101 protein-coding genes, 2 rRNA genes and 2 riboswitches (1 of these 105 running past the window's edge) are annotated in these 114,731 nt (G+C 62.4%); of the genes, 44 read left to right on the top strand and 59 right to left on the bottom strand.

The annotated features are described in order from the left end of the window. Both AB5Y93_RS05475 and AB5Y93_RS05470 read right to left on the bottom strand, forming a co-directional pair. On the bottom strand, positions 1-155 hold the 5' portion of the coding sequence (locus AB5Y93_RS05475) for a hypothetical protein (protein WP_010673239.1). Its footprint begins 145 nt before the window's first position; 155 of the gene's 300 nt are visible here — the first part of the coding sequence; its start codon is at positions 153-155; its stop codon lies beyond the left edge, outside the window. 48 nt (positions 156-203) lie between these two features. Next, positions 204-608 carry an OsmC family protein gene (locus AB5Y93_RS05470; protein WP_010673238.1) on the bottom strand — a complete coding sequence of 135 codons (405 nt, stop codon included), beginning with the start codon at positions 606-608 and terminating at the stop codon, positions 204-206. Positions 609-981: 373 nt separating this feature from the next. Here AB5Y93_RS05470 and crp point away from each other — a divergent pair, with 373 nt between their 5' ends. Then, entirely contained in the window at positions 982-1,620 is a 639-nt protein-coding gene (gene crp / locus AB5Y93_RS05465; RefSeq protein WP_010673237.1) for a cAMP-activated global transcriptional regulator CRP, read from the top strand. Positions 1,621-1,746: 126 nt separating this feature from the next. Then, a complete protein-coding gene (locus tag AB5Y93_RS05460) occupies positions 1,747-2,547 on the top strand; it encodes a putative RNA methyltransferase (RefSeq protein WP_368228930.1) in 801 nt (266 codons plus the stop codon). A gap of 140 nt (positions 2,548-2,687) precedes the next feature. On the opposite strand, the gene AB5Y93_RS05455 is transcribed toward AB5Y93_RS05460, so the two are convergent. The 4 genes from AB5Y93_RS05455 to AB5Y93_RS05440 all read right to left on the bottom strand — a co-directional run bounded on the left by AB5Y93_RS05455 (position 2,688) and on the right by AB5Y93_RS05440 (position 12,706). Next, entirely contained in the window at positions 2,688-5,285 is a 2,598-nt protein-coding gene (locus tag AB5Y93_RS05455; RefSeq protein WP_368228929.1) for a glycosyl hydrolase family 18 protein, read from the bottom strand. 111 nt (positions 5,286-5,396) lie between these two features. Continuing rightward, a riboswitch (cyclic di-GMP riboswitch) is annotated at positions 5,397-5,483 on the bottom strand. A gap of 201 nt (positions 5,484-5,684) precedes the next feature. Further along, positions 5,685-9,146, bottom strand: coding sequence for a NahK/ErcS family hybrid sensor histidine kinase/response regulator (locus tag AB5Y93_RS05450; RefSeq protein ID WP_368228928.1), 3,462 nt, complete (start codon positions 9,144-9,146; stop codon positions 5,685-5,687). Positions 9,147-9,209: 63 nt separating this feature from the next. After that, positions 9,210-10,352 (bottom strand): 3-phenylpropionate MFS transporter, encoded by a 1,143-nt coding sequence (locus AB5Y93_RS05445; protein ID WP_010673233.1) that lies wholly within the window; start codon positions 10,350-10,352, stop codon positions 9,210-9,212. A 260-nt stretch (positions 10,353-10,612) separates the two neighbouring features. Next, a complete protein-coding gene (locus AB5Y93_RS05440) occupies positions 10,613-12,706 on the bottom strand; it encodes a TonB-dependent hemoglobin/transferrin/lactoferrin family receptor (protein WP_368228927.1) in 2,094 nt (697 codons plus the stop codon). 196 nt (positions 12,707-12,902) lie between these two features. Here AB5Y93_RS05440 and AB5Y93_RS05435 point away from each other — a divergent pair, with 196 nt between their 5' ends. The 3 genes from AB5Y93_RS05435 to AB5Y93_RS05425 are packed head-to-tail and all read left to right on the top strand — an operon-like array spanning position 12,903 to position 14,884. Continuing rightward, the gene (locus AB5Y93_RS05435; protein ID WP_368228926.1) at positions 12,903-13,871 is read left to right on the top strand and encodes a ChaN family lipoprotein; all 969 of its coding nucleotides are present in this window, start codon (positions 12,903-12,905) and stop codon (positions 13,869-13,871) included. Between the two features lie 14 nt (positions 13,872-13,885). Further along, positions 13,886-14,419 carry a cysteine hydrolase family protein gene (locus AB5Y93_RS05430; protein WP_182957147.1) on the top strand — a complete coding sequence of 178 codons (534 nt, stop codon included), beginning with the start codon at positions 13,886-13,888 and terminating at the stop codon, positions 14,417-14,419. A 57-nt stretch (positions 14,420-14,476) separates the two neighbouring features. Beyond that, entirely contained in the window at positions 14,477-14,884 is a 408-nt protein-coding gene (locus tag AB5Y93_RS05425; protein ID WP_368228925.1) for a hypothetical protein, read from the top strand. Positions 14,885-14,948: 64 nt separating this feature from the next. Here the strand turns inward: AB5Y93_RS05425 and hutZ are convergent, their stop codons facing one another. Together hutZ and hutX are read right to left on the bottom strand one after the other, a co-directional pair. After that, a complete protein-coding gene (hutZ, locus tag AB5Y93_RS05420) occupies positions 14,949-15,506 on the bottom strand; it encodes a heme utilization protein HutZ (protein ID WP_368228924.1) in 558 nt (185 codons plus the stop codon). After that, the gene (gene hutX / locus AB5Y93_RS05415; protein WP_368228923.1) at positions 15,503-16,015 is read right to left on the bottom strand and encodes a heme utilization cystosolic carrier protein HutX; all 513 of its coding nucleotides are present in this window, start codon (positions 16,013-16,015) and stop codon (positions 15,503-15,505) included. Before hutX ends, hutZ begins: the two co-directional genes overlap by 4 nt. 167 nt (positions 16,016-16,182) lie before the next feature. On the opposite strand from hutX, the gene AB5Y93_RS05410 reads away from it, so the two are divergent. The 3 genes from AB5Y93_RS05410 to AB5Y93_RS05400 are packed head-to-tail and all read left to right on the top strand — an operon-like array spanning position 16,183 to position 18,863. Beyond that, positions 16,183-17,028 carry a hemin ABC transporter substrate-binding protein gene (locus AB5Y93_RS05410; RefSeq protein WP_368228922.1) on the top strand — a complete coding sequence of 282 codons (846 nt, stop codon included), beginning with the start codon at positions 16,183-16,185 and terminating at the stop codon, positions 17,026-17,028. Further along, the gene (locus AB5Y93_RS05405; protein WP_041211331.1) at positions 17,025-18,056 is read left to right on the top strand and encodes an iron ABC transporter permease; all 1,032 of its coding nucleotides are present in this window, start codon (positions 17,025-17,027) and stop codon (positions 18,054-18,056) included. Before AB5Y93_RS05410 ends, AB5Y93_RS05405 begins: the two co-directional genes overlap by 4 nt. 15 nt (positions 18,057-18,071) lie before the next feature. Next, the gene (locus tag AB5Y93_RS05400; protein ID WP_368228921.1) at positions 18,072-18,863 is read left to right on the top strand and encodes a heme ABC transporter ATP-binding protein; all 792 of its coding nucleotides are present in this window, start codon (positions 18,072-18,074) and stop codon (positions 18,861-18,863) included. A 97-nt stretch (positions 18,864-18,960) separates the two neighbouring features. Here the strand turns inward: AB5Y93_RS05400 and AB5Y93_RS05395 are convergent, their stop codons facing one another. Then, positions 18,961-19,569 (bottom strand): YitT family protein, encoded by a 609-nt coding sequence (locus tag AB5Y93_RS05395; protein ID WP_039040037.1) that lies wholly within the window; start codon positions 19,567-19,569, stop codon positions 18,961-18,963. Positions 19,570-19,861: 292 nt separating this feature from the next. Here AB5Y93_RS05395 and AB5Y93_RS05390 point away from each other — a divergent pair, with 292 nt between their 5' ends. Together AB5Y93_RS05390 and AB5Y93_RS05385 are read left to right on the top strand one after the other, a co-directional pair. Continuing rightward, a complete protein-coding gene (locus AB5Y93_RS05390) occupies positions 19,862-21,211 on the top strand; it encodes a UDP-glucose/GDP-mannose dehydrogenase family protein (RefSeq protein WP_368228920.1) in 1,350 nt (449 codons plus the stop codon). Continuing rightward, complete coding sequence (locus tag AB5Y93_RS05385) at positions 21,208-22,206, top strand: NAD-dependent epimerase (RefSeq protein ID WP_368228919.1); 999 nt, start codon at positions 21,208-21,210, stop codon at positions 22,204-22,206. The genes AB5Y93_RS05390 and AB5Y93_RS05385 overlap by 4 nt, the downstream gene beginning before the upstream one ends. A gap of 41 nt (positions 22,207-22,247) precedes the next feature. On the opposite strand, the gene AB5Y93_RS05380 is transcribed toward AB5Y93_RS05385, so the two are convergent. From AB5Y93_RS05380 to AB5Y93_RS05370, 3 genes are read right to left on the bottom strand one after another with little or no spacing between them, the layout of a single operon-like run. Beyond that, complete coding sequence (locus tag AB5Y93_RS05380) at positions 22,248-23,936, bottom strand: ArnT family glycosyltransferase (protein WP_368228918.1); 1,689 nt, start codon at positions 23,934-23,936, stop codon at positions 22,248-22,250. After that, positions 23,926-24,285: a lipid-A-disaccharide synthase N-terminal domain-containing protein gene (locus AB5Y93_RS05375; RefSeq protein ID WP_045523761.1), complete on the bottom strand. Its 360-nt coding sequence runs from the start codon at positions 24,283-24,285 to the stop codon at positions 23,926-23,928. The genes AB5Y93_RS05380 and AB5Y93_RS05375 overlap by 11 nt, the downstream gene beginning before the upstream one ends. Continuing rightward, on the bottom strand, positions 24,285-25,025 hold the full coding sequence (locus AB5Y93_RS05370; RefSeq protein ID WP_042864348.1) for a glycosyltransferase family 2 protein: 741 nt from the start codon (positions 25,023-25,025) through the stop codon (positions 24,285-24,287). Before AB5Y93_RS05370 ends, AB5Y93_RS05375 begins: the two co-directional genes overlap by 1 nt. A 311-nt stretch (positions 25,026-25,336) precedes the next feature. Between AB5Y93_RS05370 and AB5Y93_RS05365 the strand changes: the two genes are divergently transcribed. The 4 genes from AB5Y93_RS05365 to AB5Y93_RS05350 all read left to right on the top strand — a co-directional run bounded on the left by AB5Y93_RS05365 (position 25,337) and on the right by AB5Y93_RS05350 (position 30,096). Then, positions 25,337-26,179 (top strand): lytic transglycosylase domain-containing protein, encoded by an 843-nt coding sequence (locus AB5Y93_RS05365; RefSeq protein WP_368228917.1) that lies wholly within the window; start codon positions 25,337-25,339, stop codon positions 26,177-26,179. 197 nt (positions 26,180-26,376) lie between these two features. After that, positions 26,377-28,044: an energy-dependent translational throttle protein EttA gene (ettA, locus tag AB5Y93_RS05360; RefSeq protein ID WP_010673216.1), complete on the top strand. Its 1,668-nt coding sequence runs from the start codon at positions 26,377-26,379 to the stop codon at positions 28,042-28,044. Positions 28,045-28,155: 111 nt separating this feature from the next. Beyond that, complete coding sequence (locus tag AB5Y93_RS05355) at positions 28,156-28,485, top strand: hypothetical protein (protein ID WP_368228916.1); 330 nt, start codon at positions 28,156-28,158, stop codon at positions 28,483-28,485. A 255-nt stretch (positions 28,486-28,740) separates the two neighbouring features. Further along, positions 28,741-30,096 (top strand): NCS2 family permease, encoded by a 1,356-nt coding sequence (locus tag AB5Y93_RS05350; protein ID WP_368228915.1) that lies wholly within the window; start codon positions 28,741-28,743, stop codon positions 30,094-30,096. Positions 30,097-30,181: 85 nt separating this feature from the next. Here the strand turns inward: AB5Y93_RS05350 and djlA are convergent, their stop codons facing one another. The 3 genes from djlA to AB5Y93_RS05335 are packed head-to-tail and all read right to left on the bottom strand — an operon-like array spanning position 30,182 to position 32,701. Further along, positions 30,182-31,006: a co-chaperone DjlA gene (gene djlA, locus AB5Y93_RS05345; protein WP_104454692.1), complete on the bottom strand. Its 825-nt coding sequence runs from the start codon at positions 31,004-31,006 to the stop codon at positions 30,182-30,184. A gap of 19 nt (positions 31,007-31,025) precedes the next feature. Next, a complete protein-coding gene (gene murU / locus AB5Y93_RS05340) occupies positions 31,026-31,694 on the bottom strand; it encodes an N-acetylmuramate alpha-1-phosphate uridylyltransferase MurU (protein ID WP_069651829.1) in 669 nt (222 codons plus the stop codon). Continuing rightward, on the bottom strand, positions 31,691-32,701 hold the full coding sequence (locus AB5Y93_RS05335; protein WP_368228914.1) for an aminoglycoside phosphotransferase family protein: 1,011 nt from the start codon (positions 32,699-32,701) through the stop codon (positions 31,691-31,693). Before AB5Y93_RS05335 ends, murU begins: the two co-directional genes overlap by 4 nt. Positions 32,702-32,875: 174 nt before the next feature. On the opposite strand from AB5Y93_RS05335, the gene lptD reads away from it, so the two are divergent. From lptD to AB5Y93_RS05305, 6 genes are read left to right on the top strand one after another with little or no spacing between them, the layout of a single operon-like run. Next, positions 32,876-35,308, top strand: coding sequence for an LPS assembly protein LptD (gene lptD, locus AB5Y93_RS05330; RefSeq protein ID WP_342040195.1), 2,433 nt, complete (start codon positions 32,876-32,878; stop codon positions 35,306-35,308). Positions 35,309-35,338: 30 nt separating this feature from the next. Next, positions 35,339-36,631, top strand: coding sequence for a peptidylprolyl isomerase SurA (gene surA / locus AB5Y93_RS05325; RefSeq protein ID WP_010673209.1), 1,293 nt, complete (start codon positions 35,339-35,341; stop codon positions 36,629-36,631). 50 nt (positions 36,632-36,681) lie between these two features. Beyond that, on the top strand, positions 36,682-37,677 hold the full coding sequence (pdxA, locus tag AB5Y93_RS05320; protein ID WP_368228946.1) for a 4-hydroxythreonine-4-phosphate dehydrogenase PdxA: 996 nt from the start codon (positions 36,682-36,684) through the stop codon (positions 37,675-37,677). Further along, entirely contained in the window at positions 37,667-38,479 is an 813-nt protein-coding gene (rsmA, locus tag AB5Y93_RS05315) for a 16S rRNA (adenine(1518)-N(6)/adenine(1519)-N(6))-dimethyltransferase RsmA (RefSeq protein ID WP_010673207.1), read from the top strand. Before pdxA ends, rsmA begins: the two co-directional genes overlap by 11 nt. Positions 38,480-38,483: 4 nt before the next feature. Then, positions 38,484-38,846, top strand: a complete 363-nt coding sequence (gene apaG / locus AB5Y93_RS05310) for a Co2+/Mg2+ efflux protein ApaG (RefSeq protein WP_368228913.1) — start codon at positions 38,484-38,486, stop codon at positions 38,844-38,846. A 6-nt stretch (positions 38,847-38,852) separates the two neighbouring features. Further along, positions 38,853-39,674: a symmetrical bis(5'-nucleosyl)-tetraphosphatase gene (locus AB5Y93_RS05305; RefSeq protein ID WP_039040022.1), complete on the top strand. Its 822-nt coding sequence runs from the start codon at positions 38,853-38,855 to the stop codon at positions 39,672-39,674. A gap of 126 nt (positions 39,675-39,800) precedes the next feature. Here AB5Y93_RS05305 and AB5Y93_RS05300 read toward each other — a convergent pair whose 3' ends face one another. Both AB5Y93_RS05300 and AB5Y93_RS05295 read right to left on the bottom strand, forming a co-directional pair. Then, complete coding sequence (locus tag AB5Y93_RS05300; protein WP_041211140.1) at positions 39,801-40,286, bottom strand: 2TM domain-containing protein; 486 nt, start codon at positions 40,284-40,286, stop codon at positions 39,801-39,803. Between the two features lie 184 nt (positions 40,287-40,470). Continuing rightward, a complete protein-coding gene (locus tag AB5Y93_RS05295; RefSeq protein WP_010673203.1) occupies positions 40,471-41,460 on the bottom strand; it encodes a luciferase-like monooxygenase in 990 nt (329 codons plus the stop codon). Between the two features lie 217 nt (positions 41,461-41,677). Between AB5Y93_RS05295 and AB5Y93_RS05290 the strand changes: the two genes are divergently transcribed. After that, the gene (locus tag AB5Y93_RS05290; RefSeq protein WP_368228912.1) at positions 41,678-44,563 is read left to right on the top strand and encodes an HD domain-containing phosphohydrolase; all 2,886 of its coding nucleotides are present in this window, start codon (positions 41,678-41,680) and stop codon (positions 44,561-44,563) included. 70 nt (positions 44,564-44,633) lie between these two features. Here the strand turns inward: AB5Y93_RS05290 and AB5Y93_RS05285 are convergent, their stop codons facing one another. From AB5Y93_RS05285 to rplU, 4 genes are all read right to left on the bottom strand, one after another. Further along, positions 44,634-46,004, bottom strand: a complete 1,371-nt coding sequence (locus tag AB5Y93_RS05285) for a YjiH family protein (RefSeq protein WP_368228911.1) — start codon at positions 46,002-46,004, stop codon at positions 44,634-44,636. A 366-nt stretch (positions 46,005-46,370) separates the two neighbouring features. Next, positions 46,371-47,573, bottom strand: coding sequence for an Obg family GTPase CgtA (gene cgtA, locus AB5Y93_RS05280; protein WP_010673200.1), 1,203 nt, complete (start codon positions 47,571-47,573; stop codon positions 46,371-46,373). Between the two features lie 189 nt (positions 47,574-47,762). After that, positions 47,763-48,020: a 50S ribosomal protein L27 gene (gene rpmA / locus AB5Y93_RS05275; RefSeq protein WP_010673199.1), complete on the bottom strand. Its 258-nt coding sequence runs from the start codon at positions 48,018-48,020 to the stop codon at positions 47,763-47,765. Between the two features lie 17 nt (positions 48,021-48,037). Further along, the gene (rplU, locus tag AB5Y93_RS05270) at positions 48,038-48,349 is read right to left on the bottom strand and encodes a 50S ribosomal protein L21 (protein ID WP_005304210.1); all 312 of its coding nucleotides are present in this window, start codon (positions 48,347-48,349) and stop codon (positions 48,038-48,040) included. A gap of 242 nt (positions 48,350-48,591) precedes the next feature. On the opposite strand from rplU, the gene ispB reads away from it, so the two are divergent. Beyond that, a complete protein-coding gene (ispB, locus tag AB5Y93_RS05265; RefSeq protein ID WP_010673198.1) occupies positions 48,592-49,563 on the top strand; it encodes an octaprenyl diphosphate synthase in 972 nt (323 codons plus the stop codon). Positions 49,564-49,651: 88 nt separating this feature from the next. On the opposite strand, the gene AB5Y93_RS05260 is transcribed toward ispB, so the two are convergent. The 10 genes from AB5Y93_RS05260 to AB5Y93_RS05215 form a co-directional block, all read right to left on the bottom strand. Beyond that, positions 49,652-49,840, bottom strand: coding sequence for a DUF2065 family protein (locus AB5Y93_RS05260; RefSeq protein ID WP_010673197.1), 189 nt, complete (start codon positions 49,838-49,840; stop codon positions 49,652-49,654). A 91-nt stretch (positions 49,841-49,931) separates the two neighbouring features. Further along, on the bottom strand, positions 49,932-50,816 hold the full coding sequence (gene hflC, locus AB5Y93_RS05255; protein WP_010673196.1) for a protease modulator HflC: 885 nt from the start codon (positions 50,814-50,816) through the stop codon (positions 49,932-49,934). A 3-nt stretch (positions 50,817-50,819) separates the two neighbouring features. Further along, positions 50,820-51,971, bottom strand: a complete 1,152-nt coding sequence (gene hflK, locus AB5Y93_RS05250; protein ID WP_010673195.1) for an FtsH protease activity modulator HflK — start codon at positions 51,969-51,971, stop codon at positions 50,820-50,822. Positions 51,972-52,064: 93 nt separating this feature from the next. Then, complete coding sequence (gene hflX, locus AB5Y93_RS05245) at positions 52,065-53,351, bottom strand: ribosome rescue GTPase HflX (RefSeq protein ID WP_368228910.1); 1,287 nt, start codon at positions 53,349-53,351, stop codon at positions 52,065-52,067. Between the two features lie 63 nt (positions 53,352-53,414). Next, positions 53,415-53,678 carry an RNA chaperone Hfq gene (gene hfq / locus AB5Y93_RS05240; RefSeq protein ID WP_011704864.1) on the bottom strand — a complete coding sequence of 88 codons (264 nt, stop codon included), beginning with the start codon at positions 53,676-53,678 and terminating at the stop codon, positions 53,415-53,417. A 71-nt stretch (positions 53,679-53,749) separates the two neighbouring features. Then, positions 53,750-54,667: a tRNA (adenosine(37)-N6)-dimethylallyltransferase MiaA gene (gene miaA / locus AB5Y93_RS05235; protein ID WP_368228909.1), complete on the bottom strand. Its 918-nt coding sequence runs from the start codon at positions 54,665-54,667 to the stop codon at positions 53,750-53,752. A 92-nt stretch (positions 54,668-54,759) separates the two neighbouring features. Next, positions 54,760-56,643 (bottom strand): DNA mismatch repair endonuclease MutL, encoded by a 1,884-nt coding sequence (mutL, locus tag AB5Y93_RS05230; RefSeq protein ID WP_368228908.1) that lies wholly within the window; start codon positions 56,641-56,643, stop codon positions 54,760-54,762. Positions 56,644-56,749: 106 nt separating this feature from the next. Beyond that, on the bottom strand, positions 56,750-58,267 hold the full coding sequence (locus tag AB5Y93_RS05225) for an N-acetylmuramoyl-L-alanine amidase (RefSeq protein ID WP_202607998.1): 1,518 nt from the start codon (positions 58,265-58,267) through the stop codon (positions 56,750-56,752). Between the two features lie 23 nt (positions 58,268-58,290). Continuing rightward, positions 58,291-58,764 carry a tRNA (adenosine(37)-N6)-threonylcarbamoyltransferase complex ATPase subunit type 1 TsaE gene (gene tsaE / locus AB5Y93_RS05220; protein WP_029313846.1) on the bottom strand — a complete coding sequence of 158 codons (474 nt, stop codon included), beginning with the start codon at positions 58,762-58,764 and terminating at the stop codon, positions 58,291-58,293. Positions 58,765-58,781: 17 nt separating this feature from the next. Further along, on the bottom strand, positions 58,782-60,284 hold the full coding sequence (locus AB5Y93_RS05215) for an NAD(P)H-hydrate dehydratase (protein WP_368228907.1): 1,503 nt from the start codon (positions 60,282-60,284) through the stop codon (positions 58,782-58,784). Between the two features lie 99 nt (positions 60,285-60,383). On the opposite strand from AB5Y93_RS05215, the gene queG reads away from it, so the two are divergent. Together queG and ppgK are read left to right on the top strand one after the other, a co-directional pair. Then, the gene (queG, locus tag AB5Y93_RS05210; protein ID WP_368228906.1) at positions 60,384-61,538 is read left to right on the top strand and encodes a tRNA epoxyqueuosine(34) reductase QueG; all 1,155 of its coding nucleotides are present in this window, start codon (positions 60,384-60,386) and stop codon (positions 61,536-61,538) included. A gap of 83 nt (positions 61,539-61,621) precedes the next feature. Further along, positions 61,622-62,365 (top strand): polyphosphate--glucose phosphotransferase, encoded by a 744-nt coding sequence (ppgK, locus tag AB5Y93_RS05205; protein WP_010673187.1) that lies wholly within the window; start codon positions 61,622-61,624, stop codon positions 62,363-62,365. 52 nt (positions 62,366-62,417) lie between these two features. Here the strand turns inward: ppgK and AB5Y93_RS05200 are convergent, their stop codons facing one another. After that, positions 62,418-62,873 (bottom strand): hypothetical protein, encoded by a 456-nt coding sequence (locus AB5Y93_RS05200; RefSeq protein WP_010673186.1) that lies wholly within the window; start codon positions 62,871-62,873, stop codon positions 62,418-62,420. A 472-nt stretch (positions 62,874-63,345) separates the two neighbouring features. Here AB5Y93_RS05200 and metN point away from each other — a divergent pair, with 472 nt between their 5' ends. The 4 genes from metN (at position 63,346) to rfaH (ending at position 66,448) form a co-directional block, all read left to right on the top strand. Continuing rightward, positions 63,346-64,389, top strand: a complete 1,044-nt coding sequence (metN, locus tag AB5Y93_RS05195; protein WP_039040957.1) for a methionine ABC transporter ATP-binding protein MetN — start codon at positions 63,346-63,348, stop codon at positions 64,387-64,389. After that, positions 64,370-65,023 carry a methionine ABC transporter permease gene (locus AB5Y93_RS05190; protein ID WP_029313844.1) on the top strand — a complete coding sequence of 218 codons (654 nt, stop codon included), beginning with the start codon at positions 64,370-64,372 and terminating at the stop codon, positions 65,021-65,023. Before metN ends, AB5Y93_RS05190 begins: the two co-directional genes overlap by 20 nt. 26 nt (positions 65,024-65,049) lie before the next feature. Beyond that, on the top strand, positions 65,050-65,850 hold the full coding sequence (metQ, locus tag AB5Y93_RS05185) for a methionine ABC transporter substrate-binding lipoprotein MetQ (protein ID WP_010673183.1): 801 nt from the start codon (positions 65,050-65,052) through the stop codon (positions 65,848-65,850). Positions 65,851-65,947: 97 nt separating this feature from the next. Further along, positions 65,948-66,448: a transcription/translation regulatory transformer protein RfaH gene (rfaH, locus tag AB5Y93_RS05180; protein WP_010673182.1), complete on the top strand. Its 501-nt coding sequence runs from the start codon at positions 65,948-65,950 to the stop codon at positions 66,446-66,448. 167 nt (positions 66,449-66,615) lie between these two features. On the opposite strand, the gene AB5Y93_RS05175 is transcribed toward rfaH, so the two are convergent. From AB5Y93_RS05175 to arcB, 6 genes are all read right to left on the bottom strand, one after another. Then, positions 66,616-68,592: a methyl-accepting chemotaxis protein gene (locus AB5Y93_RS05175; RefSeq protein WP_214005559.1), complete on the bottom strand. Its 1,977-nt coding sequence runs from the start codon at positions 68,590-68,592 to the stop codon at positions 66,616-66,618. Between the two features lie 37 nt (positions 68,593-68,629). Continuing rightward, positions 68,630-69,841 (bottom strand): EAL domain-containing protein, encoded by a 1,212-nt coding sequence (locus AB5Y93_RS05170; RefSeq protein WP_041214588.1) that lies wholly within the window; start codon positions 69,839-69,841, stop codon positions 68,630-68,632. Further along, entirely contained in the window at positions 69,834-74,108 is a 4,275-nt protein-coding gene (locus AB5Y93_RS05165) for a transporter substrate-binding domain-containing protein (RefSeq protein WP_368228905.1), read from the bottom strand. The genes AB5Y93_RS05170 and AB5Y93_RS05165 overlap by 8 nt, the downstream gene beginning before the upstream one ends. A 144-nt stretch (positions 74,109-74,252) precedes the next feature. Continuing rightward, entirely contained in the window at positions 74,253-74,456 is a 204-nt protein-coding gene (locus AB5Y93_RS05160) for a hypothetical protein (protein ID WP_041211124.1), read from the bottom strand. Between the two features lie 293 nt (positions 74,457-74,749). Then, complete coding sequence (gene dgt / locus AB5Y93_RS05155) at positions 74,750-76,126, bottom strand: dGTPase (RefSeq protein ID WP_368228904.1); 1,377 nt, start codon at positions 76,124-76,126, stop codon at positions 74,750-74,752. Between the two features lie 29 nt (positions 76,127-76,155). Beyond that, a complete protein-coding gene (gene arcB, locus AB5Y93_RS05150; RefSeq protein ID WP_069784566.1) occupies positions 76,156-78,468 on the bottom strand; it encodes an aerobic respiration two-component sensor histidine kinase ArcB in 2,313 nt (770 codons plus the stop codon). Positions 78,469-78,670: 202 nt separating this feature from the next. Between arcB and AB5Y93_RS05145 the strand changes: the two genes are divergently transcribed. Then, entirely contained in the window at positions 78,671-79,669 is a 999-nt protein-coding gene (locus AB5Y93_RS05145) for a DUF2860 family protein (RefSeq protein ID WP_368228903.1), read from the top strand. 61 nt (positions 79,670-79,730) lie between these two features. Here the strand turns inward: AB5Y93_RS05145 and AB5Y93_RS05140 are convergent, their stop codons facing one another. From AB5Y93_RS05140 to AB5Y93_RS05125, 4 genes are all read right to left on the bottom strand, one after another. Further along, positions 79,731-80,423, bottom strand: a complete 693-nt coding sequence (locus AB5Y93_RS05140; protein WP_029313837.1) for a DUF3334 family protein — start codon at positions 80,421-80,423, stop codon at positions 79,731-79,733. A 118-nt stretch (positions 80,424-80,541) separates the two neighbouring features. Next, entirely contained in the window at positions 80,542-80,988 is a 447-nt protein-coding gene (locus tag AB5Y93_RS05135; RefSeq protein WP_201888585.1) for an HIT domain-containing protein, read from the bottom strand. A gap of 73 nt (positions 80,989-81,061) precedes the next feature. Continuing rightward, positions 81,062-81,685 (bottom strand): DUF2057 domain-containing protein, encoded by a 624-nt coding sequence (locus tag AB5Y93_RS05130; protein ID WP_368228902.1) that lies wholly within the window; start codon positions 81,683-81,685, stop codon positions 81,062-81,064. A gap of 74 nt (positions 81,686-81,759) precedes the next feature. After that, positions 81,760-82,662 (bottom strand): LysR family transcriptional regulator, encoded by a 903-nt coding sequence (locus tag AB5Y93_RS05125; RefSeq protein ID WP_042016837.1) that lies wholly within the window; start codon positions 82,660-82,662, stop codon positions 81,760-81,762. A gap of 97 nt (positions 82,663-82,759) precedes the next feature. Here AB5Y93_RS05125 and AB5Y93_RS05120 point away from each other — a divergent pair, with 97 nt between their 5' ends. Further along, on the top strand, positions 82,760-83,362 hold the full coding sequence (locus AB5Y93_RS05120) for a short chain dehydrogenase (RefSeq protein WP_368228901.1): 603 nt from the start codon (positions 82,760-82,762) through the stop codon (positions 83,360-83,362). Positions 83,363-83,485: 123 nt separating this feature from the next. Here the strand turns inward: AB5Y93_RS05120 and AB5Y93_RS05115 are convergent, their stop codons facing one another. From AB5Y93_RS05115 to dapA, 3 genes are all read right to left on the bottom strand, one after another. Further along, positions 83,486-84,589, bottom strand: coding sequence for a phosphoribosylaminoimidazolesuccinocarboxamide synthase (locus tag AB5Y93_RS05115; RefSeq protein ID WP_039040947.1), 1,104 nt, complete (start codon positions 84,587-84,589; stop codon positions 83,486-83,488). Positions 84,590-84,758: 169 nt separating this feature from the next. Continuing rightward, on the bottom strand, positions 84,759-85,877 hold the full coding sequence (gene bamC, locus AB5Y93_RS05110; protein WP_029313833.1) for an outer membrane protein assembly factor BamC: 1,119 nt from the start codon (positions 85,875-85,877) through the stop codon (positions 84,759-84,761). Then, complete coding sequence (dapA, locus tag AB5Y93_RS05105; RefSeq protein ID WP_042881197.1) at positions 85,870-86,757, bottom strand: 4-hydroxy-tetrahydrodipicolinate synthase; 888 nt, start codon at positions 86,755-86,757, stop codon at positions 85,870-85,872. The genes bamC and dapA overlap by 8 nt, the downstream gene beginning before the upstream one ends. Positions 86,758-86,945: 188 nt before the next feature. Here dapA and AB5Y93_RS05100 point away from each other — a divergent pair, with 188 nt between their 5' ends. From AB5Y93_RS05100 to AB5Y93_RS05090, 3 genes are all read left to right on the top strand, one after another. Then, positions 86,946-87,479, top strand: a complete 534-nt coding sequence (locus tag AB5Y93_RS05100; RefSeq protein WP_010673166.1) for a glycine cleavage system protein R — start codon at positions 86,946-86,948, stop codon at positions 87,477-87,479. A 23-nt stretch (positions 87,480-87,502) separates the two neighbouring features. Then, positions 87,503-87,967, top strand: a complete 465-nt coding sequence (gene bcp, locus AB5Y93_RS05095) for a thioredoxin-dependent thiol peroxidase (protein WP_010673165.1) — start codon at positions 87,503-87,505, stop codon at positions 87,965-87,967. Between the two features lie 193 nt (positions 87,968-88,160). Continuing rightward, positions 88,161-88,661, top strand: coding sequence for a YfbU family protein (locus AB5Y93_RS05090; protein ID WP_039040945.1), 501 nt, complete (start codon positions 88,161-88,163; stop codon positions 88,659-88,661). Positions 88,662-88,714: 53 nt separating this feature from the next. Here AB5Y93_RS05090 and yfbV read toward each other — a convergent pair whose 3' ends face one another. After that, positions 88,715-89,155, bottom strand: coding sequence for a terminus macrodomain insulation protein YfbV (gene yfbV / locus AB5Y93_RS05085; protein WP_029313829.1), 441 nt, complete (start codon positions 89,153-89,155; stop codon positions 88,715-88,717). A 301-nt stretch (positions 89,156-89,456) separates the two neighbouring features. On the opposite strand from yfbV, the gene AB5Y93_RS05080 reads away from it, so the two are divergent. Continuing rightward, entirely contained in the window at positions 89,457-90,659 is a 1,203-nt protein-coding gene (locus AB5Y93_RS05080; RefSeq protein WP_010673162.1) for an acetate kinase, read from the top strand. A 70-nt stretch (positions 90,660-90,729) separates the two neighbouring features. Continuing rightward, positions 90,730-92,883 (top strand): phosphate acetyltransferase, encoded by a 2,154-nt coding sequence (gene pta, locus AB5Y93_RS05075; RefSeq protein WP_041211116.1) that lies wholly within the window; start codon positions 90,730-90,732, stop codon positions 92,881-92,883. Positions 92,884-93,361: 478 nt separating this feature from the next. On the opposite strand, the gene ilvN is transcribed toward pta, so the two are convergent. From ilvN to AB5Y93_RS05045, 6 genes are all read right to left on the bottom strand, one after another. Continuing rightward, entirely contained in the window at positions 93,362-93,856 is a 495-nt protein-coding gene (gene ilvN, locus AB5Y93_RS05070) for an acetolactate synthase small subunit (protein WP_010673160.1), read from the bottom strand. Next, on the bottom strand, positions 93,856-95,574 hold the full coding sequence (locus AB5Y93_RS05065) for an acetolactate synthase 3 large subunit (RefSeq protein WP_368228900.1): 1,719 nt from the start codon (positions 95,572-95,574) through the stop codon (positions 93,856-93,858). Before AB5Y93_RS05065 ends, ilvN begins: the two co-directional genes overlap by 1 nt. 390 nt (positions 95,575-95,964) lie before the next feature. Beyond that, positions 95,965-96,117, bottom strand: coding sequence for a hypothetical protein (locus tag AB5Y93_RS05060; RefSeq protein WP_010673158.1), 153 nt, complete (start codon positions 96,115-96,117; stop codon positions 95,965-95,967). A 35-nt stretch (positions 96,118-96,152) separates the two neighbouring features. Then, positions 96,153-97,262: an MJ1255/VC2487 family glycosyltransferase gene (locus AB5Y93_RS05055; RefSeq protein ID WP_029313827.1), complete on the bottom strand. Its 1,110-nt coding sequence runs from the start codon at positions 97,260-97,262 to the stop codon at positions 96,153-96,155. After that, the gene (locus tag AB5Y93_RS05050; protein ID WP_368228899.1) at positions 97,259-97,762 is read right to left on the bottom strand and encodes a phosphatase PAP2 family protein; all 504 of its coding nucleotides are present in this window, start codon (positions 97,760-97,762) and stop codon (positions 97,259-97,261) included. The genes AB5Y93_RS05055 and AB5Y93_RS05050 overlap by 4 nt, the downstream gene beginning before the upstream one ends. A gap of 125 nt (positions 97,763-97,887) precedes the next feature. Continuing rightward, positions 97,888-98,511 (bottom strand): TetR/AcrR family transcriptional regulator, encoded by a 624-nt coding sequence (locus tag AB5Y93_RS05045; protein WP_010673155.1) that lies wholly within the window; start codon positions 98,509-98,511, stop codon positions 97,888-97,890. A 405-nt stretch (positions 98,512-98,916) separates the two neighbouring features. Here AB5Y93_RS05045 and leuA point away from each other — a divergent pair, with 405 nt between their 5' ends. The 5 genes from leuA (at position 98,917) to AB5Y93_RS05020 (ending at position 104,764) form a co-directional block, all read left to right on the top strand. Next, on the top strand, positions 98,917-100,479 hold the full coding sequence (gene leuA, locus AB5Y93_RS05040; protein WP_010673154.1) for a 2-isopropylmalate synthase: 1,563 nt from the start codon (positions 98,917-98,919) through the stop codon (positions 100,477-100,479). A gap of 111 nt (positions 100,480-100,590) precedes the next feature. Beyond that, positions 100,591-101,676: a 3-isopropylmalate dehydrogenase gene (gene leuB, locus AB5Y93_RS05035; RefSeq protein ID WP_039041178.1), complete on the top strand. Its 1,086-nt coding sequence runs from the start codon at positions 100,591-100,593 to the stop codon at positions 101,674-101,676. Between the two features lie 32 nt (positions 101,677-101,708). Beyond that, positions 101,709-103,106: a 3-isopropylmalate dehydratase large subunit gene (gene leuC, locus AB5Y93_RS05030; RefSeq protein WP_041211113.1), complete on the top strand. Its 1,398-nt coding sequence runs from the start codon at positions 101,709-101,711 to the stop codon at positions 103,104-103,106. A 16-nt stretch (positions 103,107-103,122) separates the two neighbouring features. Further along, entirely contained in the window at positions 103,123-103,722 is a 600-nt protein-coding gene (leuD, locus tag AB5Y93_RS05025) for a 3-isopropylmalate dehydratase small subunit (RefSeq protein WP_039041180.1), read from the top strand. Positions 103,723-103,834: 112 nt separating this feature from the next. Further along, the gene (locus tag AB5Y93_RS05020) at positions 103,835-104,764 is read left to right on the top strand and encodes a transglutaminase domain-containing protein (RefSeq protein WP_167825205.1); all 930 of its coding nucleotides are present in this window, start codon (positions 103,835-103,837) and stop codon (positions 104,762-104,764) included. A 51-nt stretch (positions 104,765-104,815) separates the two neighbouring features. Here the strand turns inward: AB5Y93_RS05020 and AB5Y93_RS05015 are convergent, their stop codons facing one another. Continuing rightward, on the bottom strand, positions 104,816-105,106 hold the full coding sequence (locus AB5Y93_RS05015; protein ID WP_039041182.1) for a PilZ domain-containing protein: 291 nt from the start codon (positions 105,104-105,106) through the stop codon (positions 104,816-104,818). A gap of 91 nt (positions 105,107-105,197) precedes the next feature. Beyond that, positions 105,198-105,288, top strand: a riboswitch (TPP riboswitch). 83 nt (positions 105,289-105,371) lie between these two features. On the opposite strand from AB5Y93_RS05015, the gene thiB reads away from it, so the two are divergent. The 4 genes from thiB to AB5Y93_RS04995 all read left to right on the top strand — a co-directional run bounded on the left by thiB (position 105,372) and on the right by AB5Y93_RS04995 (position 108,985). After that, on the top strand, positions 105,372-106,352 hold the full coding sequence (gene thiB, locus AB5Y93_RS05010; protein WP_284488309.1) for a thiamine ABC transporter substrate binding subunit: 981 nt from the start codon (positions 105,372-105,374) through the stop codon (positions 106,350-106,352). Beyond that, complete coding sequence (gene thiP, locus AB5Y93_RS05005) at positions 106,328-107,956, top strand: thiamine/thiamine pyrophosphate ABC transporter permease (protein WP_368228898.1); 1,629 nt, start codon at positions 106,328-106,330, stop codon at positions 107,954-107,956. The genes thiB and thiP overlap by 25 nt, the downstream gene beginning before the upstream one ends. A 141-nt stretch (positions 107,957-108,097) precedes the next feature. Beyond that, positions 108,098-108,808 carry a thiamine ABC transporter ATP-binding protein gene (thiQ, locus tag AB5Y93_RS05000; RefSeq protein WP_368228897.1) on the top strand — a complete coding sequence of 237 codons (711 nt, stop codon included), beginning with the start codon at positions 108,098-108,100 and terminating at the stop codon, positions 108,806-108,808. Between the two features lie 15 nt (positions 108,809-108,823). Then, positions 108,824-108,985, top strand: coding sequence for a hypothetical protein (locus tag AB5Y93_RS04995; protein WP_164882719.1), 162 nt, complete (start codon positions 108,824-108,826; stop codon positions 108,983-108,985). A 66-nt stretch (positions 108,986-109,051) separates the two neighbouring features. Here the strand turns inward: AB5Y93_RS04995 and AB5Y93_RS04990 are convergent, their stop codons facing one another. The 6 genes from AB5Y93_RS04990 to AB5Y93_RS04965 form a co-directional block, all read right to left on the bottom strand. Beyond that, entirely contained in the window at positions 109,052-110,422 is a 1,371-nt protein-coding gene (locus AB5Y93_RS04990; protein WP_010673145.1) for a PhoH family protein, read from the bottom strand. 206 nt (positions 110,423-110,628) lie between these two features. After that, the gene (locus AB5Y93_RS04985) at positions 110,629-111,312 is read right to left on the bottom strand and encodes an NrdJb (RefSeq protein ID WP_045523810.1); all 684 of its coding nucleotides are present in this window, start codon (positions 111,310-111,312) and stop codon (positions 110,629-110,631) included. Positions 111,313-111,321: 9 nt separating this feature from the next. Beyond that, positions 111,322-113,469 carry an adenosylcobalamin-dependent ribonucleoside-diphosphate reductase gene (locus AB5Y93_RS04980; protein WP_052816555.1) on the bottom strand — a complete coding sequence of 716 codons (2,148 nt, stop codon included), beginning with the start codon at positions 113,467-113,469 and terminating at the stop codon, positions 111,322-111,324. 204 nt (positions 113,470-113,673) lie between these two features. Further along, positions 113,674-114,126 carry a pullulanase gene (locus AB5Y93_RS04975; RefSeq protein ID WP_029313820.1) on the bottom strand — a complete coding sequence of 151 codons (453 nt, stop codon included), beginning with the start codon at positions 114,124-114,126 and terminating at the stop codon, positions 113,674-113,676. Positions 114,127-114,436: 310 nt separating this feature from the next. Then, a 5S ribosomal RNA gene (gene rrf, locus AB5Y93_RS04970) occupies positions 114,437-114,551 on the bottom strand. Between the two features lie 106 nt (positions 114,552-114,657). After that, positions 114,658-114,731: ribosomal RNA gene (locus AB5Y93_RS04965) — 23S ribosomal RNA — on the bottom strand; the annotation flags it as partial.

Here is a 114,731-nt window from a genome sequence, read left to right as displayed (position 1 = left end):
GCATAAGGGAACTGCACCATGTCGGCCTGGGCATCATAGGTGATGGCCAGCAACTCTTCCCCGCACTGATACTGGCTGTATTGATACTGGGTCGGCTGCGGCATGCTGCAGGCGGCCAGACCGAACAGGGGAAGCAACATCATCATTTTTTTCATCGCACTTTCCTTATGTCATGGCGTTATCGACGGGACAAACTTTAGCGGTCAACCCTCAAGAATTTGATAACTATGGGTAATTTCTACCGCTTTTTCCAACATCAGGGAAACTGAACAATATTTTTCCATGGACAGATCCACCGCACGGGCGACCTGCTTCTCCGCCAGCCCCTTGCCGGTCACCACGAACTTGAGGTGGATCTGCTCAAATACCCGGGGAACGGTATCGGCGCGGGTCCCTTCCAGTTCGACATGGCAGGCGGTCACGGACTGACGGGCCTTCTCCAGGATGGAGACCACATCGATGGAGCTGCAACCGCCGACAGCCAGCAGGATCATCTCCATCGGGCTGGCACCTTCACCCGGGTTGGCGCCATCCAGGGTCACCTGATGACCGGACTCGCTCTCCCCCACAAACTTCATGCCTTCCACCCAGCTGACCTTGGCTTTCATCTCTCACTTTCCTCTCAATGACGACGGTTCTAACGCCCATAGCATACCTCAAGCCGGGGTCGAGTGGCACATGTGCCAGGATCTTGCCCGTTCCCGGCGATAAAGCTCCGTTTTGCGGCGACAAGCCTCTCCTGCGAAACGGACGACGACCCAAAGGGAAATAGATCGAAATCAACATCCGACCTTCTCTTCTTGCCTAGAATGCCCCGGACGACGCAGCAGATGGCGGCTCACCGGTGGACGGCAAAACCCCAAAGCCTTGTCAGCACAGGCAAAGGCTCTTATTCTACTGCGACCAAAGAGTAAGGAATGGCAAGCTTGGCAACTTGCCTGGACGCACAGTCCATAAAAATGACACTACAGAGGAAGTCTCATGATCATTGGCAAACCGCAAAGCGATCCCACCCTTGAGTGGTTCTTGTCGCATTGCCACATTCATAAGTATCCCGCCAAGAGCACCCTGATCCACGCCGGTGAAAAAGCGGAAACCCTCTACTACATCGTCAAGGGCACCGTCGCCGTCCTGATCAAGGATGACGAAGGCAAGGAGATGATCCTCTCCTACCTGAATCAGGGGGATTTCCTGGGCGAGATGGGGATGTTCGAAGAGAACGAGAATCCGGAGCGTTCCGCCTGGGTACGTGCCAAAGGCGCCTGCGAAGTCGCCGAGATCTCCTACAAGAAGTTCCGCCAGCTGATCCAGGTCAACCCGGACATCCTGATGCGTCTATCCGGTCAAATGGCCAAGCGCCTGCAACACACCAGCCAGAAGGTCGGCAACCTCGCCTTCCTGGACGTGACCGGCCGCATTGCCCAGACCCTGCTCAACCTGGCCAAACAGCCGGATGCCATGACCCACCCGGATGGCATGCAGATCAAGATCACCCGCCAGGAGATCGGCCAGATCGTCGGCTGCTCCCGTGAAACCGTCGGCCGCATCCTCAAGATGCTGGAAGAGCAGGAGCTCATCTCCGCCCACGGCAAGACCATAGTGGTGTTTGGTACCCGCTGACCGGGTTCCGCCGACGACGCCCGCACAGCGCCGTTGGATATAAAGGCTGCCCATGGCAGCCTTTTCCGATCCTCTCCCCTATAATCCCGAACGCCCGCCGTCATGGCCTTCGCCAAGAGAACTCCTATGCACCTTCAATGCCCCCTTTGCCGCAGCCCCCTGCACCTTCATGCCGCCTCCCGCGGGGTCTATTGCGACAACAAGCACCACTTCGATCCCGCACCGGAAGGCTATCTGGACCTCATCCCCGGCAAGAAGAACCCCAAGGACAGCGACAGCCGGGCCCTGCTGCGCGCCAAGCGCCGCTTCCTGGAACAAGGCCACCAGCTGCCTCTGGTGGACGCCATGGTGAACCTGCTCGCTCCTCTTGGCGAGCGCGAGCTTGTCCACCTCGGCTGTGGCGAGGGGTACTACTGCCGCGCCCTGGCTGAGCGGCTGCCCGGCTGGCAGGTCGGCGGTTTCGATCTGGCCAAGAATGCCATCTTCGCCGCCAACAAGGCGCAACCGGAAGGCCAGTTCGTCATCGCCGACCCGACGCGCGCCCCGCTGCTGTCTGGCACGGCCCAGGTGCTGCTGGTCAACGACCTCAAGGTCAAGACGGAACTCCTGGTCAGCTGGCTGGCGCCGGGCGGCTATCTGCTGCACGTGCAGCCAGGCCCTCGCCATCAGTGGCAATTGCGCGTCAGCCTCAATCCGGTGAGCATGGAACATCCCCTGAGCTGGCCCGCCCTCACCGGGCTCGTCAATGTTGCCCAGCAACGCGCCCAGTTCAGTACGGCGCTGGATCAGGGCCTGCGCGAGCACATTCTGGAGACCAGTCGCCTCGGCTGGCGTGCCAGCGGTGAGCAGCGCCACGCCTTCACCCACCAGGGGCCCGACGCCCTCGAGCAGGATCTGCTGCTCAGCCTGTGGCAAAAACCGCTGTGAACCGGTGACATACCATGAAAAAAGGCCCTGACGGGCCTTTTTGACAAAGCGAGTGCGCCTTTCCCCTGACAGGGAAGAGACACCCGACCACGCAGCAAGACAAAAATGGGGCCCTCGGCCCCATTTGTCATCACGGCAGATCAGTTGCAGCTCGCCGCGCCCTGATCGACCCAGACGGCGGCCTTGCCGGGCTCATCGCCCTTGGTCCAGTACTGGGCCTTCCACTTGCGGCCGTTGTGGCTGGTGACATCACCGCCGTTGTAGACCACTCCGGCATCCCAACCCAGTTGCACCTGGCTCACCAGTTTCCACTGATCGGCGATGCGGCTCGGCTCGTTGCCCTGGGTCCAATACTTGGCCTGCCACACCAGTTGCTTGTGGCTCACCTTGTCATTGGTGTTGTAGACGGTACCTGCACTCCAGGCCGGGTGGTTGGCCGCATCCGGATCGCTGGCCTCGCAGCCACCACCTGTACTGGCCGGCTTGACGGTCAGGCGGGTAACGGCTGTGGCATCCAGCGCCCCGTCGGTGACCACCAGGGTCAGATCGTAGGCCGTGTCACTGGTCACGTTCGAGCCCGTGACCACCAGGGTCGCGCTGTCCAGACCGGTGGCGCTGAGCCCGGCCGGCACTGTCCACTGATAGCTCAGGGCATCACCATTGGGGTCGGAAGCGGTGGCCTTGATGCTCACCTGCTTGCCGGCCTCGACGGCTGCACTGGCCGGTACGCTGACCACGGGGGGCAGGTTCGGCTGCGGCGCCTTGTTGGTGACCACCACCTGATCCTTGGCCGAGAGCCCCTGATCGTCGGTCACGGTCAGCTCGAACACCAGATTGATGTCGCTGCTGACGGCATCCAGTACCACACGGGCCTTGGCCTGGGTGGCATCCAGCAGGCTGGCCTGGGGTCCGGAGACCTGTTTCCAGCTGTAGGTCAGCGCCCCGTTTTCCGGATCATGGGAGGCGCTGCCGTTGAGGGTTACCTCGGCCGGGCCGGTGGCACTCAGATCGCTGCCGGCATTGGCAACCGGCGGCTTGTTGACCGGCGGCAGCGTACCCTCGCCGTGGCCCAGCCCCTCGTGCATGGCGTTGAGGATGTCGCCGTTGTCCGCATCAATTTCCCAAGCGAACAGACCGCCGAGCTGGTTCGCCAGCACGTACTGTCCCTTGGCCTTGACCGAGCGGTCGTTGTCGAAGGTAATGAGGTCGCCACTGCTGGCCTTAAAGACATAGGGGGCCTCGGCCGACTCGTCATAGCCCTGCTCCCAGCCTGCGCCCATGCGGTTGTTGACGATATCGCGGTAATCCACTACGCCATTTTCCCAGGTACCGCTCACCGGTCCGGTAGCGGTGCCGGTGAAGGGGTTGCCGGCCTGGTAGTTCTTCACTCCGGTCCAGCCACGGCCATACATGGCCGCCCCCACCACAATCTTGCCCGGTGTCACCCCCTGACCCAGCAGCGCCTTGACGCCCTTGTCGGTGGTGTACTTGGTGGCCGGATCCCAGCTGGAGGCAAAGAGGTTGGTCTGGTGGGCCAGATTCGTCAGGTCGAAGGCGCCGCTGAAGTCGTAGCTCATCAGGAAGATGTGGTCCATGTACTGCTGGGCCGCCTGATAATCCACCTTGGCGATCTTGTCGCCGCCGGCGCTGATGGCCGAGGTCAGCTCATACTGGCGGCCGGTCTCGGCTTCCAGTTCATCGAGCATGGCTCGCAACTCCTTCATCAGCACCACATAGGTGGCGCCGTCATTCGGGCCGCCCAGGCTGGGGTTGGCCCCCTGTCCGCCCGGGAACTCCCAGTCGATGTCCACGCCGTCGAAGAATTTCCAGGTCTGCAGGAACTCTTTGACCGAGGCGACGAAGGTATCGCGCTTGGTCTTGTCACCCAGGAAATAGAAGGGATCGGAGAGGGTCCATCCGCCGACAGACGGCAGGATCTTGAGGTCCGGGTGGGCCTGTTTGAGGGCCATCAGGTTGCCGAAGTTGCCCTTGTAGGGCTCATCCCAGGCGCTGAGGTTGCCCTGGGACATCTGGATCGCCGCCCAGGGATCATGGATGGAGACCTTGAAGTCTTCGCGGCCCGCACAGGAGCGCTGCAACGCCTCGAAACTGCCGGAGATCTCTTTGAGGCTGTCGTTGATGCCGTTGCCACCGCAGATGGGGGTGAAGCCGTAGAGAATATGGGTCAGGTTCTGGGCCGGGATCTTGTCCACGGTGAACTTGCGACCATAGACCCCCCACTCCACGTAGTAGGCCCCCACCACCTTGCCGGACTTGTTGGCGTAGGGCTTGTTGTTCTCCTTGAGGGGCGCATTGAGCGGCGCCAGGTGGCTGCCGTCGGTATCGGCGACCATCAGCTCCTTCTTGTCGGAGAGGGTGCAGCCGTCGGCGTTGCACAGGGCCACCTGCATCTGGTAACGCCCCCCCTTGGTGACCTTGAAGTTGGCGGTACCCGCGGCGGAGGCCGGGCCTGACCACACCTCCTTGCCGTCGAGCAGTACCTTGGCGGTCTGTCCGACGTCACCGGACCAGAGGTTCCAGGTCACGCTGACGGGAGCGCCATCCTTGTGGACGGTCACCAGCTGGTTGTAGGCCGAAGCGGCCTGATTGACTTCAACGATGGCAAACTTGGTGGGGCCGGAGCCAATGGTGGGTTTGCCCGGGGCAGCGGCGAAGGCGGAGGTAGTGCAAAGCCCCCCGACCAGAAGCGCCAGCAGGGAAAGTTTTGGACTTAACATATTTGAACTTCCTTATTTCGTTATTGGAATTAACAACGAAAAAGGCAACGCAACCTGCCAGGTAACGCAGACAACATCGCAACCATGGCTTGGCCCATGGACGATACAACCTGTGGTGGCCCCGCTATCCTAGGTACGCAGACCCTTAGACCGGAAGCTTTGCGTCCCGGACTTTCATCCGGTTTGCCTTTTTGCACAACTTGATTTGCGACAAAAATAATCGCCGAATGACTATAGAGGAGAGTCGCCCGGGTGCCACCTGCCAAAAGTGACACCCAGCAAGACTCAATTATCACCAAATCTGGAAAATGGCGACGAAATAGGCATCATCATCGTCGATCATGACGTCTGGATGGCATCCAGAAAATGTTCAGCCAATGCTCGATTTTGTGAGACCAGTCACTGAACCGGCATCAGCAGGCTGTTCATCAGGGCGCGCAGCTTGAGAGGTTTGACCGGTTTGCTCACGTAGCCGAAGCCGTGCTCACGGATCTGTGCCTGCAACTCGCTCTTGCGATCCGCACTGATGATGATGCCGCCGATACCGTTGCCGTGGGCCAGCCTGATCATGTGCAGCGCCTGCAACCCTGTCTTGCCGTCATCCAGGTGATAATCCGACAGCACCAGCGCAGGCAGGAAGCCGCCGCTGATGATCTCTTCCGCCTGCTCCTGGCTCTGGGCACAGCGCACCTCGCAGCCCCAGCGTCCCAGCAGCGAGGCCATGGCGATGAGGATATCCTCCTCGTTGTCGATGCAAAGGATCCTGACCCCTTCCAGCTGACTGTCTCGCAGGGCCGGGGTCGTCACCTGGCTGGGGATGACGGGCCGGGTCGCGAGGTTCAGGGTGATGGCAAAGACGGACCCCGCTCCGGGCCAGCTGCGCAGGGAGAGCTGATGACCCAGCACCAGCGAAATGCCGCGGGCGATGGCGAGCCCGAGGCCAAGTCCCTGCTCCCTGGCGGTGCGGGAGTGATCGAGGCGGGAAAACTCGTCGAAGATCGCCTCCTGCTTGCCCTCCGGGATGCCGGGGCCGTTGTCCCACACCTCGATGCGCACCTTATCCCCCATGCGGCGACAGCCGAGCAGCACCCGACCGCCGGGGTTGTAGCGAAATGCGTTGGTGAGGAAGTTCTGCAACACCCGCCGCAGCAAGCGCACATCGCTGTAGACCGCAAGGCGGCTCTCCACCACGGAGAACTGGATCCCACCGGCCTGGGCCAGCACGCCGAATTCCGCCTTGAGATTGTCCAGCACATCGCTCAGGGCGAAATCGAGCTTCTTCGCCTTGAACTTGCCCGCCTCGAGGCGCGAGATATCCAGCAGATCCGTGATGAGATCCTCGGTCGCCCCCAGGGCGTCGTCGATGTGGCGAGCGATGCGGGCCGGTTCGTCCTCCGGGGGCAGCATCTCCAGCAAGGAGGAGGTAAAGAGCTTGGCCGCGTTCAGCGGCTGGGTCAGGTCGTGGCTCACCGCCGCAAGGAACCGGCTCTTGGACTGGTTGGCCCGCTCCACCTGCTGGTTTACCAGCAGCAGTTGGCGGTTGAGTTCGGAGAGCTCGTGGGTGCGCTCGGCCACCCGCGCCTCCAAGTGCTCGTTCGCTTCCCGCAGCACCCGCTCCGCCGCCCTGAACGGGGTGATATCGGTGAAGGTCATGACAAAGCCCCCCGCAGGCATGGGGTTGCCCTGCATCTCGATGACCCGGCCATCGGGACGCTCCCGCGCCGAGACATGGGGGCTACCACGCTTCATGAAGGCAACCCGCCGCGCCACCTGGGCCTCGATGTCTCCCTGGCCGCACAGCCCCTGTCCGGCGTTGTAACGGATGATCTCCTCGATGGAACGGCCCACCTGAATGAGACCGGGGGGATAGGAGAACAGCTCGATGTAGCGTCGGTTCCAGGCCACCAGCCTGAGCTCCCTGTCCACCACGGAGATCCCCTGCCCCATGTGTTCGATTGCCCCCTGCAACAGGCCGCGGTTGAAGCGGAACATGTCGGAGGCCTCGTCCACTATGGTGGCGATCTCCTCGAGCTGCATGTTGCGTCCCTGCAGGGCGGAGGCCAGCACCAGGCGGGCGGACGAGGTACCGAACACCCCGGCCAGCAGTCGCTCCGTGTGGGCGATGAGCTCGGCGGAGGCCTGCATCTGGGGCGCCAGGGTGCCTCCCCGTTCGCCCGCGAAGCGGCCGAAGGCCCGCTTGACGCGGCTGGAACCGACGAAGCGGGCCGCCAGCATCTCCAGCTCCTTCACCGAGACCCGCGCATGATAGAGCGCCGAGGTGTCCCGGCTCGTCTTGCCGACGAAGTTGGCTGCCTGCAGCCGCTCGCTCACCGCCGCCCGTGACAGCAGGGAGCCCGCCACATAGCCGGCGAGGTTGAGCAGAAGACTCAGGAAGAGGCACCAGGCCCCCAGGCTCAGATCCCGCACCGCTGGCCAGTCTGGGGGCGCCAGCAGGGCTTCGAGGGGGGAGCCAGCCAGCAGTCCGCTCTCCGCCAGCAGGGTCACGAACCAGAGGCTGACCCCGAGGGCGAGTCCGAGATAGACGCCCTTGCGATTGCCATGACGCCAGTACAGGCCGAGCAGCAGGGCTGGCGCGAACTGCGCCACGGCCCCGAACGAAAGATAACCGATGCGTGACAGACTGGTGAGATCCCCGAGCCAGAGATAGAGCGCCCAGGCCGCCAGCAAAATCAGCAAGATGGCGCCCCGACGCACCTGCAGCAGCAACCGCATCAGGCGTTCGTCCCGCCCCTGTTGCCAGACCCGGCGCAGCAGGACCGGCAACACCAGATCGTTGCTCACCATGATGGCCAGGGCGATGGTGCAGACAATCACCATGCCGGTGGCCGCCGAGGTGCCGCCGAGAAATGCCAGCATCGCCATGCCGTCGAATCCGAGGGACATGGGGAGGCTTATCACATAGGTGTCCGAGGCCATGTCTGCCCCGACCCACTGCTTGCCTGCCAGCGCCAGCGGCCAGATGAAGAGCCCCATCAGGAAGAGATAGAGGGGGAAGATCCAGCGGGCCCAGTGCAGATCCTGTCCCTGGTTGTTCTCCACCACGGTCACGTGAAACTGGCGCGGCAGGCAGATGACGGCGCACATGGCGATCAGGGTGTAGATGGCGAGCTCCAGCAGGCCGCCCGGCGTCACCGCCACCACCGCATCGAGGAAGTCGCCCGCCACCAGGGTACGCGCCTCGCTCGGTCTGGCGATGATGAGCCAGAGCGCAAAGCCCCCCACCGCCATGAAGGCGAGCAGCTTGACCACGGACTCGAAGGCGATGGCCACCACCATGCCCCTGTGGTGCTCGGTGGCATCCAGGTTGCGGGTGCCGAACAGAATGCTGAACAGGGCCAGCAGCAGGGTGACACCCAGCGCCAGCTCCGCCATGTTGCTGGTGGGGCTGACCCCCGTGCTGTTGGCCATCAGCAGATCGAGCCCGGTGACGATCGCCTTGAGCTGCAGCACCAGGTAGGGAAGTATCCCCATGACGGCGATGAGGCTGATCACCATGGCCAGGCGCTGGGACTTGCCATAACGGGCGGCAATGAAATCGGCGATGGAAGTGATGTGCTCACGCTTGGCCACCAGGATGAGGCGGGCCAGCAAGCGCCAGCCAAACAGGAACACCAGCATGGGGCCCAGGTAGATGGGCACTGGCGACCAGGGGGATTCGCTGGCCTGGCCCACGGTGCCGAAGAAGGTCCAGGAGGTGCAATAGACCGCCAGCGACAGGCTGTAGAGCAGAGGCTGCCCCTTGGGGCGACGGCGCTTGTTCTTGTCCGCCACATAGGCGATGAGGAACAGCAAGCCCAGATAGGCGAGCGACAACCCGATCAGCAGCCATCCTTGGTGCATCTCTCTACTTCCCTTGTCCAGATAAGTCGGAGGCCTGCCGCGCCAGAGACCGGCAGACCTGTGTCATCGGCCCTGTTCAGGGCTCTCTTCGCGCAGCCGCAACACGAAGACCGGCAGTACTACCAGCACCATGATAAAGAAGATGCCGCCTCCCAGCGGCTCGAACAGAACGCCGCAGATCGCCATCAGGGCCGCCACCGTCATGCCAAGACCCAGGGCCGCATAGAGCGCCTGGGTGGGGATCTGCTGCTCCGCGGGCAACTGGCGGGTCATGAAGCGGATGGCGCCGAGGTGACTGACGCAGAAGGTGACCCCGTGCAGCAGTTGGCCGAGCACCAGCACCGCCAGGTCGGTAGAACTGCCGAGCAGCACCCAGCGCACCACGCAGCCAAGGGCCCCCACCAGAAACAGGGTCTGGGCGCCGAAGCGCTGGAGGAAGCGCTTGTCCGCGGCGAACATGGCGATCTCCGCCACCACTCCCAGAGCCCAGAGATACCCGATCAGGGTGCCGCTGTAGCCGGCGCTCTTCCAGTAGATGGCGCTGAAACCGTAGTAGGCCGCGTGGCTCCCCTGCAGCAGGGCGGTGATGAGCAGGAAGCGGCGCACCGGGGCCGACCTGAGCGTGACGAGCAGCGAGGCCTTGGCCCGCTCCCCTTGCAGCTCCCTAGGGGCGGGTCGCAGCGGCAGCAGGCTGAGCCCCAGCATGATCAGCAGCCCGGCCACCATGGTGTGCAGCACCCAGTCGCTGCCAAAGTTGCCCACCAGGGCCCCCACCAGGGTGGAGGCGACGATAAAGGCAAAGGAGCCGCACAGCCGCACCTTGCCGTAGTCGAGGTGGGTCTGCACCACCATACGGGTGGCAAGCGCCTCTCCCATGGGCATCAGGGTCGGGTAGATGAAGTTGGCCGCCAGGGTCAGCACCACCAGCCACCAGAGGCTGTGGCCCAGATAGAAACCGAGGAAGGCCAGCAGACTCAGCAGACAGAGCAGCCGGGTGACGGGCAGCAACTGGCCGGCACCCTTGACTCGCCCCATCACCATCAGGTTGCCGGCAAAACGGATGGCCATGCCCACCCCCAGCAACAGCCCTATCTGTTCAGTACTCACCCCGATGCCTTCCAGCCAGAGCGACCAGAACGGCAGATAGGCACCATAAACGAAGTAGAAGGCACCAAAAAACAGGGCTAACCAGGAGAACGCGGGCATAGAGGCTCGGGCTGCATGACAAGGGGCACAAATGATAACCGATTTCGGGGCGGGGATCCCCAGGCGGCATGACAGATAAAAACCATAAATATCAATAAAGTTGAACCTTTGTCACATCCCCCTGTCTATTGGGTAACACCGCTTCCTGATGAGTGTTGCAATCCTTCCACCCGCCCCTGGCGGGTTTCTTTTTTGCAGACGCCGACCTTCATGACAAAAGGGGCCCGAGGGCCCCTTTCCTGCATGCTGGTCCACGACCATCAGAACACGTACTTGACCCGTGCACTGAGGTTGCGGCCAGGCTCGGTCTGCTTGCTGGTATCCGCGGTGGCGGCAAGGCCAGTGATGCTCTCGTAGCTCACGTACTCCTTGTCAAACAGGTTGAACACCCCCACGTTGAGCTGCAGGTCCTGCACCGGCTTGAACTGGGCATAGAGATCCACCACGCCCCAGCCTGCGCTCTTGATGTTGTCGTTGCCTCGCGCATCCTTGCCCACCTTGTCCATGTCGTCGGCAAAGCGCAATGCGGTGTTGATGTTCCAGTTCGGCTGCTCCAGACGCACCCCGACGCTGCCGTTCAGGGGGCTCAGGCTGTTGATGTAGTTGCCCTCGCCATCCTTGCCCTCGATGTAGGCCAGGTTGCCCCAGACGTTGACCAGCTCGTTCAACCAGTAGTCCGCCTTGGCCTCGGCCCCCTTGGTGGTCGCCTTGTCCAGGTTCTGGTACTGATAGAGGGCGGTACGGCCTTCGGTGCCCACGGCCGTCAGCTCGATGAAGTCATCGAACTTGTTGTAGAAGGTGGCCACTTCATAGCTGAACCCGCCACGGCTGCCGCGCACCCCCAGATCGATGCCGTCGCTGCTCTCTGGCTTGAGGTTCGGGTTGGGCTCGATGCGATAGCCATACGCCTGGTGGTTCAGGGTGGAGAAGGCGTTGTCATACATGGGCACCTTGAAGCCGTGGCTGTACTGGGCGAACAGGTTCGCTGCTTCGTGCGCCTTGAACACCAGCCCCAGCTTGGGAGAGAACTCCCCTTCGGAGATCTTCTTCATGTTCTCGCCCGTGTAAGCGGGATCCTCGTCCGGGGTCATCTTGTAGTAGTCATAACGCACGCCCGGGGTCAGCACCCAACGCTCGCCGAACTTGATCTCGTCAAAGGCCCAGAGCGCACTGCGCTCGCTGGTGGTGGAGGGGAAGCTCAGCTCGTTGTAGCCGACGAAGTCACCCGGAACGGTCGGCCCCTTGAAGCGGGTGCGCTCGTTGTCGGTGTGCTCGTATTCCAGGCCCCAGGCCAGACGCTGGCTGGCGAGCGCCTTGTTGAACTTCACCTGGGCGCCCAGGCTCTCCTGCTCGAAACCGTTGTGATCCAGGGAGTTCTTGGTCACATAGGGGTTGCCCGGCATGACCGGATACTTGGACGAAGCGTACTGATCCAGGGTCTGCTTGGCGCGGCTGTAGTAGATCTTGCTGTCCACGCGATCCGCCCAGGGGGCGTTCAGGGCGAAGCCATGATCCAGTACCAGGGAGAGGTTGTCGGTCTCCTTGTCGGTAATGGGCTGGTTGAAGACGGAGCCCGCCTTGGTCAGATCGATGGCATCCGGATCCTGCCCCTCGGTGAAGTAATCCACCGTCAGTTTCAGGAACTGATCATCGGAGAGATTCCACTTGCTCTTGAACAGCACGGCCTGGCTGACGATGTCGAACTCGTTCTTGTCGCCGTCATAATTCTGGGTGACACCGCCATCGCGCCAGGTGTAGCGCAGCAGGTTCTCGACATCCCCGGTGCGCAGCGCACCCGTGATGCCGGCCATTCTCTGGTGGCTGCTGGAGGCATAACCCGTGGTCGCATCCAGATAGCTGTCGCGGCCCTTGAGGAAGTCGCCAGCATCCTTGGTGGTGATGGCAATGACGCCTCCCAGGGCATCGGAACCGTAAGCGGCGGAGGCCGGCCCTTTGGCCACTTCCACCTGCTTGATCATATCGGTGTCGAAGTAGGTCTGACCCACACCGCCATTCTTGTAGGCATCGTTCTGGCGCACACCGTCCTGCACCACCTTGACCCGGTTTTCGCTCATGCCGCGAATGGTGAAGGTCTGGGCATCTCCTGCGCCTCCCTGCACGCTCACCCCGGGCTCATAGCGGAACAGATCGGCGACGTTGCTGACGACCTGCTCTTCAATCTGCTCCGAGGTAATGACGGCGATGGGACCGGAAACATCTTCCAGCTTCTGTTCCATCCGGGAGCCGCTGACGACCATGACTTCATCGGCTTCCTTGTCTGCGGCGAAAGCGGGGGAGATCAGCCCGGCCGCCACGGCGAGGGCTATCAGGGAGGGGGTGTTGTTGTGCGCCACTGCAAAGTCCTTATTGAGAATTATTATCAAGCGGGAGGCATATTACCCCGCCAGAGACAAAGATCAATAATAAAGTGAATCATTCTCATTTCACTTTATCGTCATTCCCCCTTACACTGGCGCCACTTTTTCGCTCGCCATGCCGCCATCCCATGGTGCAGCCTTTTCCCATCCCCTGTTTCGTGAGTGAGTAACCATGATCCGACGACTCCCCCTGCTCGCCCTGCCCCTGCTGCTGGCCGCCTGCGCCACCACGCCGCAGAACACCCGACCCGAGACCCTCTATCACGCACGGCTCGATACGGCCCAGGGGCAGGCGCTGACCTTCGAGCAGGCGGTGGCGCGGGTGGCGGATGCCGACATCGTGCTGGTGGGGGAGCTTCACACTCACCCGGCCATCCATCTGTTGCAGGCACGTCTGCTGGCGGGGCTTGACGAGATGTCGCAAGCCGATGGCCGGGCCCTGGTGCTCTCCATGGAGCAGTTCAGCCGCGCCGATCAGCCGGTGCTGGATGCCTACCTGGCCGGACGCATCGGCGAATCAGCCCTCATTCGAGATGGCCATGCCTGGCCCAACTACCAGAGTGATTACCGCCCTCTGGTGGAATTCGCCAAGGCGCAGCACCTGCCAGTGATCGCCGCCAATGCCCCCAAACCCCTGGTGAGCTGCGTCGGTCAGGAGGGACCGGCCTGGCTCGACAAACTGCCGGCCAATCGCCGCAGCCAGATTGCCCGCGAGCTGACTCTGGGGGATGACGGCTACCGCCAGAAGTTCATGGCCTCCATGCACCATGGGGATGCGGACGGCAACGCCCGTCGCTTCGCCGCCCAGACCAGCTGGGACGACACCATGGCCGAAAGCATGGTGGATTATCTGGGCAAGCATCCCGGCAGGCGCATCATGCATATCGCCGGCAACTTCCACGTGGAGGGGGGACTCGGGATCGCCAGTCGCATCGCCAGCCGCAATCCGGCACTCAAGGTGGCACTCATCGTGCCGCAAACCGGTGACGAGACAGCCCCCGGGAGAGACGCCGATGTCAGGGTCCACATCGCTCCCCTGCCGGAACGCTGGCTAAATGCAAAGGAAATGAAGCAAGATATGGGCGCACTGCATCAATCCCGAAGCCGTGACTGCAGCCAATGGTTGCAACCCTCAAAATAGCTCAAGGATTTCATATGGATGTGTTACTCGTCATCGACATGCAACAGGGGTTGTTCGATAACCCCCGCCATCAGGATGCCCAGGTCATCGCCAACATCAATCGTCTGGCCGATCGCGTGCGGGGCCAACACGGACGGGTCATCTATGTGCAACACGACGAACCGGGTTCCGAGCTGGAACCTGGCAGTGCGGGCTGGCAACTGCACGCCGATCTGGCCCCGTCTCCCCACGACAGCCGGGTGCGCAAGACCGCCTGTGACAGCTTCCTCGATACCGAGCTCGGCTTCCTGCTGGCAGAGCAGTCGGTAGACAGACTGCTTATCTGCGGCTGTGCCACCGACTTTTGCGTCGATACCACGTTGCGCAGCGCCGCCGCCAGGGGCTTTGACGCCTTTGCGGTGACCGACGCCCATACCACGGCGGACAGGCCGCACCTGAGTGCGGAGCAGATCATCCAGCACCACCACTTCATGTGGCAGCATCTGAGCCTGCCTCAAGGCAGAAGCGTGACCCTGCTCACGACGGATGAGCTGCTGGCCACCATCTAACCCGAGCGGGCGTGTTAAGCTGCCCGTCCTGATGTGAACACCCGATTGGAGTCTTGTGTGCGTCTACTCTCTGCCGTTGCCCTCACGCTGCTGTTACCGGCGCTCACCGCCTGCTCCGGATTGCCGGGGGCAGCCCCCGATGGCCCGGCCCCCCTGTTCCACACCCATATCAGCGACGACGGGAGCAAGCGCTTCACCTTTGAGGCCGCCCCTCTCGACGTCATGCCCACCCGGTTGCAGGAGGGAGATGACAACCGGCTGAGCCGCCGCGACAAGAGCCTGCTGGAACGCCGGGAAGCCCTGCAGGACGAGCAGCTCACCCAGATGCTGGCCACGCGCAAGTATTGCCGAAGCGGCTATATCGTCCTCAGCCAGACCTCCTGGAAGATCCGCGGGGAATGCAACGAAAGCGCCAGCCAGGCCGATCGCGATACCTTCCCCAACCAGGCAGGCTGGCAGGAGTAACCCGGGACATAACAACAAAACGGGCAGCCCATGCTGCCCGTTTCTCATCTCGCTGATTGTCCCCTCAAACCGGTTCATCCGCCGGGCTGATCAGCTCGGCGCCGTTGTCGATGCGTTTGTGCCCTTCCACCAGGTGAACGAAGTCCACCAGCTCGTCGCCGGAGACACGGAACGCCTGACCGAATCCCTTGACGAACAGTCCCTGCTCGGGCTTGAGCCTAAACAGCACGAAGTCCTTGAGGTTGGAGAGCCCTTTGACTATCTCGCCGAAGCGCCCTTCCAGCGCCGCAACGGCCTTCTCCCAGCGTGCGTCGTCGCGCGCCACCACCTCGGCGACTGCATCGAAGGTCAGACGCTTGCGGGCAAACAGCTCGCGTGCCCCGGTTTCGTCCTCGATCAGCATCAGCGATACCTTGGGCACCTGTTGCAGGTTGCGGGCGTGGCGAGCTATCTCGGAGATGAGCACATAGTATCCATCTTCCTGCAGCACGAAGGGGGCATAGCTGGCATTGGGGTTGCCTTCGCCATCCACAGTGGCGAGCTGCAGGGTACGGCAACCGTCGCGGAACTCGCGGATCTCCGGTTGCAGGCGGTTTTGCAGGCGCTCCTGACGTTCACTCATGCTTTCACTTCCTCTTGATACTGACGGCGCAGGGCCATGAAACGCTCCACCTGCTCAGGCAGCAGTTGACGCTGCTCGTCCCGGCCCAGGTAGATCTTGAAAATGCAGCGGCCACTGTGGCCGAAGAACTGGAAGGAGTGCCCTTCCTTGCCCATGAAGAGCTTGCTGACCAGGGCGATGCCCGCCACGTTGTCGAGCTTGAGGTGGCCGTGCAGCTCGCCGTCCCGCCCCATCAGGTTGTAGTAGCCGCGCGCGTTCTTGCCCTTGGGGAAGGGAGCCTTCACCTCGAAGATGGAGCCGTCGGATTCGACGATGGTGGTCACCTGACCCCAGCTGGACAGGTCCGCCAGCAGGGCTTCGGCCTCCCCGGCCGGCACTGGCGTCATCAGGGCGGCAGGCAGATTGCGTACCACCTCCCACTCGCTGACGGCCAGCTCGGTGGCGAGGGTGGATGGGTGGGCGCTGGGGTCTTGCTCCAGCAGCGCGTGAATGCGTTGTGCAATGCTCATCGGTTCTCCCTGGATGCTCTGGCGATGGTGCTCGGTGTCGCGGCGGATACTGTAATAAAGCGCCCCAAGTAACGCAATTGATAATCGCTTTCATTCTCAGTGCATTTTGATGGACGACTTGATATTCTCGGCGGCAACCCTATTTCATTCACCCTTCGGAGGTTCGCATGGGCCGTCGTTTTGCCCTCGCATTCAGCCTGCTCGGCTGTGCCCTTTCCCTCTCTTCCCCATCCGTCATGGCGGTGGAGCGTATCGTCAGCATAGGCCCGGCCACCACGGAACTCATCCTGGCGCTGGGGGGCGAGCAGAGCCTGGTCGCTACCGATGTCAGCAGTCCGGAGCCCAGAGGCGTGCCCAAGGTCGGCTATCACCGCGCCCTCGCCGCCGAAGGGATCCTGAGCCTCTCTCCGACCCTGGTGGTCGGCAGCGACGAGATGGGCCCGAACAGCACGCTTGATCAGTTGCGCCGTGCCAACGTCAAGGTCGAGGTCATGGCCACAGCCCCTACGCTGGCCAACCTCAACGAGCGTATCGACACCCTGGCCCATCTCCTGGGTGACCTGGCGGCAGGGAGCAAGCTCAAGGAGGAGATTGCCGCCCAGAGCGACACCCTGGCGGCGCAGGCGAAGCAGAACAAGCCCCTCAGGGTCGCCTTCCTGCTGCTGCACAAGGGTCAACCCACCAGCATCGCTGGCGGCAACACCACCGCCAGCGCTCTCGTCACCCTGGCGGGCGGCGTCAATCCGGTGGCTGGGCTCCACGACTACAAGCCCGTTTCCACCGAATCCCTCATCGAGCTGCAACCTGATCTGGTGCTGGTGAGCGGCCGCAACTGGCAACAGTATCAGGATCCCGACGCCGTCCTGAGCCAGGTGCCCGCCCTGTCAGCCACCCCGGCAGGCAAGAACAAGGCCATCCACGCCATCGACGGACATGCCCTGCAAGGGGGGCTCAGCCTCCGTTCCCTGCAACAGGCGAACCAGATCGCCCAGTGGATCAAGCAGGGTTCCTGATGCGCCTGCCTCTGCCCTGGCTGCTCGCCCTGACCGGCTGCGCGCTGGCGTTGCTGCTGGTCGGGTCCCTCGCGACCGGCCCCATGTCCCTCTCCCTTGGCGAGAGCCTGCGCGCCCTGTTTGCCGGACCACAGAGCGGGATTGAGGCTCACAAATTATTGATCGTGCAGGAGATCCGTCTGCCACGAACCCTGCTCTGCATCGCCGTGGGGGGCATTCTCGGCCTCTGCGGCGCCGTCATGCAGGGACTGTTTCGCAACCCCCTGGCAGATCCCGGCATCATAGGGGTGTCGGGCGGGGCGGCACTCGGCGCAGCCCTGGCCATCGTGTTGCTCGCTCCGCTGGGCTCGCACCTGCAGAGCCTGCTCGGCCTGGGGTTGCTGCCCCTGCTCGCCTTTCTCGGCGGAGCACTCACCACCACCCTCGTCTATCTGCTGGGTACCCGGGAAGGGGGCACCTCGGTCACCGTGATGCTGCTGGCCGGGGTGGCCATCACGGCGCTCTCCGGCGCCGTCATCGGACTGCTCACCTATCTCGCGGACGATCAGATGCTGCGCAACCTGAGTCTGTGGCAGATGGGCTCCCTGGCGGCAGGCAAGCCGGTCGATGTGACGCTGGCGCTGCTGACCCTGGCCGCTTTGCTGCTGCTGTTCATGCGCGATGCCAATCCCCTCAACGCCCTGCTGCTGGGAGAAGGAGAGGCACGGCACCTGGGGGTAAACGTGCAAACACTGAAGCGTCGCCTCATCCTGCTCACCGCTGCCGGTGTCGGCGTGGCGGTGGCCGTGGCGGGCATGATCGGCTTTGTCGGCCTGGTGGTTCCCCATCTTGTACGGCTGCTGGCCGGTCCCAACCATGTCCGCCTGTTGCCGCTGTCTGCCCTGCTGGGGGCTGGCCTGCTGCTGGGGGCCGACATGCTGGCACGCACCCTGCTCGCTCCGGCCGAGCTGCCCGTCGGCATCATCACCGCCCTGCTGGGGGCCCCCTTCTTCATCTGGCTCTTGGTCAAGAGCCGCCAAGCCCTGTAACAGGAGATCGCCACTTTGCCCGGATCCCCCTCCCCCCTGCTCAGTTGCCGGGGTCTTCGCCTCAGTCGTGGCAACCGGCTTATCCTGGACAGCCTGGATCTCGACCTGCATGCCGGCAGCCTGACCGCCCTGCTCGGCCCCAACGGGGCGGGCAAAAGCTCACTGCTCAAGTGCCTGACCGGCGAGCTGGAACATGAAGGGAAGATCCACCTGTTCGGCCAGACCCGCAGGGGGTGGGCCGACAACGCTCTGGCCCACCGGGTCGGTGTGCTGCCGCAAAGCTCCTCCTTGAGCTTCCCCTTCCTGTGCGAAGAGGTGGTGGCCATGGGCCGGCTGCCCCACAGCGAGCCTGCCAGCCGGCGCGACGAGATAGTCCGCGCCGCCATGACCCACGCCGGGGTCGACCATTTGGCGAACCGCCTCTATCCCGGCCTCTCCGGCGGGGAGCGTCAACGGGTGCAGTTCGCCCGGGTGCTGGCCCAGATCTGGCAGGCCCCGGAGGAACCGCAGCAAGCGCGGCTGCTGCTGCTGGACGAGCCCACCTCGGCGCTGGATCTCAAATACCAGCACCAGTTGCTCGCCATGGCCCGGGCACTGGCCGGTCGCAACACCGCCGTGCTGGTGGTGTTGCACGATCTCAATCTGGCAGCCCGCTACGCCGATAGGCTGGTGATGCTGGAGCAGGGCAGGCTGATGGCTGACGGCAGCGCAGGCGAGGTGCTGACCCCGGCGCTCATCGCGCGCCTCTACGACTACCCCGCCCAGGTGATCCACCACCCCGAGAGCGGCGTCCCCATGGTGGTGTGACACCCGGGGGCAGATAGCAACAGAGCGCCATCAGGCGCTCTGTCTTATTGCGGTATCCAGCCTTGGGCTGACCAGCAGGGCAATCCCCACGGGCACATCAGGCTATCTGGTAGCGCCCCGGCTTGTGATTGAGTGTCAACACCAGGTTACAGATGATGGCAGCCACCACGGAAAGCGCCAGCAGCCAGGGGGAGACCACGAAGAAAGAGGCGACGACGATGGCGCAATCCAGCCCCATTTGCAGCTTGCCTGCCCGCACACCCCATCTGTCCTGAATGAAGAGCGCCAGGATGTTGAAGCCCCCCAGGCTCGCCTTGTGGCGGAACATGATGAGCAGCCCCATGCCGATCAGGGTGCCGCCGATCAGCGCCGCATAGACGGGTTCGATCTTGCCGATTTGCAACACGGCGTTGAGGTGATCCGTCATGAAGGAGACGGTGGCCACGGCGGCAAAGGTATTGAGGGTGAAGCGCGGCCCCATTCTGAGCCAGGCTAGGGCATAGAAAGGAAGGTTCATGGCGAAGAACAGCAGGCCGAAGCTGATGCCGGTCACCTGTTGCAGCAGCAGCGCCAGGCCGGCGGTGCCACCGGTGAGCAGGCCGACCTGATGGAACAGGAAGATGCCGAGGGAAACGAAGCCTGCTGCGGTCAGCAAGGCGAGCACATCCTCATACAGTGGATGCGCAGAGCGTGAAGTGTTGTCCATAACCAGGTATCCAGTCGCGAAGTAAGAGAGTGTTGGCCGCCCATCGGGCGGAGCGAGCCCCGTGAACCGGGGCTTCGTTATGCCGACAGTCTCCATTTTGAGTGAGATGGATCACAAGTCCCGCCCTTCACGCGCCAAATTGGTGCGCGTCATCCAGGCGTTACAATCCTTGCACCAAAATGTCCCACGCTCACCGCCGGCATGATGCTGAAAAACCTGAAACGGGGCGCTGCCCCTGCGCCCGAATCGTTCTAGAATGAGTCGCTTGTCACTGCCAGCGGAACAACAGCGGATGAGAGTCACCGTATTCGGAATAGGTTATGTCGGGTTGGTTCAGGCCGCCGTACTGGCGGAGATGGGTCACAAGGTGATCTGTGTGGATGTGGATGCCGACAAGGTCGCGGCCCTGAAAGCGGGACACATTCCCCTCTTCGAGCCCGGCCTCGCCCCTCTGGTGCTGCGCAATCATCAGGCCGGTCGCCTGATCTTCACCACAGACCCGGCACGGGCGGTGGAGTTTGCCGAGCTTATCTTCATCGCGGTCGGAACGCCGCCGGACGAGGACGGATCCGCCGACCTCCATCAGGTAATGACGGTGGCGGACACCATAGGCCGCCTGATGCAAGGGGGCAAGGTGGTGGTCAACAAGAGCACTGTCCCTGTCGGCACCGCCAGCCGGGTATGGCGACACATTGCGGAGCGCCTCGCCGACCGTGGTCTCGATCTTCCGCTCGACGTGGTCTCCAACCCCGAATTTCTCAAGGAGGGCGCCGCCGTCGCCGACTGCCTGAGGCCGGATCGCATCATCATCGGCACCGACTCCGATCACGCCTTCTCCCTGCTGGAGGAGCTCTACGCCCCCTTCAACCGCAAGCGAGACCGCATCCTGCGGATGGATGCACGCAGCGCCGAACTGACCAAGTACGCCGCCAACGCCATGCTGGCGACCCGCATCTCCTTCATGAACGAGATGGCCACCCTGGCCGAAGCCCTGGGCGCCGACATCGAGGAAGTGCGCAAGGGCATTGGTGCCGATCCGCGCATCGGCCACCACTTCATCTACCCGGGCTGCGGTTATGGCGGATCCTGCTTCCCCAAGGATGTCAGGGCGCTGATCCACACCGCGAAGGAGGCGGGGTGCGAGACCCCCCTGCTGCGCTCGGTGGAGCAGGTCAACGAGGCGCAGAAGCACAGGCTCATGACCCGGCTGCACCACCATTTTGGCGCCAGTCTGTCGGGGCGCACCTTCGCGTTATGGGGACTCGCCTTCAAACCCAATACCGACGACATGCGCGAAGCCCCGAGCAGGGTGCTGATGGAGGCGATCTGGGCAGCAGGAGGCAAGGTGCAGGCGTTCGACCCCGAGGCCATGACCGAGGCCGCCCGCCTCTATGGCCAGCGGGCGGACTTGACCCTGTGCGACACCCAGGAAACCGCCCTCCAGGGGGCCGACGCCCTGCTCGTCTGCACCGAGTGGCAACAGTTCCGCGCACCGGATTTCGACCTGCTTCGCCAAACCCTGAAGCAGGCCATCATCTTCGACGGCCGCAACCTCTATGACCCGGCCCGTCTGCGCCAGCGCGGTTTCACCTACTATGCCATCGGCCGTGGCGACAGCCTGACCCATCAGGAGGAGCGATGAAGTACCTCGTCACCGGCGCCGCCGGGTTTATCGGATTTCATGTGGCGCGCAGGCTCTGTGGCGACGGCCATCAGGTGGTGGGGATAGACAACCTCAACGACTACTACGCGGTGAGTCTCAAGGAGGCGCGCCTCGCCTTGCTCACGCCTCTGCCCGGCTTTCGCTTCGAGCGCACCGATCTCGCGGACCGCGCGGCCATGGCTTCGTTCTTTGCCCGCGAGCAGTTTGACCGGGTGATCCATCTGGGGGCCCAGGCCGGGGTGCGCTACTCCCTGGACAACCCCTTCGCCTATGCCGACAGCAACCTCACCGGCCACCTCACCGTGCTGGAGGGGTGTCGCCAGACCCGGGTGCAGCACCTGATCTATGCCTCCTCCAGCTCGGTCTACGGGCTGAACGAACAGATGCCGTTCAAACCGTCCCATGGGGCGGATCATCCCGTCTCTCTCTATGCGGCGAGCAAGAAGGCGGGAGAGCTGATGGCCCACTCCTACTCCCATCTCTACGGTCTGCCCACCACCGGGCTGCGCTTTTTCACCGTCTACGGCCCCTGGGGTCGGCCCGACATGGCCCTGTTCAAGTTCGTGCACGCCATCCTGAACGGCGACCCCATCGACCTCTACAACCAGGGCCAGCTCTGCCGGGATTTCACCCATGTCGACGACATCGTCGAGGGGATAGTGCGCATCTCAGACATCCCCCCTGCGGGCGATGCCCACTGGCAGGGGGCCCCGGACGCCAGCCCGGCCCCCTATCGCCTCTTCAACATCGGCAACGGCAGCCCGGTCAGGCTGCTGGACTTCGTGGATGCCATCGAGGCGGCCCTCGGCAAACGGGCCATCCGCAACATGCTACCCATGCAGCCCGGCGACGTGCTCGCCACCTGGGCCGACACCCGCTCGTTGTTTGACGCCACGGGCTATCGCCCCCGTGTCGGGCTCAAGGAAGGGATTGACGGCTTTGTCCGCTGGTATCGGGACTACTACCGGGTCTGAGCCAGGCGAGGTGGCAGGGTCCCCTGGCTCAGACCCTGCGCTCAGGATGAAGGGGTATAGCTGAAGGGCACCATGGTGGGGGAGAGCCCACGACAGGCGGGTTTGAGTGCTTGCGGGCCTGCCAGCAGCCAGTCGGTACGGTGACGGTTGCCGAGGTTTTCCATCTTCGCGGGGTCAAAACACCTCACCATCAGGTCGGCGCTCCCCAGTACCCAGCGCCCGGGGGCAGCCTCTATCCAGGCGGCAGCTTCCCGGGCCTGCTCCCCGTCTCCCATCCGATAAGGGTAATGTTTCACTGGTTGCAGGCTAAACAGCAGATGCTGCTCCTTGAAGCCCGCCAGCAGCAGTTCATCCCCCGCGGGCACCCTCTGCGCCGCCAATGCCATGACTCCCTGAGGGGTGCGCACCTCGTTGAGGCGCACGCTTATCCAGCAGGAGTAGATCAGCCACCCCACCGCCAGGGAGCAGAGAATGGCGGTCAGTGGCGCCCGGCGAAGCCAGGCATTGATCAGCAGCAAGGATCCCCCCAGCACCAGCAGGGGAAGCCAGGGATCCGGCCCCAGTTCCCCCAGACGGCTGGCCACTCTGTCGCTAAATGCCAGCACCAGAGCCCCCACCAGCCCTGCCCCCCCCAGCAGCCAGCCGAGCCCGGCCAGCAGTCGCCCCGGCCAGACCCGGACCAGCAGGGTGCCGATGAAGGGTGCGGTCAGGAGCGCCAGGGCGGGCGTACCGGGCGTGATGTAGACGCCCCGCTTGCCCGGCGAGCAGGAGAAAAACAGCACCACCAGCACCAGATAACCCAGCAGCAGCAGGATACGCCTGTCCTGCGCCCGGATGGCGCGCCGCCAGGTCACCACCAGCCAGGGCAGCAGCAGAGAGAGTGGCAGCCAGAACGGCGGGATCACCGAGGTGAGGTAGTACCAGAAGGGTTTGACGTGGTGCCAGGCGCTGGTATAGCGAGTCACCGTCTGGCGCAGCAGTATGTTGTCTCTGTAGGCCAGCAGGAGGGGATCTCCGTTTCGGGTCACGGCCTCCAGCATGGGGACCAGCCAGAGGCCCATCGCCAGGGCCATGGCCAGCGGCCCGAGCAGGGCCTTCAGCCAGGCAGACAAAGGCGCGGCGCGGATTTGTGCCCTGTGGGTCCAGAGCGCGGGAAGCAGCACCAGCAGGGCCAGTACTCCCACCCCCTTGGTGATGACGCCAAGCCCTGCGGCAAACCAGCCGAGCCAGTACCAGCGCCACCCGCCACCGCAGAGGAGGAAGCGCAGAAAACCATAGAGACCGAGGGTGATGAAGGCCGTCGCCAGGGCATCGATCTGCGCCGTCTTGGCCTGCAGGGTGAACTGGACGGTAAAGAGCAGCAGCAAGCCCGCCAGAAATCCCGTCGCCGGATCCCACAGGCGGCGCCCCAGATCCCACACCAGCAAGATGGTCAGCAAGCCAGACAGCAGGGAGGGCAGCAGAAAGGCCAGCCGGATGGAGCCAGTCAACACATAACCGATCGCGATCCCCCACATAAATAGCGGCGGCTTGTCCGGATAGAGCTCCCCGCCGCGCATGGGGAAGAGCCACTGGCCACTCTCCACCATCTCCTTGGCGATCAGGGCAAAGCGCGGCTCGTCCGCCGGCCAGGGGTCCCGCAGACCCAGCCCGGCCCCCAGCACCACCAGCGCGATCAGCAGCAACCAGCCAAGGGACGTCTGATTGAGCAGGGTGCGATCACTCACCATGACGAGCCTCTCCGGTCACTCCCTTGTCACGCCGCCAGCCCCGATGCTGGATATCGAGATAGAGGCTGTACAGCGCGGTGAAGGTGGGGAAGAGGTTTTGCAGCACGCCGACGGAGTCCTGCTTGGGAGAGAAGGTGAAGTAGCTGAGCGTCATCAGGCTGCCGAGCACGCTCATGTACCAGAACAGGCGCGGGATGACGGGTCGCCCCGCCCGCCTGGACGCCAGAAACTGCACCAGCCAGCGTCCGCCGAACATCAGCGCCCCCGTGTAGCCGATCAGCTTCCAGCCGGTGACATGCACCCCGGTCCAGTCCAGCCAGTCGATGGGGGCAGACAGCCAGGCGTCCATCACTCCAGCATCTCCCGGATTTCAACCACCTTGGAGCGGCGCTGCAACCACCAGACCCCGACCACGTCCACCAGCCCGACCCAGAGCCGGTTCCAGACCCCGTATTTGGAGATGCCCGCCTGGCGTGGCCTGTGGTTGACCGGCCAGGGCGCCATGCGCCCCCCTTGTGCCTGGATCAGCGCGGGGATGTAGCGGTGCATGTGATTGAAGGCGGGCAGTTTCAGATACCAGTCGCGACGCACCACCTTGAGCCCGCAGCCGGTATCCGGAATGCCGTCGCGCAGCAGCAGATCGCGAAAGCCGTTGGCCAGCTTTGAAGAGAGGCGCTTGACCCAGTCGTCACGGCGGTTGACCCGGTGGCCGATGAGGCCCACCTGGTATGGATCGCTCTGGTAGCGGCGCATCGCCTCCTCCAGCATGGCGGGGATGTCGGCGGGATCGTTCTGACCATCGCCGTCGAGTACCACCAGCCAGTCGCCACGCCCGTGGCGCACCCCGCTCAGCACCGCCATGCTCTGGCCCACGGCATGGACATGGCACAGCACCTTCAGCCTGGTGAAACGCGTCTGCAAATCGCGCAGCACCACATGGCTGTCGTCCACACTGCCATCGTCCACATAGATAAGTTCGTACTCGAACCTGCCCCCAAGGGCGGCATCTATTTCGCCGACGAGCGGGGCCAGATTGTCCCGTTCATCCTTGGCGGGTACCACGACAGAGATATCGACCGATTCGACCATATGCATATCCTGCCCTCATCCGAGGCGCTATCGATTCACCCGGCAGACCCGACGACATTGCATCGTGGCCTGGCTGACATCATGCAAATACAAGGCATTAGAAAACAACTGTGTCAGCATATTGAACCTCAATTAACAAATCTGTCAAAGCAGTCACTGACCCGGGAGCCATACCGCCTCTCCCCTGCACCAAAAGTTCCATACCGTTTTCATCTCTGTTGCTCACCCACATAACCAGATGTTCCATCTGCTGGCTGGCGTCCCTCCCCGGATCGGGCCTATATGTTGCGGATACCAAAGACGAGGTTTCCATGAAAAAACGACTCTGGGGCTGGGGACTCCTGATACTGCTGGCCACCACTTCCCACGCAGATCCCTTTCGTCAGGCCCCCAAGGCCATGAGCGCACTGCGCCAGGGCGCCGCCATGGAACAGGGCAATCCGAGGCAGGCCATCGCCCACTACTGCACCGCCGCCAACCTTGGCAACCCGGAAGCCTATTACCGCATCGGCCGCCTGCTGGCCCGCGGCCCCCAGGGGATCCGAAATGCCCGCAGCGCCAACGCCTACCTGGCCATGGCCATGCGCCTTGGCAACCAGCAGGCCGCCCGTTACTACAACGAGCGGGTAGGCAATGCGTCCCTGGGTACCTGCGGCATCGGAGGCGGTGGCGGAGCCCCCTGGGTGCGCCCCAGTACCCCCTTCGATCAGGATCGCTACCTGGCCAGACAGTCACAGGCCAAGCAAAAGCTGGCCGTCATGATCCGCCAGGCCGCCCAGCGTCACAAAGTGGACCCCCAGCTCGCCCTGGCCATCGCCATCGCCGAATCCAATCTGAACAGCACCGCCGTCTCCCCCAAGCAGGCGCAGGGCGTCATGCAGCTCATTCCCGAAACCCAGGCCCGCTTCGGCGTGACCCGGCCGTTCGATGCCCAGCAGAACATCCGTGGCGCCATGATCTACCTGAAGTGGCTGGAGAAGCAGTTCGGTCCGGACTGGGTGAGGATCAGCGCCGCCTACAACGCCGGGGAACAGGCCGTGCTGCGCCACGGCGGTGTGCCGCCCTATCAGGAAACCCAGGAGTATGTGCAGCGGGTGCTCTACTACTCGGGACAGGATCCTGACAAACCGGCCCGCCGCAGCTCACCGCACTGAGCTTGCCCGGTTGCCCTCTTCCCTCGCGCTTGTCGGCCGTCCCGGCCTGCGGCGCCCGGCTTTGCCGCCCCTCTCCCATTGGTTTACAATCGACGGGTTTTTTGGAACCGGGTTGACGGCCCGTCGACCCGGCCCCACCACGACATCAGTTTGTTAATGCCAAGACATTAAACTGCTGAAAGGAAGAGAATTAGCCAATGGCTCAATTTATTTACACCATGAACAGGGTTGGCAAGGTCGTGCCGCCCAAGCGTCATATTCTCAAGAACATCTCCCTCTCCTTCTTCCCGGGGGCCAAGATAGGCGTGCTGGGTCTGAACGGCGCCGGGAAATCGACCCTGCTGCGCATCATGGCGGGCATCGACACCGAGATCGAAGGGGAAGCCCGTCCGCAGCCCGGCATCAAGATTGGCTACCTGCCCCAGGAGCCGAAGCTGGATCCGGAGCAGACCGTACGCGAAGCGGTCGAAGAGGCGGTCGGCGACGTCAAACGCGCCATGGCGCGCCTCGACGAGGTCTATGCAGCCTACGCCGACCCGGATGCGGATTTTGACAAGCTGGCCCGCGAGCAGGGCGAGCTGGAAGCCATCATCGCCGCCCAGGGCGGTCACAACATGGAGAACCAGCTGGAGCGTGCGGCCGACGCCCTGCGCCTGCCGGCCTGGGATGCCCAGATCAAGCACCTCTCCGGGGGTGAGCGCCGCCGGGTAGCCCTGTGCCGCCTGCTGCTGGAAAAACCGGACATGCTGCTGCTGGACGAACCGACCAACCACCTGGATGCGGAATCCGTGGCCTGGCTGGAGCGCTTCCTGCACGACTACGAAGGCACCGTCGTGGCCATCACCCACGACCGCTACTTCCTCGACAACGTGGCGGGCTGGATCCTGGAGCTGGACCGCGGCGAAGGCATCCCCTGGGAGGGCAACTACTCCTCCTGGCTGGAGCAAAAAGATGCCCGTCTGGCCCAGGAAGCGAGTTCCGAAGCCGCCCGTCGCAAGTCCATCGAGAAGGAACTGGAGTGGGTTCGTCAGAACCCGAAAGGCCGTCAGGCCAAATCCAAGGCCCGTATGGCTCGCTTCGAAGAGCTCAACACCAACGACTACCAGAAGCGCAACGAGACCAACGAGCTGTTCATTCCGCCCGGACCGCGCCTGGGCGACAAGGTGGTGGAGGTGGCCAACCTCTGCAAGTCCTATGGCGACCGCCAGCTGATCGATGATCTCTCCTTCTCCATTCCGAAGGGTGCCATCGTCGGCATCATCGGTCCGAACGGTGCCGGTAAATCGACCCTGTTCCGCATGATGTCGGGTCAGGAGCAACCGGATTCCGGTTCCATCACCCTGGGTGACACCGTGGTGCTGGCCTCCGTGGATCAGTTCCGCGACAGCATGAACGACAAGAAGACGGTGTTCGAGGAAGTCGCCGACGGCCAGGACATCCTGCGCATCGGCAACTACGAGTTCCCGAGCCGCGCCTACATCGGCCGCTTCAACTTCAAGGGTTCCGACCAGCAGAAGCGGGTCGGCGAGCTCTCCGGTGGTGAACGTGGCCGTCTGCACCTTGCCAAGCTGCTGCAGACCGGCGGCAACGTGCTGCTGCTGGATGAACCGACCAACGATCTGGACATCGAAACCCTGCGCGCCCTCGAGAACGCCCTGCTGGAGTTCCCGGGTTGCGCCATGGTCATCTCCCACGACCGCTGGTTCCTCGACCGCATCGCCACCCACATCCTGGACTACCAGGACGAGGGCAAGATCGAATTCTTTGAAGGCAACTTCACCGAATACGAAGAGTGGAAGAAGAAGACCTACGGTGCCGAGGCTATTCAGCCGCGCCGCGCCAAGTACAAGCGCATTGCCAAGTAAGGCGAGGCAACAGCCGCGCCGCCAGGCATGACGTCACAAGGGGAGCCGGGGCTCCCCTTTTTTGCCTCTTCTGACTTACAATCTCCACCTCTACCCCAGCGATAGCGACCCATGATCCAAGCCTCCACCACCAGACTCACCATCCAGATCCGGCTCGAACCCGGCTGTCTGGGGCCGGATGGCAAGCAGCACATCGATACCTTCTGCGCGGCCGCCAACCGGATCCTCGCCGCCATCGAACCCCGACGGGTGCACTGGGTGCTGCTGCCCCGCCATGACAAGCAACTTGCCGAGCAGGCCTACTTCCTTGATGGCCGCCCCTTGAGCGAAACCCAGGCCACCCTGCTGCTGCAACGCATGGGGTTGACCCTCGATCCCTTGCTGGAGCAGAGCGATGCCGTGCTGAGCCAGCTTATCGAACGCTACCAGAAAAACCGTTGATCCCGATGTGGAAACGGGGCTCTATTGGTCCCCTTTCTCCTGCCTCCGGGAGAAAACGTTTGAATTTTTACTCTATTCATTGATCCGCCTCGCACATCCGGGGTTTGTAAACCTGGCCGCCTGTGTGAAAATGTGCGCGCTGTCACGGTATCAGGACGAGTCTGGTCACTTCACCGCCAGAATCAGGGTCCGTCGCCCCGCATGGATGGGCCGGGCCCCCTGCTGCCTATTTCACGTCACCCATTGGAATCCAACATGAATCAACCACATCACGCTACCGGGCAGACCGCCAGCCCGGCTGCCGGGCAGGGATTGCTCGAGCGCCTGTTTGCCCTGCGCGGTCATGGCACCACGGCCCGCACCGAGGTGATCGCCGGCATCACCACCTTCCTGACCATGGTCTACATCGTCTTCGTCAACCCGCAGATCCTCTCTGCGGCAGGCATGGACACCCAGGCCGTGTTCGTTACCACCTGCCTCATCGCCGGCATCGGCAGCATCCTGATGGGTCTGCTGGCCAACCTGCCCATCGCCCTGGCTCCCGCCATGGGCCTCAACGCCTTCTTCGCCTTCGTGGTGGTGGCCGGCATGGGCTACTCCTGGCAAGTGGGCATGGGCACCATCTTCTGGGGTGCGCTGGGCCTGCTGATCCTGACCCTGCTGCGGGTACGCTACTGGCTCATCGCCAACATTCCCCTGACACTGCGGGTCGGCATCACCGCCGGCATCGGTCTGCTCATCGCCCTGCTCGGCCTGCACAATGCCGGCATCGTGGTCGCGAGCCCCGCCACCATGGTGACCGTGGGCAACCTCACCTCCCTGCCCTGCCTGCTGGGGCTGCTCGGCTTCTTCCTCATCTGCATCTTCTCCGCCCGCGGCGTCCACTCAGCCGTGCTCATCGCCATCGTGGTGACCACCACCCTGGGCTGGCTGTTCGGCGACGTCACCTTCAAGGGCTTCGTCTCCGTGCCGCCGAGCATTGCACCGGTCTTCGGCCAGCTGGACCTGATGGGATCGCTGGACATCAGCCTCGCCGGGATCATCTTCTCCTTCATGCTGGTCAACCTGTTCGACTCTTCCGGCACCCTGATCGGCGTGACCAACCGCGCCAAGCTGGCCGATGACAAGGGGCACTTCCCGCGCATGAAGCAGGCCCTGGTGGTGGACAGCGTCAGCTCCGTCGGCGGCGCCTTCATGGGGACCTCGTCCGTGACGGCCTACATCGAGAGCAGCTCCGGCGTCGCCGTCGGCGGTCGCACCGGCCTGACCGCCATCGTGGTGGGCATCCTGTTCCTGCTGGCCATCTTCTTCTCTCCGGTCGCCGCCATGGTACCGGCGTATGCCGCAGCGGGGGCTCTCATCTACGTGGGCGTGCTGATGTGCTCCGAGCTGACCCGGGTAAAGTGGGAAGACCTGACCGAAGCGGTGCCGGCCTTCATGACCGCGGTGATGATGCCGTTCAGCTTCTCCATCACCGAGGGGATCGCCGTCGGCTTCATCTCCTACTGCGTGATGAAGACGGGCACCGGCCGCTGGCGCGAGATCAACCCCTGCGTGCTGGTGGTGGCCCTGCTCTTCGTCCTCAAGTTTGTCTGGGTCGATGCCCACTGATTTTTCTTCCATGAAAAGAAAAACCAGACTCTGAAAACAAAAATGCCCGTCATCGACGGGCATTTTTTTATGGCGGGCTCAGGGCTCAGCGAATACCGCGGGCCTCGCGGATCCACTCCCAGGCCTGCTGGATCTCCTGGGTCTTCTCTTTGGCCATCTCCATCATCTCGGGGGGCAATCCCTTGGCAGCCAGCTTGTCAGGGTGATGCTTGCTCATCTCCTTGCGATAGGCACGCTTGATCTCCTGATCGCTGTCGCTCTCGTTCACCCCGAGCAACTGATAGGCATCCTTGAGGCGATCCCGGGAGGGGGGCTCCTGACGGTATTGCTGCCCCTGGCCACTGCCCTGCTGTTGCTGGCGGTGGAAGAAGTTCATCTGGGCCTCGGCCATGGCCAGAATGCGGGCAAGCTCGATGCGACTGAACCCCAGCTCGTCGGCGATGGTTTGCAGGATGGCCCGCTCGTTCGCCTCCACCTGACCGTCGGCGAAGGCGGCCTGCAGCTGGACCTCGAGGAAGAAGCGCAGGATGTCACGCTGCCCCAGGCTCGCCTGGCGAAACTCCGCCAGGGTCTCGCGCAGGGGGAAGTCCGCCTCCTTGCCCTGGCGGAATGACTCCTGGGCCCGTACCCGCTGCTCTCCGGCCAGCCGCATCCTGTCCATCAGGTTGGATGCGACCCGTATTTCATGCTCGGTGACCTGGCCGCTCGCCTTGGCGATGTGGCCCATGACGGCGAAGGTGGCATGGAAGAAAACGGCCTGCTGTTGCTGGCTGGGCGCCCGCTGGAAGGCACCGCGGATCCCCATGCCCCGATCGAAGCGATGGCCGATCCACAGGCCCAGCAGGGCACCGAAGATGTTGCCGAGCAAAAAACCGAAGAAGGTGCCAAGCACCTTGCCCCAAATACGCATGGTTCAAGACCTCGTGATGTTAATGGGTGCCGGCGAGCAGTTGCTCGTCCAGCTCGCGCAGCCGATCCACTGTGCCGATGTCGCGCCACTCGCCTGCCAGCAGGCTGCCACCCACCCGTCCCTGCGCCATCCAGTCGCGCAGCAGGGGGGCCAGCTTGCGCGCCCCGCAGGGCAAGCCAGCAAAGGCAGCGGGGTGATAGAGACCGACGCCGCTGAAGGTGAGGGCCGGGGTGTCCAGCACCCGACCCGCTTGCAGGGAGAAGTCCCCTTGCGGATGCTGGGGAGGGTTGGGCACCAGCCAGAGGTGGGCGAGATCCTCCCCAAGCGGCTGGCTCACCAGAGCGCGATAATCCAGGTCGAGCCAGGTATCGCCGTTGATCACCAGAAAGGGTTCGCTGCCCAGCAGGGGCAGCGCCTGCACGATGCCGCCGGCGGTCTCGAGCGCGCTCTCTTCGGCCGACCAGTGGATGGATACCCCGAGCGCACTGCCATCGCCGAGGGCCGCCACCAGCTTGTGTCCGAGCCAGGCGTGGTTGATCACAAGCTGGGTCACCCCGGCAGCAGCCAGCTTCTCGATGTGGTGCACGATGAGCGGCTTGCCCCCCGCCGCCAGCAGCGGCTTGGGCAGCAGATCGGTGAGCGGACGCATCCGCTCCCCCCGCCCCGCGGCCAGGATCATCGCCTTCATGGTGTCACCCCGGTGCGCGCCAATCCGGGCAGCACCACCTGCTCCAGCCACTGGCCGAAGCGGGCCAGCACCGGATAGGAGGCGCCATGGCTGCGACAAACATCGACCACATAGCCGAGGGTGCGGGGAATGTCCTTGAGGTAGCCGGCCTTGCCATCGCGGTGATAGAGGCGGGTGAAGAGACCCGCCGCCTTGAGGTGGCGCTGCATGCCGGTGAGATCGGCTGCGCGACGAAACGCGGCATAGTCCAGATTGCCGAGCAGGCCGGCCCCTTGCAGGGTGTCGAAGCCAAGTCGCATGCCCTGCTCGATCACAGCGTCCGGCCAGCGCACGTAGCAATCTTTGAGCAGGGAGACCAGGTCATAGCTCAGCGGCCCGATGACCATGTCCTGGAAGTCGATAAGGGCGAGGTCGCTCTCCGTCGGGTTCATCCCGCCGCACACCATCAGGTTGCGGCTGTGGAAGTCCCGGTGCATTACTCCTTGTGGCTGGGCCAGGTTGCTCGCCGTGAGGCAGGCGAAGGTCTCCGCCAGCAACTGCTGCTCTTCATCGCTCAGGGTCAGTTGCAGGTGATGCCCCAGCAACCACTCGGGGAAGATGGCATTTTCCCGGGCCATGAAGGCCTCATCGAAGGGCTCGAGCTCGAGCGCCACGGCGCCGAGCCTTGGCAGCAGGGCGATGGCCTTGCCATACCAGGCCAGTACGCTCGCTTCGTTCAGGCAGCCGATAAGCTGGGTATCCCCCAGGTCCGTCACCGCCAGCAATCCCTGCTCGTAGTCGACCCCCTTTACCTCGGGGGCCAGCAGCCCCGCATCGTGCAGGGCGGCCGCATTGCGAACGAATTCATGATTTTTTTCGGTTTTCGGATTAGCATCCACCCACACCAGACCGCCGCCCCGGAAGTAGCGGCGGAAACTGGCGTCACCGGAAATAAGCGTCAACGAGAGGTTGGCGTCACCGGAAATCCGGCGAGCCCATTGCAAAAGCAGGGAAGCGCGATCGTGCATGAGTCGGGAACCAAATTGGAAAGCAGCACTTGGCTGTTAGCCCTGGCCGCAATAATGCTTTATCATTGCCGGCTAACATAAAGCAATGACATGCAATGTCAACTCGATGGATCCTGACATAAAATGCATGCCCTGAATCCACCGTTTTTACTACGGATTGCGCGAGCCTTTCACATGACAAAATGGACACTGGGATACTCCTGTCCCATCGCCCTGACCATCAGCCTTGTTCCTGCCCTGAGCCCGCTCATGGCCCAGGCAGCGCCACTCAATGCGCCACCCGCTACCGGGATCCTCGACAGCCTCTGCTATGACTATGTCCCCAAGATAGAGAAGCCCACTGCGGGCCAGGACGCCAATGCCCAGCCCGTCGAGGTGGATGCCGATCGCCTGGAGGCCAAGCAGGGCGGTACCGCCGTCTACGAGGGTGACGTCAAGGTGCGCCAGGGCGTGCGCAAGTTCGACTCCGACTATGCCCAGCTCGACCAGAAGAGCCGGGATGTCATCGCCATCGGCAACATCTATTACAACGATGGCCAGATCACGGTCACCAGCGACAAGACCCTGAAATCCAACCTGGACACCAAGAACTCCGAGCTGGAAGAGGGCAAGTATCAGGTCCATGGCTCACCGGTGCGCGGCTTCGCCGAAAAGGTGACCATGACCAACAACAACCAGAACATCACTCTGGAAGGGGCCCAGTACACCACCTGCCCACCGGGCCAGGAGGCCTGGACCCTGAAGGCCGGCAGCATCGACATCGATCAGTCCGAGGTATTCGGGGAGGCCTGGAACGCCAGCCTCTGGCTCTATGACTATCCGGTCTTCTACTTCCCCTATATCAACTTCCCCATCAAGGATGAGCGCAAGACCGGTCTGCTCTACCCGGGCTATACCCAAAGCTCCAAGAACGGCATGGACATCACCCAGCCGTTCTACTGGAACATCGCCCCCAACTACGATGCCACCATCACCTCCCGCTTCATGGACAGGCGGGGCCTGATGGAACAGGTCGAGTTCCGCTACATGCCGGACCCGGCCCACGTGGGGAGCCTCTACTTCGAGAACCTGGCAGACGACAAGCAGTACGACGAGACGGCCAGCCTCAATCAGCATCTCTCTGACGGTCACCGCTACCTGCTCAGTGCCCGCCACACCTCCATGTTCATGGACAACGCCATGCGGGTGTCGGTGGACTACACCAAGGTACGGGACCAGGACTACAACTACTTCAACGACTTCACCCCCAAGGTGGGGACCCAGGTCGACAACCAGTTGCAGCAATCCCTGAAGGCAGGTTACTACCAGCAGAACTGGAACCTCGATGCCGAGGTACGGACCTACCAGATCCTGCTGGCCAGCGCCCAGCAACCCCACGAGCTGATGCCGCGCATCAACCACAACTACTACCAGCAGGGCAACTGGTACGATCTGGCATGGAATACCGAGCTGACCAACTTCGGCTACAACAACGATCAGGCCATCGAGCAGAACAAGGGGGAAGCCTACACCGGCACCCGGGTCTACACGGCCCCCACCCTGACCATCCCCCTCGTTGACGAGGCAGGCTACTTCCTCGACAGCCAATACAAGCTGATGTACACCCGTTACGACCAGACGGTGCCTGACCAGATGAGCAGCACCTTCACCAATCGTTTCACCCCGAGAGAGGGCGGCGACGTCACCCTGGAAGAGGGGACCATCACCCGGGTACTGCCCTCGTTCCGTCTCAAGGGCGGCATGACCTTCGAGCGGGATCAGCAGTGGTTTGGCGAGGGAGCCAACCAGACCCTGGAGCCTGAGTTCCAGTACCTCTATGTGCCCTACAAGGATCAGGACAACATCGGTGTCTATGACTCCACCACCATGCGCCAGGACTACTACAGCCTGTTCAGCGATCGCCGCTTCGCCGGTCTGGACCGCATCAGCGACTCCAACCGACTCTCCTTGGGGGTCACCACCCGCATTTATGATCCGGCCGGGGATGAACGAATCCGGTTGGCCGTTGCCCAAGCCTTCGACTTCGTGGCGCCCAGGGTCAAGCTTTACAGCAGCGATGAGCTGAGTACCAATACCCGCTCCCCGCTGTCGTTCGAGGGTGACGCCAAGATCAACGAGCAGTGGTATGCCCATGCGGGGGCACAATATGATATGGAACAGCGCCAGATAAGCTCTGCCAACAGCGCCCTGGAGTACCGTCACGAGAAGTTGATCAGCCAGTTGAACCACCGCTTCGTGCGGGATGCCAACTACGACCTCGACCACAAGGGGCAGGTGACGGATCTCAACCAGATCGGCCTGCTGCTGACCACCCCGCTGGACGATCGCTGGCACCTTTATGGCGGCTACTATCAGGAGCTCAACCAGAACGTCAAAGTGGACCGCAAGGTGGGTCTGAAATACGACTCCTGCTGCTGGAGCATCAACTTCAACCTGGAATGGGTCAACACGCCAGACAACGTGAACCTGACCCCGACGTCCGAGCGCAGCCTCGGCATTCAATTTGAAATGAAAGGATTGGGTAGCGTGGGTACCGGCTCCAAGGGCACCTCCCTGGACACCGAAGCACTGCCTTACATTCGTCCGTTTAACCTGCGAGACCAGTAATCGGTCTGGCAAACGCCTTGAGAGATGGATATGAAGAAGACGTTGATTTCCCTGCTGACCGCAGGCCTATTCGGAGTCATGAGCCAGGGTGCCCTCGCCGCCCCCGAGCTGATGGACAAGGTGCTTGCCGTGGTCAACAAGGATGTGGTGCTGGCCAGTCAGCAGGAGGCCCTGGTGCAAAAGGTCAAGGCCTCCGCCCAGGAGAGCGGCCAGTCCCTGCCCGATGACGTCACCCTGCGCAAGCAGGCGCTGGATCGCCTGATCCAGGAGAGCCTGCAACTGCAACTGGCGGAGCGCCAGGGGCTCAAGATCAGTGACACCCAGCTGGAACAGGCCATTCAGAGCATCGCCGCCGACAACAAGATGAACCTGGAGCAACTGCGCGCCCAACTGGAGCGGGAAGGCCTGACCTACGCCCAGTACCGTGAGGAGGTGCGCCGCGAGATCCTGATGAACGAGGTGCGCCGCAGCCAGGTCCGCCGTCGCATCAACATCTCCGATCAGGAGGTCAAACAGGTGGTCGAGGCCCTGAGCAAACAGGGCCAGCAGCAGACGTCATATCATATCGGCCATATCCAGGTCGCGCTGCCGGACAACCCGAATGCCGAGCAGCTCAACGCTGCCAAGGCCAAGATCGAGCGCATTCTGGCGTCCCTGAAAGAGGGGGCCGACTTCCGCAAGCTGGCTATTGCCGAGAGTAACGGTCCCAAGGCGCTGGAAGGGGGTGACTGGGGCTGGTTGAGCCCGCAGGAAATGCCCACCCTGATGGCGGAAGCCGTGCAAGGGGCAGGCAAGGGTGACATCGTCGGCCCGCTGCGCTCCGGCGCCGGTCTGCACATCATCAAGATCTTCGACACCAAGGGTCAGCAACAGGTCATGCAGACCGAGGTGAAGGCGCGCCACATCCTGATCAAGCCCTCCATCATCCTGAGCGAGGAGAAGGCCAAGGGCACCCTGGACGGCATCCTGCACGACATCAAGAGCGGCAAGGCCAGCTTTGCCAGCATGGCAGAGAAATACTCCGAGGATCCGGGCTCTGCGGTGCAGGGCGGCGAGCTGGGCTGGTCTGATCCCAACGTCTATGTGCCGGAATTCCGCGACATGCTGGGGCGCCTGCAACCGGGCCAGATCAGCGAACCCTTCCGCACCAGCCACGGCTGGCACATCGTGCAGCTCGAGGATCGCCGCAGCCAGGACGCCACCGGCAAGGCCCAGGAGCAACGCGCCTACCAGCTCATCTTCAACCGCCGCTTCGCCGAAGAGTCCCAGGCCTGGCTGGATGAGCTGCGCGACGAAGCCTACATCCAGATCGAACCCAATTGATGGGCGACAAGCAGATGAACAAGGCGCATCCAGCGCACGCCGAGGCACAGCTGAGCTGCCACCGGCTTGCCATCACCCCGGGTGAACCGGCTGGCATAGGCCCGGATCTGATACTGCAGATTGCCCAGCGGGCCTGGCCCCATCAGCTGGTGGTGATCGCCGATCCCGCCCTGTTGCGCGAACGGGCCGCCCTGCTGGGGCTGCCCGTCGAGCTTGAACCCTATGACGAAAGCGCCCCCACCCGTCCGCAGCGGGCGGGGACTCTGACCGTCTGCCCCGTGCCGCTCGGCGCCCCCGTGGTGCCAGGCAAGCTGGATGAGGGCAACGGCGCCTATGTGCTGGCCACCTTGCAGCGCGCCTGCGACGGCAACCTGAGCGGCGAATTTGCCGCCGTGGTGACCGGGCCGGTGCACAAGGGGATCATCAACCAGGCTGGCGTCTCGTTCAGCGGTCACACCGAGTTCTTCGCCCAGCAGTCCGACACCGCCGATGTGGTGATGCTGCTGGCCACCGAAGGGCTGAGAGTGGCCCTCGCGACCACCCATATTCCCCTTGCCTATGTGGCCAAGGCCATCACCGAAGATCGCCTTGGCAAGGTGATCCGCATCCTGGATGCGGATCTCAAGCGCAAATTCGGCATCGAACAGCCCCGGATCTATGTCTGCGGCCTCAATCCCCATGCCGGGGAAGGGGGTCATCTGGGCCGTGAAGAGATCGATGTCATCGAACCCGCCCTGGTCGCCCTGCGCCAGGAAGGGATCGATCTGGTCGGCCCGCTGCCGGCCGATACCCTGTTCCAGGACAAATACCTCAAGGATGCGGATGCGGTACTCGCCATGTACCACGATCAGGGGCTGCCCGTGCTCAAGTACAAGGGCTTTGGCAACTCGGTCAACATCACCCTCGGACTTCCCTTCATCCGTACCTCGGTGGACCACGGCACCGCACTGGATCTGGCAGGCAAGAACCTGGCAGACCCCGGCAGCCTCACCACCGCGATCAACCACGCCATCCAGATGGTAGAGAAAAAAAGATATGAGCAGTAAGGTGCACATGGGCCACACGGCCCGTAAGCGTTTCGGTCAGAACTTCTTGCACGACCGGTATGTGATCGACCAGATAGTGGCCGCCATCAACCCGCAACCGGGTCAGAATCTGGTGGAGATAGGCCCGGGTCTGGCCGCGCTCACCGAGCCGGTCGCCGCCCAGATGGACAAGATGACCGTGGTCGAGCTGGACCGGGATCTTGCCGCACGTCTGCGCGAACACCCGACCCTCAAGGAGAAGCTGACCGTCATCGAAGCCGATGCCATGCGCTTTGACTTCAGCACCCTGATGGGGGAAGGCAAGGGGCCGCTGCGCATCTTCGGCAACCTGCCCTACAACATCTCCACCCCGCTCATCTTCCACCTGTGCGAATTTGCCGACCGGGTGGAGGACATGCACTTCATGCTGCAAAAGGAAGTGGTGCTGCGTCTGGCCGCCGGCCCGGGCAGCAAGGCCTATGGCCGTCTGAGCGTGATGACCCAGTACTACTGTCAGGTAGTGCCGGTGCTGGAAGTGGGCCCGGGCGCCTTCAAGCCGGCGCCGAAGGTGGATTCCGCCGTGGTGCGTCTGATCCCGCACAAGAACCCGACTATCGTCGCGAAAGACATTCGTTGCCTGAACCGGGTCTGCACCGAAGGCTTCGGCCAGCGTCGCAAGACCATTCGCAACAGCTTCTCCAACTTCATCACCGACGCCCAGCTGACCGAGCTTGGCATCGATGGCAACCTGCGCCCGGAGAATCTCTCCCTCGAGCAGTTCGTCACGATCGCCAACTGGCTGGCCGACCAGCAACAGGCCTGATCCCATGACCCAAGCCCGGATAGTGGTCCGCCCCCACCCCAGCTATGTGGCGGGAACCGCAGATCCCTGCCATTTTCTCTATCGCATCGAGATTGAGAACCTGGGTCCGGGCACGGTGCAACTGCTGCATCGACGCTGGCTCATTACGGATGCCAATGGCAAGATGCTGGAAGTGGAAGGTCCCGGCGTGGTCGGTGAACAACCCCTGATCGCCCCCGGCGAGACCTTTTCCTACCAGAGTGGCGTTCCCCTCGCCACACCGCTTGGCGTGATGGAAGGCAGCTACATCCTGCAGGATGAATCGGGGCAACAATTCGAAGCCCCCATCGCCCCCTTCACGCTGGCCGTCCCCAACATAATCAACTGAGGTTTCATGGCGAACTGTTTCGTCGGTGATATCCAGGGCTGCTACGACGATTTGCGCCGTCTGCTGGATCTTGCCGAGTTCGACTTCGATAACGACACGCTCTGGCTGTGCGGCGATCTCGTCGCCCGGGGGCCGGACTCCCTCAACACCCTGCGTTTCGTCAAATCACTGGGGCAGCAGGCCGTCACCGTGCTCGGCAACCACGACCTGCACCTGCTGGCGGTGGCCCACGGAGTCGCCCCGCTCAAGAAGAAAGACAAGCTGCAGGCGCTGATGGAGGCGCCGGATCGGGACGAGCTGCTGGAGTGGCTGCGTCACCGTCCCCTGCTGGCAGAACACCCCGACCTGCCCATCATGATGGTGCATGCGGGCCTCTCCCCCGCCTGGGACGCCCACACCGCCCGCAGTTGTGCCCGGGAGGTGGAGAGCCTGCTGCGCGGGGATCAGTACAGCTGGCTGCTGCACAACATGTATGGCGATCAGCCCGACAGCTGGAACGACAACCTGCTGGGCATAGAACGTTACCGCTACATCATCAACAGCTTCACCCGGATGCGCTTTTGCTACTTCGACGGGCGCCTCGACTTCAAATGCAAGAAGGGCCCCACCGAATCGACCCCGGGCCTGCGCCCCTGGTTCGAGCAGCGCGAGCACCATGTGGATGACCCCATCCTAGTCTTCGGCCACTGGGCGGCCCTGATGGGCAACACCGGCAAATCCGATATCAAGGGACTCGACACCGGGTGCGTCTGGGGCAACAGCCTCACCCTGTGGCGCTACGAGGACGACGCCCTGATCGCCACCCCCTGCCCGGCCTATGCCAAGTAGAGCGGCTCTCTGCGGAACAAGGGAATGATCCGCCGTTGAGAGGAGAGCAATGCCCTCTCCTGCGAAATGGAGCTGAAAACAGAACGGGCCCGGCAATGCCGGGCCCGTTTTTTCATGATGAGCGGATCAGAGCCTGCGCCCCAGCCGTTTCTCGACCTGGCGCCGCTCCCATTCCGGGCCAAACAGCTTGAAGGGCTGGAACAGGTTGATGGCGTGGGAAGCCAGCCCCAGCCCCCATCCCAGCATGGGCCACCAGGCCCAGATATAGTCCGGGTTGCTCAGGTAGTTGATGACAAACAGCCCCCCTATCACCAGCACATAGCTCATGAGGTGGCCGTAGAAGCCCCTGAGCCCCTCCACGAACTTCATCGCCTCCCGCTCATCCCGCGCCACCTGCACGCGTCCCCGATCTTCGCCCTCATTCCCTTTCATCTCGCTCTCCTGCAGTTGGGTCACATCGAGCTCGAAGACGGCGGCCAGGGCCTTGAGGGATTCCAGTCCGGGTTGCTGGCCCTGCTCTATTCGCTGAATGGTGCGAACGCTCAGGCCAGTGAGGGTCGCCAGCTGTTCCTGGGACCATCCCCGTTGCAATCTCAACTTCCTGACGATCATCTTGCGCTCCTTGTGGTGATTGACAGGGCCAGCATAGGGAAAGGGGATGAGAGGCGACACGACAGATGGCCGACACTCACCTGACTTGCTTTAAAAATCAAAATCTTACTACCATGCAATCGTGGCTCTTGCGCCCCGAGCAGCCAGGCTTGGCGTGCCGCTGGCGACCAGACGTCGCGGGGGGTTACAACCCCTGCATCAGCTCGGCACCAATCTCGAAGGAGCGCAGGCGCGCCTGATGATCGACGATGGGGCCGTTGAACATCAGCTCGTCCGCTCCGGTCTCTGCCAGCAGAGCCTTGAGGCCGTGGCGTACCCGATCCGGCTCCCCCACCAGGGAGCGAGCCAGGGTCTGCTCCATCGCCATCAATTCGCGGGGAGACCACTCATCCCCCAGCGTCTGCACCGGCAGTGGCAGCTTGCCGGCATCCCCCCGGTAGAGACGCAGGAACTGCTGCTGCAGGGTGGTGAACAGGAAGCGGGCCTCACGATCGGTGTCGGCGGCGATCAGATTGACGCACACCACCGCATGGGGTTTGGGCCAACGGGCAGAGGGACGGTATTGGGTACGGTAGATCTCCAGCGCCTGCAGCAACATGGCGGGAGCGAAGTGGGAGGCAAAGCCGAACGGTAACCCCATGGCCGCAGCCAGTTGGGCACTGTAGAGGCTGGAGCCCAGCAGCCAGATGGGCACATGGAGTCCCTGACCCGGCACCGCCTGCACGGCACCGACCTCGTCGCCAAAATAACTCATCAGTTCGCGTACATCCGCCGGGAAATCATCCACCTCGCCGCTGCGCTGGCGGCGCAGCGCCTGCATGGTGCGCTGATCGCTGCCAGGGGCGCGGCCCAGGCCGAGATCGATGCGATCCGGATAGAGGGAACTCAGCGTACCGAACTGCTCCGCAATGACCAGGGGGGAGTGGTTCGGCAACATGATGCCGCCAGCCCCGAGCCGCAACGTCGTGGTGCCCCCGGCCAGGTGGCCAATCAGCACCGCTGTGGCGGCGCTGGCAATGCCCGGCATGTTGTGGTGCTCCGCCAGCCAGTAGCGATGGTAACCCCAGCGCTCCGCATGGCGAGCCAGATCCAGCGAGTGGCGAAACGACTCGGCCGGCAGACCACCTTCGGGAACGGGCACCAGATCCAGCACGGAATAGGGGACGACAGACATGGGACACTCCATTGGTTCACAGGGCGTTTATCAGGGGAGCAATGTAGCACGAGATATCTGAACGAATCATCTCACCACAGGGGCAAGGACGCAGCGCGAAGGCCGGCTGTTGATTTGGGGCTGAAGAGCGCAAGATCGAGTCCTAGGCTTTTTGTCATCCAGCAAGCACACTGTTAGGTGACCAATACAGCGATCGCCAGGGGACAAGGATCCGTCCATGACAAACGCAAGTCTCAGTCGCAGACCCTTTTACGTACACATTGCCACCCTTTTCATCCTGCTCTTCTCCTTGCTGGGGGGCGCCCTCATCGTGCTGCAGTTCCAGCAGGGCATGCAGCAGGGGCTGGAGCACGAACGTCAGAGCTTCCAGCAATACCGGGAGCAGCTTGCCCTCGCCATCAAGCTGAACCAGCGACCGGCCCGCATGTCCCTGAATCTGCTGCGCAGCGGCCAGCTGTCCGCCATGACAGGACTGGAGACGCGGCTTGCCTTCCTGCCCCAGCTGGCGGAAGTGCTGGCCAACAGCACCAGTTACGGCGCCATCTATGCCGGTTACGAGGACGGCGATTTCTTTCTGGTACGCAAGCTGACCGAACGGGCGAGAGGGGCGCTGGAGGCGCCTCCGCCCGAGAGCCGCCTGCTGGTCCAGAGCCTGCATCAGGGACAAGGAGAGTTCCTCTATTTCGACCAGCGGCTGCGGCTGCTGGAGCGGCGCCCCATGCCGGACTACCGTTTCGATCCGCGAGATCGGGGCTGGTACAAGGAGGCGCGCTGGAGCACGGGCATCATAGTGACCCACCCCTACCTCTTCTTCACTACCCGGGAGCCAGGCATGACACTGGCGGTGGAGAGCGACGATCGCCGGGCGGTGATCGGGCTCGATGCGGGCGTGGAGGGACTCTCTTCCCTCATCGGCGAATTGCCCCTGCCCGGTCACAGCCAGCTGGTGCTGTTTGACGAGGTCGGGACCCTGCTGGCCACGGATCCCGAGCGCCTTCCAAGCTTCGAGCAACTGAGCCGCCTGCCCATGCTGTCGGCCCTCAATCACCCCATTCTCACCAGGCTGCAACAGGAGATGGCCGCGCGGCCTGCCCTGCTGCATCACCCCGCCGAGCTGACCCTGGCCACGGTTCAGGGTCAGGAGTGGCTGGTCAACCTCTCCTCCCTCGGGGAAGAGTCCCCGTTTTATCTCGCCCTCCTGGTGCCCACCGAGGTGCTCACCGCCCCGGCGCGCCAGGATGCGCTGCACAATCTCGCCTGGGCCCTTGCCGGTCTGCTGCTCCTGCTGCCCGTCATCTGGCTGGCTGCCCGGCGCACTGCCGCCCCCTTGCTGGTATTGACCGGGGAGGCTGAGCGCATCCAGCACTTCGACTTTGGCGAAAGCCCGGGGCCGGATTCGGCGATCCGCGAAATTGACGACCTCGCCCGCGCCATGTCCAGCATGCGCCTGACCCTCGGCAATTTCATGAACATGGGCCGGGCGCTGGCGGCAGAGCATCGCTTCGATTCATTGCTCAGCCGCATCCTGCACGAGACGGTGGCGGCTGCCCAGGCCGAGGGCGGCTGCCTCTTCCTGGCCCAGGAGAGCGAGATGCAGGCCGTTCACGCCATCTGGCAGGGGCAGCCGCTGGCGTGCGAACAGGTACAGTGGCAGGCGGCGCTGCTCGGCGGTCTCTACCACACGGAGCGCCTCTGCCTGCCCCTCGACGAGGCACAGTGGGCCCGCTACCTCAGCGACTGGGGCCCCTTCCCCGGCGCCTGCCAACTGCTGGTCGAGCCCCTTCACAACCACCGTCAGGAGCTGATCGGCTGCCTGTTGCTGATCCTGCCAGACTGCTCGGCCCGCGAACTGGCCTCGCGCATCAGCCTCATCGAGGCACTGGCGGGCACCTCCTCCTCCGCCATCGAAAACCAGCGCCTGCTGGAGGAGCAGAAGCAACTGCTGGAAGCCTTCATCGAGCTCATCGCCGGTGCCATCGATGCCAAGAGCCCCTACACCGGCGGCCACTGCCAGCGGGTGCCGGAACTGGCCAGGATGCTGACCCAGGCCGCCTGCTCACAGCAGACGGGGCCCTTTGCCGATTTCCGGCTCAACGAAGAGGAGTGGGAGGCCATCCATATCGCGAGCTGGCTGCACGACTGCGGCAAGGTCACCACCCCGGAGTTCGTGGTGGACAAGGCGACCAAGCTCGAGACCATTTACGACAGGATCCACGAGATCCGCACCCGCTTCGAGGTGCTCAAGCGGGATGCCCACATCGAGGCGCTCTGCGCCCTGCTGCCCCCATCCAGGCAGCAGGCCGCCCTCGAGGCTGTAACCCCCCTCTGGCACACCCTGGATCAGGAGTTCGCCTTCGTGGCCGAGTGCAATCTGGGGGGCGAGTGGATGGCGCCGGAGAAACTCGCCAGGCTGGATGCCATTGCCAGCCGCACCTGGTTGCGCACTCTGGACGATCGGCTCGGCATCAGTCAGGAGGAGCGCAAGCGCCACCAGGAGGCACCCTCTCCCCTCCCCTGCCGAGAGTCGCTGCTCGCCGACAAGGCGGTCCATCTCATCCCTCGCCCCGAGCACGACAATCTCGCCCGACACAACCCATGGGGCTTCAAGGTGCGGGTGCCCACCCACCTCTACAACCGGGGAGAGCGCTACAACCTCGCCATCGGCCGTGGCACTCTCACCGAAGAGGAGCGCTACAAGATCAACGATCACATCATCCAGACCATACGCATGCTGGAGAAGCTCCCCTTCCCCCGCCATTTGCGCAAGGTGCCGGAGATTGCGGGGGGCCATCACGAGCGGATGGACGGCACGGGCTATCCGCGCCAGTTGCAAGGGGGGCAGATGAGCATTCCCGCCCGCATCATGGCCATTGCAGACATCTTCGAGGCGCTGACGGCGAGCGATCGCCCCTACAAGTCTGGCAAAACGGTCTCCCAGTCCCTGGCCATCATGGTGAAGATGGTGCAGGAACAGCACATAGACCCGGCCCTGTTTGCCCTCTTCATCGAGAGCGGCATCTGGCGGGACTACGCCAGACGCTTCCTCGCCCCCGAGCAGCTGGACGAGGTCGAATGCCAGGCCCTGCTGGCAGGATCACACTGACCTTCCGCCGGCACTCGCCCATAAAAAAACGGTCAACCCGGGTTGACCGTTTTTCGTTCCACTTCGCCCCTTAGAACAGCAGGTGCGCCACACCGGCAATCACCGGCAGGGTGACCAGGGTGCGCAGCAGGAAGATGACGAACAGCTCCCACAACTTGACCGGGATCTTGCTGCCCAGCAACAGAGCGCCCACTTCCGACATGTAGATGAGCTGGGTGACCGACATGGCGGCGATCACGAAGCGGGTGATGTCGCTCTCGATAGTGGAGGCCAGCACCGCCGGGATGAACATGTCGGCGAAGCCCACCATGATGGTCTTGGAAGCGGCTTCCGCCTCCGGCAGTTGCAACAGCTCGAGCAAAGGCACGAAGGGCGCCCCCAGCCAGTTGAACACCGGGGTGTGCTCCGCCAGCATCAGGGCACAGGTCCCGACGGCCATCACCACCGGCAGCACGCCAAACACCATGTCCAGGGCGTTTTTCACCCCTTCACGCGCCACGGCGCCGAGATCCGTCATGCTGTCGGCCTTGGTCAGGGCACGATGGTAGCCGTAGCTCAGCACGCTGTGCTGATGGGGGATTGCCTCCTGCTTGCGGCACAGGGGAGTACCGTCGCTGTAGACATCCTTCTTCCAGGAGAGCGGCGGCAGGCGCGGTACCACGATGGCGGCCGCCACACCGGCCAGGCAGACGGTCAGGTAGAAGGGGACGAACATATGCTCCAGCTTCACCTGGGAGATCACCACCAGACAGAAGGTGATGGAGACGGCGGAGAAGGTGGTACCGATGACGGCCGCTTCCCGCTGGGTGTAGAACTTGCCTTCATACTGCTTGCTGGTCAGCAGGATCCCGACGCTGCCATCACCGAGCCAGGAGGCGAAGCAGTCCACCGCAGAACGACCCGGCAGACGGAACACCGGACGCATGATGCGGGTCATCATGGTACCGACAAACTCCAGCAGACCAAAATCCAGCAGCAAGGGCAGCAGCAGGCCCGCAAAGATGAAGACGGAGAACAGTACCGGCAGCAGATCATGGAGCACCAGGCCGCCGGTCGCCCCTGAGCGCAGCACCTCGGGACCGACTTCAAAGAAGGTCAACAGCACGAAGACCCCGCCCAGCACCCGCACGCACGCCCAGAAGGGGGAGACGTTGAACAGGCTGTTGAGGAAGGGGCGCTTTACCAGGATCGCCGGTTTGAACAGCCAGGCGATCAGGGTCATCAGCATGGTGGTGGTGATGATGGCGCTGACCATGGCCACCAGATGATCGGCAAACACCGTTTGAACCAGCTTCGCCAACACGGCGACGGGAATGGTGACATTGCCGTCATAGATGACCGGGGTCATGAACAGCAGGATCCCGATCAGTGACGGGATCAAAAACATCAGCACGTTGCGGCGAGTACGGATTACCGGTGCTTCCAGGGTCTTTTCCAACATATAAACAGCCTTAAATGTGACTTTTCCTTCAGCCGGGCCGCCTGCATACTCATGCCCTCGCCCGGAAAACGGGCGCAAGAATAACCCAAAAAACTGCACAAACAAGCCGTTAATTGATCATTTCAAGCATAAATATTTTATCAGGCGAACCATCCATAAGAACAAACCAAAACAGTCATGCATATCGATTCAATTTGAATGGTTAGCATAATGTTTCATACAGGTTACATTCAGGTGCGCAGTATAATCCGCAGCCACTGTCAGGCAATAAGAGACATGAAAAATATATCTATAGGGTGATCCCGTCGATCCTCCCATAAAAAAACCGGAGCCTGTCTGGCTCCGGTCTTGTCACGAACATGATGCTCAATCGCGAACGTAAATGACTTCGACGCCGTCGTCGTCCTCATCGTCCCAGTCGTCATCGTCCAGGCCATCATCGAAGGCCTTGGACGCCGCCAGGGCATCGGCTTCCGCCTTGGCCAGCTGGTTCTTGTGATAGTCGTCCCACTTGAACTCCACCTTCTCGATGGCGTCTCTGGCATCCTCCGCCAGCTGACGAGGCATGGTGTCCAGCAGATCCAGGATGTCGTAGCACACCTTCTTGGTGCCTTCCTTGCTGATGGCGGTGATGGCGTAGACCGGACCTTCGTGGTTGAGGGCTGCCTTGACTCTGTCCATCACTTCCTGAGCCTCTTCTTCCAGGATCAGGTCCATCTTGTTGAAGACCAGCCAGCGCGGCTTGCCCGCCAGCTCGGGGCTGTATTTTTCCAGCTCCCGGACGATGGTCACGGCATTCTCGGCAGGATCGGAGCCATCCACCGGGCAGATGTCCACCAGGTGGATCAGGACGCGGCAACGCTCCAGGTGCTTGAGGAAGCGGATACCCAGGCCTGCTCCCTCGGCAGCCCCTTCGATGAGGCCGGGAATGTCGGCAATGACGAAGGAGCGGGAGTTTTCACCGCGTACCACACCCAGGTTCGGTACCAGGGTGGTGAAGGGGTAGTCTGCCACTTTCGGACGGGCCGCAGAAACGGCGCGAATGAAGGTGGACTTGCCTGCGTTGGGCAGACCCAGCATGCCGACATCCGCCAGCAGCAGCAGCTCCAGCCTCAGGGTACGCACTTCACCCGGGGTGCCGTTGCTCTTCTGGCGCGGCGCCCGGTTGACCGAGCTCTTGAAGCGGGTGTTGCCAAGGCCGTGGAAGCCGCCCTTGGCAACCAGCAGCTTCTGATCGTGACTGGTCAAATCCCCCAGCAGTTCGCCGGTGTCTTCATCGGTGGCACGGGTTCCCACCGGCACGCGCAGGATCTTGTCCTTGCCGCGACGACCGGTACAGTTGGCACTCTGGCCGTTCTCGCCACGCTCGGCGGCGTGGAAGCGCTCGAAACGGTAGTCGATCAGGGTGTTCAGGTTTTCATCGGCCACCAGATACACGTCGCCACCATCACCGCCGTCACCGCCGTCCGGGCCGCCGTTCGGGATGTACTTCTCGCGGCGGAAGCTCACACAACCGTTACCACCGTCACCGGCATCGACTCGAATCTGGACTTCATCAACAAACTTCATAGGTAACCGTCACCTTAATTCGAAAAACCGATACGCAATTATAGTGATACGGGCCCCTTCGGGCGAGGCGCATCTGGCCGATGAGGGCTGTCAGCGCCGGCTCATCCGCGTGCCGTTTTTTCGTCAAACTCATCAGAAAAACAAAAGCCCCGCCAGGTTGGCGGGGCTTCGGATCCTTGCGGTCCGTAATTACTCAGCAACGATGCTGACGTACTTACGATTCTGCGGACCTTTAACTTCGAACTGCACTTTACCGTTCGCGGTAGCGAACAGAGTGTGGTCCTTGCCCAGACCAACGTTCTCACCAGCGTGGAACTTGGTGCCGCGCTGACGAACGATGATGCTGCCAGCCAGAACTGTTTCGCCGCCGAAACGCTTCACGCCAAGGCGTTTAGCTTCAGAATCGCGACCGTTGCGGGATGAACCGCCAGCTTTTTTGTGTGCCATCTATCGGACTCCTCTAATTAAGCGCTGATGCCAGTGATTTTGACTTCAGTGAACCACTGACGGTGGCCCGCTTGCTTACGGTGGTGCTTACGACGACGGAACTTGACGATAGTCACTTTCTCGCCACGGCCGTGAGCCACAACTTCAGCCACAACCTTGCCACCTTCAACGAAAGGAGCACCTACTTTGAAAGTGTCGCCTGCAGCAACCATCAGCACTTCGTTGAAGTCGATGGTAGCGCCAGTCTCAACGTTCAGCTTTTCCAGACGAACGATTTGACCTTCGGCCACACGGTGTTGTTTTCCGCCGCTTTGGAATACCGCGTACATTTGATTAACTCCGTAAAGGCGTGTCTTTTGCTCAAGGCCAGACACGCACAAAAACCTATAACAATGGGCGGGCATTCTACGCAGAACGATTTGCCGAGGCAAGGCCAATTTAGCAAAAAGTTTATTTTGTGCGCATATCTGCCCCCGTGAATAAACGCCTAACTGTAACCCATTGTGAAATCGTGTAGAATCCCCGCCATTGCTAAAAACGCAGTAAATGCTGCCGTCACGTTACGAGACTTATGGACCAACAGACTATCCGTGCGCTCTGTGCCGCCGACATGACGGCGGTCAATGAACTGATCCTGGCGAGACTCCAGTCCGATGTCAGCCTGATCAACCAGCTGGGTTTCTATATTGTCAGTGCAGGCGGAAAACGGATGCGCCCCATGCTGACCGTGATGGCCGCACGCGCACTGGGCTATGAGGGTGAAGATCACCTGAAACTGGCCGCCATCATCGAATTCATTCACACCTCCACCCTGCTGCACGACGACGTGGTCGACGAATCCGACCTGCGCCGCGGCCGGGAAACCGCCAACGCCCTGTTTGGCAACGCCGCCAGCGTTCTGGTGGGTGACTACCTCTACAGCCGCTCCTTCCAGATGATGAGCGAACTCTCCAACCTGAAGGTGATGGAGATCCTCTCCGATGCCACCAACACCATCGCCGAAGGAGAAGTGCTGCAGCTGATGAACTGCAACGATCCGGATACCACGGAAGAGAGCTACATGACGGTCATCTACTGCAAGACCGCCAAGCTGTTTGAAGCCGCGACCCGACTCGCCGCCGTGCTGACCCATCAGCCCGAGCCCGTCGAGCAGGCCATGACCGACTACGGCAAGTACCTGGGTACCGCGTTCCAGATCATCGACGACGTGATGGACTACTGCTCCCAGAGCGAGGAGATGGGCAAGAACGTGGGTGACGATCTGGCCGAAGGCAAGCCGACCCTGCCGCTGTTGCGCGCCATGGAAGTGGGTACCCCGGAAGAGCGTCAACTGGTGCGCGATGCCATCGAGCACCGCAACGGTATGGATCACCTGGAGCGTATTCTGGGCATCCTGGATCGCACCGGAGCTCTCGAATACTCCCGCCAGCGGGCTCGGGAAGAGGCTGACAAGGCCATCGCCGCCCTCGCCATCCTGCCGGACTCCCGGCACAAGCAAGCGCTGGAGACCCTGGCCCACATGGCGGTGCAGCGCAGCGCCTGATGCCAGCCGGCGGACAATAAAAAAGAGGCCAGAGGGCCTCTTTTTTATTGTCCGAATTCGCCGTGCCACTGTCGTATCAACACAGGCTCTAACGGGCCAACGCCCACAAGATGACACCACCTGCCACCACCAGACAGCCGCCGATGCGGCGCAGCTGTTCCGGCGGCAACTCCCCGAGCAGGCGCAGCATCTGCTGCCATGCCCTGGGAGCGAGCAAGGGCCCCAATCCTTCGAAGAGCAGCAGCAACCCCAGCCCCATCAACATGGATGTCAGCATCACCTCTCCCTATCCCTGTTCCCCTGCCGGTCTGTGGCCGGCAAACAAAAGGGCCTGAATCATCAGGCCCTTGGGTCATATCAACACATGTTTACTGCTTGTTGCCGTGCGGCGACTTGAGGTAGCGGAAGAACTCGCTGTCCGGTTTCAGGACCATGAGGTCGTTGCCACCGGCGAAGCTCTTGCGATAGGCCTCCATGCTGCGCACGAAACTGAAGAACTCCGGGTCCTTCTTGTAGCTGTCGGCATAGATCCTGGCGGCTTCGGCATCCCCTTCACCACGCAGTTGACGGGCATTACTCTCGGCGTCGGCGATCATCACGGTCACCTTGCGGTCGATGTCGGCACGCAGGATCTCGGCCTGCTCGCGGCCCTGTGAACGGTGTTCACGGGCAACCGCGGTCCGCTCGGCACGCATCCGCTGATAGATGGAACTGGAAACTTCCACCGGCAGGTTGATCTGCTTGATGCGCACATCCACCACCTTGATGCCGAGCTCGGAGGAGCGCGCCATCTTCATCAGGGCATCTTCCATCACGGTACTGCGCTCGCCGGAGACGATGTCCTTGATGGTGCGGTTACCGATCTCGGAACGCAGGCCGTTGTTGATCTTGCGCTTGAGCAGGTCTTCAGCCTGGATCTTGTTGCCACCACCGGTCGCCAGGTAGTACTTGGAGAAGTCCTCGATCTTCCACTTCACGTAGGAGTCGATGATGAGGTCCTTCTTCTCGGACGTAACGAAGCGATCCGCCTGGCCTTCCAGAGTCTGGATGCGGGCATCCATCTTGCGTACCTGGTCGATGAGCGGCACCTTGAAGTGCAGACCCGGCTCGTACAGGCGCGGTTCACCGGAGTCGACCCGTTTCACCTTGCCAAACTGCACCACGATCCCCTTCTGTCCTTCATCGACGATGAAGATGGAAGAGAAGCAGACCATGGCGGCCACAGCGATGACACCAATAGCTAGCTTTTTCATCTATCAGTTTCTCCCTGTGCTGAAACGATCACCGCCACGCAGCGGGGTCGGAGTGGAGTTGGCCCCTTCGTTGGACGGCTGGGCCGCCTCGACTGCCGGGGTGCCCGCAGGACGTGCCGGTTGCACGGCATTCGCCTTGCCAGAGAGCTTGTCGAGCGGTAGGTAGATCATGCTGTTGTTGCCAGCCGGCATGTCGACCACCACCTTGTTGGCCTGCTGATAGAGCTCTTCCATGGTTTCCAGGTAGATACGATCACGGGTCAGCTCGGGCGCGGCCTGATACTGGGGCAGCAGCTCGTTGAAGCGAGCGACTTCACCCTTGGCCTTCAACACGATCTGGGACTTGTAGGCTTCGGCCTCCTGCTCCAGACGTTTGACCTGGCCACGAGCCTTGGGCTCCACTTCACGGGCATAGGCTTCCGCTTCACGGATGAAACGCTGCTCATCTTCCTGGGCGGAGATGGCGTCATCAAACGCATCCTTCACCTCTTCCGGCGGACGCGCCGGCAGGAAGTTGACGTCCACGATCTGCAGACCCATCTGATAGGGCTCGATGATGCTGTCGATCACCTGCCAGGTTTCCTGACGCACCTTCTCACGACCCGTGGTCAGCACATCGTCCATCCGGGTGTGACCCACCACGTAGCGCAGGGCGCTGTCGGTGGCCTGGCTCAGGCTCTCGTCGGCGTTGGTCACGCTGAACAGGTACTGCTCGGGATCGACCACGCGATACTGCACATCCATCTCGACCCGTACCACGTTCTCATCCTGGGTCAGCATGAAACCGGACGCCGGCAGGGAACGGACAGACTCCACGTCCACCGGGATCACCCGGTCGATGAAGGTCGGTTTCCAGCGCAGGCCGGGGTCCACGTTGTGGGAGTATTCGCCAAAGCGCAGCACCACGCCTCGCTCGGCTTCGCGAATGGTGTAGAAGCCGCTGACGACCCACACCACCACGGCCACCACCAAGGCGATGGAGAGGCCGAACTTGCCGACGTCACCACCACCGGATTTGCCACCACCGAGCAGACCGCCAAAACGACGGCTCACCTTGCGAAGCATCTCGTCCAGATCAGGGGGGCCCTGATTCTTGCCGTTGTTCCCCCAGGGGTCACGGTCTTTGCCATTGTTACCAGGCTCATTCCAAGCCATCAGCGTCTCCATTAATACATGCGGATGGATATCATCTCTATCGGGCCACAGAGGAGCGATGAAATCAGCAAACCATTTATGTTCATCGACTCATCAATGCCTGATAAAGCATTGTAAACTCTCACCTTCTTGTTTCATGAGGCGGTTCCAGTCAGCCAGTTGCAGGCGAACTTCCAGCACAAAGTCCCCCTCCTCGCTGAAACCTTCCTGCTCGATACCTTTCAGCCGATAGAGCGCACTGCGCAGTCTGGCGGCGGAAGGGGGCAGTTGCAGGGTGTGATGCACCATGGAGCCGGCCAGCAGTTCAGTCAGTGCCTGGAACAGGTATTCACTGCCCTCGCCAGTCTGGGCCGACAACCAGACTCGCACCGGTCGCCCAGCCTCATCCCGTTCAAGACCAGCCGGACGATCCCCCAGCTTGTCGATCTTGTTGCAGATCATCAGTTGGGGACGGTCATCCGCCTCGATCTCGGCCAGCACACGCTGGACCGACTCGATATTCTCCTGCATCTGTTCATCGGCGCAGTCCACCACATGCAGCAGCAGGTCCGCTTCGCGAGTCTCCTGCAGGGTCGCCTTGAAGGCCGCGACCAGATCATGGGGCAAGTGCCGAATAAATCCAACTGTATCCGCCAGGATCACATCACCCACATCCTGGATCACCAATTTGCGCAGGGTGGGGTCCAGGGTTGCGAACAATTGGTCGGCAGCATACACGCTGGCATCTGTAAGTTGGTTGAACAAAGTGGATTTTCCGGCGTTGGTATACCCCACCAGAGAAACGGTCGGCACTTCGTTGCGGTTGCGGGCACGGCGCCCCTGCTCCCGCTGCTTGGCCACCTTGTCGAGGCGGCGCAAAATGGCCTTGATGCGCTCACGCAGCAGGCGTCGGTCGGTTTCAAGCTGGGTTTCACCCGGGCCGCGCAGACCGATCCCCCCCTTTTGTCGCTCAAGGTGGGTCCAGCCTCGCACCAGACGAGTGGAAAGATGGCGCAACTGGGCCAGTTCGACCTGCAACTTGCCTTCGTGAGTGCGGGCGCGCTGGGCGAAGATATCGAGGATAAGACCAGTCCTGTCCACGACCCGGCACTGGAACAGACGCTCCAGGTTGCGCTCCTGGGCAGGGGTCAGGGCATGGTTGAAGATGACCACGTCGGCGTCCAGCATCTGGACCTGGGACGCGATCTCTTCCGCCTTGCCGCTGCCGACAAAAAATTTGGCGCTGGGTGCGCTGCGACTGGTGGTGATCACCCCCAGTGCATTGACCCCGGCCGAGCTCACCAGCATCTTGAGCTCGTCCAGATCCTCCCGCTCGCCCTCATCGCTGAAGTTGACATGTACCAGAACGGCCTGTTCACCAGCTTCGTAACGGTCAAACAAGCGCTTGCTCCTTGACAGGTATCATGATGGATCTGAGTTGGCGAGTGAACTCGCCGCAGGATATCACGCCTCAGCTTCACCCTGCTCTTCACCGGCGGCGCCCGGGGCGTGCTGGTGATGGTTGACGGCACGGGCCGGCACCACGGTGGAAATGGCGTGCTTGTAGACCATCTGGCTCACGGTGTTCTTCAGCAGAATGACAAACTGGTCAAACGATTCGATCTGACCCTGCAGTTTGATGCCGTTCACCAAATAGATAGAAACAGGAATACGCTCACGGCGCAGCGCATTCAAAAACGGGTCTTGGAGAGATTGCCCCTTAGCCATCTTCTTTTCCTTATAGTTTGTTGTTTTTAAACACCGGATATTCAATATAACAACCTGATTATACAGGAGTGTCAAGCCGGACCAGCTTGGGCGACGACCCTGGCCAGATTGCCAGACTCACCAGATTCCAACCAGGTCACATCAGGCCAACCGCGCAACCAGGTCATCTGACGCTTGGCCAACTGGCGGGTGGCAACAATGCCGCGATAACGCATCTCATCATACTCCACTTCCCCCGCCAGGTAGTCCCACATTTGGCGGTATCCCACGCAGCGAATGGAGGGAAGATCCGGGGTGAGATCCCCCCGCTCGTAAAGCGCCCTGACCTCCTGCTCGAAGCCGCTGCCCAGCATCTTGTCAAACCGCTGTTCGATGCGCTGGTGCAGCACGGCCCGATCCCTCGGCGCGATGGCAAACTGCAGCGCCCGGTAGGGCAGCCCCTCTCCCTGTACCTGGGTCAGCTCGGTGAGGGTCTTGCCGCTGATGCGGTAAACCTCGAGCGCCCGGCACAGGCGCTGGGGATCGTTGGGGTGGATGCGGGCACCGGCCACCGGGTCGATGCGCACCAGTTCGTCATGGAGCGCCTGCCAGCCGAGGCGGGCAGCCTCTTCCTCGATGCCGGCCCGAATGGCGGGATCGGCGGAAGGCAGCGGAGAAAGCCCCTCCAGCAGCGCCTTGAAATAGAGCATGGTGCCGCCCACCAGCAGCGGAATGCGACCACGGTCGGCGATCTCTTTCATCTCCCGCAGGGCATCCTTGCAAAAATCCGCCGCAGAATAGCTCATGGCGGGATCCAGGATGTCGATCAGCCGGTGCGGGGCCTGTGCCAGCTCGGCTGGCGTCGGCTTGGCGGTGCCTATGTCCATGCCGCGATAGATGAGCGCGGAGTCCACGCTGATAATGTCGCAGGGCAGGGCCTTGCACAGTTCAATGGCGAGATCCGTCTTGCCGGAGGCCGTCGGCCCCATCAGAAAAATTGCAGTCGGCAAGTCAGCCACGTTAAACACTCCCTTCGGCCGCCCCTTCACGGGCGAGCCGGCATAAAACTGGTCATATGGATGCAACAGACGACGAGACGCCGTCAGTTGCCATCGGCAAACTCGGCCAGCACGTTTGCCAGCGGCAACGGACGCACCATGCGAACGTCTGCCAGTTGGTCACTGAAATCGGTAACAAGTTCCGTCAACAACCGGGTGGCAGTGGCAAAATCGTATATTTTTTCGTCACTTATGCCTTGTTCCACCAACCACTGGCATAGTACCCCAGCCTGCGCGTCGGCATCACTGTCAGATCCGCTCTCGACCAATTGCAACAATTCGGGTAAGAGGCGGGCCAGATCGGTCTGGCGCAGCAGGGCAGGCACCCGAGTCAGGATCATGGTGTCGCGTCCCCCGCTTTTCAACTCCAGCCCCATGCGTTTGAGCAGACGTTCCCGCTCCTCCACCAGGGCGACCAGGTTTTTCGGCAGCTTGAAGGAGACCGGCAGCAACAGAGGCTGGGCCGCCAGCCCCTGGCCCCAGGCATCCAGCAGCCAGTGGCGCAACAACAGACGCTCGGCGCGCACCAGGGAGAGCAGCGCCAGTTGCCCCTGACGCTCCATCAGCAGATAGGCCTGCTCGACCAGGCTCAGGGCGCGCCACTCCCCCGTTCGGGCTGGCGTCTCGACGGCACCGCTCTCGGCTCCGGGCCGGGATGCCGGCGTCGCCACCTCGGGCAGGGTGGTGAGCAAGGCGCCCATGCCTCGCATCGCGGCCCGGCTCGGGGGTTCGGGGGGCTGGTAGTTTCCTCCCCTGCCACCACCGCCTTCCCGCACGCCGTCGCCATCTCGCGCAGGGGCAGGAGCCCGATAGCCGTGTTCGGCACCGTACCACTCGGTACGCGGCGCCTGACCCGGATAGGTGATCTCCGGGCTGCCCGGCAGCTCGACCTGGGTCTCGGCCAGGGGTGCATCGGTAGCGCTCCCTGCTCCGTCCTGGCGCAGGGCGGTAAACAGCGCCTGGAAGATGAAATCGTGGATGAGACGCGCCTGATGGAAACGCACTTCGTGCTTGGCCGGATGGACGTTGACATCCACCTGGCGGGGATCCAGCTCGATATAGAGCACATAGGCCGCGAAGCGATCGGCGGGCAGCAGCTCGTCATAGGCCTGGCGGATGGCGTGATTGATGAGCTTGTCCCGCATCATGCGGCCATTGACATAGGTGTATTGCAGGTCGTTCTGCGGCCTGGCTCCTGCCGGGGTGGCCAGCCAGCCCCACAACCGCACGTCGCTGTGTTCGCTCGATACCGCCAGGGCATGGTGCATGAAGGGGGAACCGCAGACGGCGGCGAGGCGACGCTCCTGCTCCGCCACCGTGTTGGCCGCCTTGTACTGGCGCACCACCTTGCCGTTGTGACGCAGGATCAGGGTAGCGTCGAAGCGGGAGAGCGCGATGCGGCGCACCAGTTCGTCGATGTGGGCAAATTCGGTCTTTTCGCTGCGCATGAACTTGCGCCGCGCCGGGGTGTTGAAGAAGAGATCCACCACCTCCACCGTGGTGCCCACCGGGTGGGCCGCCGGCTTGACGGTGACGCTCATCTCACGCCCTTCCGCCTGGGCCTGCCAGGCCTCGCTCTGCTCTGCCGTACGGGAGGTGAAGGTGAGGCGGGAGACGGAGCTGATGGAGGCGAGCGCCTCCCCGCGAAAGCCCAGGCTGTTGATCCCTTCCAGATCGTCCAGGGTCGCCACCTTGGAGGTGGCGTGGCGCGACAGTGCCAGCACCAGCTCATCCCTGGCGACACCGCAGCCGTTGTCACGAATGCGGATAAGCTTGGCGCCTCCCTTGTCGATGTCGATCTCGACCCGGTCAGCCCCCGCATCCAGGCTGTTTTCCACCAGTTCCTTCACCACGGAGGAGGGCCGCTCCACGACCTCACCGGCAGCAATCTGGTTGGCCAGAATCGGCGGCAATATACGGATTGGCATCGCTTGCTCCTGCAGATGAAAAAGGGGAAGGGGTGGACCTGGCGCCATCAACGCTCACCGCCCCTCCCTGCTATCGGCAGAGAAGGGCGGCGTTCTTCAGCCCGCGCTATTTTCGCGGAATATAGAGCACCTGCCCTATCTGGATGTCCCGCGACTTGAGCTTGTTGATCTCCACCAGTCGCGCCTGGCTCACCCCGTGTTTCTCGGCGAGACGGGAGAGACTCTGGCCACGGGTGACCACGTGGCGGATCATGTTGGACTTGTCGTTGCTCTGCACGCTTGCTACCGGCGCACTCGGCTCCTGAGCAGCCACCTTGTAAGGTTTGATCACGCCGGCACCGGAGGCGCTGCCGACGCTGCTGACCGGGGCGCCGCCCTCACCGACGCGATAGGGCTCGCTCGCCGGCATCCGGTTGGTCACGACCTGCTGCGTTGGCTGGGCAGCCGGCTTGCTGACAGCGACCGGTTTGCTGGCAGGCGCCTGACGCGGCGGGGCGGCAACCTGCCCCTTGCCGGTGAGCATGGGCCCCTTGGTCGGATGGCTGCGGTAATAGTTGCGGATCCCCTCGAAGATGGCCCGGGCCAGCTGATCCTGATAGCTGGCGGTGGCCAGCAGCTTCTCCTCGGCGTGGTTCGAGATAAAGCCCGTCTCCACCAGTACCGAGGGGATGTCCGGCGCCTTCAGCACCGCCAGACTCGCATGTTCCGGCGCCTTCTTGTGCAATCTGGCCACCCGGCCGAGCGAGCGCAGGATCTGGCGGCTGACGTCATAGCCCTCGGCCCTGGACTTGTCCATGGAGAGATCCAGGAAGGTCTGCGCCAGATAGGGGTTGGGATCTGACTCGGCCAATACCTTGCCAACGCCCCCCAGCAGCTCCCCCTGCTTCTCCTGCTTCTCGAGCCAGCTACCCATCTCGCGGTTGGCACGATTGGTCGACAGCACCCAGACGGAGGCGCCGCGGGGAGTCGAGTTGTGGAAGCTGTCGGCATGCACCGACACCAGCAGGTCAGCCTTGGCCTTTCGGGCAATCTCGGAGCGTTTGTTGAGATCGACGAAGTAGTCGCCACGGCGGGTCAGCACGGCGCGCATGCCGGGCTCCCGGTCGATGAGGGCCGCCAGCTTCTGGGAGACCGCCAGGGTCACCCGTTTCTCGTAGGTGCGGCGCGGGCCGATGGAGCCCGGGTCTTCCCCACCGTGACCAGGATCGATGGCGATGACGATGGCCTTGCCGTGTCCCCCGACGGGAGCGGGCTGCGCCGCAGCGCTCCCCTTCTCTTCATAGGGAAGATCGATCACAAGACGGTGGCCATAGGGGCCTGCCGGCGCCAGCGGGAAGACCACCGGCTTGATGGCAGAGCCGAGATCCAGCACCAGTCGCAGGCCGCCCTTCTCCAGCGGCGTGCTCTCGCGGATCTTGCGCACCAGCTCGCTCTTGTTCTCGATGCGCGCCAGGTTGGTGGCGTTGCTCGCCCCTTTCAGGTCGATGACCAGACGGTTCGGACCGGTCAGGGTGAAGTAGTTGAAATTGGGGGCGCTGCTCATGTCGAGCACCACCCGGGTGTTGTCCGGTGATGGCCACACCCGCACACTCTTGAGCTGATTGGCCCAAGTGGGCAATGCCATCAGGGAGAGAACAAAGACAAGGATCACGCGCACTGAGATGACAACCGTTCCAGAATGGCTTCGCCGATAGCAGTGCGGGCATCAATCTGCACCTCGCGCTGCTCGTTTGCATAACTCAGGGTGATCTCGAGATCCGGGGCTGGCAGCCAGCCGTCGCCCTTCTCTGGCCACTCCACCAGGCAGAGGGTATCGGCGGCGAAATAGTCGCGAATGCCCATGAACTCCAGCTCTTCCGGGTCGGCCAGTCGATAGAGATCGAAGTGATAGACCTGCCACTGGGCAAGCTCATAGGGCTCCACCAGGGTATAGGTCGGACTCTTGACCTTGCCCTCATGACCCAGTCCCTGCACCCAGCCTCGGGTCAGGGTGGTTTTGCCGGCCCCGAGGGCACCGTGCAGAAATACCGTGGTGGCCTGTTGGCACGCCTTTGCCAGACGGCCACCCAGCGCCACTGTTGCTGCCTCGTCCGGCAGTGTCATCATCAAGGTTTTTGCCATGTTCTTCTTGTTACTTGTTACTGTGTCGGATTGACCAGACGACGGATCCAGGGCAGCAGATCCGATGCCAGCATGCCCCTCTCACCCTCGGCAGCGGCCAGATCGGCGGCCTCTGCGTGGATCACGGCCCCGAGTCGGGTGGCCATGCCCGCAGACCAGCCCTGAGCCAGAAGGGCGGCGATTATACCAGACAAGAGGTCACCCATGCCGCCACTGGCCATGCCGGGGTTGCCCTCGTCGCACAGGGAAATGCGCCTGCCGTCGCAGATGAGCGACCCCGCCCCCTTGAGCAACACCACACCACCGTAGCGCTGTTGCAGTCGCGAGACGGCCGCAAACCTGTCCCCCTCGACCTCGGCGATGGAGCAACCCAGCAGGCGAGCCGCCTCCCCAGGGTGGGGCGTGAGCACCCAATTATCCTGATGACGGGGGGCCTGCGCCAGCCAATTCAATCCATCGGCGTCCAATACCAGTGGCACGGCGGCTCCGATGCCCTGTTCGAACCGGGCCCGGCCCCACTCATCCTGACCGAGCCCGGGGCCTAGTACCTGCACCGACGCCCACCCTTCATCCATGTCCGCCGGGCATCCCATCAGCTCGGGTTGAACCAGGCTGGCCGCCGGGCAATCCGGGTGCTGGCGCAGGCGTACCAATCCCGCCCCCGCCCGCAGACAGGCCTGACCCGCCAGCAGGATGGCTCCCTGCATGCCGAGGTTCCCCCCCGTCAGCAGTACCTTGCCGCTGTGTCCCTTGTGAGCCGAGCGCCTGCGCGGGGTCAGCAACCCCTTGAGGCTGGGATAATCGATCCGCTCGGCAGCGGGAACCCGTTCCTCCCCCGGCGTCACTCCCAGGGGATCCCGGTCGAGGTGGCCGACTCCGTCTACCCCGTCGGCGGTGAGCATGCCCTGCTTGATGCCGATGAAAGTGAGGGTGCGGGTGGCACGCACCAGTGCGCCCATGGCGCGGCCGGTGTCGGCATTGAGACCGGAGGGGAGATCCACCGCCAGCACGGGCGCGTTCAAGCCATTGATTGTTGCGACGATCTTTGTCATTGACGAGGAGAGGGGAAGCTGGACGCCGGTACCGAGCAGTGCGTCTATGACCAGATCCGGCGGCGGCAGCGTGGCGGGCAGCAGATCCTCGGCCATGGTCACGCTCCCCCCCGATGCGAGCCACTCTTCGGCAGCCCGCCTGGCATCTCCCCTCAGCAGGCCGGGAGCCCGGGCGGCAATCACCAGAGGCTCGAGGCCGATGCGTCGGGCAAGGCGGGCCAGCACGTAGCCATCCCCACCGTTGTTGCCAGGGCCGACGAAGATCCACCACTGACGGCTGTCGGGCCAGTGGTGACAGGCATAGTTGCACAGCGCATTCCCGGCCCGCTCCATCAGCACATAGAGGGGAAGCCCCTCCTGCTCGGCCCAGCGCCGTTCCATGCTGCGGATCTGCTCGGCCCGCCACAGGGGTTGTGCTAGACTCTCCCACTCATTTTTGCGGATAGCGTCCCCGAACACCTCTACCATGACGGCCCCCACGTTTCATCATCCCATGACCCGGCAACTGGCACGCCATATTGCCGCCCTGCGCCTGCCACACTCCTGCAGGCAGAGGGGGGATGCTGCATGACGGCTGCCGAACTTGCGCAACTGGCCCACGATATCAAGCTCTGGGCAAGGGAGCTAGGATTTGACCAGGTCGGCATCGCCGACACCGACCTCACCCTGGAAGAGCCAAGGTTGCAGGCCTGGCTGGATGCCGGTTATCACGGGACCATGGACTACATGGCGCGCCACGGCATGATGAGGGCCCGCCCCCACGAGCTGTTGCCGGGCACCTTGCGGGTCATCTCGGTGCGGATGAACTACCTCCCGTTCGAGGCGGGCTTTGCCGCCACCCTGCGCGATCCCACCCTCGGCTACATCAGCCGCTATGCCCTCGGCCGCGACTACCACAAGGTGCTGCGCAACCGGCTCAAACAGTTGGGGGAGCGCATCGAGCTGCGGTGCGAAACCCTGTTGCAGGCAGCAGGACAAACCCTGGGCGAGTGGCGCCCCTTTGTCGACTCGGCCCCTATTCTGGAACGGCCGCTGGCGGCCAAGGCGGGCCTTGGCTGGGTGGGAAAGCACTCACTGCTGATCAACGAGTCCGCCGGCTCCTTCTTCTTTCTGGGAGAATTGCTCATCGCCCTGCCGCTGCCCGTGGATGCCCCGGTGGAGAAGGAGCTGTGTGGCAAGTGCGTGGCCTGCATCAACATCTGCCCCACCGGTGCCATCATCGCCCCCTATGTGGTCGACGGACGGCGCTGCATCTCCTATCTCACCATCGAGAATGACGGCCCCATTCCCGAGGAGTTCAGGCCGCTCATGGGCAATCGCATCTATGGCTGTGACGACTGCCAGCTCATCTGCCCCTGGAACCGCTATGCCGATGCCAGTCCCGAACCCGATTTCAGCCCCCGTCCCGACCTGCATCGCCCTCCCCTGCTAGTGCTGTGGCGCTGGAACGAGGCCGAATTTCTCAAGCACACGGAAGGCAGCCCCATCCGCCGCATCGGCTATCAGCGCTGGCGCCGCAACCTGGCAGTGGCCCTTGGCAACGGGCCGGCCAGCAGCGAGGTCCTGGCCGCCCTGCAACAGGCGCTGCCTGAGGCGGCGCCCATGGTGGCCGAGCATATCGAGTGGGCGCTGGCGACCCTGGCCAGGCGTCAGCAGGAAGAGAATAAAAAGACGCGATTGCTGATCCGCTGCATCGAAAAAGGTCTGCCGGATCACGCATAAGTGATCTGGCCCTTGCCGGATCGCAGCCATTTTTTCATGCTCTGCCGACCATTGAACATCGGCACAATAAAAGGAAGATTCTGATGCAGATGCTGGGAGTAGATATTGGGGGGTCCGGGATCAAGGGCTGCCTGGTCGACACCGAAACCGGGGAGCTGATTGGCGAACGCCACCGCATCGCCACACCGCAACCGGCAACCCCGGCCGCCGTGGCACACACCCTCAAGGCGCTGGTCGAGCACTTCCAATGGAAGGGGCCCGTGGGGTGCGGTTTTCCCGCCACCATCCACAACGGCATCGCCAAGAATGCCTCCAACATCGACAAGAGCTGGATTGAGACCGATGCCGCCCACCTGTTTGCCGATGTGACCGGCCTGCCCTGCCATGTCCTGAACGACGCCGATGCGGCCGGTCTGGCGGAGATGCGCTTTGGCACCGGGCAGGATCGCCAGGGGGTCATCATTCTCATCACCGTCGGCACCGGCATCGGTACCGCCGTCTTCGTCAATGGCCAGTTGCTGCCCAATACCGAGCTGGGTCACCTGATGCTGGAAGGCATGGTGGCCGAACACTATTGCTCCGATGCGGTGCGCAAGCGCGAGGATCTTTCCTGGGGCCGCTGGGGCAAACGTTTCAACAAATACCTGGCTCGCCTGGAGTTTCTGTTCTCCCCCGACCTCTTCATCCTGGGGGGCGGCAGCGCCGCCAAGCTCGACAAGTTCATCGACAAGATTGAGACCCGGGCTCCCCTGGTGGCGGCCGCGAACCTCAACCAGGCCGGCATCATAGGCGCCGCCCTCTATGGCGCGGCCCGGCAAGGGGGCTGACCGCCAGCAACATCAGAAGACCCGGCCCGTACCGGGTCTCTCCCATCCGGGCTCAGAGATCGTCGAGGCGATGAGCACCGTGTACCAGACGGGTCAGGCGGGATTGGGCCATGGAGGCCAGGGCTTTCAGCAGCGCCGCCGTGTCGGGCGTGGGGCACTCCCGGGCCAGGCGTTCCAGCTCGCCGATGAGCCTCTCCTCCTGGCGTGACACCAGGGCCACTATCTCCGCAGGCTGGGTTGTGGCGGGCAGCGCCAGACGATCCCCCTCGGCCAGCAGATCCTCGCCAAACCCCTGATCCAGCCAGGTCTCCTTCACCGCGCTGCCCATCTGCTCGCGATAATCGTGCAGATGAGCCGCCGCGGCATCCTCCCGCCCTTGCAGATAGGCCAGCAACATCCTGCTGCGCTCAGCATCCACCCGGGGGATCTGGCGCCCGTAAATATGCCCTTGCCGATGATGAAGCTCCTCGAGATAGAGCATCAGGTCCTTGATCTGTTGGAATCGCATCTCGCCTCCCTCCTGGCATCCACCTGCAGCCAGTATAGGGAGCTGGCATGTCGACACGGCCATGAACTGGTCATTTATTGTTCTGCATCAAGGAGATGGAAAAGAAAGCAGAAAAAGAGACTGCAGGAGGAAGGGGAAACCGGCAGCGATGCTGCCCGGACAACCGGGCACCTTGTCCGAAGGGGAGACATCAAATCGACGACATAAAAGATATTTACCAGCTTATATTCGGACCAATGTCATCAAATCGGAATCTTATATTGATGCTGGTGGTGATACCTCCACACCATAGTCAAATGGCGGGAATCCTTATCCATTTTTTAGACGTCTAGACGTAAAAACATGCGTTGACACAGCCATCCGGACATCTTAGCATCATCCTCCATGATGACAGAGCTACCCAGTGAAACCTCTGCCCAATTTACCCGCCTGTAGCGCCCTGTGCTTTAAGGCTGTTAGCACGGAAGAATCCATGATTAAGTTGATCGGTCTCAACAAAGTCTACGGTAAAGGCAGTGATGCCGTGCACGCCCTGCGTGACGTGAGCCTGCATGTGCCCCAAGGCAAAATTTTCGGGGTGATCGGTGCCTCCGGTGCCGGCAAGAGTACCCTTATCCGCTGCGTCAACCTGCTGGAGCGCCCCACCGAGGGGCAGGTCATCGTCGATGGCCAGGACCTGGTCGCCCTCAGCGAGCGGGATCTGACTCAGGCTCGCCGCCAGATCGGCATGATCTTCCAGCACTTCAACCTGCTGGCCTCTCGCACCGTCTCCGCCAACATCGCCTTCCCGCTGGAGCTGGCGGGCTGGAGCAAGGACAAGATCCAGAGCCGGGTCAGCGAACTGCTGGCCCTGGTCGGGCTGGAAGCCCGTGCCCACGCCTATCCGTCCGAGCTCTCCGGCGGGCAGAAGCAGCGCGTCGCCATCGCCCGCGCCCTGGCACCGGCTCCCAAGGTCCTGCTGTGTGACGAGGCCACCTCGGCCCTCGACCCGCAGACCACCCGCTCGATCCTGACCCTGCTCAAGGAGATCAACGTCAAGCTGGGGCTCACCATACTGCTCATCACCCACGAAATGGACGTGGTGAAGGGGATCTGCGACGAAGTGGCCATCATCAGCGACGGCCGGCTGATCGAGCAGGGGGAAGTGGCCTGGTTCTTCAGCAATGCCAAGACCCAGCTGGCCCGGGATTTCATCCACTCCACCATCCACCTGGAAGTGCCCCAGGAGTATCAGGATCGGATGAGTAGCGACCGGGTGCCCGGCAGCTATCCCCTGGTGAAGCTCGGCTTTACCGGGACCACGGTGGATTCGCCGCTGATTTCCGAGGCGAGCCGCCGTTTCAACATCGACATCAGCATCCTGAGCGCAGACATCGAATACGCCGGTGGCGTCAAGTTCGGCTTCCTGCTGGCGGAACTGTTCGGGGACGAGGCCCAGTGCGAGGCCACCCAACAGTTCCTCATCGACAACCACATTCAGCTGGAGGTAATGGGTTATGTCCGAAGCAATGATTAATCTGCTGATTTCGGCTCTGGGCGACACCCTCATCATGGTGTTTGCCTCCGCCCTGTTCGGCTGCCTGCTCGGCCTGCCGCTCGGCGTGGCGCTGCACGTGACCAAGGCGGGCCAGATCCTGGCCAATCCGCTGCTCAACAAGGTCCTGGGCGTCATCGTCAACGTCGGTCGCTCGGTGCCCTTCATCATTCTGCTGGTCGCCATCATTCCGTTGACCCGCTTCATCGTCGGCACCAGCATCGGCACCATCGCCGCCATCGTGCCGCTGACCGTGGGCTGCATCCCCTTCATCGCCCGCCTGGTGGAAGGGGCTCTGATGGAGGTGCCTGACGGCCTGCTGGAAGCGGCCAAGGCCATGGGGGCCAAGCCCCTGCAAATCATCGCCAAGGTGCTGCTGCCCGAGGCCCTGCCGGGGATCCTCAACAGCGTCATCATCACCCTCGTCACCCTGGTGAACTACTCCGCCATGGCAGGTGCCATCGGAGGCGGTGGTCTCGGTGATGTGGGTATTCGCTACGGCTACCAGCGTTTCGATCCCACCGTCATGCTGGTCACCGTGGTCATTCTGGTGGTGCTGGTTCAACTCATCCAGAGCGCGGGTGAGCGCCTGGTCAAACAATGTGATCATCGTTAATCGTCGATTTCTGACAGGAGGTTTTTATGAAATTGGGCATCAAATCCGCAGCAGCTGCGCTGCTGGCAACCCTGGTACTGGTCGGCTGCGGCCAGAAGGAAGAGAACAAGACCCTGAAGGTGGGCGCCATCGCCGGTCCCGAGACCGAGCTGGTTGAGACCGCGGCCAAGGTGGCCAAGGAAAAATACGGCCTGACCGTCGAAGTGGTCACCTTCTCCGACTACGTCACCCCGAACGTGGCCCTGAACGACGGCAGCGTCGACGTCAACGCCTTCCAGCACAAGCCCTACCTGGATGCCCAGATCCGTGATCGCGGCTTCAAGCTGGTGCCGGTCGGCAACACCTTCGTCTACCCGATCGCCGGTTACTCCAAGAAGGTCAAGGCCCTGTCCGAGCTGAAAGACGGTGCCCAGATCGCGGTGCCGAACGATCCGACCAACCTGGGTCGTTCCCTGATCCTGCTGGAGAAGCAGGGCCTGCTGAAGCTGAAAGAGGGTGCCGGTCTGGAAGCGACCGTACTGGACATCGCCAGCAACCCGCGCAACTTCAAGATCGTCGAGCTGGAAGCCGCACAACTGCCGCGCTCCCTGGAAGACGTGGATCTGGCCATCATCAACAACACCTTCGCCGGTCAGATTGGTCTGACCCCGACCGAGAACGGCCTGTTTGTCGAAGACAAGGAGTCCCCCTACGTCAACCTGATCGTTGCTCGCGAGAACAACAAGGACGACGAGAAGGTCAAGGAGTTCGTCCAGTCCTTCCAGACCGATGAGGTCTTCAAGAAGGGGACCGAGCTGTTCAAGGGCGGTCTGGTGAAAGGTTGGTAATCACTCACTCTGGAAAAAAGGCCACGTCAAGCGTGGCCTTTTTTTTTACCCCCGTTATGATAGCCGCAAGCACGGCAACACGAAAAACAGAACAACAATGAAGAAATGGTATCTGGCCTACTGCAAACCCAAGGAAGAGGCCCGCGCCCGCGCCCATCTGGCAGCCCAGGGCGTTGAATCCTATTACCCCATGGTCGAGATTGAAAAACTGCGGCGAGGCAAGCGCGTGCCCCAGCGCGAGCCCATGTTCCCCAACTACCTCTTCATCTACGTGGATCTGGAAGAGGTCACCCCGGTCACCCTGAAATCGACCCGGGGCATCAGTCGCATCATCCACTTCGGCAAGGAGTGGACCCCCGTCAGCAGCCAGCTGATCTACCGGCTCATGAGCCGGGACGACAGCGACGAGGCGCGCGCCAGCTATGCCCGTCTGCCGACCCAGGGAGACAAGGTACTTATCGAATCCGGCCCCCTCGCCGGGTTTGAAGCCATCTATCTGGAGCCGGATGGCGAAAAGCGGGCCATCCTGCTGGTCAACCTGCTCAACCAGGAGACCTGCAGCAGCTTCGAAAACCAGGCCTTCCGCCGCCTGGAGTGACCCGTACTGCCGGCAGAAAGAGCCACAGGGCAGTACACAAGACACCATCCCCCAGCTTCCGAACGGTCAGGACCGCACCTGCGTCGTGCATCCTTCCACCGCCAGGTTGTCGGGCCGAAAAAAACGGGGCAGACCCAGAGGTCTGCCCCGTTTTTCTCTCCCTTGCGTCAGGCATCCAGTTCGAATCGGCTGATGGCCGATGTCAGTCTCCCCGTCTCCCGGGTCAGGCGGGCGGCGATCTGCTCCCCCTGCTGGCCATGCTCGCTGGACTGATGGCTGAGCCCGGCAATCTCCTCCACCGTGCCCGCCACCTCCTGCGCCGCCCTTGACTGCTGCTCGGTGGCGGTGGCGATGGCGGCAAGCTGGCCGCTGAGATCCTGCACCAGCGTCGCCATCGACTCCAGGGTCTCGGTCACCGAGGCCACGGCGCCGCGCCCCTGCTCCACCAGCAGGGTGCCGCTGCCCACGGTATCCGCGGTCTCCCGGGTCTGCTGCTGGATGCTGGCAATGGTCTGGTTGATCTCCATGGTCGATGCGCTGGTGCGGCTGGCCAACTGCCTCACTTCATCGGCCACCACGGCAAATCCCCGTCCCTGCTCACCGGCCCGCGCCGCCTCGATGGCCGCATTGAGTGCCAGCAGGTTGGTCTGCTCGGCGATGGTGGCGATCACTTCGGTGACCCTCCCCACCTGCTCGCTCTGGCTGCTGAGCTGCGTCATCGCCTGGTTTGCCTGGGCAATCATGGCACCAATCTGCGCCATGGTGGTCCCCATGCGGGCGAGGGCCTGCTCCCCCTCCCTTGCCTGTTGCTCGGTCTGGCGAGCCGCTCCCGCCGCGTCCGCAATGTTGCCCGCCACATCCCGGGTACTGACCGACATCTGCTCGATGGCGGCTGCCACCGCATCGAGCCGCTGATTCTGGCTCGCCAGATCATCCACGATCGCATTGGTGGTCTGACCCACCTCGCGGCCAGCCCCTTCCACCTGACCGACCGCCCCCTGGATCTCCCCCACCAGCTCGCGCAACTGTGCCGACATCCGGTTGATGGAGCCCGTGAGCCCTCCCAGCTCATCCTGACGAAGCACGGGCAAAGGGGTGACGGGGAGGCGGCCATCGGCCACCAGGCCCGCCCGTTTCACCAGGCTGGCGATGTCCCGGGTCAGGCGCCGGCTGAACAGCAGGGCCACCAGGGTGCCCAGCAGGATGACGCTGGTGGTGGCCAGCAGCAGGGTGCGGTGAATGGCCTGACTGGCGGCCGCCATCTCCCCCGCCATCTTGTCCACCTCGGCACGGGTATGGGTTACCTGGGTCGCCAGCTGATCCGCCAGTCGGGTCAGGGCGGGCTCTATCTCGGTGGCCATCAAGTGGTTGGCCCTGTCCCAGTCCGGGGCCTGGCGCTTCTCGATCACCTGGCCGACCAGCTCGGCAAAGGGGGCTGACATCTCTTCAAAGAGCGTCCAGAGCCCCTTTTGTGCCTCGGTGAAGTTGGCCTCTTGCTGCTTCAGCTCGGCCACCCGCTGCTGGTGGAACTGGTAGTAGTCCCGGTACTTGTCCAGGTACTCCTTCTCCCCCGAGATGAGGAAATCCCGCAGGGCGGAGAGCGCATTGCCCAGGCTGTTGTAGGCATCCCCCACCTGCTTGAGCAGCAGGCGCCTGTCACCGGGCAACGTCGCCTGGGGCGTTGCCACCTCTTCATTGGCAAAAGACTGCAACTGATCGAGGGCCGACTCCGCCAGAGGGCCGGCCTCCAGCAGCATCAGGGTGTGGGCGGGCAGGTTCTCTTCGGTGTGAGCCAGGGCCCACACCTGTGACTGTGCCCCCTTGAAATCCTTGAGTGCCCGGGTCAGGTCGGGGGTGAAACGCTGGCGATCGATGGCGTGCCAGGCCTCTTCCCACTCCTGCTTGATGCGATCACCCTGTGCCGGATCCTTGCCGAGGATGAGATAGGCCCGCAGGGATGAAACGGTGGCAATCAGGGCTTTCTGGCTCGCCTCGTCCCGCTGCAGGGCGGGCAGGGCCTGGGCCAGCAAGGCATCTTGCGAGCCTTCGATCCTGCCGAGCTGATGATAGACAAGGGCGGAGGAGAGAATGATGAGCAGGTTGATAAAACAGAAGCTCAACAACAACTTGCTTGATATTTTCATGGCCATCCTTGGAATTCGTCGGGCATCCTGCCCGGGATTAGCGTCTGATGAGCGCGGGCAAACGAGCCTGCCAACCCTGATGCCATCCCATCAGCTCCTCGCGGGGCATGGGACGGGCGGAGAAGAAGCCCTGGCATTGATCGCACCCCAGCTTCGCCAGCAATTGCCAGGTCGCCTCATCTTCGACCCCCTCGGCCACCGATTTCAAGCCCAACTTGCGAGCCAGCTCGATGCTGGACTCGATGATGGCTAGGCGAGAGGGATCTTCATAGCAGCGATCCACGAAGGATCTGTCCAGTTTCAACTCGGTAAAGGGGAGCAGGGCGAGCTGCTGCATGGAGGAGTAGCCGGTCCCGAAATCATCGATGGATAGACCAAAACCGTGCATCCGCAAGCGGGTCAGCACCTCCAGCGACTTGCCGAGATCCTTGACGAAGGCGCTCTCGGTCACTTCGAGGGTGATGAGCTCGGGGTTGATGCTCCAGCGCTGGCAGTGGCTAAGCAGGGTGTTGCACAGATCCCCCTCGATGAGGGAGGTGGTGGAGAGGTTCATCGACAGGTTCAGGGAGAGCCCGGTCTTCTCCCACAGGTGGCCGTCCCGCAGCGCCTTGCCGATGATCACCTCGGTGAGCGGGTCGATGAGCCCGTTGTGCTCCGCCAGCGGGATGAAACGGGCCGGCGAGATGAGGCCATATTCGGGGTGCTGCCAGCGGGCAAGCGCCTCCATGCCGAGCCACTCCCCATTGTGAAAACCCACCTTGGGTTGATACCAGGGCAGCAACTGGTCCTGATCCAGCGCCCGGCGCAGCTCATCCAGGGTCAGGTGATAACCATCCTCTTCCTGGCTGCGCACCTGCTGGGGCCGCCAGGCACCGATGAGCTGCGCGATCTGCTGGGGAGACGCGGGTTTCTCGATGCGCCCCAACACCTGCAGGCCATAGGCCCGGCTCATGCGCAGCACGGCATCGACCACGTCATCCTCCAGGGCGCTGCACAGCACAATGCCGCCGCGGAACCCGCCAAGGGAGAGGCGGCGCAGCAGCGCCATACCATCCATGCCCGGCATGCGCAGATCGCAGAACAGGATGTCGACCCTGTGGTGCTGGCACTGTGCCAGCGCCTCCTCCCCGTCCTGCGCCTCCAGCAGGTTGCCGTAGCCCAGTCCGCGGATCTGGTGCATCAGGGCCTTGCGCTGGAAGTTGTGATCCTCCACCACCATGATCGCCAACTCATGCCGTGCGCTATTCATCGAGCCATAACCCCGTTTCACCTCTGATAGAGTCCATCAATGCCTGTACCGCCCTGGCCAGGTCATCGAGCTTGTCCAGTTGTTTCAATCTGGCCGCCGCCTCCAGCCGGGCCGCCTCCTCTGCCAATGCCTGCTGTCCTACCATGCGCGCGGCCCCCTTGATGCGATGTGCCGTCTCCACCAGCGCCTGGGTATCCTGGCTGGCCAGCGCCAGCCTCATGTCCTCGCCATCCTGCTCGTTGGCGTCCAGGTATTCGCTGGCCATGCTGCGAGCCACCGCCTCATCCCCGAACAGGGTCAACCAGCTTATGCCTGGCAGCTGAACCCTGGCTTGCCGAGGCACCTCCGAGGCGAGCTGTTCTTCCTGAGTCGGCAACCAGCGTCCCAGGGTCTGGCTCAGGGCATCCAGGCTGTAGGGCTTGAACAGCATGTCGTTCATGCCGGCATCACGCATCTGCTGGCTCGCCTCCTCAGAGGTATCGGCCGTCACCCCGATAATGGGAGCACTGTCCCCGGCATCCCGCAAGGCTCGCGTGAGGGCATAGCCATCCATCACCGGCATGTGGCAGTCGGTCAGCAGCAGGGCGAAGTCCTGCCCCTGCCAGGCGCGCAGCGCCTCCTCGCCATCTTCCACCACCTCGGATTCGAGCCCCAGGATAGCGAGCTGCCTCGTCAGCAATGCCCGGTTGACGGGGTGATCATCCGCCACCAGCACCCGCCCCTTGAGCTTCTCCCCCTCCATCCCCATCGACTGGCTCGCCTGCTGGTTGAACAGTGACTGGCAGGTTTCCAGCAACAGATCGGGGTAGAGAGGCGATTGTCCCAGTCGCCACCAGGCGTCGCCCCCCATGCGCCCCCGCAGGGCCTCATGGGGAGAGAGTACTATGCCCTTGAGGTTCGAACGCTGCAAACAGGCCAGCCAGTCACTGCCAAGGGCCTGTTCCAGGTGATTCTCCTGCGCCAGCAGATGCCCCTCGAGGGGCTGCTGCCAATGGTGTGCCTCCATGCGAACCAGTCTGGCGCCCAGCCTGGCCATCACCGATTCCAGCCCCTCATCCTCCCCAAACCACCACCATACCTGACCGGTCAGGGGCGGCGCTTCCCACTGGCACTCGGCCAGGGGCAGCGTGAAGGTCACGCAGGTGCCCATTCCGGGGGTACTTTCCAGGGTCAGGCTCCCCCCCATTTTCTGGGTGAGTTGATGACAGATGGCAAGCCCGAGACCGGTGCCGCCAAACCGGCGGTTGGTGTCGGACTCCACCTGCTTGAACGGGATGAAGAGGGTGCGCTGCTGCTCCAGGGCGATGCCTATCCCGGTATCCCGGACCCGGAAGGCCAGCCGGTCGTCTTCATAATCCACCTGGATGGCGATCGCCCCCGCCTCGGTGAACTTCACCGCGTTGTTCAACAGATTGGAGATCACCTGCCCCACCCTTATCCCGTCGATGCAGGCCAGATCCGGCACAGTCTTCCCCCACCGCAGCGTCACGTTGAGCCCCTTGCCATAGGCCAGGGCCGCATGTCCCCGGATGACATCGCAAATCACCGAGGTCAGGCGGCAGTGATGGGGGTGCAGTTGCAACTGCCCGGCTTCCATCTTGGAGAAGTCCAGGATGTCGTTCACCAGATAGAGCAGATGGTTGGTGGAGGTCGAGATATTGCGCAACATGTAGCGCTGATCGTCGTCCAGCGCACTCATTTGCAGCAGCTCCAGCATGCCGTGCATGCCGGAGATGGGAGTGCGAAGTTCATGACTCATGGTGGCGAGGAAGCGGCTGCGCGCCTGGGTCGCCTCCTCCGCCACCCGCCTGGCCTGGCGCAGCTCCAGCTCCTGGCGCTTGAGCTTGGTGATGTCCTGCACCACACCGTTCAATATGACCCCTTCAAGCCCCTCCTGGTGAACGAAATGACCACGGATCTGCAAATAGCCCGCCTCCCCCTGGCGCCGGATCTCCACCTCGAGATCCAGCGGCTGCATGCTCAGGGCATGACGATCCACCGTGGCCACGAAGTCCTGGTGCGCCTTGCCTGTCAGCCCCAGGATGGAGGCACCGGTGACCGCCATGCCGACCAGGTCCTCTTCGACCCCCACCATCTCCCTGACCCCTTGCGAGGTGTAGAGGAAGTGCCCCTTGCCCGGCCCAAGCCAGTGATACTGATAGACCAGACCCGGCATGCTGTCGGTGATCTGGGTCAGCCGGGTCTGCGCCTCCTGGGCCGCAAACCGCGCCTGCTCCAGCTCGGTCACGTCGGTCAGCACGGTCAGGATCCCGAGCCGCTTGTCATCGGGCCCCGCAAAGAGCCGCTTGGTGTAGATCATCTGGTGCAGGCGATCGTCATCAAACCGGATCTCGCCCCGGCCATGGAGCTCCTCTCCGCTCTCCCAGACGCTGGCATCCTCCTCCATCACCCTGGCACGGATCGACTCGGGCAATCGATCCTGGAGCAACCGCTCATAGGAGCCCGTCAGGTTCTCCCCGCCGAGAAACATCTGCCGGTACGCCCGGTTCGTCATTGCCACTTCATAGCGCTCGTTGGTCAGCACCACCTGGTTGGGCAGGGCATCCAGCATCATCTGGACAAACACCAGCTGCTCCTCGAGCCGCCGCTCGGCCTCCCGCCGCTGGCTGATCTGGCGGCGCAACGTCCGGTTCCAGCCCATGAACAGCAAGAGGCAGAGCAGGAAGATACCGCCGCCGAGGGAGGACCAGAGCAGCACCGTCTTCGGATCCAGTCCCGTCTGTATGGTCAGGGAGAGCCACTTTTTCTCCAGGGCGGAGAGCTCGTCGGGGGGGATGGCGATCAGCACCTTGGTGAGGATCTGCTGCAGCATGGGGTCCTGCAACTGGGTCGCCATGGCGATGGGTACCCGCAGGTCGCTGCCGGAGAAGACCACCTGGTAGCGGTCGCTGAATCCCTTTTGCAGCGACTGCTCCAGGGTGGTAGTGCTCATCAGCACATAGTCGACCTTCTGCTGGTCCAGCAGGGGCAGCAATTCCGCATCGCTGGCCACCGGCACGGCGATGGCCCCCACCTCGTTCAGCAAGACCTGCTCCACCGAGCCCCCTACCATGCCCACCCTGTGCCCTTTCAGTGCCCTGGCGGCGGTGAGCTCGGCCATCCCCTGCCTCGCCACGACCACCCGGTTGATCGACGCGTAGTTGGGGGTAAAGCGGGCAAACTGCTGACGTTCCGCGGTGGGAGTCATGGCCGGGATGAGATCCAGCTTGCGATCCTGGAAGAGCGCCATGCTCTGGGCCCAGCTCCGGGTCGGCACCAGGGTGAACTGGAGCCCGGCACGCTGGCTCATCAGTGTCAGCAGATCGGCAATGAGCCCCTTGAGCCGCCCCCTGTCGTCCACCTCGCTCATCCCGGGCCAATCCGGGGCAACCCCGTAGCGGATGACCGGATGTGCTTGCAACCACGCCTGCTCCTGCGGATTGAAGACGATCTCCCTGCTCCTTTTCACCAGGGCATAGTCGAGGATGTCACCCGCCTCCAGAATGGCGCGACGCTCGAGGGGAGAGATATCCTCGAGGGCCCGCTCCAGCAATCCCTGCAAGACATCATTCCTGGGCGCCACGGCCATGGCGAGGGAGGTATCCCTCATCCAGTCGATCCTGGCCAGCGCCATGCCCGCCATGGCTTGCAGCCTGTTCAGCATGGGCAGTTCGGCCAGGTAGGCATCCGCCTTGCCCTCCTTGAGCATGAAGATCGCCTCGTCCCGGCTGTCGGCCGTGATCAGGTTCGAGATCCCCAGGCGCAGCAGCTCATCGCAGGCGCTGACACCGAAGACGCAGACCCAGCGCACCCCATAGGCCTCCTCCAGGGAGAGGCTCTCCCGCCCCCCCGTCAGCAGCACGGCGCGGGGCAGTGCCATCAGCTCGGAGGTAAATTGCATCTGCAGGGTGCGGGTCGGGCTCGGTGCCACCCCGATCAACATGTCGACCTTGCCATCCAGCAAGGCCTGCTGGACCGCCGCATTGTTGACGTAGGCACGGTAGCGAAGGCTCACCCCCAGCCTGGCTGCAATCTGGGAGGCGAACTCATCCAGGGGGCCGGTGAAGTTGCCGCGCCCATCGGTATAGACATAGGGTGGCCAGGCCGCCGAAGGCATGCCGACGACCAGTTCATCATGGGTGGCAAGCCAGTGCAGTTCGTCCAGGGTGAAGTTGCTCTGGTCCAGTTGCGCCGGCGCAGCCGCAACCATCAGGCTCCAGAAAGCCAGACCACATAGCAGGATGAGACGACAGCAGCGGCGGAACATTATCAACTCCCATACGAAACGGAGGGGGATCATAGAGTGTTTGGCGCAATGTGCGACAACTAAATTGAGACAATGCTCATCAGGAAAGAAAAATGGCAGGCCCAGGCCTGCCATCCACCAGGTCGGGGGCCGGGCCCCCTCCCCTCAGGTTATTCGGTTCCCGAGCCGGAAACCGGTTTGAAACTCCCGCTCACGGATGTGGGCGATCTGCACTTCCTTGCCTTCCAGCCCGATGTCTTTGAGCAGGGCAGGCGAAAGGTGCAGGTAGCTGACGCGACGCTCCAGCCGTGTGATCCTTTTTTGAACCAGGGTCTCTACGTGGCGCAGCAGGGCGAGTTCGATAGACATAATATTCTCCAGTTGAACGTGCGGTTCCCCCGGAGAGAGGTGATCACCCTGCGGGACAACCGCGGGTGATGAAAAAAGCAGGTGTTACCTGTCCCCTCCACGCGGCAAATAAAGAGCACGAGTCTTCGCGCTGCCAGAGCAGCGATCGAACGCAACGTTGAACATGGAATGTTGCATGGTCGTCTCCTTACCGTGTGAAAGTTGAACAAGTTGCCGCAGTGTAAAAAAACACCGAATTTTACGCAATATCTCTCCCACCCATATGGGTGGAATGCGGCCAAAAAGAGGTTCAGTCAAATCCCTGACAACAGCCGGAACTCCTCCAGTGCATAGGTATCCGTCATGCCGCTCACATAATCGAGCAGCAGCCGCACCCGGTAGTACCACTCCTGCTCGCTCTCCTTTTCGAAACGGGGATCCCGGCTCGCCACCGCCAGCCGGTACGCCTTGAGGTGGCGGGCAGAGAGGCGGTGGAACAGCCGCCGGGCAAAGAAGAGCTCGCTCCCGCCGTTGCCTGCGAGCAGCCGCTCGAACTGGCTGACGGGCAGGGCCAGCAGGCAGGCGTAGGTGGAGAGCACCCCGCGCAGGGCGGCATAGCCTTCCAGCTCCAGCGCCTCCACCTCCGGGCGCATGAACACCAGCTCGCGAGCCACCCGCTTGAGGGTATCGAGTACCCGGGCTGCCGGAGCCTGACCGTGCAGCAGCGCCTGGGGATAGGTCCCGCTCAGGATCTGATCGTGCTCGGCCACATAGGTATGGGCGGCCAGCGCCACCAGATCCCGGGTCAGATGCTGGCGAAAATGGGGGAAGAACCCCCGACCGGAGGCAAGCGCCTCATCGAGCAGGTCGGCCATGTAACCGCCCTCGTCCGCCTCGCGCAGGGCTGCCAGCAGCTCGCTCTGGGTGAGGATGCGCCTGTCCACCGCATCCTCGAGATCGGCGATGCAGTAAGAGATGTCGTCCGCCGCCTCCATGATGTAGACCAGCGGATGACGGCACCCCTCGGCCAGCCCCAGGCTCTGGCCGAGGGCACGATAGAGGGGTTGTTCGCTGAAGAAGATGCCGCGCTTGCTGGTCCAGCCGTGGTGCTGACCATAGCCCTGGGGATGGTGCTGGCCCGGCAGGGGCTGCTGCGGGTATTTGCACAGCGCCGCCAGCTGCCCCAGGGTGAGGTTCAGCTCATGCAGGCTGTGCACCAGTCGCAGGCTCTGGGCATTGCCGTCAAACACCAGCAGATCCTGGCGAAGGGTTGCCCACTGGGGGCTCGGCAACTGGTCGTGGGCACGGGCGAAGAGGCCGTCCAGCTCCTGGGCAAGCCACTGACTCATCACCTGCTCGCCGAAATGGCCAAACGGCGGGTTGCCGACATCGTGCAACAGGCAGGACATCTCCACCAGATTGATGAAGGCCCCCTCGCACACCACTCCGGCTGGCAACGCCGCCAGGATGCGGCGACTGATCTGGCGACCGGTCTCCTGCACCTCCAGCGAATGGGTGAGGCGGCTGCGCACCGAGGCTTTCACATCGAGCGGGAAGACCTGGGTCTTCTGCTGCAGGCGGCGCACCGGCGCCGCCTGCACGATGCGGGTGCGGTCCTGCTCCGTCGCCTCCAGCAGGTCTTCGTCTCCCCAGGGGTGAATGCGCTCGGGGGGGATCAAACGGTCATACATGTCGTGGCTCCTTGCCTGAGGCGTCGTGTCTACGAGAGCAGCCAGCGCCGCAGGCGGGCGATGTCACCCGGGTATTCCCGGCGCAGGGTTTCAATCCAGTCTTCCACGTTCTCCCACCAGGCGGGGTGATCCGGGCTCTGGATAAGCTGGGCCGTCTGCTGCAACCGGCGCAGGCCGATGGAGCCCGCCGCCCCCTTGATCTTGTGGGCCTCCTCCACCACACCGGCCTGATCCCTGGCAATCATGTTGGAGTCGAGCACCGCCATGTAGTCCGGCATCATCTTCTCGAACAGCTCGACGCTGGAGAGCAGCACCGGCTTGCCGACCGTGCTGGCGTAATCGGTGAGGAAGGGCAGATCCAGCAGGGCATCCTGATGGTGGACATCGTCCTGCTCGTCCGCCTCGTCCCCGGCGAGATCCGCAAACAGATGGCCTATCACCTCCCGCACCGCCTTGGAGCCCAGCGGCTTGTTGATCACATCCTGCATGCCGTGATCCCGGTAGTACTGGCGATCGCCGGTGGCGTTGGCGGTGAGCGCCACCATGGGGGGCAGGCTGTCGCCGTAGCGCGCGAGCAGTTGCTCCGCCACATCGAACCCCGTCATGTCCGGCAGCTGGATGTCGAGCAGGATCAAGTCGAAATCATCCGGGTTGGCCATGGCCAGCGCTTCTGCACCATCCCGCGCCACCTTGACCTGATGGCCGAGCTTGTTCAGCAGGGCGCAGGCCACGGTCACGTTGAGCTCCACATCCTCCACCAGCAGGATGTCGAGGGAGGGCATCTCGGGCTCCGGGGCCGCGGCCCTGGGCTCGACGCAGTCCACCTCCAGCTCGGCGGTGAAGCAGGCGCCTTCGCCCGGGTCGCTGTCCACATAGAGTTGACCGCCCATGGCCTGCACCAGCTGGCGGGAGACCGCAAGACCGATGCCGGTACCGGTGGCGTGCTTCTTGCCCTGCACCTGATAGTACATGGCGAAGATCTTCTCCTGCTGGGCACGGGGAATGCCCACCCCGGTGTCTTCCACCTCGAAGTGCAGCGCCAGCTTGCCCGGTTCATCAGCGGCGTGGGCGAGACAGCGTATGGTGACGCCCCCTTCATCGGTGAACTTGACCGCATTGCCCACCAGGTTCCACAGCACCTGGCGCAGCCGGGTGCCGTCCGCCATCACGAACTGGGGCATGTCGCCGTCCCGGTCGAAGTGCAGGTAGAGCCCCTTCTGCTCCGCCTGGATGCGCGACAGCGTCTCCAGCTCGTCGAGGAAGGCGGGCAAATCCAGCGGAGCCGGCGCAATCTCCAGCCGGCGACGGTCGAGCTTGTCCAGATCGATGATGTCGTTGAAGATGTTGCCGAGCGTCACCGCGCTCAGGTGGATGGTCTTGAGCTGCTGCTGCTGTCTGGCATCGAGGGGCGTATCCATCAGCATCCGGCTCAGGCCGACGATGCCATTGAGCGGGGTGCGCAGCTCGTGGCTGATGGTGGAAATGAAGGTGGTCTTGTCCCGACTCGCCTTCTCCAGCTTGTCCTGGTACTGCTTGCGCTCGGTGATGTCGCGACCAAAGCCGAGCAAGCCGAGTCGCTTACCGAAGCGGTCGAAGAAGGGCACCTTGCGCAGCTCGAAGTAGGCCTTGCGGCCATCGGGATACTCCAGCCACTGCTCATAGGTGAGCGGCTCGTTCTGGGCGAAGACCTGCTTGTCGGTCTCCACCACCTTGCTGGCGATGTCGTGCTTGTAGACATCGAACGGGGTCAGGCCGATGAGTTCCGCTTCCACCTTGCCGGTGAGCTCCTCCATGGCGCGGTTGCAACCGGAGAACTGCTCGTCCTCGTTGCGGTAATAGACCAGATCGGGGGAGCAGTCGATGAAGGAGCGCAAGAGGGCGGTACGCTCCCCCAGATGCAGCTGGGCCTTCTCCCGCTGGAACACTTCGTTCTCGAGATCCTCGATGGCTTGCTGGCGCAGGGTCTCGGCCCGGTTGGTCTCGGCGATCTGGGCGTTGAGGCGGCTGATGTTCTCCTGCAACTGGCTGTTGAGCTCGAGATCCCGCTCGCGCATGTCTTGCAACTTGCGCACCATCCGGGTCAGCCGTTGGCGGGAGTCCTCCAGCTGGTCCACCACGATGGAGAGAAAATAGACGGCCCAGGGGGTCACCAGCAGGCCGAAGAAGACAGAGCGCACCAGGTCGACGATGTCCACGGTGCCGCGCAAAAACAGGGTCACCCCCATCTGGATCGACACGGCCAGCACTATGATGGCGGTGGCCAGGAACATGCTGAAGCGCACCAGTCCCAGCTTGGTCATCAGGTCGACGTAATATTGCGCCCAGGATTTGATCTGCTTCATCTCGTTGTTTTCTCCCCTTTTCTTGCGCAAACAGGATACCAGTACGGCGCCATGAACTCTTGTCCGTCGCGTATTCAATTATTGATTAACGTCACACTCCGGCTGGGGTAGCATGCCAGCCATGCCTCAGTCAGCACCGGTTCCACCGGAATACCGGGGCGCACTGTCCCCCTTCTCATTCGTTATGTCAGGAGCATACCCGATGCGAAATCATGTTCTGTTGAGCCTTGGCCTGCTGGTCGCCACCACCGCCCACGCCGATCTGGGGGAGATCCCCCGCCAGACCGGCTGGTCCGGTTTTCTGCTGGGCGGAGTCAATGCCGGCAGCCACAAGTCCAACTTCTATGCCGGTGACGACAGCAACAGCCGTATCGATGATCTGGGCTCCCCCGGCCGCGAAAGCGGTCTGAGCCCGCTGCTCAATGCCGATATCCGCTACACCTTCGCCGATACCCGCACCCAGGTCTTCCTCGGCAACCTCATCCAGGACGCGGTGCGCTTCGACTTTACCCAGCAACTCGGTCTGCGCCAGGAGATGGGTGACAAGGGTATCGTCGCCACCTCCCTGGTGTTCAACCTCATGCCGGTGGAAGTGTGGAGCGATCCCTTCGCCACCGGCGTGGACCGCAGCGCCACCGATCTCACCTCGAAAGGGGTGCGCTTTGCCTGGGACAAGATCTGGGGCAGCAACGTCTACGCCACCCTGACCAGCCGGGAAGTGGAGCTCGACGAGGAGCGCAGCGGCCAGCAATATGACCTGACCCACGGCACCCACTACGCCTCCATGCTGAGCCGCAACGGCAAGGTCCACGACCTGGCTGTCTCCTACCAGTACCACTTCGGCGGCGACCAGCTGCTGGAGCCCGCCTTCCTCTACAAGGAGGCCCGCCTGGACGGGAGTGCGGAGAGCTTCAAGAATACCGGTCTGCAGCTGACCTATGCCAAGCGCGCCTCCCAGTGGTCCATCGTGAGCAACCTCTACGCCGGCAAGCGCAAGTATGACGAGGCGAATCCCCTGTTCGGCCAGCGCGCCGATGCCAGCGAGTTCGCCCTCAATGGCACCTTCTTCTGGCACAACCTGTTCGGCATCAAACCCCTTGCCGCCACCTTCACCGCGGCCTACTCCAGCGCCGACTCCGACATCGACTTCTACGATGCCGAGGCGCTTCGCTTCAGTACCGGGCTGCTTTACAACTTCTGACCCGCCCCAAGCAAGGAGGCCACCCCCGGGGTGGCCTCTTCATTTGCACAACCCTCGACCATCAGATGCCGAGGGAATCCAGCAGATCGTCGTGCTCGTTGCTCGCCGGCGCGGCCGCCGGTGCCGGTTTGGCTGACTGCTTGGCCTGGGCGATCAGCTCGTCGGGATCCACCTCCTCCTGCACGCCGCCATCATGGATCCGGATAAACTCCGTCTTGTCCATGGCCAGCTCCAGATAGAAGATGTTGTTGCTGGCGGTGAAGAAGGTCACCCGGCGGGTCTCGGGATTGTCGAGGTTGGTGTCGACGCTCAGCATCACCTGCTTGTTGAGCGCCAGCATCTTGGGCTGGTTCTGGGTGATGTGGGTCTGCAGCTCGCGCCCCACCTTGGTGGTGAAGCTGCCGACGATCTGGTTCATCAGCTCGCCCATGACGTTGCTCACCTCGTCCGAGGTGTGGGAGATGGCAAGATCCTCCTTGGAGAGCCCCATACTCAGCATGTAGCTCTGGTAGAGCTCCATGGCCGCGGCGGCGGAGAAGTTGATCACCACCAGCCCGGAGAAGCCGCCGTCAAACAGCACGAAACAGCCGATGTCAGGCTTGAGGCAGGTCTTGCTGATCCGCTGCACCATGCCGGAGAAGCGCACCTGGGTCTGGGTCGCCGCACTCAATACGCTCGTCACCGAATTGCACAGGCTCAGCAGTACGTCCTCTGTGGTCAATACGGCATCATCCTCGGATCTTGTCACTATCATGGAACCTTCCTGCTGATCGAAATAATGGGGCTGTCACTCGTGTCGCCCATGTCACCATGCACCGGCGCGATACGCTAACAGATTGCGTGATCCCGGTGCCCAAAGCGCGAGCCACCTCTCACTTGACTGGATTATCAGTCAGAAATGGCTGAAATCCATCCAGGGTAGCCAGACGGGTTTGCCAACTGGCAGCCGCCCCTTGCAAGGCCTGCTCCTCATAGGTAATGGCGGGACAGGCACCCCAGATGGGACCGGGCCAGGCCGCATCCGAGCTGAAGCGGGCCACGTGGTGCAGGTGCAGCTGAGGCACCAGATTGCCGAGGGCCGCCACGTTGATCTTGTCCGGGCCGAGTGCCCGCTCCATCAGGGTGGCGACGGCGCAGGACTCCTGCATCAACTGCTGTTGCTGCTCGGGGGCCAGATGATGGATCTCCCGCAGGTTGGCGACCCGGGGCACCAGAATCAGCCAGGGATACTGGCTGTCTTTGGCCAGCAGGACGCGGCACAGGGGCAGATCCCCGAGTATCCGGGTATCCGCCTGAAGGCGGGGGTGCAATTCAAACATGGGGGCCTCGCTGATCAACATGGGCACATCGGGAATCAAAGATGTGCCCACGTTACTGCAACGGGGAGCAAACTTAAAGGCGCGGCACGGCCCAACCGATGAAGCGCTTGCGAAGCGCGGGGTCCGCCTGCAGGAAAAGCTGTTGCAACTGCCCTTCCAGGGCGCTGGTCGGCACGGAGGAGGCCCGGGGCGTCGCCACGGCGGCCGCAGCCACATCCGCCGCACCAGCGAGCACGGCAGGCCCCTCGCCACGGTTGTACTCCATCAGCCTGGCATGCCAGTCCATGCCGATCTGCATCCCCTGCACCATCAGCGTATCCTGGCGCAGCTCGAGGGGCTGTCCCCCCGCCACCAGGCCCAGGACAGGGGCCCTGGCGTAGCGTTCCATCCCGGCCTCGTCCGCAGGCACGGGAGCCTGCAGGCGCACCGACTGCCCGCGGGCCTCATAGCGAAGCACCTGGGGCTCGGAGCGAACCTGGCGATCGTTGTCGCTGCTGTTGCGACTCGGGATCACCCCCTCGTAGCGCACCAGCAGTTGCTGCTCCCCGTCGGCCAGCACGGCGTGCTGCTCGTCCTGCACCTTGCCGGTGCTCACCGCCAGGATCTGGAAATCCCGGGGCACCTCGACCCTGACCTCGGCCTGCACACCGCCGCAGCACAGCAGCGCAACCCCTGCCCAACCCTGATGACGCTTCATTCCCTGACTCTCCTTTCGCGATGAAGGGCGCAGGGTAGCAGCCCCAGATGACAGAAAAATAACGGGATGCAGGCTCACCCCAGCAGATAATGGGGCCGCTCGGCAAACCACTGGGCCAGCACCTGCTTGAACAGCCGGATCTTGCGCGGCACCCGGCGCTGCTGGGCGTGCAGTACATGGATCGGGTGCAGGCCGGTCTGCCACTCCGTCAGCACGGCCACCAGCTCCCCTCGGGCCAGACTGGCCTCCACCAGCATCAGTGGACACTTGGCAAAGCCCATGCCCGCCCGGGCCAGTTGCAGCAGGGTGCTGTAGTGGTTGGCCCGCACTCGCCCCTGCACCAGGATGTGCGCCTCCTCCTCCCCCTGGCGAAAGTGCCACTGCTCCCAGTCCGGGTTGTGGCCCTGCAGCAGGCAGGAGCGCCCCCCCAGCTCATAGGGAGTGGCGGGGATCCCCTCCCGCGCCAGCAGGGCGGGGCTTGCCACCACCACATCCTTGAGCCTACCGAGCGGCAGGGCCACCAGGTTGTCGGGGATCAGCTCCATGGCCCGCAGAGCGATGTCATTCTCCCCCTGGCTCATGTCGATCATGGCATTGGTGAAGTTGAGCTCGACCTGGACGCCGGGGCAGAGCTCGGCAAAACGGGCGAGCAGCTCGCTCACCATGCGGTCCCCCGTGCTGACCGGGCAGGTGAAGCGCAGGCGGCCGCTGTCCTCCTCGGTCAGGGCGCGGATCCCCTCCTCCGCCTCCCGGGCCAGGGCGAAGATCTCACCGGCCTGCTGGTGAAGCACCCGCCCCGCCTCGGTCAGGCTGAGTCTGCGGGTCGTGCGCTGGAGCAGCTGGGCATTGAGGGCGGACTCCAGGGCGCTGACATGGCGACTCAGCATCCCCTTGCTCACCCCCAGGGCATCGGCAGCGGCGGAGAAACTGCCCCGCTGCACCACTTCATAGAAACTGGCCAGGTGAGTGATATCCATCATTAGCACCAATATGGAAACAATGGGTTCATCATAAGCGCTTTTTCTCCCTTTTTATCCCGCTATCATCAACTCATCTCAACCAGGAGCGATAGATATGAAGATTGTGATTGTGGGTGCCTCCGGCACCATTGGCGCCGCCGTCAGCGAACTGCTTGCCCAGGATCACCAGGTGATCCGGGTCGGTCACAGCAAGGGGGATGCCAGAGTGGACATGCGCGACCCCGCCTCCATCAGGGCGCTCTTCGAGCAGGTCGGATCCTTCGATGCCCTGGTGGTCGCCAGCGGCAGCGTCGCCTTCAATGCCCTGACCGAGATGACGGACGAGCAGTGGCAGGTGGGGCTTCAGAGCAAGCTGATGGGCCAGATCAACCTGACCCGGGCCGCCATTGCCCACCTGAGCGACCGTGGCTCCATCACCCTCATCAGCGGCATTCTGAGCGAGGAGCCCATCCACTGGGGGGTGAGCGCCACCACCATCAACGGTGCCATCGAGCACTTCGTGAAAGGGGCCGCCTGCGAACTGCCAAGGGGCATTCGCATCAACGTGGTGAGCCCCACCGTGCTGGAAGAGTCCATGGGCAAGTATGCCGACTTCTTCCCGGGCTTCGTGCCGGTACCCGCCGCCCGGGTGGCCCAGGCCTACAAGAAATCGGTACTGGGGGTACAGACCGGTCAGATCTTCCGGGTCAATGGCTGAGCGCTCCGGACAACCCAATGAAAACGGGCCCCGTCATGGGGCCCGTTTTGTCATCTGCGTTGCAAGCGCCTCGCCTGCCACCGGCAAACGTTTGTGCACCTGCGGCAAAAAAAGCGGTCGGCCTCAGTCGATCAGGCCGTATTGCTCCCGCAGTACCTCGATGATCTCCTGCTTCGGATTGGCACTGCGTACCAGCGGCTGACCGATGATCTTCTCGGCGATCCCCACATAGGTGCGGGAGATATCCATCATCACCTCGGTGGGCAGCTTGTTATCCCGGGCCAGGGCGAAGCGCTCGGGCATGCGGTTCTTGTTGAGCAGGATGTCCGGATCCGGGAAGTGGTTCAGCAGCCACTGGCGGAAGCCCTCTTTGGACTTCTCGATGATCTCGCCGCCGCGAAGGGCTGCGCCGTCCCAGATGCGGGAGCTGTCGGGGGTGCCCACTTCATCCATGTAGATGAGCTTCTCGCGACCGGCGGCATCGGTCACGTAACCGAACTCGAACTTGGTGTCGACGAAGACCTGATCCAGGGCAGCCAGTGCCTCGCTGATGACGTTGAAGCCCTCTTTGAGCAGCGCCTCGTAGCGGTCGATGTCCGCCGGGGAGCGGAAGCCGAAGGCCTGATGGTGGCGCTCGATGTCGCCGCGGGAGACGTTGACGTCGTCCGCTTCCGGCACGCCATCCAGCCCCTTGAGGATCCCCTTGGTGGACGGGGTGATGAGGATCTCGGGCAGCTTCTGATCCTTCTTGAGCCCTTCCGGCAGGGTGATACCGCAGAATTCCCGCTCACCATCCTTGTAGGCACGCCACATGGAGCCGGTGATGTACTGGCGGGCAATGGCCTCGATCATCACGGGACGGGCTTTTTGCACGATCCAGACGAAGGGGTGCGGGATGTCCAGGATGTGGCTGTCCGCCAGCCCCTGCTCCTTGAACAGCTTGAACCAGTGGCTGGAGATGGCATTGAGCGCCGCGCCCTTGCCCGGCACGCCGTTCAGACCGTCCACCCCTTGCCAGATGCAGTCGAAAGCCGAGATGCGATCACTGATCACCATGAGGGCCAGGGGCGTATCGGCCGGCACATCATAGCCTTTCTCCCGAATGAGCCGGGCACTGTCTGCCGGGGTCAACCAGTAGACGCTGCGCACTTTGCCGGAATGGACAGGTTTATCGGTACGGATCGGCAAATCGTCGTTCACCGCCAATACTTGATCTGCAAGACTCATGGCTAATAACACTTCCTGTTGTGGGACTAGTTAGGCAGGGGCACCAGACCCCTGTCTGTGGGGGATTCACATCATCAGGTACTCAGGCCCGGGGCAACCGGCTCGGCACGCTGGCCCTGCGGCAACCCGGACATAACAAAACAGGGGCGCGAGGCCCCTGTTTCCATGCTTACTTCGCCCCCTGATCGGCCAAGCCCTTGGCAAAGGCCTCGGACAGGCTGATGTACATCTGGGAGATGACACCGGATGCGACAGGCTTCTTGTCCTTGTCGAACAGGGTGATGGAGGTCTTGCCGCCCGTCATCTCGCCGAGCTGGAAGCGATACTTGTCTTCCTCGAGCTTGAAGGGCTCCGCTCCCTTGGCCTTCCAGAACTCGCTGTCCGGCTCGTCGTACTCCACGTCGATCCAGCCCAGGGACTGCTGGGTGTCCTTGATGGTGAAACCATAGGCAGGCAGCACCTGATTGAGGCGGCGCCACACCTGGTCAAACGACCCTTCGGCAATCCAGGCGCTCAGCTCGTTGTTGTCCAGACCCAGCTCCAGCCCCATGCCATCGCTGGACTTGTGCTGTTCACGGGCCTTGAGCTGCTTGTCGTAATAGAGGGAGAACTGGTTCAGGGCGCGGGTAGCATAACGCTGGGCATCCGCCGGCGTCAGCACAGTGCTGGTCTCGCCGTCGATGGTCTCTTCGTGATCCAGCACCCGTACCGACATCTTGATGGCGTGACGCTGCACATCGTTGCGCAGGGTGAACTGGTAACGCTGACGGATCTTGAAGTCATCGTCATCTTCCGCCCAGCCATCGAGCACCGCTGAGTTGTCAAACCAGCCGGTCTGCAAGACGCCGTCCTGTTGATCCAGCTTCTCGGTGGTGACCTTGTGTTCGGCCAGGAAGTTCATCAGGAAGGCCCAGGTATCGCGCTCCACGCTCTGGGAGGTGCTGAGGGCATAGAAGGCGACGGTTGGCTCGCTGGCATTGGCCACCACCTGGCTGCCGGGCACCACGGTGAGCAACTGGGCGGGCGGACGCACGTCCACCTTGGCCCCGAGGGCGCCCTCACGGCTGCTCTCGGGCAGGGCCGGAATGTCGAAATTGCTGTTAAAGGCGGGGGTACTCAACCCGGCGGGCACAAGGAAGGCGCGGCCTTCGAGGCGGCTCTCTTCATACTCGAAGCCACGGTTGGCCATTTTGCGTTCCTGGGGTGAGCTGCAGGCAGCCAGCACGGCCACCGTCGCGACACTCAGTACCAGGCGCACTGCATTTCCCTTTCCATTTGCTTTAAACACTCGCCATCAACTCCGCAGTCGTCAGTGCTCGCGTCATCGCCGCTTCCCCCTCGGGGGTGAGATCGGTCAGGGGCAGACGCAAGGTCGCCGTCGCCATCAATCCCAGCCGGGCACAGGCCCATTTCACCGGGATGGGACTCGGTTCACAGAACAGAGTCTGATGCAACGGCATCAATCGATTGTTGATGTCATGAGCCTGCCCGGCATCACCGGCCAGGGCAGCACGACACATGTCGGCCATCTGGGGCGCCGCAATATTGGTGGTGACCGAAATGACACCATCGCCCCCTTGCAGCATAAAATCACATCCGCTGGCGTCATCGCCACTATAAAGCGCAAAATCCGGCCCGCACAGTTCGCGCAGCAGCGGGGTACGGCCAAGATCGCCAGTCGCTTCTTTCAAACCTATGATGCCGGGCACCTTGGCCAGACGGGCCACCGTCTCGGGTTTGAGGTCACAGCAGGTGCGACCGGGCACATTATAGAGAATTTGAGGCAGACCACTAGCCTCGGCGATCGCACAATAGTGACGATAGAGGCCTTCCTGGGTGGGTTTGTTGTAATAGGGGGTAACCGAGAGACCCGCCACCACGCCCATGGTGGCGAAACGCCGGGAGAGGGCGATGGCATGAGCAGTATTGTTGGAGCCGCAGCCCGCGATGACGGGAATGCGTCCGGCGGCGTATTCCACCGTCTTCTCAACCACGGCGATATGTTCCTGCTCGCTCAGGGTGACCGACTCTCCCGTGGTTCCCACGGCGACGATGGCGCTGGTCCCGGCATCCACATGATATTCCACCAGCGCTGCCAGACTGACCCAATCGATGTCGCCCGAGGGCAGCATGGGGGTAACGAGCGCAACAATACTACCGCGTAACATGGATAATTCTCCCGATTTTCAGGGGCGTAATGGTAAAGCTGCCCCTTTTGAAAAACAAGGGAGGCACGGGACAAGCCGTGTTACCATCCGGCACAAAACGTATGAATGCACGAGCGCACAAGAGGCCTCCCGGCAGGGTGCCGGCACCCGCGGTCAACGCATTCTCAATAATGGACGAGAGACGATTTATGACTCACTACCTGGTCGTAACGGCCATCGGCACGGACAGGCCTGGCATCGTCAATGAGGTGACCCGTCACGTCAGTGGCTGCGGTTGCAACATTGTCGACAGCCGTCTTGGCATCTTCGGCAACGAATTCACCTTCATCATGCTGCTGTCCGGTGACTGGAACAGCCTGATGCAACTGGAAATCAGCCTCCCACTGCGCAGCCAGGAGTGGGATCTCATCACCATGATGAAACGCACCGAGCGCCACCACTCCCTGCAATATGACATCAGCGCCAGCGCAGAGGTGCTGATCCGGGATCAGCCGGGCATCGTAAGTCAGTGCACCCAGTTCTTCAGCGATCACGGCTGGGACATCCAGGCCATGCAGACCATCACCCTGGAACAGCAGCCCTTCAACCTGCTCAAGGCGAACTTTCAGTTGAATCTCTCCAAGCAGGGAGAAGAGCCTGGCTCGAAGACAGCCTTCGCCGATTTCTGTCGTGGACTGGGTGCCGAGTCGTTCGAATTCATCGTCAATCACAAGTACGCCTGACGGCGTTTATCCGAGGAGACCCCATGTCACCACTAGAAGCTGGTACCCAGGCCCCCGATTTCTCCCTCTCCGATCAGGACGGCAATCAGGTTCGCCTCGCCGACCTGCGCGGCAAGAAGGTGCTGATCTATTTCTACCCCAAGGCGATGACCCCGGGTTGCACCACCCAGGCCTGCGGTCTGCGCGACGTCAATAGCGAGCTGGCTGCCCTCAATGTGGTGGTGCTCGGCATCAGCCCGGACAGCGCCAAGCGCCTGAAAAAGTTCGAGGAGCGCGACAACCTCAACTTCCGCCTGCTGGCCGATGAGGATCACGCGGTGGCCGATGCCTTTGGCGTCTGGGGCCCGAAGAAGTTCATGGGTAAGGAGTATGACGGCATCCATCGCCTGAGTTTCCTCATCGATGAAGAGGGCAAGGTTGCCCATCGCTTCGACAAGTTCAAGACCAGCGATCACCATCAGGTGGTGCTCGACCTCGTCAAGGGGTAAGCCACCAGCGGCATTGTTGCAGGGCTCGCCATGGCGGGCCCTGCTCGTTTCATCACGGCATCAGCCCCCACTCTCTGGCGGCTCACCAGGGCGCCTCCTCCCCCTTTCTCGCCAACCTCCCCTCTCAGATCAAAAAATTCATCCTGGATATGGGTTAACGTGACCCCAGATTCATTTTCCAGCGAGACAGCCCATGAACATGAGCCACACCGAACGCCTGATCCTGAGCAACCAGTACGAGATCCTGGCCAAACTCAATCCGGAAAAGGCGGCGTTTTACCAGCGTGCCAGCACCATCGTCGAGCGCGGCTACTGCCTGCAGATCCTCGAGCTGGAGAAGAGCTTCGGCCATCTGGATCTCGCCACCTGCCAGGAGGTGCTGGACACCCTGGAGCTGCACCATGCACTGGCCATCTCCTGGGGCAACCTGGATGCCAGCGCCCGGGCCGATGTCAACGAGAGCCGCCTTGCCTTCAACGGCTACAGCCGCAGCCAGGAGCGGGAACTGGCGGATTACGTCTGCTTCCTGCTGGAAGTGGACAAGCGCTTCCCCGAACTGCCCTGCCCCTGCGATGAGCTCTCCAGCGACATCGCCATGCGGGACAAGTACCAGCGCATGCTGGCGGTCTGGCGTCAGTGCCCCCGTCAGTACAAGCTCTCCATCCAGGAGATCAGCAAGGTGCTGGCCGCCTGAATGTGAAAAAAGGCGCCTGAGGGCGCCTTTGTCGTCAGTCTGACTCCGGAAAGTCATTCGTAGAGGAAGGATTTGTCCAGCTGCTTGAAGGCGGCGTTGAGGGTATCGGCCAGCTCTTCGTAGCGGGGACGGGCCACCAGCTGACGCTGGCCCCCTTGCTCGTTCATCTTGCCGTTTATCTCCCGATACCAGGTGGCGAGGGAGGGTGGCAGCCGGGTATCGGCACGCTGGCCGAGCCAGTAGTACCCTTGCAGCGGCAGGCTGAGCAGGAAGAGCACGGACGCCATCACGGAGGGCCAGTAATGAAGCTCGCCAAACTGGAACTGCACCATGACGCTGAGCACCGCCAGTGCCGGGATCACCTTGAGGGCGAATTCGGTGGCCTTGATCACCCGATTCTCCGGGAACATGGAATTAAGCTCGGGACGGCGCGGCCAAAGAGTCATATAATGACGGCCTTGCTGTAATTTAGTTCCAAAAATGTTCATGCTCATGCTACCTCCGAGCTCTTTTCGAACGCATTAACGGCAAAACCTCGACAATATTTGAGAGGCAATAACAAAGGTTGAGGATGACTTTGTTATTTTTCAACAATCAGGTTATCCTTTGTACGCCCATTTTTACGCTGGGGCACGGCCACTGACCAGTCAGGGACGTCTGAATTTCGGGTCTTGTATCACTATACAAGGGGCAAGCAACAGATTGCCAACCCTCATAAGGATAAGTTGATAGTTTTTGGACGCACCGCGTCCGGCGCATCCTCCAACCCAACCCAATCTGCGATAGGATTTATTCATGAGTAAGCTGGTTCTTGTTCTTAACTGTGGCAGCTCGTCCCTGAAGTTTGCTGTCATTGACGCAACCACCGGTGATGACCTGCTGTCCGGCCTGGCCGAATGCTTCAACCTCGACGACGCCCGCATCAAGTGGAAGCTGAACGGCGAGAAAGGCAACGCTGATCTGGGTGCCGGTGCCGCTCACCAGGAAGCGCTGGACTTCATCGTTCACAAGATCCTGCCGCTCAACCCGGAACTGTCCAAGAACCTGATCGCCATCGGCCACCGCGTGGTACACGGCGGCGAGCGTTTCACCTCCTCCGTTCGCATCTGTGATGACGTCATTGCCGGCATCGAAGCCGCCATTCCTTACGCACCGCTGCACAACCCGGCTCACCTGATCGGTATCCGTGCCGCCCTGAAGGTCTTCCCGGAACTGGCCGAGAAGAACGTCGCCGTGTTCGACACCGCCTTCCACCAGACCATGCCGGAAGAAGCCTTCCTGTACGCCCTGCCGTACAAGCTCTACAAAGAGAACGGCATCCGTCGCTACGGCGCCCACGGCACCAGCCACTACTACATCAGCCTGGAAGCGGCCAAGCAACTGAACAAGCCGGTGGAAGAGCTCAACATCATCAACTGCCACCTGGGCAACGGCGGCTCCGTCTGTGCCATCAAGAACGGCCAGTCCGTCGACACCTCCATGGGCCTGACCCCGCTGGAAGGCCTGGTGATGGGTACCCGTTCCGGTGACATCGATCCGGCCATCATCTTCTTCCTGCACGACAAGCTGGGCATGAGCGTCGCCGAGATCAACACCATGCTGACCAAGGAATCCGGCCTGCAGGGTCTGACCGAAGTCACCTCCGACTGCCGTTTCGTTGAAGACAACTACGACAGCAAGGAAGAAGCCAAGCGCGCCATGGACGTGTACTGCTACCGTCTGGCCAAGTACATCGGTGCCTACGCCGCCGCCATGGACGGTCGTCTGGATGCCGTGGTCTTCACCGGTGGCATCGGCGAGAACTCCGCCCCGATCCGTGAGATCACCCTGAACAAGCTGGGCCTGCTGGGCTTTGACGTCGACCACGACGCCAACCTGAAGGCTCGCTTCGGCAAGGGCGGCGAGATCACCAAGGCTGGTTCCACCAAGGCCCTGGTTATCCCGACCAACGAAGAGTGGGTCATCGCCCACGACGCGCTGGAACTGGTCGGCGCATAAATTAGCTGTAGAGCAAGGCCGCCCCAGGGCGGCCTTTTCCTGATCCCAAAAAATGAACAAGGGGTAATAAGTGGCACGCACTATTATGCTCATTCCGGTCGGCACTGGTGTCGGCGTAACCTCCGTGAGTCTTGGCGTCGTTCGCGCCATGGAACGTCACGGTGTCAATGTCAGCTTCTTCAAACCGGTCGCCCAGCCGCGTCCGGGTGAAACCGGTACCGAGCGCTCCACCGCCGTGATCCGCGCCGCTGCCAACATCAATCCGCCCGAGCCGTTCGCCCTCTCCTACGCCGAGAACATGATCACCTCCAGCAACACCGACATCCTGCTGGAAGAGATCGTGGCCCGCTTCGAAGAGCACGTGAAGACCAGCGGTGCCGAAGTGGTGGTGATCGAGGGCCTGGTTCCGACCGACAAGCAACCCTTTGCCAACAAGCTGAACTACGACGTCGCCAAGGCGCTGGACGCCGACATGGTGTTCGTGACCCATCCGGGCAACGACTCCAGCCAGAAGCTCAAAGAGCGCATCGAGCTGGCCTGCTCCAACTTCGGTGGCGTCAACAACCCGCGCATCGTGGGCTGCGTCATCAACAAGGTAGGTGCTCCGGTTGACGAGCACGGCGTGACCCGTCCCGACCTGACCGAGATGTTCGAAGCGCACCACCACGGCGCCGACACCGGCCACAACCTGGAAGTGCTGCAGGTCTTCGGCAAGAGTCCGCTGCGCATCCTCGGCTGCATCCCCTGGAACACCCAGCTGATCGCCCCGCGCGCCAAGGATCTCGCCAAGCACCTAGCCGCCAAGATTATCAACAAGGGTGAGCTGGAAAGCCGCCGCCTGCAGACCGTGACCTTCTGCGCCCGCTCAATCCACAACATGATCGAGCACTTCCGTCCGGGCAGCCTGCTGGTGACCTCCGGCGACCGCTCCGACGTCATCGTCTCCGCCTGCCTGTCCGCCATGAACGGCGTCAAGCTGGGTGCCTTGCTGCTGACCGGCAACTACCATCCGGAACCCCAGGTGATGGCACTGTGCCAACAGGCCATGGCCACCGGCCTGCCGATCATGATCACCGGCACCAACACCTGGCAGACCGCCGTCAGCCTGCAGAACTTCAACGTCGACATCCCGGAAGATGACCGCGAGCGTATCGAGCTGGTGCAGGACTACGTTGCTGGTCACATCGACAAGCACTGGATCGAGTCTCTCTCCGCCAAGTCCACCCGCTCCCGTCGCCTGAGCCCGCCGGCCTTCCGCTATCAGCTGACCGAGCTGGCCCGTCAGGCCAACAAGCGCGTCGTGCTGCCGGAAGGGGAAGAGCCGCGCACCATCAAGGCGGCCGCCATTTGTGCCGAGCGTGGCATCGCCCGCCCGGTCCTGCTGGGCAACCCGGACGAGATCCGCCGCGTCGCTGAACAGCAGGGCGTGATCCTGACCGACCGCGTCGAAATCATCGATCCCGTTGCCGTACGCGAGCGTTATGTGGCCCGTCTGGTCGAGCTGCGCAAGAACAAGGGTATGACCGAAGTGGTTGCCCGCGAGCAGCTGGAAGACAACGTGGTACTGGGTACCATGATGCTGGAGCGCAATGAAGTTGACGGTCTGGTATCCGGTGCAGTGCACACTACTGCCAACACCATCCGTCCGCCGATGCAGATCATCAAGACCGCTCCGGGCTCTTCCCTGATCTCCTCCATCTTCTTCATGCTGCTGCCGGACCAGGTACTGGTCTACGGTGACTGCGCCATCAACCCGGATCCCACCGCCGAGCAACTGGCCGAGATCGCCATCCAGTCCGCCGACTCCGCTGCCGCCTTCGGCATCGAGCCGCGCGTGGCCATGATCTCCTACTCCACCGGCACCTCCGGCGCCGGCGCGGACGTGGAGAAAGTGCGTGAAGCGACCGAGCTGGCCAAGGCCAAGCGTCCCGACCTCATCATCGACGGCCCGCTGCAGTACGATGCGGCCATCATGGAGAACGTCGCCAAGTCCAAGGCACCGAACTCCCCGGTTGCCGGCAAGGCCACCGTGTTCGTGTTCCCGGATCTGAACACCGGCAACACCACCTACAAGGCGGTACAGCGCTCCGCCGAGCTGGTCTCCATCGGCCCCATGCTGCAAGGCATGCGCAAGCCGGTCAACGACCTCTCCCGTGGCGCCCTGGTGGACGACATCGTCTACACCATCGCCCTGACCGGCATCCAGGCAGCACAGGCCGAGTAATCGACCCGCAGTCCGATACAATGAAAAACCCGCCGAGAGGCGGGTTTTTTTATGGCTCGCGCCCAGAAATGTTGATCCGCAAGATCAGGTCGGGATCCCGTCCGGATCTACAGACAGATCCGCGTTCCGCCCTTGGCAAGGCACGAGGGATAAGCAAACGCTCACACCCTCGCCAGAGGATTGCACAAATGCGATCCAGCCAGGATCAAATTGAAATATCCCTTTAAGATCATGCGACTAACGCCAGACACACCGCTAATCTACAGAGTTTTCCACAGCTTTTGTGGATAGTTTACCGATCATTTGAAAGAAAATGACAGGTGAAGACCCTCCCTTCCCCCTTCTCTTTCACCCCCTCGATAACCTCCTGATGCTGTGGCCTGCATCCCTACCGGCCCCCCCACTTGCCCGCAACGCTGCCAGACACGAAAAAGGGCTCCGAAGAGCCCTTGAACAGCTATTTTCACATCCGGCCACATCAGGGACGCAGGGATTTGTCCGCCCGGGAGATGCCACAGACACCGGAGCGCACCACTTCGATGATCTCGTTGGTCTGGGCAGCCGTCTTGATGAAGGCGTCCAGCTTTTCGCTGGTCCCGACGAGCTGCACCGTGTAGAGCTCGGGGGTGACGTCGACGATCTGGCCACGGAAGATGTCCGCCAGCCGCTTCAGTTCGTCACGTGCACCACCGGCGGCGCGCGCCTTGACCAGCGCGATCTCCCGCTCGATGTGCTCACCCTCGCTCAGGTCACACACCTTGAGCACGTCCACCAGCTTGTGCAGCTGCTTCTGGATCTGCTCCAGCACCCGCTCATCCCCCATGGTGACGATGGTCATGCGGGACAGAGTGGGATCCTCGGTGGGGGCCACCGTCAGGGTCTCGATGTTGTAGCCGCGCTGGGAGAAGAGACCTACCACACGGCTCAGGGCACCGGATTCGTTCTCCAGCAGAACGGAAATTATATGTCTCATCAGGTTCTCTCCGTCTTGCTCAGCCACATCTCGTCCATGGCACCAAATTTGATCTGCATCGGATAGACGTGCTCGTCCGGATCGACCGAGATGTCCATGAACACCAGTCTGTCCTTCATGGCAAAGGCCTTCTCCATGGCGCTCTCCAGCTCCGCCGGATCGCTCACCGCAATGCCGACGTGGCCATAGGCTTCCGCCAGCTTGACGAAGTCAGGCAGGGATTCCATGTAGGAGTGGCTGTGACGGCCACCGTAGAACATCTTCTGCCACTGCTTGACCATGCCCAGCGCACGGTTGTTGATGGAGATGATCTTGATGGGCACCCCGTACTGCATGCAGGTGGAGAGCTCCTGAATGTTCATCTGCACCGAGCCGTCGCCGGTGACGCAGCAGACCACCGCATCCGGGTTGGCAAACTGGGCGCCCATGGCGGCAGGAATGCCGAACCCCATGGTGCCGAGACCACCTGAGTTGATCCACTGACGTGGTTTGGCAAACGGGTAGTAGAGGGCGGCAAACATCTGATGCTGGCCCACGTCGGAGGCGACGAACGCCTCCCCCTTGGTCACCTTGTAGAGAGTCTCGATGACCTGCTGCGGCTTGATCAGGGTGGGATGGGTTTCGTAGGCCAGGCAGTTGCGGGAGCGCCACTGGTTGATCTGCTCCCACCAGTCCGCCAGCGCCTGCTTGTCGTTGTCAAAGCCGCACTCGCGGATCACTTCCAGCATCTGTTCCAGCACGGTTTCCACCGAGCCGACGATGGGCACATGGGCCTGTACCGTCTTCGAGATGGAGGTGGGGTCGATGTCGATGTGGACTATGGTAGCGTTGGGGCAGAACTTGGCTACGTTGTTGGTCACGCGATCATCGAAGCGGGCACCTACAGCGAAGATGAGATCCGCGTTGTGCATGCTCTTGTTCGCTTCGAAGGTGCCGTGCATGCCGAGCATGCCGATGAACTGCGGATGGGTGCCGGAGAAGGCGCCCAGCCCCATGAGCGTGGTGGTCACCGGCAGGTTCAGCAGCTCCGCCAACTTGGTCACCAGGTGCTCCGCATTGGCGTTGATGGCGCCGCCACCCACGTACATGACCGGGCGGCTCGCCTCGGTCAGCAGCTTGGCAGCCCGCTTGATCTGGCCCTTGTGTCCGGCCTTGGTCGGGTTGTAGGAGCGCAGGGAAACGGACTCGGGATACTGATAGGGGAACTTCTCTTTCGGATTCTGCACGTCTTTGGGCAGATCCACCACCACGGGCCCCGGGCGGCCACTGGCGGCAATGTAATAGGCCTTCTTGATGGCCTCGGGAATGTCGCTGGCTTTCTTGCACAGGAAGCTGTGCTTCACCACCGGGCGGGAGATGCCGATCATGTCGGTCTCCTGGAACGCATCCTCCCCGATCATGCTGGTCGGCACCTGGCCGGACAGGATCACCAGGGGAATGGAATCCATGTAGGCGGTGGCGATCCCCGTGATGCAGTTGGTGGCGCCGGGACCCGAGGTCACCAGCACAGTGCCCACCTTGCCGGTGGAGCGGGCGTAACCGTCCGCCATGTGCACTGCGGCCTGCTCGTGCCGCACCAGGACATGCTCCATCTTGCCGTTTTCGAAGAGAGCGTCATAGATGTCGAGCACTGAGCCACCAGGGTAGCCGAAAACGTGTTCCACTCCCTGATCTTCCAGCGCTCTAACCACCATCTGGGCGCCTGATAACATCTCCATGATAAAGCCCTCCAGGCTTTGCTCCGTTAAGCGAAAGCTATCGACAGTCCGCTGCTTCCCGGCAGCGCCGATCCGAGTCTTGTTGTTGTCTGCAGGCAGATCAGGCGAGTTCGGAGCCGTCGATAGTAGAAAAATAGGGGTTTTCCATCATTCACCCGAAAAGCGGGTGAAAAACCAACTTAACCCGCCCGTGAACGCTTGTCCACGGCTTTGTCTGGCCATAACAGTCATAAATTTCAAACAGCTATTAACATTCAGTGACTTGGCCACCAGACGGGCAACAAAGAGGGGCCCTGGGGGGAACAACCAGCGGATCATGCTGCCCGCGTCGGTCAGGAACAAAATAAACGGCCCACCCCGAGGGGGTGGGCCGTCAAAAACTGGCTGGTTTCACTGCTCGTCTTCGGGTTCTGCCAGCCAGATCTGCTGATCCGGATCCGTCTCTTCGCAGACCGAAATGCTGACACCCATGTCGAGCAGCTCATGCAGGGTGAGATTGTCTGCCAGAGTCATGGTGTCGCCGTTTTCATTGGTAAAGCGCATGGTGTCCGTCCTCTCCGTGGTGGGATCGACTCAGTTTAGTCAAAGGCGCTGAGTTGGGATAACCAGGGACGCTCCTGGCCGGTACGGCTGGCAAGCTCCCCCAGGCTGTCACACACCTCCTCCGGAAAGAGAGTCCTGCCCCAGAGGCGGCGGGAGAGCGCCCCCACCTCCTCCCCTGCCCCGGCCAGCAACCAGTCGGCCAGCTCTCCTGCCACATCGGGATAGCGTACCCTGCCAGGAGAAGGGGCCTCCAGCCAGCTTCGCACCGCATTGGCATCCAGGCTGTCCATCAACTGGGCCAGCCCCATCAGCTCCAGGGTCCTGCCGTTGGTCAACTGCTCAAACTGGCCACCAAGGGGTTTGACCAGCAGCTTCTTGCCAAGGGAGAGCGCCTCGGAGGCAAGCTCGAATCCCGCATTGCTGATGACCCCGCGACAACCGGCCAGCGCCAGCTTGAACCCCTCTCTGGCCTGAGGTTCAAAGCGGATGTTGCGCCACTCGCTGCGCTTGCGCACCTCGGGATGGAAGCAGATGAACGACTGCGTGCTGAAACGCGACAACAGGGCCGCGATCGTCTCTGTCTGCTCGAATGGCAGATAGACCAGAATCTGCTGGTTGTCCGGCACCGGCTCGAGGGGATCGACGATGGGAGGCAGCAGGGGCTGGCCGAAATGGAACCAGTGCAGCCCCAGGGACTGGCGTACCGGCGCAAAATGGCGCATCAGCTGGCGGTTGAAGCCGCTCTCCCCCCAGCGCGGGATCGGCCAGTCGAAGCTCGCCTGATGGCTGATGGTGAGGCTGGGTTTGCCCCAGCGGCGAGCTGCATGGGCACTGAGCGGCTCGAAGTCGCTGATGACCAGATCGTACTCGCGACAATCGAGGGCACGCAGATCTTGCCAGAAACGCAGGGGAGAGAGTCCCTTGAGGGTGCGCCAGCCCGAGATGCGCCCCTGATGGCTGGCGAAAGTGATACCGGGGAAGGTGCGATAATCCCCGAACTCCCCCATCTCGAAGTAGCCGTCGGCGGCGCGCCCGCTGAACAGATAGTCCACCGCCACGCCCCTGCTCTTCAATGCGCGCGCCAGGGTCCGGCTGCGACTGATATGACCGTTGCCGGTCCCCTGAACGCCGAACAGTATCCTCATCCCTGGCTCCAACCCAGCGCCCAGAGGGCGCAACCACCACCAAGCAGCGCCCCGGCCACCAGATCGCTCAGATAATGCACCCCGAGCAGCAGGCGGGACGCCCCCACCAGCGCGGCCCAGACAAACAGCAGCGGTGCCCAGAGCGAGAAACTGGCGGCCAGTACGGTCGCCATCAGAAAGGCGGCCGCGGTATGGCCCGAGGGCAGGCTGTAACGATCCGACGGGGTGATGAAGACAGGCAGCCCTGCCGGGCGCTGGCGTTTGAGGGCATTCTTGAGCAGCAGGTAGAGCGGCAACTCGAGGGCAAACGCCCAGAGCGCCACCCTGACCGCCTCCTGCCCGGCGCTCCCCTGCCACCAGAGCAGGCAGGCCGCCACGGCATAGAGGGGGCCGTCACCGGTACGGGAGACAAGCCGGCTTATCCTGGCCTGCGGCTGATTGTAGGGGTGGAGCAGGCAGGCACGGCACACCCGCAGGTCCCATTGCTGGATCTTGTTCATCACGGCCCTCCCTTGCATCCTGAGTGCAGACTAGGAGGGCGGCATGACACTTCGTTGACGCCCAGATAACAGATTGATGAAAAAAAGGGCCCAGGGGCCCTTTTTCATCCGTCATCCCGAAAAAGTCAGTTCAGGGCACCGCGCAGGCCGTTTTCCATCAGGCGGCAGTTGTGGGCCGCGAGGCGGCTCATGAAGTGCTCGTCCACCGTCAGACCAAACACCTGTTCGTAGAGATCCTTCATCACGAAAGGCTGCCACATCATGCTGAGGAAGGAGATCTTCAGCATCTCGGGGTCCAGGTTGTCCGCCAGCTGGCCGTTGGAGCGCATGGATTCGAGCAGGGCATCGAACTGGGGAAGTTGGCGATCCAGCAGGCGGCTCAGCACAAAATCACGCCCCGGGCTCTTTTCAGTGGACAATGCGCTGGAGATGGCGGAGGTCAGCTCGCTGTTGGGCGCCATCACCTGATAGTAGGTGTTGAGCAGATCGGTCAGGCTGCGATTGCTGCTCTCGTCGTGCCAGGCTTGCTCGAGGGGCTCGGCCACATCCCCCAGCACCGCCTTGTAGAGGCCTTCCTTGCTGCCGAAGTAGTAGTGGATCATCGCCAGATTGGAGCCTGCCAGCTCGGCAATCTCGCGGGTCGTCACCTTGCTGTAGGGGGTGTTGAGAAAACGTTCGCGTGCGGCGGCAAGCAGCTTGTCACGAATGTCGGAACGTCCGACTGGACGGCCAGGTCTGCGTTTTTCCATGGAATACCTCAGATAATTCAGCAAGGGCTGATAAGTCGATCTGATTGTGCGGGTGATCGAGTACAGCAGGAATGACCAGATAATCAGGCATGAACCGAATATGGGACAAGAGAATTTGCACTCCTTTACAATCCGATTAAATAAACCAGTGGATTGAACCTGTCCATTCCGGTTGACACAGCATAAAAATCTCGTTATTGGTAGTAGCGTTATCGACTGGAAGGATTGAGACATCATGCGTATTGCCGCTCCGCTACTACTGCTCTCCCTAATCGCGACTCCTCGCGCGGGATCCTTGTAGCCGGGCTAAGGCATAGCCGGAATTTACAGAAACCCGTGCACCCCGCACGGGTTTTTTTATGCCATGCAGGATGCACGCAGCGAACTTAGGAAGAGGGAAGTCACATGTCAGATCGGGTCATCATATTCGACACCACCTTGCGTGATGGTGAGCAGGCGCTGTCGGCCAGCTTGACGGTCAAGGAGAAGCTGCAGATCGCCCAGGCGCTGGAGCGGCTCGGTGTCGATATCATGGAAGTGGGTTTCCCTGTCTCCTCCCCCGGCGATTTTCAATCGGTTCAGACCATCGCCCGCCACATCAAGAACAGCCGGGTCTGCGCCCTGGCTCGCGCCCTGCAAAAAGACATCGATGCCGCCGGCGAAGCCTTGAAAGTGGCAGAGGCGTTTCGCATCCATACCTTCATCTCCACCTCCTCCATCCACGTGGAGAGCAAGCTGAAAAAGAGCTTCGAAGACGTGCTGGAGATGGGGGTCGGCGCCATCAAGCACGCCTTGCGCTACACCGATGACGTGGAGTTCTCCTGCGAAGATGCGGGCCGCACCCCGATAGACAACCTGTGCCGCATGGTGGAAGCCGCCATCAAGGCCGGCGCCCGCACCATCAACATTCCTGACACCGTGGGCTACACGGTGCCGACCGAATTTTCCGGCATCATCCACACCCTGTTCAACCGGGTGCCCAACATCGACAAGGCCATCATCTCGGTGCACTGCCACGACGATCTGGGCCTCTCGGTGGCCAACTCCATCAGTGCCGTGCAGATGGGGGCCCGCCAGATCGAGTGCACCATCAACGGCATCGGCGAGCGTGCTGGCAACTGCTCTCTGGAAGAGGTCGCGATGATCCTGAAAACCCGCGCCGACCTGCTCGGGGTACACACCAACATCCGCCACAGCGAGATCCATCGCACCAGCACCCTCGTCAGTCAAATCTGCAACATGCCGGTGCAGCCCAACAAGGCCATCGTCGGCGCCAACGCCTTCTCCCACAGCTCAGGCATCCATCAGGACGGCGTGCTCAAGGCGAAGAACACCTATGAAATCATCACCCCCGAGAGCATCGGTCTCACCCAGAACAACCTCAACATGACCTCCCGCTCCGGCCGCCACGTCATCAAGCACCGGATGGAGTCCATGGGCTACGCCGAGAGCAGCTACGACCTCGACGATCTCTACGCCAAGTTCCTCACCCTGGCCGACAAGAAGGGCCAGGTGTTCGACTACGACCTGGAGGCCCTCGCCTTCTTCAGCCAGATCCACGAGGAGCCCGAGCACTTCAAGCTGGAGTACCTCGGCGTGCAGAGCGGCAGCTCGGTGCTCGCCACCGCCTCGGTCAAGCTCAAGGTAGGCCAGGATCTGGTGTGCGAGGCCGCCACCGGCAACGGCCCGGTGGATGCGGTCTACCAGTGCATCAACCGCATCACCGGCTACGAGATCCGCATCGATAAATACGAACTCAAAGGCAAGGGCGAGGGCAAGAACGCCCTCGGCCAGGTGGACATCGTCGCCGAGTACAAGGGGCGCAAGTTCCACGGCATGGGGCTGGCCACCGACATCATCGAATCCTCGGCCCAGGCCCTGGTCCACGTGATCAACAGCATCTGGCGCGCGGACCAGGTCGCCGAGCAGATGGAGCGCAACCACACCATCAAATCGGAAACCGTCTGAGCCCGCCGCCGGACAAGATGACAACATGACATGGGGAGGACCGGGGCCAGGGCAGTGGCCCGGACCGGCCTCCCGGATGAAACGGAATCACACTATCAAGACGGAGAGAGTATGAGCAGTTATCGGATCGCAGTATTGCCGGGTGACGGCATTGGCCCGGAAGTGATGGCTGAGGCCATCAAGGTACTGGAAAAGGTGCAGACCAAATTCGGCTTCTCCCTCGACTATGACCGTCACGACGTCGGCGGCATCGCCATCGACAACCACGGCACACCGCTGCCCCAGAGCACGATCAAAGGCTGCGAAGCGGCCGATGCGGTGCTGTTCGGATCGGTGGGTGGCCCCAAGTGGGAGCACCTGCCGCCCAACGATCAGCCGGAGCGCGGTGCCCTACTGCCCCTGCGTGCCCACTTCAAACTGTTCTGCAACCTGCGCCCGGCCCGCATCTACACCGGTCTGGAGCAGTTCTCCCCGCTGCGTGCCGACATCTCCGATCGCGGCTTCGACATCGCCTGCGTGCGCGAGCTGACCGGCGGCATCTATTTCGGCCAGCCCAAGGGGCGTGAAGGGGAAGGCGCCACCGAGAAGGCCTTCGACACCGAGGTGTACCACCGCTTCGAGATCGAGCGCATCGCCAAGATAGCGTTTGAATCGGCCCGGGTGCGCAAGTCTAGGGTCACCTCCATCGACAAGGCCAACGTGCTCGCCTCCTCCATCCTGTGGCGCGAGGTGGTGACCGAGGTCGCCAAGTCCTACCCGGACGTCGCCCTGAACCACATGTACATCGACAACGCCACCATGCAGCTCATCAAGGATCCGTCCCAGTTCGACGTGCTGCTCTGCTCCAACCTGTTCGGTGACATCCTCTCCGACGAGTGCGCCATGATCACTGGCTCCATGGGCCTGCTCCCCTCCGCCAGCCTCAACGAATCCGGCTTCGGCCTGTTCGAGCCGGCCGGTGGCTCGGCCCCGGATATCGCCGGCAAGGGGATTGCAAATCCCATCGCCCAGATCCTCTCCGCCGCCCTGATGCTGCGTTACAGTCTCGGCCAGGAAGCCGCCGCCCAGGCCATCGAGCAGGCCGTGGCCCAGACCCTGGCAGAAGGCTATTTCACCGCCGACCTGCATCAGGCCAGCGCCACGCACCCGGTGCAGAGCACGGCCGACATGGGCAGCCAGATCGCCGCGCGCATCTGATCCCACGGCATCGATAACAAGGAAACCGAGCAATGTCCAAGACCCTCTATCAGAAAGTGTTCGACGCCCACGTGGTGCGGGAGGTGGAAGGGGAAACCCCTCTCATCTACATCGACCGTCATCTGGTGCATGAAGTGACCAGCCCCCAGGCATTCGACGGCCTGCGCGCCATGAACCGCCAGCTGCGTCGCCCGGATCTGACCTGGGCCACCATGGATCACAACGTCTCCACCACCACCAAGGACATCGCCGCCTCCGGCGAGATGGCCCGCATCCAGATGGAGACACTCGCCGCCAACTGCAAGGCGTTCGGGGTTCGTCTCTATGACTTGAACCACAAATATCAGGGCATCGTCCACGTGATGGGCCCCGAGCTCGGCATCACATTGCCCGGCACCACCATCGTCTGCGGTGACTCCCACACCGCCACCCACGGCGCCTTCGGCTCGCTCGCATTCGGTATCGGCACCTCCGAGGTGGAACACGTGATGGCCACCCAGACCCTGAAACAGGGCCGCGCCAGGACCATGCGTATCTCTGTCAACGGCAAGCTGGCCGCAGGCATCAGCGCCAAAGACGTGGTGCTCGCCATCATCGGCAAGGTGGGTCACGCAGGCGGGACCGGCTACGTGGTGGAGTTCGCCGGTGAAGCCATCGAGGGGCTCACCATGGAAGGGCGCATGACGGTGTGCAACATGGCCATCGAGCTCGGCGCCAAAGCGGGCATGATTGCCCCCGACCAGACCACCATCGACTACATCCGTGGCAAGGAGTTCGCTCCCAAGGGGGAGGCGCTGGAGCAGGCCATCGCCTACTGGCTGACCCTCAAGAGCGACGAAGGTGCCCACTTCGATGCCGAAGTGGTGCTCGACGCCGCCGACATCGCCCCGCAAGTGACCTGGGGAACCAACCCGGGCCAGGTGATTGCCGTCAATGAGCCCATCCCTGCACCGGAATCCTTCGCCGATCCGGTGGAGCAGCAGTCCGCCCGCAAGGCCCTCGCCTACATGGACCTGCAACCGGGTCAGAAGCTCTCCGACGTGGCCATCGACAAGGTGTTCATCGGTTCGTGCACCAACAGCCGCATCGAGGATCTGCGCGCTGCCGCCGCCATCGCCCGCGGTCGCAAGGTCGCCGCAGGGGTACAGGCCCTGGTGGTGCCGGGCTCCGAGCAGGTGAAGGCCCAGGCCGAGGCCGAGGGGCTGGACAAGATCTTCATCGAGGCAGGCTTTGAGTGGCGCTTGCCCGGCTGCTCAATGTGTCTGGCCATGAACAACGACCGGCTGCAACCGGGGGAGCGCTGCGCCTCCACCAGCAACCGCAACTTCGAGGGGCGTCAGGGTCGTGCCGGCCGCACCCACCTGGTGAGCCCGGCCATGGCCGCCGCCGCCGCAGTCACCGGCCGCTTCGCCGACATTCGTGCGCTGTAACGACAAGGAGAACATGATGACAGGTTTCAAACAGCATAAAGGGATCGTCGTTCCCCTCGACAGCGCCAACGTCGACACCGACGCCATCATTCCCAAGCAGTTCCTGCAGAAGGTGAACCGCATCGGCTTTGGCAAGCACCTGTTCCACGACTGGCGCTTCCTGGACGATGCAGGGGAGCAGCCCAACCCGGAGTTCGTGCTGAACAAACCGCAATTCGCCGGTGCCAGCATCCTGTTGGCCCGCGAGAACTTCGGCTGCGGCTCGAGTCGCGAGCACGCCCCCTGGGCGCTGGCGGACTACGGCTTCAAGACCATGATCGCCCCGAGCTTTGCCGACATCTTCTACGGCAACGCCATCAACAACGGCATGGTGCCGGTTCGTCTGAAGGAGGAGGAGGTCGACGCCCTGTTCCAGCTGGTCGCCGCCCAGCCGGGCATCGAGATCGAAGTGGATCTGGAGGCCAACCAGGTGCGTGCAGGCAGCCTCACGTTCGGCTTCGAAATCGACGAGTTCCGTCGCTACTGTCTGCTCAACGGGCTGGATGCCATCGGTCTGACCCTGCAGCACGAGGCCGCCATCAGCGCCTTCGAGGCGAAGCAGCCAAGCTGGATTTGACGAGCCTGCGACAAGAAAGCGAGTAGAATCAACAGGGAGCCGAGGCTCCCTGTTTTATTGTCGGGTCGCTGTACAAAGCCCGCCACCTCTGCATGTCCGACAGGAGACACCTATGTCCGCAAGGGGCGCCCTTTCATTGCTCTGCCTGCTGCTCAGCCTCCCGGCCCTGGGCGGGCAGACCTCTTTCACCAACAGTGGCGGTCAGCTCAACGTCGGCTGGCAGGACAGGGAGGGCAAGGCGCAGCAGCTCAGCTATCGGCTGGAGGCGGGCAAGCTGCCCCCTCTCATCGCTTACCGTCCGGCCAGGATGCAGGAAGACGTACTGCAAAGCCTGCTGCAACAGGCCCCCCTGGCGTTCCCCGAGGTGCAGTTCTCCCTCGTTCGCCCCGCCATGAGCCTCAGCATCAAGAGCCGCAACGCCGACAAGGCGCGGGAAGCCTCCCAATGGGTCAAGCCCGAGCAGGCCAAACTGGAGGCCGCCTGGCTCACGCAGCACTACTTCCAGCCCTTCACTGCCCCCGACGGCGCTCCCGCCATCAAGCAGGATCATGTGCGCATCGCCCTGGAGAGCCGGGACGAACTGGCCCCGTTGATGGAGCAGCTCAAGCAGGAAGGGGCCACCGAGACCGAGGCGCGCCAAAAGACGGTGGCCCACATGCTCGACTTCATCCAGGCCATCCCTTATCAACTGCTCGACAGCCAGTCGGGCCGCTCTGGCAAGGGGTTTCTGAGCCCGCGCCAGGTGCTGGAGCAGAACCGGGGAGATTGCGACAGCAAGGTGACCCTGATGGCCGCCCTGCTGGCCCAGGGGTATCCCGATCTCAAGCAGGCCATGGTGTTCGTGCCGGGACACGCCCTGCTGGGGGTGGCCCTGCCAGCCAAACCGGGAGACGCCACCTTGAGCCGGGCGGGGGAGATCTACCTCCTGATGGAGCCGACCGGCCCGGCCCAGCTGCCCATGGGCCAGCTCGCGCCCACCAGCAAGACGCTGGTCGACAGCGGCCAGTTGAGCGTGCAGCCGGTGCAGGATGAGGGGAAATGAGACAGGCCAGCCCATGGCTGGCCTGTCTCGAGGAGGACGGGCGCCCGGGTCTCAGGTGAGGGAGAGAAACTCCAGCGCCAGCAGGAGACCGTCTTCTTCCTCCAGCACCCGCACGATGCGAGCCTGGGCCTCGAAGGGAGGCAGAAGATTGCTGCTGGTCGCCAGGCTCACCCGGATGGGCTGGGCCAGATCGAACGCGTGCTTGTTCACCTCGACGCCCATGCCGTTGGCGCTGAGATCCCGGCAGACCCCCTCCAGCACCTGCTGATGCTGGAACAGGGTGACGGGGGCATTGATGACCATGCGCTGGAAGGCACGTCTTTCCTTGGTGCTGGTGATCACTGGGGACTTCCTCCTTGGTGGTGGCTCGCACGATGCGGCCCGTGAAACATAGTGCTGGCCTCCCCCCAGGAACGCCAATACAATGCGATGCGTTGCTCAAACGGGGTGCGGTTTACCGCTGAGATTATACCCGTGAACCTGATCCAGATAATGCTGGCGGAGGAATTTGAGGCATGGCGCGCGTTTTTTGTGCCCTCATCCGCCGGCGCTCACCACACGCGAGGTGCCATTGATGAGCACCCCGACATCCACAGGAGTGCCATTGATGAAGACCCTGCTGCTGATCGCCACCAGCCTGCTCTCTGCCCAGGCGTTTGCCGCCGACACCCTCACCGTCTACACCTACGGCTCCTTCGCCGCCGAATGGGGGCCGGGCCCCAAGATCAAGCAGGCCTTCGAGAAGGAGTGCGGCTGCACCCTCAATCTGGTGCCCCTCGAGGATGGCGTCGCCATCCTCAACCGGCTGCGGCTGGAAGGCCAGCACAGCAAGGCCGACATGGTGCTGGGGCTGGACGATGCCCTCATCAGCGAGGCCAAACAGAGCGGCCTGTTCGCCCCCCATTCCACCAGGCTCGATGGCCTCAAGGTGCCGGGTGGCTGGCAAGACGACACCTTTGTCCCCTATGACTACGGCTACTTCGCCTTCGTCTATGACAGCAACAAGCTCAAGCAGCCCCCCAAGAGCCTGAAGGAGCTGGTGGCGCGCCCCGATATCAAGGTGATCTATCAGGATCCCCGCACCTCCACCCCTGGTCAGGGGCTGATGCTCTGGATGAAGTCGGTCTACGGGGATGAGGCCCCTGCCGCCTGGGCCACGCTTGCCAAAAAGACGGTCACCGTCACCAAGGGGTGGTCAGAGGCCTACGGCATGTTTCTCGACGGCGAGGCGGACATGGTGCTCTCCTACACCACCTCCCCCGCCTATCACCTGATCGCCGAAAACAAGCCCCAGTACCGGGCGGCCGCGTTCGAGGAGGGGCACTACCGCCAGGTGGAAGTGGCGGCCAAGCTCAAGGGCGCCACACAGGGCAAACTGGCTGACCAGTTCCTGCAATTCATGGTGAGCCCCGCCTTCCAGAACGAGATCCCCGGCGGCAACTGGATGTATCCGGTGACAGACGTGGTGCTGCCCAAGGGGTTCGAACAGATGATCACCGTAGCTAAGCCGCTCACCTTCAGCTCTGACGAGGTGGCCGCCAACCGCAAGGGGTGGATCCGCGAATGGCTGCAAGCCGTCACCCAGTGAGTTCAGGTCGTCGTTCCCTCTGGTGGCTGCCCGGCAGTGCAGCCACCCTGGTCATCCTGCTGCTCTCCATTGGGCCGCTGGTCGCCCTGTTGTGGCAGGCGGGGGCCCTCTCCCCCCGCGCCCTGCTAGGCGATCCCTACCTGCGCCACGTGCTGGGTTTCAGCCTCTGGCAGGCACTGCTCTCCACCCTGCTGAGCCTGGTGCTTGCCATCCCGGTGGCCAGGGCCCTGGCGCGACGCCGTTTCACCGGACGCCGCCTGCTGCTCAAGCTGTTCGGCCTCTCCCTGGTGCTACCGGTCATCATCGCCATCTTCGGCATGGTGGCGGTGCACGGTCGCCAGGGCTGGCTGCCGCAACTGCTGCACGGCCTGGGCCTGGACCCCGGCAACTATCTCTATGGCCTGTTCGGCATCCTGCTGGCCCATGTCTTCTTCAACATGCCGCTGGCCGCCCGCCTCATCCTGCAGAGCATAGAGAGCATCCCCGAGTCCTCCTGGCGCCTCGCCAGTCAGCTCGGCATGCGCTCCTCCCACATCTTCCGGCTGCTAGAGTGGCCGCTCATCCGCGGCATCTTGCCGGGGCTAGCCAGCCTCATCTTCATGCTCTGCTTCACCAGCTTCACCACAGTGCTGGCGCTCGGGGGCGGCCCCAAGTCCACCACACTGGAGGTAGCTGTCTACCAGGCGCTGCGCTTTGACTTCGATCTCGCCACCGCTGGCGGGCTCGCCCTGGTGCAACTGCTGCTGACCCTGGCCCTGCTCCTGCTGCAACACAAGCTGCAGACCACCCCGGCCAGTCGCCTCACCAGCCGTCGCCCCTGCCTGCGTCCCGACAGACACCAGAAGGGCAGCGCTCTGGTGGATGGGCTGGCCCTGACCATGGGGCTCGCCATTTTCCTGCCGCCCCTGCTGGCCATCGTGGTCGCCGGGTTCAACCCCGGTCTGCTGGCGGCGCTCGGCTCACCCCGGCTGTGGCAGGCAGGGGGGCAGTCTCTGGGCATAGCCCTGGCGGCGGGCTCCCTGGCCACCCTGCTCGGCGCCGGACTGCTGCTCACCAGCCGGCATCTGAGGGTGCGGGATCGCAAACGGCGGGCCGCCGCCCTGTGGGAAGCCTGCGGCTCCATGATCCTGATGATCCCGGCGGTGGTGCTCTCCACCGGCCTCTTCATCCTGTTCATGCCTTTCACCGACGTCTTTGCCCTGGGCCCCTGGCTGGTGGTGCTGGTCAACGCCCTGATGGCGCTGCCCTATGTGCTGCGCACCCTCTCGGCCCCCATGCAACTGGTGGTGCACCAGTACGATCGGCTGGCGGACAGCCTGGGGGTGCGCGGCCTGCATCGCCTGCGCCTGGTGGAGTGGCCCCTGCTGCGCCGTCCGCTGGCCCTGGCCATGGCGCTCTCGATGATATTGTCCCTCGGGGATCTCGGGGCCATCGCCATGTTCGGCAGCCAGACCCTCACTACCCTGCCCTGGCTGCTCTATCAACAGCTCGGCAGCTACCGGCTGACCGAGGCGGCCGCCACCGCCCTGCTGCTGCTCACCCTCTGCTTCTCCCTGTTCTGGCTGGTGGAGCGGGGACTGGGAGGCAGGCATGTGGATCACTGATCCCCGGCGGCATTGCCGCCTCCCTACCCCCAGGATCCGGCCGGGCACGCCTCTGGGGCGCCCCTTGGGGCAGTCACTCACGCTGCCTTTCATCAATTTTTCTTACTTGTTGTTCTATAAAGCCACATTCAGGAGCCAAACATGCTGGTAATTGAGGAACTGGTCACCAGTTATCCCGACTGGCAGGTGACCTTCAGCGCGACCTTGCCCAAGGGGGAGATCACCGCCCTCATCGGTCCGAGCGGCGCCGGCAAGTCCACCCTGCTCGGCATGATCGCGGGCTTCGTGCCGGTGGAGTCGGGCACCCTCACCTTCGACGGCCAGGATCTGCTGTCACTGGGCCCCGCCGAGCGCCCGGTCACCACCCTGTTCCAGGATCACAACCTCTTCCTGCACCTGTCGGTGTTCGACAACATCGCCATCGGCCTGCATCCCGGCCTGCGCTTGAATTCGGCCCAGAAAAGGCAGGTGCAGGAGGCCGCTGACAAGGTGGGCCTGGGGGAGATGCTGACGCGCCTGCCGGAGCAGCTCTCCGGCGGCCAGCAGCAGCGGGTGGGGCTGGCCCGCGCCCTGGTGCGGGGCAGGCCGCTGCTGCTGCTGGACGAGCCCTTCTCGGCCCTCGATCCGGCCCTGCGCCGGGAGATGCTGGCGGAGGTCGCCCGCCTCGCCTGCGAGCAGGGCATCACCGTGCTGATGGTCTCTCACAACCCCGAGGATGCCCAGCTCATCGCCGATCAGGTGCTCTTCATCGACGCGGGACGCATCGCCTTGCAGGGCAAGCCGGATATCCTGCACAGTAGCGATCACCCCGGGCTGCTACGCTACCTGGGCCGCGCTCTGGCGCCACAGTGAAGGGCTGACAAGCTGATGGTATCTCCCTGTCGTTCCCAGGACGATGCCCAGCTCATCGCCGATCAGGCGCTCTTCATCGACGCAGGGCGCATCGCCTTGCAGGGCAAGCCGGATATCCTGCACAGCAGCGATCACCCCGGGCTGCTGCGCTACCTGGGCCGACCGAGAGAGGCATGAGATAGGCGGGATCAAAAAAGGGGAAGCCGTCCGGCTTCCCCTTTCTCATGCAGAGATCCCGTCAAATCAGAGATTTTCCTCGGCGAACGAAGCCAGCCTGCTGCGCACCACCCCGTTCAGGAAGATGTTGGCACTGCCGTCGAAGTCCTTGAACCGCTCGACGATGTAGGTCAGCCCCGAGGTCACCGGGCTCAGGTAGTTGGAGTCTATTTGTGCCAGGTTGCCGGAGCAGACGATCTTGGTCCCCTCCCCGCAGCGGGTGATGATGGTCTTGATCTGGGACGCGGTCAGGTTCTGGCACTCATCCAGCAGCACGAAGGTGTTCTGGATGCTGCGCCCGCGCATGAAGTTGACCGATTTGAACTGGATATTGGCCTTCTCCATGATGTAGCTGAGCGACCCGCTCATGTTCTCGTCCTGCTTGTGCAGCACCTCCAGGGTGTCGGTCACCGCCGCCAGCCAGGGCATCATCTTCTCCTCCTCGGTGCCGGGCAGGAAGCCGATGCTCTCGGCAATTTCCGGGGTATTGCGGGTGACGATCACCTTCTCGTAGATCCCCTTCTCGATCACCAGCTCCAGCGCCGCCGCCATGGCGAGCAGGGTCTTGCCGCAGCCCGCCGGGCCGGTCAGGATCACCAGGTCGATATGCGGATCCAGCAGGGCATCCAGCGCCATGCCCTGATAGACGTTCTTGGGATGCACTCCCCAGGCCTTGCGGGACATCAGCCGCTCGCGGCCGAGATCTTTCAGGCGGATCTTGTTGCCGTCGTGGCTCAGCACCCGCGCGGCAAAGAAGTTCTCCTCGTCCAGGAGGTACTGGTTGACGTGGACTCCCTCCAGCAGGTTGGCATCGATGACGTGGACCGTATCGCGGCCATGGGTTTCGCTGTCGCACTCACCGACCCGCTCCCAGAAGCTGCCGGGCACCACCTGGAAGCCCTTGGCGAGCAGGCGGATGTCGTCGATGAGCTGGTCGCTGCGGTAATCCTCCACATGGGCAAGACCTGCTCCCTTGGCCTTGAGGCGCATGTTGATGTCTTTGGTGACCAGCACCACCTGACGCTTCATCTCGTGCTTTTGCAGGTAAAGGGCGGCGTTGATGATGCGGTTGTCCGCCTCCTTGTCGGTGAACACCTCGGCATCCTGAGGCAGATGGTGGTCGCTGAAGATGGAGATACGACCGCTCGCCTCGCCGGCCAGCGCCACTCCTTGCACTATCTGCTCCGGAGTCGCATCGCGGAAGACATCTTCCAGGGCACGGATGGCGATGCGGGCATCACGGCTGACGTCCTTCTGGCGATCCTTGATGTTGTCGAGCTCTTCGAGCACCGTCATGGGGATGAGCACGTCGTGCTCTTTGAAGGAGTAGATGGCGAGGGGTTCGTGAAGCAGAACGTTGGTATCCAGGATAAACAGCTTTCGGTCCGTGTTGTCCATAAGCATCCTCCTTGGCACTGAAGGTGCCACGTGTGTGAATCTCAGATGTCATTGAAACCACACGGCCGTGACAGTTTTATTACCCCCAACGCTACGCCCGAATTTACCGGTGCGCAACAAATCGCTGCCATCATGGGCGTCGTTCGAACATAAAATCAGCAATGAAAAGGCCGGCATGTTGCCGGCCTTTGGTGGCAATCAGCACCTCAACCGCACTTGGAATCCCCGCAATTGAGACAGGTCATGCAGCCATCCTTTTGCACCAGCGCCTTGGTGTGGCACTTGTAGCAGAGCGCGGCACTGGGTGGGAAACCGCTGCCCGCCGGCTGCTCTTCTGCCTGTTGCTGTGCCTGCAATTGCGCCTGCTTCTCGGCCAGGAACGCCTGCTGGTGCTCGTCCAGCCCGGGCACCTTGAGCATGCCGATCTCGGTGAGATGGGTTTCGATCACGTTGCCAATTTCGGCGATGAGAGAGGGCACGTACTTGCCCTTATTCCAGTAGCCCCCTTTGGGATCGAACACGGAGCGCAACTCCTCCACCAGAAAGGTGACGTCCCCTCCCTTGCGAAACACCGCCGAGATGATGCGGGTCAGCGCCACTATCCACTGATAGTGCTCCAGGCTCTTGGAGTTGATGAAGATCTCGAACGGGCGCCGGGTCTCGTGCACCGTGCCCTCGTTGAGAATGATGTCGTTGATGGTGATGAACAGCGAGTGCTCGGAGACATGCTCCGGCGTTTTCAGCTTGTAGGTGGTGCCCATCAACCGTTCCGGGCGCAGCACGGTTTCATGCATGTGCACCACGTCATCCTTGGGCGTCGGCGCATCTTGCGGCTCATCCCGGGTTTTTACCTTGTAGGCGACGATTTTTCTGTCGATCTTCTTGACCATGTCTCGTCCTCAGAACTTGCCGTAATAGCCTTCTTTCAAGGCGTCATAGAGATTGGCTGCGGTGTGCAGCTCGCCATCGTATTCGATCTCCTCGTTCCCCTTCGCCGTGATGACGGTGCCATCTTCCAGGGTGAACTCGTAACTGGTGTTCTCCAGATCCTTCTCCTTCACCAGCACGCCCTGGAAGGCGGCCGGGTTGAAGCGGAACGTGGTACAGCCCTTGAGGCCGGAGTCCGAGGCATAGAGGTAGATATCCTTGAACTGCTCGAACGGAAAATCGGTCGGCACGTTGGCGGTCTTGGAGATGGAGGAGTCGATCCAGCGCTGGGCCGCCGCCTGGATATCCACGTGCCCGGTCGGCGTGACGTCGTCCGCGGTGATGAAGTAATCCGGCAGGCGGCTACCCTCCTCCTCGGCATAGGGCATGGCGGCCGGGTTCACCAGCTCGCGATAGGCCAGCAGCTCGAAGGAGTAGACATCCACGCTCTCCTTGCTCTTCTTGCCCGGCTTGATGACATTGCGGCTGTAGTGGTGGGCAAAGCTCGGCTCGATGCCGTTACTGGCGTTGTTGGCGAGCGACAGGGAGATGGTACCGGTCGGCGCTATGCTGCTGTGATGGGTGAAGCGTCCACCCACCTCAGCCAGCTCGGCCACCAGAGCGGGATCCACCTCGGCCACCTGCTGCATGTAGCGGCTGTAGCGGGCATGCAACACCTTGCCCTTCACCTTGTCGCCGAGCTTGATGCCATCTGCCGCCATTTCGGGGCGCAGACGCAGCATCTTGCCGGTGACTTCGAACTCCTGCTCCATGATGGGGGCCGGCCCCTTCTCCTTCGCCAGACGCAGAGACTCCTGCCAGCCGGTCATCGCCAGCTCCTGGGAGACCTGTTCGGTGAAGGCGACGGAGGCCGCAGAGCCGTACTTGATGCGCAGCATGGTGAGGGTCGAGCCCAGCCCCAGGAAGCCCATGCCGTGGCGACGCTTGGCGGTGATCTCCTCGCGCTGCTTGGCCAGCGGCAGCTGGTTTATCTCCACCACGTTGTCGAGCATACGGGTGAAGATGGCCACCACCTTGCGAAACGCGGGCCAGTCGAAGGCGGCCTGCTCGGTGAAGGGATCGCGCACGAAGGTGGTCAGGTTGACCGAGCCCAGCAGACAGGCCCCATAGGGCGGCAGAGGCTGTTCACCGCAGGGGTTGGTGGCACGGATCTCTTCGCAGAACCAGTTGTTGTTCATCTGGTTCACCTTGTCGATCAGGATGAAACCGGGCTCCGCATAGTCGTAGGTAGAGGTCATGATGACGTTCCACAGCTTGCGCGCGGGCAGGGTCTTGTAGACCTTGCAGGCCACCTGGCCCAGCTCGTTGATCACCACACCCTCCTTGTTGGGCCAGTCCGCCCAGACCACCCTCGCAGGGTCATCCAGCGCGATGCCATCCTGCTCCACCTCCTTGGCGGTGTAGGGGAAGATCAGTTGCCAGGGGGCATCCTCCTTCACCGCACTGACGAACTCTTCCGTGATGAGCAGGGAGAGGTTGAATTGACGCAGGCGACCATCCTCCCGCTTGGCCTGGATGAACTCGACGACATCGGGGTGACGGATATCCATGGTGCCCATCTGGGCGCCACGACGGCCACCGGCAGAGGAGACGGTAAAGCACATCTTGTCGTAGATATCCATGAAGGAGAGCGGCCCGGAGGTATAGGCCCCCGCTCCCGAAACGAAGGCTCCGCGCGGTCGCAGGGTTGAAAAATCATAGCCGATGCCACAACCCGCCTTCAGGGTCAGCCCCGCCTCGTGCACCTTGCCGAGGATATCGTCCATCGAATCCTCAATGGTGCCGGAGACGGTGCAGTTGATGGTGGAGGTCGCCGGCTTGTGCTCAAACGCCCCGGCGTTGGAGGTGATACGGCCCGCCGGAATAGCACCATTGCGCAGGGCCCACAGGAAGGGTTCATACCAGGTGTCGGGGTCGCGCTCCTGCGCAGCCAACGCGCGAGCGACACGCTGGTAGGTCTCGTCGATGGAGCCGTCGATGGGGGCGCCATCCTTGCTCTTGAGACGATACTTGCTGTCCCAGATCTCGAGAGACGTCTCCTGCAGAGGGATCTGGCGGCTGGCGGTGACGCCCTCCAGTACCGGAATGGATTTAGCCATGGTCAATCAACCTCCTGTGAATGGGGCAATATCGTGACAAGAATACTACCAGTAGTAAATTTAAGAACTTAAAACACAATATGTTGTGATTCATCCGTCGTAAGGGCGCCGATTCTATCCTAAAAAAATGCCCCGGCCAGCAGATTTCTGGGCCAGGGCATTTAACCGGTTCAATTTCCGAGAGATTTAAAGCGAGAGACTATCTCAGGGTTTCTTGACGTATACGCTCGGTGTCTCACCCGCCATATTCAGATAGAACTCATAGACGCCATCCGCCTCGGGCGAGAACTTCATGTCCTCATACTTGGAGCACGGGTTGACTGGTACAGGTTCCCCGCCGAGCACGGCAACGCCATCGCTCGGGCTCTTGTAACCGAAGTTGGTGCCACAACTCCAGCCGGAGTCGGCAAACTTGAACTTGTAAGGAGCCCACTCTTTCTTGAGCGTCCCCTTGGCCATATAGAGCTTGTCGGCAACCTTGACGACCTTGCTTTCGTCGGTGGCCATCCAGTCGTTCATCTCACCACGCAGGTAGATGGACTTGCCGCCGAAGTCGCTGTTGTCCGCCGCCGCCTGCTCTGCACCACCATTGGATGCGCAACCGCCTAATACCAGGGTTCCCGCCGCCAGCATCATCGTTACTGTTCTTTTGAACATGTGTCCATTCCTCAAATTATTGTGATTCCTTGGTCCATCGATGTGGACCCGGGAATTAAACCAGAGCAGGCATGACAAGAAAGGTAGAAGCATCACATTCTGTGCTTTTTATATCCAGAATGCAGGCTTTCGAATAGATGTTGAGCAGAGACAGGCCACAAACAAGTCGATATTGGCTGGGATGATGAATGCGAGTATCAGAAAACACGGCGAGAAACAGCACCATAGTGCCCGTTTGCCCTCCAGTGAGGGCTAAATTTCAGGCAATAAAAAAACCCCGCTCGAGTGAGCGGGGTTTCTTGTATTGGGTGCCTGGCAGTGTCCTACTCTCGCATGGCGAATGCCACACTACCATCGGCGCTACCGCGTTTCACTTCTGAGTTCGGCATGGGATCAGGTGGTTCCACGGCGCTATTGCCGCCAGGCAAAATCTTAATCTAGAAAGCTGACGTGAATAACGACTTGGTCATTATCACTGAATTAGTAGTTCGTTCATTCGCTACAAGGCCCAGAACACTTCTTGGGTGTTGTATGGTTAAGCCTCACGGGTAATTAGTATGGGTTAGCTCAACGTATCGCTACGCTTACACACCCCACCTATCAAC

This window comes from Aeromonas sp. R10-1, assembly GCF_040908465.1.
GTDB classification, from domain to species: Bacteria; Pseudomonadota; Gammaproteobacteria; order Enterobacterales; family Aeromonadaceae; genus Aeromonas; species Aeromonas caviae.
This window is presented reverse-complemented; position numbering and strand designations above follow the sequence as displayed.

Coding starts and splice junctions, on each gene's coding strand:
- AB5Y93_RS05470 (WP_010673238.1), bottom strand. CDS start 608: ATGAAAGCCAAGGTCAGCTGGGTGGAAGGCATGAAGTTTGTGGGGGAG.
- crp (WP_010673237.1), top strand. CDS start 982: ATGATCATTGGCAAACCGCAAAGCGATCCCACCCTTGAGTGGTTCTTG.
- AB5Y93_RS05460 (WP_368228930.1), top strand. CDS start 1,747: ATGCACCTTCAATGCCCCCTTTGCCGCAGCCCCCTGCACCTTCATGCC.
- AB5Y93_RS05455 (WP_368228929.1), bottom strand. CDS start 5,285: ATGTTAAGTCCAAAACTTTCCCTGCTGGCGCTTCTGGTCGGGGGGCTT.
- AB5Y93_RS05450 (WP_368228928.1), bottom strand. CDS start 9,146: ATGCACCAAGGATGGCTGCTGATCGGGTTGTCGCTCGCCTATCTGGGC.
- AB5Y93_RS05445 (WP_010673233.1), bottom strand. CDS start 10,352: ATGCCCGCGTTCTCCTGGTTAGCCCTGTTTTTTGGTGCCTTCTACTTC.
- AB5Y93_RS05435 (WP_368228926.1), top strand. CDS start 12,903: ATGATCCGACGACTCCCCCTGCTCGCCCTGCCCCTGCTGCTGGCCGCC.
- AB5Y93_RS05430 (WP_182957147.1), top strand. CDS start 13,886: ATGGATGTGTTACTCGTCATCGACATGCAACAGGGGTTGTTCGATAAC.
- hutZ (WP_368228924.1), bottom strand. CDS start 15,506: ATGAGTGAACGTCAGGAGCGCCTGCAAAACCGCCTGCAACCGGAGATC.
- hutX (WP_368228923.1), bottom strand. CDS start 16,015: ATGAGCATTGCACAACGCATTCACGCGCTGCTGGAGCAAGACCCCAGC.
- AB5Y93_RS05410 (WP_368228922.1), top strand. CDS start 16,183: ATGGGCCGTCGTTTTGCCCTCGCATTCAGCCTGCTCGGCTGTGCCCTT.
- AB5Y93_RS05395 (WP_039040037.1), bottom strand. CDS start 19,569: ATGGACAACACTTCACGCTCTGCGCATCCACTGTATGAGGATGTGCTC.
- AB5Y93_RS05390 (WP_368228920.1), top strand. CDS start 19,862: ATGAGAGTCACCGTATTCGGAATAGGTTATGTCGGGTTGGTTCAGGCC.
- AB5Y93_RS05385 (WP_368228919.1), top strand. CDS start 21,208: ATGAAGTACCTCGTCACCGGCGCCGCCGGGTTTATCGGATTTCATGTG.
- AB5Y93_RS05380 (WP_368228918.1), bottom strand. CDS start 23,936: ATGGTGAGTGATCGCACCCTGCTCAATCAGACGTCCCTTGGCTGGTTG.
- AB5Y93_RS05375 (WP_045523761.1), bottom strand. CDS start 24,285: ATGGACGCCTGGCTGTCTGCCCCCATCGACTGGCTGGACTGGACCGGG.
- AB5Y93_RS05370 (WP_042864348.1), bottom strand. CDS start 25,025: ATGGTCGAATCGGTCGATATCTCTGTCGTGGTACCCGCCAAGGATGAA.
- AB5Y93_RS05365 (WP_368228917.1), top strand. CDS start 25,337: ATGAAAAAACGACTCTGGGGCTGGGGACTCCTGATACTGCTGGCCACC.
- ettA (WP_010673216.1), top strand. CDS start 26,377: ATGGCTCAATTTATTTACACCATGAACAGGGTTGGCAAGGTCGTGCCG.
- AB5Y93_RS05355 (WP_368228916.1), top strand. CDS start 28,156: ATGATCCAAGCCTCCACCACCAGACTCACCATCCAGATCCGGCTCGAA.
- AB5Y93_RS05350 (WP_368228915.1), top strand. CDS start 28,741: ATGAATCAACCACATCACGCTACCGGGCAGACCGCCAGCCCGGCTGCC.
- djlA (WP_104454692.1), bottom strand. CDS start 31,006: ATGCGTATTTGGGGCAAGGTGCTTGGCACCTTCTTCGGTTTTTTGCTC.
- murU (WP_069651829.1), bottom strand. CDS start 31,694: ATGAAGGCGATGATCCTGGCCGCGGGGCGGGGGGAGCGGATGCGTCCG.
- AB5Y93_RS05335 (WP_368228914.1), bottom strand. CDS start 32,701: ATGCACGATCGCGCTTCCCTGCTTTTGCAATGGGCTCGCCGGATTTCC.
- lptD (WP_342040195.1), top strand. CDS start 32,876: ATGACAAAATGGACACTGGGATACTCCTGTCCCATCGCCCTGACCATC.
- surA (WP_010673209.1), top strand. CDS start 35,339: ATGAAGAAGACGTTGATTTCCCTGCTGACCGCAGGCCTATTCGGAGTC.
- rsmA (WP_010673207.1), top strand. CDS start 37,667: ATGAGCAGTAAGGTGCACATGGGCCACACGGCCCGTAAGCGTTTCGGT.
- apaG (WP_368228913.1), top strand. CDS start 38,484: ATGACCCAAGCCCGGATAGTGGTCCGCCCCCACCCCAGCTATGTGGCG.
- AB5Y93_RS05305 (WP_039040022.1), top strand. CDS start 38,853: ATGGCGAACTGTTTCGTCGGTGATATCCAGGGCTGCTACGACGATTTG.
- AB5Y93_RS05300 (WP_041211140.1), bottom strand. CDS start 40,286: ATGATCGTCAGGAAGTTGAGATTGCAACGGGGATGGTCCCAGGAACAG.
- AB5Y93_RS05295 (WP_010673203.1), bottom strand. CDS start 41,460: ATGTCTGTCGTCCCCTATTCCGTGCTGGATCTGGTGCCCGTTCCCGAA.
- AB5Y93_RS05290 (WP_368228912.1), top strand. CDS start 41,678: ATGACAAACGCAAGTCTCAGTCGCAGACCCTTTTACGTACACATTGCC.
- AB5Y93_RS05285 (WP_368228911.1), bottom strand. CDS start 46,004: ATGTTGGAAAAGACCCTGGAAGCACCGGTAATCCGTACTCGCCGCAAC.
- cgtA (WP_010673200.1), bottom strand. CDS start 47,573: ATGAAGTTTGTTGATGAAGTCCAGATTCGAGTCGATGCCGGTGACGGT.
- rpmA (WP_010673199.1), bottom strand. CDS start 48,020: ATGGCACACAAAAAAGCTGGCGGTTCATCCCGCAACGGTCGCGATTCT.
- rplU (WP_005304210.1), bottom strand. CDS start 48,349: ATGTACGCGGTATTCCAAAGCGGCGGAAAACAACACCGTGTGGCCGAA.
- ispB (WP_010673198.1), top strand. CDS start 48,592: ATGGACCAACAGACTATCCGTGCGCTCTGTGCCGCCGACATGACGGCG.
- AB5Y93_RS05260 (WP_010673197.1), bottom strand. CDS start 49,840: ATGCTGACATCCATGTTGATGGGGCTGGGGTTGCTGCTGCTCTTCGAA.
- hflC (WP_010673196.1), bottom strand. CDS start 50,816: ATGAAAAAGCTAGCTATTGGTGTCATCGCTGTGGCCGCCATGGTCTGC.
- hflK (WP_010673195.1), bottom strand. CDS start 51,971: ATGGCTTGGAATGAGCCTGGTAACAATGGCAAAGACCGTGACCCCTGG.
- hfq (WP_011704864.1), bottom strand. CDS start 53,678: ATGGCTAAGGGGCAATCTCTCCAAGACCCGTTTTTGAATGCGCTGCGC.
- mutL (WP_368228908.1), bottom strand. CDS start 56,643: ATGCCAATCCGTATATTGCCGCCGATTCTGGCCAACCAGATTGCTGCC.
- AB5Y93_RS05225 (WP_202607998.1), bottom strand. CDS start 58,267: ATGGCATTGCCCACTTGGGCCAATCAGCTCAAGAGTGTGCGGGTGTGG.
- tsaE (WP_029313846.1), bottom strand. CDS start 58,764: ATGGCAAAAACCTTGATGATGACACTGCCGGACGAGGCAGCAACAGTG.
- AB5Y93_RS05215 (WP_368228907.1), bottom strand. CDS start 60,284: ATGGTAGAGGTGTTCGGGGACGCTATCCGCAAAAATGAGTGGGAGAGT.
- queG (WP_368228906.1), top strand. CDS start 60,384: ATGACGGCTGCCGAACTTGCGCAACTGGCCCACGATATCAAGCTCTGG.
- ppgK (WP_010673187.1), top strand. CDS start 61,622: ATGCAGATGCTGGGAGTAGATATTGGGGGGTCCGGGATCAAGGGCTGC.
- AB5Y93_RS05200 (WP_010673186.1), bottom strand. CDS start 62,873: ATGCGATTCCAACAGATCAAGGACCTGATGCTCTATCTCGAGGAGCTT.
- metN (WP_039040957.1), top strand. CDS start 63,346: ATGATTAAGTTGATCGGTCTCAACAAAGTCTACGGTAAAGGCAGTGAT.
- AB5Y93_RS05190 (WP_029313844.1), top strand. CDS start 64,370: ATGTCCGAAGCAATGATTAATCTGCTGATTTCGGCTCTGGGCGACACC.
- metQ (WP_010673183.1), top strand. CDS start 65,050: ATGAAATTGGGCATCAAATCCGCAGCAGCTGCGCTGCTGGCAACCCTG.
- rfaH (WP_010673182.1), top strand. CDS start 65,948: ATGAAGAAATGGTATCTGGCCTACTGCAAACCCAAGGAAGAGGCCCGC.
- AB5Y93_RS05175 (WP_214005559.1), bottom strand. CDS start 68,592: ATGAAAATATCAAGCAAGTTGTTGTTGAGCTTCTGTTTTATCAACCTG.
- AB5Y93_RS05170 (WP_041214588.1), bottom strand. CDS start 69,841: ATGAATAGCGCACGGCATGAGTTGGCGATCATGGTGGTGGAGGATCAC.
- AB5Y93_RS05165 (WP_368228905.1), bottom strand. CDS start 74,108: ATGTTCCGCCGCTGCTGTCGTCTCATCCTGCTATGTGGTCTGGCTTTC.
- AB5Y93_RS05160 (WP_041211124.1), bottom strand. CDS start 74,456: ATGTCTATCGAACTCGCCCTGCTGCGCCACGTAGAGACCCTGGTTCAA.
- dgt (WP_368228904.1), bottom strand. CDS start 76,126: ATGTATGACCGTTTGATCCCCCCCGAGCGCATTCACCCCTGGGGAGAC.
- arcB (WP_069784566.1), bottom strand. CDS start 78,468: ATGAAGCAGATCAAATCCTGGGCGCAATATTACGTCGACCTGATGACC.
- AB5Y93_RS05145 (WP_368228903.1), top strand. CDS start 78,671: ATGCGAAATCATGTTCTGTTGAGCCTTGGCCTGCTGGTCGCCACCACC.
- AB5Y93_RS05140 (WP_029313837.1), bottom strand. CDS start 80,423: ATGATAGTGACAAGATCCGAGGATGATGCCGTATTGACCACAGAGGAC.
- AB5Y93_RS05135 (WP_201888585.1), bottom strand. CDS start 80,988: ATGTTTGAATTGCACCCCCGCCTTCAGGCGGATACCCGGATACTCGGG.
- AB5Y93_RS05130 (WP_368228902.1), bottom strand. CDS start 81,685: ATGAAGCGTCATCAGGGTTGGGCAGGGGTTGCGCTGCTGTGCTGCGGC.
- AB5Y93_RS05125 (WP_042016837.1), bottom strand. CDS start 82,662: ATGGATATCACTCACCTGGCCAGTTTCTATGAAGTGGTGCAGCGGGGC.
- AB5Y93_RS05120 (WP_368228901.1), top strand. CDS start 82,760: ATGAAGATTGTGATTGTGGGTGCCTCCGGCACCATTGGCGCCGCCGTC.
- AB5Y93_RS05115 (WP_039040947.1), bottom strand. CDS start 84,589: ATGAGTCTTGCAGATCAAGTATTGGCGGTGAACGACGATTTGCCGATC.
- dapA (WP_042881197.1), bottom strand. CDS start 86,757: ATGTTACGCGGTAGTATTGTTGCGCTCGTTACCCCCATGCTGCCCTCG.
- AB5Y93_RS05100 (WP_010673166.1), top strand. CDS start 86,946: ATGACTCACTACCTGGTCGTAACGGCCATCGGCACGGACAGGCCTGGC.
- bcp (WP_010673165.1), top strand. CDS start 87,503: ATGTCACCACTAGAAGCTGGTACCCAGGCCCCCGATTTCTCCCTCTCC.
- AB5Y93_RS05090 (WP_039040945.1), top strand. CDS start 88,161: ATGAACATGAGCCACACCGAACGCCTGATCCTGAGCAACCAGTACGAG.
- yfbV (WP_029313829.1), bottom strand. CDS start 89,155: ATGAGCATGAACATTTTTGGAACTAAATTACAGCAAGGCCGTCATTAT.
- AB5Y93_RS05080 (WP_010673162.1), top strand. CDS start 89,457: ATGAGTAAGCTGGTTCTTGTTCTTAACTGTGGCAGCTCGTCCCTGAAG.
- ilvN (WP_010673160.1), bottom strand. CDS start 93,856: ATGAGACATATAATTTCCGTTCTGCTGGAGAACGAATCCGGTGCCCTG.
- AB5Y93_RS05065 (WP_368228900.1), bottom strand. CDS start 95,574: ATGGAGATGTTATCAGGCGCCCAGATGGTGGTTAGAGCGCTGGAAGAT.
- AB5Y93_RS05060 (WP_010673158.1), bottom strand. CDS start 96,117: ATGCGCTTTACCAATGAAAACGGCGACACCATGACTCTGGCAGACAAT.
- AB5Y93_RS05055 (WP_029313827.1), bottom strand. CDS start 97,262: ATGAGGATACTGTTCGGCGTTCAGGGGACCGGCAACGGTCATATCAGT.
- AB5Y93_RS05050 (WP_368228899.1), bottom strand. CDS start 97,762: ATGAACAAGATCCAGCAATGGGACCTGCGGGTGTGCCGTGCCTGCCTG.
- AB5Y93_RS05045 (WP_010673155.1), bottom strand. CDS start 98,511: ATGGAAAAACGCAGACCTGGCCGTCCAGTCGGACGTTCCGACATTCGT.
- leuA (WP_010673154.1), top strand. CDS start 98,917: ATGTCAGATCGGGTCATCATATTCGACACCACCTTGCGTGATGGTGAG.
- leuB (WP_039041178.1), top strand. CDS start 100,591: ATGAGCAGTTATCGGATCGCAGTATTGCCGGGTGACGGCATTGGCCCG.
- leuC (WP_041211113.1), top strand. CDS start 101,709: ATGTCCAAGACCCTCTATCAGAAAGTGTTCGACGCCCACGTGGTGCGG.
- leuD (WP_039041180.1), top strand. CDS start 103,123: ATGACAGGTTTCAAACAGCATAAAGGGATCGTCGTTCCCCTCGACAGC.
- AB5Y93_RS05020 (WP_167825205.1), top strand. CDS start 103,835: ATGTCCGCAAGGGGCGCCCTTTCATTGCTCTGCCTGCTGCTCAGCCTC.
- thiB (WP_284488309.1), top strand. CDS start 105,372: ATGAAGACCCTGCTGCTGATCGCCACCAGCCTGCTCTCTGCCCAGGCG.
- thiP (WP_368228898.1), top strand. CDS start 106,328: ATGGCTGCAAGCCGTCACCCAGTGAGTTCAGGTCGTCGTTCCCTCTGG.
- thiQ (WP_368228897.1), top strand. CDS start 108,098: ATGCTGGTAATTGAGGAACTGGTCACCAGTTATCCCGACTGGCAGGTG.
- AB5Y93_RS04995 (WP_164882719.1), top strand. CDS start 108,824: ATGGTATCTCCCTGTCGTTCCCAGGACGATGCCCAGCTCATCGCCGAT.
- AB5Y93_RS04990 (WP_010673145.1), bottom strand. CDS start 110,422: ATGGACAACACGGACCGAAAGCTGTTTATCCTGGATACCAACGTTCTG.
- AB5Y93_RS04985 (WP_045523810.1), bottom strand. CDS start 111,312: ATGGTCAAGAAGATCGACAGAAAAATCGTCGCCTACAAGGTAAAAACC.
- AB5Y93_RS04980 (WP_052816555.1), bottom strand. CDS start 113,469: ATGGCTAAATCCATTCCGGTACTGGAGGGCGTCACCGCCAGCCGCCAG.
- AB5Y93_RS04975 (WP_029313820.1), bottom strand. CDS start 114,126: ATGTTCAAAAGAACAGTAACGATGATGCTGGCGGCGGGAACCCTGGTA.